The organism is Lysinibacillus sp. FSL K6-4013 (assembly GCF_038630435.1).
GTDB lineage: Bacteria > Bacillota > Bacilli > Bacillales_A > Planococcaceae > Lysinibacillus > Lysinibacillus boronitolerans.
In genome coordinates, this window is record NZ_CP152031.1 from 2,131,414 (window position 1) to 2,245,691 (window position 114,278).

General features: G+C 37.2%; 133 protein-coding genes, 3 pseudogenes, 2 riboswitches and 1 other annotated feature (2 of these 139 only partly in view). Of the genes and pseudogenes, 94 read left to right on the forward strand and 42 right to left on the reverse strand.

Annotated elements, in window-relative coordinates; genetic code table 11:
* Positions 1-373 carry the 5' portion of a DUF3888 domain-containing protein gene (locus MHB39_RS10445; RefSeq protein ID WP_016994529.1) on the reverse strand. It extends 38 nt beyond the left edge of the window, so 373 of the gene's 411 nt are visible here — the first part of the coding sequence; it begins with the start codon at positions 371-373; its stop codon lies off the left edge, out of view.
* Positions 374-799: 426 nt separating this feature from the next.
* Positions 800-1,438 (reverse strand): hypothetical protein, encoded by a 639-nt coding sequence (locus MHB39_RS10450; protein WP_342546622.1) that lies wholly within the window; start codon positions 1,436-1,438, stop codon positions 800-802.
* Positions 1,439-1,571: 133 nt separating this feature from the next.
* Here MHB39_RS10450 and MHB39_RS10455 point away from each other — a divergent pair, with 133 nt between their 5' ends.
* The gene (locus MHB39_RS10455; RefSeq protein WP_342546625.1) at positions 1,572-2,453 is read left to right on the forward strand and encodes a hypothetical protein; all 882 of its coding nucleotides are present in this window, start codon (positions 1,572-1,574) and stop codon (positions 2,451-2,453) included.
* Here MHB39_RS10455 and MHB39_RS10460 read toward each other — a convergent pair.
* Together MHB39_RS10460 and MHB39_RS10465 are read right to left on the reverse strand one after the other, a co-directional pair.
* A complete protein-coding gene (locus MHB39_RS10460) occupies positions 2,443-2,619 on the reverse strand; it encodes a hypothetical protein (RefSeq protein WP_342546627.1) in 177 nt (58 codons plus the stop codon). The two genes, MHB39_RS10455 and MHB39_RS10460, sit on opposite strands and share 11 nt — an antisense overlap.
* A gap of 159 nt (positions 2,620-2,778) precedes the next feature.
* On the reverse strand, positions 2,779-2,901 hold the full coding sequence (locus tag MHB39_RS10465) for a YjcZ family sporulation protein (RefSeq protein ID WP_081977540.1): 123 nt from the start codon (positions 2,899-2,901) through the stop codon (positions 2,779-2,781).
* Between the two features lie 206 nt (positions 2,902-3,107).
* Here MHB39_RS10465 and MHB39_RS10470 point away from each other — a divergent pair, with 206 nt between their 5' ends.
* The 10 genes from MHB39_RS10470 to MHB39_RS10515 all read left to right on the forward strand — a co-directional run bounded on the left by MHB39_RS10470 (position 3,108) and on the right by MHB39_RS10515 (position 10,985).
* Positions 3,108-3,443, forward strand: coding sequence for a hypothetical protein (locus MHB39_RS10470; RefSeq protein WP_036080863.1), 336 nt, complete (start codon positions 3,108-3,110; stop codon positions 3,441-3,443).
* Positions 3,444-3,459: 16 nt separating this feature from the next.
* Complete coding sequence (locus MHB39_RS10475) at positions 3,460-3,894, forward strand: hypothetical protein (protein ID WP_016994522.1); 435 nt, start codon at positions 3,460-3,462, stop codon at positions 3,892-3,894.
* Positions 3,887-4,420: a hypothetical protein gene (locus MHB39_RS10480; RefSeq protein ID WP_333006949.1), complete on the forward strand. Its 534-nt coding sequence runs from the start codon at positions 3,887-3,889 to the stop codon at positions 4,418-4,420. The genes MHB39_RS10475 and MHB39_RS10480 overlap by 8 nt, the downstream gene beginning before the upstream one ends.
* Positions 4,421-4,731: 311 nt before the next feature.
* Positions 4,732-5,349, forward strand: coding sequence for a cysteine peptidase family C39 domain-containing protein (locus MHB39_RS10485; protein WP_016994520.1), 618 nt, complete (start codon positions 4,732-4,734; stop codon positions 5,347-5,349).
* A 439-nt stretch (positions 5,350-5,788) separates the two neighbouring features.
* A complete protein-coding gene (locus MHB39_RS10490; protein ID WP_342546631.1) occupies positions 5,789-6,694 on the forward strand; it encodes an NAD(P)/FAD-dependent oxidoreductase in 906 nt (301 codons plus the stop codon).
* 247 nt (positions 6,695-6,941) lie between these two features.
* A complete protein-coding gene (locus MHB39_RS10495) occupies positions 6,942-7,439 on the forward strand; it encodes an ATP-binding protein (protein ID WP_342546634.1) in 498 nt (165 codons plus the stop codon).
* 158 nt (positions 7,440-7,597) lie between these two features.
* Positions 7,598-7,849, forward strand: a binding site (T-box leader).
* Between the two features lie 78 nt (positions 7,850-7,927).
* Positions 7,928-9,289, forward strand: coding sequence for an amino acid permease (locus MHB39_RS10500; protein WP_036080840.1), 1,362 nt, complete (start codon positions 7,928-7,930; stop codon positions 9,287-9,289).
* Between the two features lie 150 nt (positions 9,290-9,439).
* A complete protein-coding gene (locus tag MHB39_RS10505) occupies positions 9,440-9,910 on the forward strand; it encodes a peptide-methionine (S)-S-oxide reductase (RefSeq protein WP_342546637.1) in 471 nt (156 codons plus the stop codon).
* Between the two features lie 438 nt (positions 9,911-10,348).
* Complete coding sequence (locus tag MHB39_RS10510; protein ID WP_342546639.1) at positions 10,349-10,729, forward strand: DUF4830 domain-containing protein; 381 nt, start codon at positions 10,349-10,351, stop codon at positions 10,727-10,729.
* Between the two features lie 94 nt (positions 10,730-10,823).
* Positions 10,824-10,985 (forward strand): hypothetical protein, encoded by a 162-nt coding sequence (locus MHB39_RS10515; RefSeq protein ID WP_342546640.1) that lies wholly within the window; start codon positions 10,824-10,826, stop codon positions 10,983-10,985.
* Between the two features lie 186 nt (positions 10,986-11,171).
* Here MHB39_RS10515 and MHB39_RS10520 read toward each other — a convergent pair whose 3' ends face one another.
* Positions 11,172-11,669 (reverse strand): polysaccharide biosynthesis C-terminal domain-containing protein, encoded by a 498-nt coding sequence (locus MHB39_RS10520; protein ID WP_342546642.1) that lies wholly within the window; start codon positions 11,667-11,669, stop codon positions 11,172-11,174.
* Positions 11,670-11,842: 173 nt separating this feature from the next.
* On the opposite strand from MHB39_RS10520, the gene MHB39_RS10525 reads away from it, so the two are divergent.
* From MHB39_RS10525 to MHB39_RS10550, 6 genes are all read left to right on the forward strand, one after another.
* Complete coding sequence (locus tag MHB39_RS10525) at positions 11,843-12,874, forward strand: S66 peptidase family protein (RefSeq protein WP_342546644.1); 1,032 nt, start codon at positions 11,843-11,845, stop codon at positions 12,872-12,874.
* Between the two features lie 266 nt (positions 12,875-13,140).
* A complete protein-coding gene (locus tag MHB39_RS10530; RefSeq protein ID WP_342546645.1) occupies positions 13,141-13,341 on the forward strand; it encodes a hypothetical protein in 201 nt (66 codons plus the stop codon).
* A 175-nt stretch (positions 13,342-13,516) separates the two neighbouring features.
* A complete protein-coding gene (locus MHB39_RS10535; RefSeq protein WP_258861021.1) occupies positions 13,517-13,804 on the forward strand; it encodes an RNA polymerase alpha subunit C-terminal domain-containing protein in 288 nt (95 codons plus the stop codon).
* Positions 13,805-13,822: 18 nt separating this feature from the next.
* Positions 13,823-14,383, forward strand: a complete 561-nt coding sequence (locus MHB39_RS10540; protein WP_258861003.1) for a DUF4256 domain-containing protein — start codon at positions 13,823-13,825, stop codon at positions 14,381-14,383.
* Positions 14,384-14,610: 227 nt separating this feature from the next.
* Complete coding sequence (locus MHB39_RS10545; RefSeq protein ID WP_274517284.1) at positions 14,611-14,751, forward strand: DUF3953 domain-containing protein; 141 nt, start codon at positions 14,611-14,613, stop codon at positions 14,749-14,751.
* A gap of 472 nt (positions 14,752-15,223) precedes the next feature.
* Positions 15,224-15,424 carry a hypothetical protein gene (locus MHB39_RS10550; protein WP_004228479.1) on the forward strand — a complete coding sequence of 67 codons (201 nt, stop codon included), beginning with the start codon at positions 15,224-15,226 and terminating at the stop codon, positions 15,422-15,424.
* Positions 15,425-15,596: 172 nt separating this feature from the next.
* Here the strand turns inward: MHB39_RS10550 and MHB39_RS10555 are convergent, their stop codons facing one another.
* On the reverse strand, positions 15,597-15,854 hold the full coding sequence (locus tag MHB39_RS10555) for a hypothetical protein (RefSeq protein ID WP_244205647.1): 258 nt from the start codon (positions 15,852-15,854) through the stop codon (positions 15,597-15,599).
* Positions 15,855-16,704: 850 nt separating this feature from the next.
* Between MHB39_RS10555 and MHB39_RS10560 the strand changes: the two genes are divergently transcribed.
* On the forward strand, positions 16,705-17,643 hold the full coding sequence (locus tag MHB39_RS10560) for an AAA family ATPase (protein ID WP_342546651.1): 939 nt from the start codon (positions 16,705-16,707) through the stop codon (positions 17,641-17,643).
* 11 nt (positions 17,644-17,654) lie between these two features.
* Positions 17,655-18,038, forward strand: a complete 384-nt coding sequence (locus MHB39_RS10565; protein ID WP_342546653.1) for a hypothetical protein — start codon at positions 17,655-17,657, stop codon at positions 18,036-18,038.
* An 80-nt stretch (positions 18,039-18,118) separates the two neighbouring features.
* Here the strand turns inward: MHB39_RS10565 and MHB39_RS10570 are convergent.
* The 8 genes and pseudogenes from MHB39_RS10570 to MHB39_RS10605 form a co-directional block, all read right to left on the reverse strand.
* Positions 18,119-18,598: pseudogene (locus MHB39_RS10570) on the reverse strand (site-specific integrase); the annotation flags it as partial.
* Between the two features lie 229 nt (positions 18,599-18,827).
* Positions 18,828-19,043 (reverse strand): hypothetical protein, encoded by a 216-nt coding sequence (locus tag MHB39_RS10575; protein WP_342546656.1) that lies wholly within the window; start codon positions 19,041-19,043, stop codon positions 18,828-18,830.
* A 219-nt stretch (positions 19,044-19,262) separates the two neighbouring features.
* Positions 19,263-19,634: an XRE family transcriptional regulator gene (locus tag MHB39_RS10580; RefSeq protein ID WP_342546659.1), complete on the reverse strand. Its 372-nt coding sequence runs from the start codon at positions 19,632-19,634 to the stop codon at positions 19,263-19,265.
* An 89-nt stretch (positions 19,635-19,723) separates the two neighbouring features.
* Positions 19,724-20,185, reverse strand: coding sequence for an ImmA/IrrE family metallo-endopeptidase (locus tag MHB39_RS10585; protein ID WP_342546661.1), 462 nt, complete (start codon positions 20,183-20,185; stop codon positions 19,724-19,726).
* Positions 20,186-20,270: 85 nt separating this feature from the next.
* Entirely contained in the window at positions 20,271-21,728 is a 1,458-nt protein-coding gene (locus tag MHB39_RS10590) for a hypothetical protein (protein WP_342546662.1), read from the reverse strand.
* A 23-nt stretch (positions 21,729-21,751) separates the two neighbouring features.
* Positions 21,752-22,825 carry a nucleoid-associated protein gene (locus MHB39_RS10595; protein ID WP_342546664.1) on the reverse strand — a complete coding sequence of 358 codons (1,074 nt, stop codon included), beginning with the start codon at positions 22,823-22,825 and terminating at the stop codon, positions 21,752-21,754.
* Between the two features lie 203 nt (positions 22,826-23,028).
* On the reverse strand, positions 23,029-23,379 hold the full coding sequence (locus MHB39_RS10600; RefSeq protein ID WP_342546666.1) for a DUF3883 domain-containing protein: 351 nt from the start codon (positions 23,377-23,379) through the stop codon (positions 23,029-23,031).
* 497 nt (positions 23,380-23,876) lie between these two features.
* Entirely contained in the window at positions 23,877-24,233 is a 357-nt protein-coding gene (locus MHB39_RS10605; RefSeq protein WP_342546668.1) for a helix-turn-helix transcriptional regulator, read from the reverse strand.
* 453 nt (positions 24,234-24,686) lie between these two features.
* On the opposite strand from MHB39_RS10605, the gene MHB39_RS10610 reads away from it, so the two are divergent.
* The 14 genes and pseudogenes from MHB39_RS10610 to MHB39_RS10675 all read left to right on the forward strand — a co-directional run bounded on the left by MHB39_RS10610 (position 24,687) and on the right by MHB39_RS10675 (position 35,549).
* Complete coding sequence (locus MHB39_RS10610) at positions 24,687-24,866, forward strand: hypothetical protein (protein WP_342546670.1); 180 nt, start codon at positions 24,687-24,689, stop codon at positions 24,864-24,866.
* A 198-nt stretch (positions 24,867-25,064) separates the two neighbouring features.
* Positions 25,065-25,178, forward strand: coding sequence for an XtrA/YqaO family protein (locus tag MHB39_RS10615; RefSeq protein WP_342546673.1), 114 nt, complete (start codon positions 25,065-25,067; stop codon positions 25,176-25,178).
* 101 nt (positions 25,179-25,279) lie between these two features.
* On the forward strand, positions 25,280-25,843 hold the full coding sequence (locus MHB39_RS10620) for a hypothetical protein (protein WP_342546675.1): 564 nt from the start codon (positions 25,280-25,282) through the stop codon (positions 25,841-25,843).
* Positions 25,818-26,543, forward strand: coding sequence for a hypothetical protein (locus tag MHB39_RS10625; protein WP_342546677.1), 726 nt, complete (start codon positions 25,818-25,820; stop codon positions 26,541-26,543). The genes MHB39_RS10620 and MHB39_RS10625 overlap by 26 nt, the downstream gene beginning before the upstream one ends.
* 724 nt (positions 26,544-27,267) lie before the next feature.
* Positions 27,268-27,807, forward strand: a pseudogene (locus MHB39_RS10630) (site-specific integrase).
* A 1,064-nt stretch (positions 27,808-28,871) separates the two neighbouring features.
* Positions 28,872-29,303 carry a BrxA/BrxB family bacilliredoxin gene (locus MHB39_RS10635; protein ID WP_004228455.1) on the forward strand — a complete coding sequence of 144 codons (432 nt, stop codon included), beginning with the start codon at positions 28,872-28,874 and terminating at the stop codon, positions 29,301-29,303.
* Positions 29,291-30,079: a class I SAM-dependent methyltransferase gene (locus MHB39_RS10640; RefSeq protein WP_258861012.1), complete on the forward strand. Its 789-nt coding sequence runs from the start codon at positions 29,291-29,293 to the stop codon at positions 30,077-30,079. Before MHB39_RS10635 ends, MHB39_RS10640 begins: the two co-directional genes overlap by 13 nt.
* Before the next feature lie 63 nt (positions 30,080-30,142).
* Entirely contained in the window at positions 30,143-30,697 is a 555-nt protein-coding gene (locus MHB39_RS10645; protein ID WP_279494798.1) for a hypothetical protein, read from the forward strand.
* Positions 30,698-30,701: 4 nt separating this feature from the next.
* On the forward strand, positions 30,702-31,193 hold the full coding sequence (locus MHB39_RS10650) for an immunity 22 family protein (protein ID WP_342546683.1): 492 nt from the start codon (positions 30,702-30,704) through the stop codon (positions 31,191-31,193).
* Between the two features lie 103 nt (positions 31,194-31,296).
* Positions 31,297-32,058, forward strand: a complete 762-nt coding sequence (locus MHB39_RS10655) for an ANT(4')-I family aminoglycoside nucleotidyltransferase (RefSeq protein ID WP_103118020.1) — start codon at positions 31,297-31,299, stop codon at positions 32,056-32,058.
* Between the two features lie 495 nt (positions 32,059-32,553).
* Positions 32,554-33,348, forward strand: a complete 795-nt coding sequence (locus MHB39_RS10660; protein WP_342546688.1) for a nucleotidyl transferase AbiEii/AbiGii toxin family protein — start codon at positions 32,554-32,556, stop codon at positions 33,346-33,348.
* A 187-nt stretch (positions 33,349-33,535) separates the two neighbouring features.
* Positions 33,536-34,015, forward strand: a complete 480-nt coding sequence (locus MHB39_RS10665; protein ID WP_016995320.1) for an RNA polymerase sigma factor — start codon at positions 33,536-33,538, stop codon at positions 34,013-34,015.
* Entirely contained in the window at positions 34,012-34,521 is a 510-nt protein-coding gene (locus tag MHB39_RS10670) for a hypothetical protein (RefSeq protein ID WP_342546690.1), read from the forward strand. Before MHB39_RS10665 ends, MHB39_RS10670 begins: the two co-directional genes overlap by 4 nt.
* 251 nt (positions 34,522-34,772) lie before the next feature.
* Positions 34,773-35,549: a basic amino acid ABC transporter substrate-binding protein gene (locus tag MHB39_RS10675; RefSeq protein WP_036080789.1), complete on the forward strand. Its 777-nt coding sequence runs from the start codon at positions 34,773-34,775 to the stop codon at positions 35,547-35,549.
* 60 nt (positions 35,550-35,609) lie between these two features.
* Here the strand turns inward: MHB39_RS10675 and MHB39_RS10680 are convergent, their stop codons facing one another.
* Both MHB39_RS10680 and MHB39_RS10685 read right to left on the reverse strand, forming a co-directional pair.
* Positions 35,610-36,059 (reverse strand): SRPBCC family protein, encoded by a 450-nt coding sequence (locus MHB39_RS10680; RefSeq protein ID WP_342546692.1) that lies wholly within the window; start codon positions 36,057-36,059, stop codon positions 35,610-35,612.
* A gap of 196 nt (positions 36,060-36,255) precedes the next feature.
* The gene (locus MHB39_RS10685) at positions 36,256-36,693 is read right to left on the reverse strand and encodes a MarR family transcriptional regulator (protein WP_342546693.1); all 438 of its coding nucleotides are present in this window, start codon (positions 36,691-36,693) and stop codon (positions 36,256-36,258) included.
* Positions 36,694-36,843: 150 nt separating this feature from the next.
* Here MHB39_RS10685 and MHB39_RS10690 point away from each other — a divergent pair, with 150 nt between their 5' ends.
* From MHB39_RS10690 to MHB39_RS10705, 4 genes are all read left to right on the forward strand, one after another.
* Positions 36,844-37,248, forward strand: coding sequence for an Ohr family peroxiredoxin (locus MHB39_RS10690; RefSeq protein ID WP_004228436.1), 405 nt, complete (start codon positions 36,844-36,846; stop codon positions 37,246-37,248).
* Between the two features lie 22 nt (positions 37,249-37,270).
* Positions 37,271-37,897, forward strand: a complete 627-nt coding sequence (locus tag MHB39_RS10695; protein WP_342546694.1) for a nitroreductase family protein — start codon at positions 37,271-37,273, stop codon at positions 37,895-37,897.
* A gap of 67 nt (positions 37,898-37,964) precedes the next feature.
* Positions 37,965-38,324: a DUF1304 domain-containing protein gene (locus MHB39_RS10700; RefSeq protein WP_342546695.1), complete on the forward strand. Its 360-nt coding sequence runs from the start codon at positions 37,965-37,967 to the stop codon at positions 38,322-38,324.
* Between the two features lie 402 nt (positions 38,325-38,726).
* Positions 38,727-39,461, forward strand: coding sequence for an SDR family oxidoreductase (locus tag MHB39_RS10705; RefSeq protein ID WP_342546900.1), 735 nt, complete (start codon positions 38,727-38,729; stop codon positions 39,459-39,461).
* A 348-nt stretch (positions 39,462-39,809) separates the two neighbouring features.
* Here MHB39_RS10705 and MHB39_RS10710 read toward each other — a convergent pair whose 3' ends face one another.
* The 4 genes from MHB39_RS10710 to MHB39_RS10725 form a co-directional block, all read right to left on the reverse strand.
* Positions 39,810-40,946 (reverse strand): zinc-dependent alcohol dehydrogenase, encoded by a 1,137-nt coding sequence (locus MHB39_RS10710; RefSeq protein ID WP_036080775.1) that lies wholly within the window; start codon positions 40,944-40,946, stop codon positions 39,810-39,812.
* 22 nt (positions 40,947-40,968) lie between these two features.
* Positions 40,969-41,331 (reverse strand): spore coat protein, encoded by a 363-nt coding sequence (locus MHB39_RS10715; protein WP_016993945.1) that lies wholly within the window; start codon positions 41,329-41,331, stop codon positions 40,969-40,971.
* 12 nt (positions 41,332-41,343) lie between these two features.
* Positions 41,344-41,553: a hypothetical protein gene (locus MHB39_RS10720; RefSeq protein ID WP_016993944.1), complete on the reverse strand. Its 210-nt coding sequence runs from the start codon at positions 41,551-41,553 to the stop codon at positions 41,344-41,346.
* Between the two features lie 393 nt (positions 41,554-41,946).
* Entirely contained in the window at positions 41,947-42,030 is an 84-nt protein-coding gene (locus tag MHB39_RS10725) for a hypothetical protein (protein WP_238542909.1), read from the reverse strand.
* 248 nt (positions 42,031-42,278) lie between these two features.
* On the opposite strand from MHB39_RS10725, the gene MHB39_RS10730 reads away from it, so the two are divergent.
* Together MHB39_RS10730 and MHB39_RS10735 are read left to right on the forward strand one after the other, a co-directional pair.
* The gene (locus MHB39_RS10730; protein ID WP_036080769.1) at positions 42,279-42,965 is read left to right on the forward strand and encodes a hypothetical protein; all 687 of its coding nucleotides are present in this window, start codon (positions 42,279-42,281) and stop codon (positions 42,963-42,965) included.
* A gap of 745 nt (positions 42,966-43,710) precedes the next feature.
* Positions 43,711-44,319: a YpjP family protein gene (locus tag MHB39_RS10735; RefSeq protein ID WP_016993942.1), complete on the forward strand. Its 609-nt coding sequence runs from the start codon at positions 43,711-43,713 to the stop codon at positions 44,317-44,319.
* 489 nt (positions 44,320-44,808) lie between these two features.
* Here the strand turns inward: MHB39_RS10735 and MHB39_RS10740 are convergent, their stop codons facing one another.
* Entirely contained in the window at positions 44,809-45,222 is a 414-nt protein-coding gene (locus tag MHB39_RS10740) for a gamma-type small acid-soluble spore protein (protein WP_066036862.1), read from the reverse strand.
* A 194-nt stretch (positions 45,223-45,416) separates the two neighbouring features.
* On the opposite strand from MHB39_RS10740, the gene MHB39_RS10745 reads away from it, so the two are divergent.
* The 4 genes from MHB39_RS10745 to MHB39_RS10760 all read left to right on the forward strand — a co-directional run bounded on the left by MHB39_RS10745 (position 45,417) and on the right by MHB39_RS10760 (position 48,029).
* Entirely contained in the window at positions 45,417-46,313 is an 897-nt protein-coding gene (locus MHB39_RS10745) for a TetR/AcrR family transcriptional regulator (protein WP_048394548.1), read from the forward strand.
* Between the two features lie 347 nt (positions 46,314-46,660).
* Complete coding sequence (locus tag MHB39_RS10750; RefSeq protein WP_231595711.1) at positions 46,661-46,999, forward strand: hypothetical protein; 339 nt, start codon at positions 46,661-46,663, stop codon at positions 46,997-46,999.
* A 48-nt stretch (positions 47,000-47,047) separates the two neighbouring features.
* A complete protein-coding gene (locus MHB39_RS10755; RefSeq protein WP_342546698.1) occupies positions 47,048-47,494 on the forward strand; it encodes an HTH domain-containing protein in 447 nt (148 codons plus the stop codon).
* 157 nt (positions 47,495-47,651) lie between these two features.
* A complete protein-coding gene (locus MHB39_RS10760) occupies positions 47,652-48,029 on the forward strand; it encodes a hypothetical protein (RefSeq protein ID WP_054549278.1) in 378 nt (125 codons plus the stop codon).
* Between the two features lie 82 nt (positions 48,030-48,111).
* On the opposite strand, the gene MHB39_RS10765 is transcribed toward MHB39_RS10760, so the two are convergent.
* Entirely contained in the window at positions 48,112-48,765 is a 654-nt protein-coding gene (locus MHB39_RS10765) for an elongation factor G-binding protein (protein ID WP_048394543.1), read from the reverse strand.
* Between the two features lie 1,067 nt (positions 48,766-49,832).
* On the opposite strand from MHB39_RS10765, the gene MHB39_RS10770 reads away from it, so the two are divergent.
* Together MHB39_RS10770 and MHB39_RS10775 are read left to right on the forward strand one after the other, a co-directional pair.
* Entirely contained in the window at positions 49,833-50,480 is a 648-nt protein-coding gene (locus MHB39_RS10770; protein WP_342546702.1) for a class I SAM-dependent methyltransferase, read from the forward strand.
* Complete coding sequence (locus tag MHB39_RS10775) at positions 50,470-51,453, forward strand: HD domain-containing protein (RefSeq protein ID WP_342546704.1); 984 nt, start codon at positions 50,470-50,472, stop codon at positions 51,451-51,453. The genes MHB39_RS10770 and MHB39_RS10775 overlap by 11 nt, the downstream gene beginning before the upstream one ends.
* 14 nt (positions 51,454-51,467) lie before the next feature.
* On the opposite strand, the gene MHB39_RS10780 is transcribed toward MHB39_RS10775, so the two are convergent.
* A complete protein-coding gene (locus tag MHB39_RS10780; protein WP_036080739.1) occupies positions 51,468-51,803 on the reverse strand; it encodes a hypothetical protein in 336 nt (111 codons plus the stop codon).
* 148 nt (positions 51,804-51,951) lie between these two features.
* On the opposite strand from MHB39_RS10780, the gene MHB39_RS10785 reads away from it, so the two are divergent.
* The 10 genes from MHB39_RS10785 to thrS all read left to right on the forward strand — a co-directional run bounded on the left by MHB39_RS10785 (position 51,952) and on the right by thrS (position 58,537).
* Positions 51,952-52,302 carry a hypothetical protein gene (locus tag MHB39_RS10785; protein WP_342546705.1) on the forward strand — a complete coding sequence of 117 codons (351 nt, stop codon included), beginning with the start codon at positions 51,952-51,954 and terminating at the stop codon, positions 52,300-52,302.
* 219 nt (positions 52,303-52,521) lie between these two features.
* Positions 52,522-52,920, forward strand: coding sequence for a MarR family winged helix-turn-helix transcriptional regulator (locus tag MHB39_RS10790; RefSeq protein ID WP_036219134.1), 399 nt, complete (start codon positions 52,522-52,524; stop codon positions 52,918-52,920).
* Positions 52,920-53,267, forward strand: coding sequence for a DUF3147 family protein (locus MHB39_RS10795; RefSeq protein ID WP_016993931.1), 348 nt, complete (start codon positions 52,920-52,922; stop codon positions 53,265-53,267). The genes MHB39_RS10790 and MHB39_RS10795 overlap by 1 nt, the downstream gene beginning before the upstream one ends.
* A 15-nt stretch (positions 53,268-53,282) precedes the next feature.
* Positions 53,283-53,768, forward strand: a complete 486-nt coding sequence (locus tag MHB39_RS10800; protein ID WP_342546706.1) for a GNAT family N-acetyltransferase — start codon at positions 53,283-53,285, stop codon at positions 53,766-53,768.
* A 47-nt stretch (positions 53,769-53,815) separates the two neighbouring features.
* The gene (locus MHB39_RS10805) at positions 53,816-54,280 is read left to right on the forward strand and encodes a hypothetical protein (RefSeq protein ID WP_342546708.1); all 465 of its coding nucleotides are present in this window, start codon (positions 53,816-53,818) and stop codon (positions 54,278-54,280) included.
* Between the two features lie 123 nt (positions 54,281-54,403).
* A complete protein-coding gene (locus MHB39_RS10810) occupies positions 54,404-54,910 on the forward strand; it encodes a hypothetical protein (protein WP_054549270.1) in 507 nt (168 codons plus the stop codon).
* 121 nt (positions 54,911-55,031) lie between these two features.
* Entirely contained in the window at positions 55,032-55,628 is a 597-nt protein-coding gene (locus MHB39_RS10815; protein WP_342546711.1) for a hypothetical protein, read from the forward strand.
* 11 nt (positions 55,629-55,639) lie between these two features.
* Positions 55,640-55,996, forward strand: coding sequence for a hypothetical protein (locus MHB39_RS10820; protein ID WP_054549268.1), 357 nt, complete (start codon positions 55,640-55,642; stop codon positions 55,994-55,996).
* 14 nt (positions 55,997-56,010) lie between these two features.
* Positions 56,011-56,241, forward strand: coding sequence for a hypothetical protein (locus MHB39_RS10825; protein WP_004230268.1), 231 nt, complete (start codon positions 56,011-56,013; stop codon positions 56,239-56,241).
* Between the two features lie 379 nt (positions 56,242-56,620).
* Complete coding sequence (thrS, locus tag MHB39_RS10830; RefSeq protein ID WP_342546714.1) at positions 56,621-58,537, forward strand: threonine--tRNA ligase; 1,917 nt, start codon at positions 56,621-56,623, stop codon at positions 58,535-58,537.
* 124 nt (positions 58,538-58,661) lie between these two features.
* On the opposite strand, the gene MHB39_RS10835 is transcribed toward thrS, so the two are convergent.
* Positions 58,662-59,132 (reverse strand): hypothetical protein, encoded by a 471-nt coding sequence (locus MHB39_RS10835; RefSeq protein ID WP_016993924.1) that lies wholly within the window; start codon positions 59,130-59,132, stop codon positions 58,662-58,664.
* 172 nt (positions 59,133-59,304) lie between these two features.
* Positions 59,305-59,475: an aspartyl-phosphate phosphatase Spo0E family protein gene (locus MHB39_RS10840; RefSeq protein WP_004230265.1), complete on the reverse strand. Its 171-nt coding sequence runs from the start codon at positions 59,473-59,475 to the stop codon at positions 59,305-59,307.
* A gap of 939 nt (positions 59,476-60,414) precedes the next feature.
* On the opposite strand from MHB39_RS10840, the pseudogene MHB39_RS10845 reads away from it, so the two are divergent.
* Positions 60,415-60,970: pseudogene (locus MHB39_RS10845) on the forward strand (histidine phosphatase family protein).
* 52 nt (positions 60,971-61,022) lie between these two features.
* Here the strand turns inward: MHB39_RS10845 and MHB39_RS10850 are convergent.
* Positions 61,023-61,574, reverse strand: coding sequence for a GNAT family protein (locus tag MHB39_RS10850; RefSeq protein WP_036080708.1), 552 nt, complete (start codon positions 61,572-61,574; stop codon positions 61,023-61,025).
* Positions 61,575-61,774: 200 nt separating this feature from the next.
* Here MHB39_RS10850 and MHB39_RS10855 point away from each other — a divergent pair, with 200 nt between their 5' ends.
* The 3 genes from MHB39_RS10855 to MHB39_RS10865 are packed head-to-tail and all read left to right on the forward strand — an operon-like array spanning position 61,775 to position 63,278.
* Entirely contained in the window at positions 61,775-62,362 is a 588-nt protein-coding gene (locus MHB39_RS10855; RefSeq protein ID WP_036080705.1) for an SMI1/KNR4 family protein, read from the forward strand.
* The gene (locus MHB39_RS10860) at positions 62,359-62,847 is read left to right on the forward strand and encodes a GNAT family protein (RefSeq protein WP_342546717.1); all 489 of its coding nucleotides are present in this window, start codon (positions 62,359-62,361) and stop codon (positions 62,845-62,847) included. Before MHB39_RS10855 ends, MHB39_RS10860 begins: the two co-directional genes overlap by 4 nt.
* Positions 62,844-63,278 (forward strand): GNAT family N-acetyltransferase, encoded by a 435-nt coding sequence (locus MHB39_RS10865; RefSeq protein ID WP_342546718.1) that lies wholly within the window; start codon positions 62,844-62,846, stop codon positions 63,276-63,278. Before MHB39_RS10860 ends, MHB39_RS10865 begins: the two co-directional genes overlap by 4 nt.
* A gap of 14 nt (positions 63,279-63,292) precedes the next feature.
* Here the strand turns inward: MHB39_RS10865 and MHB39_RS10870 are convergent, their stop codons facing one another.
* Positions 63,293-64,030, reverse strand: coding sequence for a class I SAM-dependent methyltransferase (locus MHB39_RS10870; RefSeq protein ID WP_342546719.1), 738 nt, complete (start codon positions 64,028-64,030; stop codon positions 63,293-63,295).
* A gap of 343 nt (positions 64,031-64,373) precedes the next feature.
* On the opposite strand from MHB39_RS10870, the gene ccsB reads away from it, so the two are divergent.
* A complete protein-coding gene (gene ccsB / locus MHB39_RS10875; protein WP_333006291.1) occupies positions 64,374-65,543 on the forward strand; it encodes a c-type cytochrome biogenesis protein CcsB in 1,170 nt (389 codons plus the stop codon).
* A gap of 208 nt (positions 65,544-65,751) precedes the next feature.
* Here ccsB and MHB39_RS10880 read toward each other — a convergent pair whose 3' ends face one another.
* Positions 65,752-66,939, reverse strand: a complete 1,188-nt coding sequence (locus tag MHB39_RS10880) for an amidohydrolase (protein ID WP_342546722.1) — start codon at positions 66,937-66,939, stop codon at positions 65,752-65,754.
* Between the two features lie 13 nt (positions 66,940-66,952).
* Positions 66,953-68,482, reverse strand: coding sequence for an AbgT family transporter (locus tag MHB39_RS10885; protein ID WP_048394502.1), 1,530 nt, complete (start codon positions 68,480-68,482; stop codon positions 66,953-66,955).
* A 150-nt stretch (positions 68,483-68,632) separates the two neighbouring features.
* Between MHB39_RS10885 and MHB39_RS10890 the strand changes: the two genes are divergently transcribed.
* Complete coding sequence (locus tag MHB39_RS10890; RefSeq protein WP_112118747.1) at positions 68,633-69,931, forward strand: hypothetical protein; 1,299 nt, start codon at positions 68,633-68,635, stop codon at positions 69,929-69,931.
* A 113-nt stretch (positions 69,932-70,044) separates the two neighbouring features.
* Here MHB39_RS10890 and MHB39_RS10895 read toward each other — a convergent pair whose 3' ends face one another.
* The 3 genes from MHB39_RS10895 to MHB39_RS10905 form a co-directional block, all read right to left on the reverse strand.
* The gene (locus MHB39_RS10895; RefSeq protein WP_004230248.1) at positions 70,045-70,245 is read right to left on the reverse strand and encodes a cold-shock protein; all 201 of its coding nucleotides are present in this window, start codon (positions 70,243-70,245) and stop codon (positions 70,045-70,047) included.
* Between the two features lie 229 nt (positions 70,246-70,474).
* Positions 70,475-71,101, reverse strand: a complete 627-nt coding sequence (locus tag MHB39_RS10900) for a response regulator transcription factor (RefSeq protein ID WP_048394499.1) — start codon at positions 71,099-71,101, stop codon at positions 70,475-70,477.
* Positions 71,076-73,268 (reverse strand): ATP-binding protein, encoded by a 2,193-nt coding sequence (locus tag MHB39_RS10905; protein ID WP_342546725.1) that lies wholly within the window; start codon positions 73,266-73,268, stop codon positions 71,076-71,078. The genes MHB39_RS10900 and MHB39_RS10905 overlap by 26 nt, the downstream gene beginning before the upstream one ends.
* Before the next feature lie 190 nt (positions 73,269-73,458).
* On the opposite strand from MHB39_RS10905, the gene MHB39_RS10910 reads away from it, so the two are divergent.
* From MHB39_RS10910 to MHB39_RS10965, 12 genes are all read left to right on the forward strand, one after another.
* Positions 73,459-74,367, forward strand: coding sequence for a hypothetical protein (locus MHB39_RS10910; RefSeq protein WP_342546726.1), 909 nt, complete (start codon positions 73,459-73,461; stop codon positions 74,365-74,367).
* A gap of 47 nt (positions 74,368-74,414) precedes the next feature.
* Complete coding sequence (locus MHB39_RS10915; protein WP_342546727.1) at positions 74,415-75,392, forward strand: thymidylate synthase; 978 nt, start codon at positions 74,415-74,417, stop codon at positions 75,390-75,392.
* Between the two features lie 184 nt (positions 75,393-75,576).
* The gene (locus MHB39_RS10920) at positions 75,577-75,762 is read left to right on the forward strand and encodes a hypothetical protein (RefSeq protein WP_048394492.1); all 186 of its coding nucleotides are present in this window, start codon (positions 75,577-75,579) and stop codon (positions 75,760-75,762) included.
* A 45-nt stretch (positions 75,763-75,807) separates the two neighbouring features.
* Positions 75,808-76,014 (forward strand): hypothetical protein, encoded by a 207-nt coding sequence (locus MHB39_RS10925; protein ID WP_036080672.1) that lies wholly within the window; start codon positions 75,808-75,810, stop codon positions 76,012-76,014.
* A gap of 104 nt (positions 76,015-76,118) precedes the next feature.
* Positions 76,119-76,532: an Rrf2 family transcriptional regulator gene (locus MHB39_RS10930; protein WP_016992591.1), complete on the forward strand. Its 414-nt coding sequence runs from the start codon at positions 76,119-76,121 to the stop codon at positions 76,530-76,532.
* A 70-nt stretch (positions 76,533-76,602) separates the two neighbouring features.
* Complete coding sequence (locus tag MHB39_RS10935; RefSeq protein ID WP_342546730.1) at positions 76,603-77,232, forward strand: NAD(P)-dependent oxidoreductase; 630 nt, start codon at positions 76,603-76,605, stop codon at positions 77,230-77,232.
* Positions 77,233-77,579: 347 nt separating this feature from the next.
* Positions 77,580-78,998, forward strand: coding sequence for an aspartate ammonia-lyase (gene aspA / locus MHB39_RS10940; protein ID WP_016992590.1), 1,419 nt, complete (start codon positions 77,580-77,582; stop codon positions 78,996-78,998).
* 160 nt (positions 78,999-79,158) lie between these two features.
* Positions 79,159-80,403, forward strand: coding sequence for a methyl-accepting chemotaxis protein (locus MHB39_RS10945; RefSeq protein ID WP_342546731.1), 1,245 nt, complete (start codon positions 79,159-79,161; stop codon positions 80,401-80,403).
* 560 nt (positions 80,404-80,963) lie between these two features.
* The gene (locus MHB39_RS10950) at positions 80,964-81,344 is read left to right on the forward strand and encodes a PH domain-containing protein (protein WP_036080641.1); all 381 of its coding nucleotides are present in this window, start codon (positions 80,964-80,966) and stop codon (positions 81,342-81,344) included.
* Positions 81,345-81,440: 96 nt separating this feature from the next.
* Complete coding sequence (locus MHB39_RS10955; RefSeq protein ID WP_036080638.1) at positions 81,441-81,791, forward strand: YkgJ family cysteine cluster protein; 351 nt, start codon at positions 81,441-81,443, stop codon at positions 81,789-81,791.
* A gap of 574 nt (positions 81,792-82,365) precedes the next feature.
* Positions 82,366-82,977, forward strand: a complete 612-nt coding sequence (locus tag MHB39_RS10960; protein WP_342546733.1) for a C39 family peptidase — start codon at positions 82,366-82,368, stop codon at positions 82,975-82,977.
* A gap of 176 nt (positions 82,978-83,153) precedes the next feature.
* Positions 83,154-83,338: riboswitch (cobalamin riboswitch) on the forward strand.
* Between the two features lie 225 nt (positions 83,339-83,563).
* Complete coding sequence (locus MHB39_RS10965) at positions 83,564-84,319, forward strand: hypothetical protein (RefSeq protein WP_342546734.1); 756 nt, start codon at positions 83,564-83,566, stop codon at positions 84,317-84,319.
* 314 nt (positions 84,320-84,633) lie between these two features.
* Here MHB39_RS10965 and MHB39_RS10970 read toward each other — a convergent pair whose 3' ends face one another.
* Positions 84,634-86,571 (reverse strand): translation factor GTPase family protein, encoded by a 1,938-nt coding sequence (locus tag MHB39_RS10970; protein ID WP_342546736.1) that lies wholly within the window; start codon positions 86,569-86,571, stop codon positions 84,634-84,636.
* Between the two features lie 182 nt (positions 86,572-86,753).
* A riboswitch (cobalamin riboswitch) is annotated at positions 86,754-86,941 on the forward strand.
* Positions 86,942-87,103: 162 nt separating this feature from the next.
* On the opposite strand from MHB39_RS10970, the gene MHB39_RS10975 reads away from it, so the two are divergent.
* The 3 genes from MHB39_RS10975 (at position 87,104) to MHB39_RS10985 (ending at position 90,885) form a co-directional block, all read left to right on the forward strand.
* Positions 87,104-88,096, forward strand: a complete 993-nt coding sequence (locus MHB39_RS10975) for an ABC transporter substrate-binding protein (RefSeq protein ID WP_036080627.1) — start codon at positions 87,104-87,106, stop codon at positions 88,094-88,096.
* 51 nt (positions 88,097-88,147) lie between these two features.
* Entirely contained in the window at positions 88,148-88,825 is a 678-nt protein-coding gene (locus MHB39_RS10980; protein WP_342546738.1) for a precorrin-3B methylase, read from the forward strand.
* A gap of 71 nt (positions 88,826-88,896) precedes the next feature.
* On the forward strand, positions 88,897-90,885 hold the full coding sequence (locus tag MHB39_RS10985) for a S9 family peptidase (protein WP_342546739.1): 1,989 nt from the start codon (positions 88,897-88,899) through the stop codon (positions 90,883-90,885).
* 309 nt (positions 90,886-91,194) lie between these two features.
* Here MHB39_RS10985 and MHB39_RS10990 read toward each other — a convergent pair whose 3' ends face one another.
* Both MHB39_RS10990 and MHB39_RS10995 read right to left on the reverse strand, forming a co-directional pair.
* Positions 91,195-92,391 (reverse strand): class I SAM-dependent rRNA methyltransferase, encoded by a 1,197-nt coding sequence (locus tag MHB39_RS10990; protein ID WP_312125459.1) that lies wholly within the window; start codon positions 92,389-92,391, stop codon positions 91,195-91,197.
* 61 nt (positions 92,392-92,452) lie between these two features.
* Positions 92,453-93,370, reverse strand: coding sequence for an alpha/beta hydrolase (locus MHB39_RS10995; protein ID WP_339280912.1), 918 nt, complete (start codon positions 93,368-93,370; stop codon positions 92,453-92,455).
* A gap of 165 nt (positions 93,371-93,535) precedes the next feature.
* Here MHB39_RS10995 and MHB39_RS11000 point away from each other — a divergent pair, with 165 nt between their 5' ends.
* Together MHB39_RS11000 and MHB39_RS11005 are read left to right on the forward strand one after the other, a co-directional pair.
* Positions 93,536-94,012 carry a dihydrofolate reductase gene (locus MHB39_RS11000; protein ID WP_342546740.1) on the forward strand — a complete coding sequence of 159 codons (477 nt, stop codon included), beginning with the start codon at positions 93,536-93,538 and terminating at the stop codon, positions 94,010-94,012.
* A 72-nt stretch (positions 94,013-94,084) separates the two neighbouring features.
* Positions 94,085-94,507 carry an NUDIX domain-containing protein gene (locus tag MHB39_RS11005; protein ID WP_342546741.1) on the forward strand — a complete coding sequence of 141 codons (423 nt, stop codon included), beginning with the start codon at positions 94,085-94,087 and terminating at the stop codon, positions 94,505-94,507.
* A gap of 49 nt (positions 94,508-94,556) precedes the next feature.
* Here MHB39_RS11005 and MHB39_RS11010 read toward each other — a convergent pair whose 3' ends face one another.
* On the reverse strand, positions 94,557-95,192 hold the full coding sequence (locus tag MHB39_RS11010) for a hemolysin III family protein (protein ID WP_016993322.1): 636 nt from the start codon (positions 95,190-95,192) through the stop codon (positions 94,557-94,559).
* A 275-nt stretch (positions 95,193-95,467) separates the two neighbouring features.
* On the opposite strand from MHB39_RS11010, the gene MHB39_RS11015 reads away from it, so the two are divergent.
* The 5 genes from MHB39_RS11015 (at position 95,468) to msrB (ending at position 99,327) form a co-directional block, all read left to right on the forward strand.
* Complete coding sequence (locus tag MHB39_RS11015; protein ID WP_036080608.1) at positions 95,468-96,310, forward strand: DegV family protein; 843 nt, start codon at positions 95,468-95,470, stop codon at positions 96,308-96,310.
* A 534-nt stretch (positions 96,311-96,844) separates the two neighbouring features.
* Complete coding sequence (locus MHB39_RS11020; RefSeq protein WP_339280914.1) at positions 96,845-97,774, forward strand: GDSL-type esterase/lipase family protein; 930 nt, start codon at positions 96,845-96,847, stop codon at positions 97,772-97,774.
* A 4-nt stretch (positions 97,775-97,778) separates the two neighbouring features.
* Entirely contained in the window at positions 97,779-98,360 is a 582-nt protein-coding gene (locus MHB39_RS11025) for a YpmS family protein (RefSeq protein WP_036080601.1), read from the forward strand.
* A 12-nt stretch (positions 98,361-98,372) separates the two neighbouring features.
* A complete protein-coding gene (msrA, locus tag MHB39_RS11030) occupies positions 98,373-98,906 on the forward strand; it encodes a peptide-methionine (S)-S-oxide reductase MsrA (protein WP_016993318.1) in 534 nt (177 codons plus the stop codon).
* Positions 98,899-99,327: a peptide-methionine (R)-S-oxide reductase MsrB gene (gene msrB / locus MHB39_RS11035; RefSeq protein ID WP_036080598.1), complete on the forward strand. Its 429-nt coding sequence runs from the start codon at positions 98,899-98,901 to the stop codon at positions 99,325-99,327. Before msrA ends, msrB begins: the two co-directional genes overlap by 8 nt.
* Positions 99,328-100,630: 1,303 nt before the next feature.
* Here msrB and MHB39_RS11040 read toward each other — a convergent pair.
* Entirely contained in the window at positions 100,631-102,472 is a 1,842-nt protein-coding gene (locus MHB39_RS11040) for a methyl-accepting chemotaxis protein (protein ID WP_312125464.1), read from the reverse strand.
* A 248-nt stretch (positions 102,473-102,720) separates the two neighbouring features.
* Here MHB39_RS11040 and MHB39_RS11045 point away from each other — a divergent pair, with 248 nt between their 5' ends.
* A complete protein-coding gene (locus MHB39_RS11045; protein ID WP_016995579.1) occupies positions 102,721-102,939 on the forward strand; it encodes a YozE family protein in 219 nt (72 codons plus the stop codon).
* 111 nt (positions 102,940-103,050) lie between these two features.
* A complete protein-coding gene (deoD, locus tag MHB39_RS11050; protein ID WP_004230212.1) occupies positions 103,051-103,758 on the forward strand; it encodes a purine-nucleoside phosphorylase in 708 nt (235 codons plus the stop codon).
* Positions 103,759-103,865: 107 nt separating this feature from the next.
* Here deoD and MHB39_RS11055 read toward each other — a convergent pair whose 3' ends face one another.
* A complete protein-coding gene (locus tag MHB39_RS11055; protein WP_342546745.1) occupies positions 103,866-104,900 on the reverse strand; it encodes a beta-propeller fold lactonase family protein in 1,035 nt (344 codons plus the stop codon).
* Positions 104,901-105,371: 471 nt separating this feature from the next.
* Here MHB39_RS11055 and MHB39_RS11060 point away from each other — a divergent pair, with 471 nt between their 5' ends.
* The 4 genes from MHB39_RS11060 (at position 105,372) to MHB39_RS11075 (ending at position 107,696) form a co-directional block, all read left to right on the forward strand.
* Positions 105,372-105,746, forward strand: a complete 375-nt coding sequence (locus MHB39_RS11060) for a hypothetical protein (RefSeq protein WP_342546747.1) — start codon at positions 105,372-105,374, stop codon at positions 105,744-105,746.
* 8 nt (positions 105,747-105,754) lie between these two features.
* Positions 105,755-106,258 (forward strand): NUDIX domain-containing protein, encoded by a 504-nt coding sequence (locus MHB39_RS11065; protein WP_342546748.1) that lies wholly within the window; start codon positions 105,755-105,757, stop codon positions 106,256-106,258.
* A 69-nt stretch (positions 106,259-106,327) separates the two neighbouring features.
* Complete coding sequence (locus MHB39_RS11070) at positions 106,328-106,882, forward strand: hypothetical protein (RefSeq protein WP_342546749.1); 555 nt, start codon at positions 106,328-106,330, stop codon at positions 106,880-106,882.
* A 232-nt stretch (positions 106,883-107,114) separates the two neighbouring features.
* Positions 107,115-107,696, forward strand: coding sequence for a hypothetical protein (locus MHB39_RS11075; RefSeq protein ID WP_016995566.1), 582 nt, complete (start codon positions 107,115-107,117; stop codon positions 107,694-107,696).
* Between the two features lie 239 nt (positions 107,697-107,935).
* Here the strand turns inward: MHB39_RS11075 and MHB39_RS11080 are convergent, their stop codons facing one another.
* On the reverse strand, positions 107,936-108,193 hold the full coding sequence (locus MHB39_RS11080) for a hypothetical protein (RefSeq protein ID WP_342546750.1): 258 nt from the start codon (positions 108,191-108,193) through the stop codon (positions 107,936-107,938).
* 159 nt (positions 108,194-108,352) lie between these two features.
* On the opposite strand from MHB39_RS11080, the gene MHB39_RS11085 reads away from it, so the two are divergent.
* From MHB39_RS11085 to MHB39_RS11095, 3 genes are all read left to right on the forward strand, one after another.
* Positions 108,353-108,766 (forward strand): GNAT family N-acetyltransferase, encoded by a 414-nt coding sequence (locus tag MHB39_RS11085; RefSeq protein WP_036078918.1) that lies wholly within the window; start codon positions 108,353-108,355, stop codon positions 108,764-108,766.
* Between the two features lie 111 nt (positions 108,767-108,877).
* Complete coding sequence (locus MHB39_RS11090) at positions 108,878-109,537, forward strand: DUF2306 domain-containing protein (protein ID WP_342546751.1); 660 nt, start codon at positions 108,878-108,880, stop codon at positions 109,535-109,537.
* Positions 109,538-110,339: 802 nt separating this feature from the next.
* The gene (locus MHB39_RS11095) at positions 110,340-111,122 is read left to right on the forward strand and encodes a collagen-like protein (RefSeq protein WP_342546753.1); all 783 of its coding nucleotides are present in this window, start codon (positions 110,340-110,342) and stop codon (positions 111,120-111,122) included.
* 411 nt (positions 111,123-111,533) lie between these two features.
* On the opposite strand, the gene MHB39_RS11100 is transcribed toward MHB39_RS11095, so the two are convergent.
* A complete protein-coding gene (locus MHB39_RS11100; RefSeq protein ID WP_128568322.1) occupies positions 111,534-112,211 on the reverse strand; it encodes a hypothetical protein in 678 nt (225 codons plus the stop codon).
* 135 nt (positions 112,212-112,346) lie between these two features.
* Here MHB39_RS11100 and MHB39_RS11105 point away from each other — a divergent pair, with 135 nt between their 5' ends.
* The gene (locus MHB39_RS11105; protein ID WP_342546754.1) at positions 112,347-112,832 is read left to right on the forward strand and encodes a hypothetical protein; all 486 of its coding nucleotides are present in this window, start codon (positions 112,347-112,349) and stop codon (positions 112,830-112,832) included.
* 8 nt (positions 112,833-112,840) lie between these two features.
* Here MHB39_RS11105 and MHB39_RS11110 read toward each other — a convergent pair whose 3' ends face one another.
* Positions 112,841-113,038, reverse strand: a complete 198-nt coding sequence (locus MHB39_RS11110) for a hypothetical protein (RefSeq protein ID WP_009371305.1) — start codon at positions 113,036-113,038, stop codon at positions 112,841-112,843.
* 413 nt (positions 113,039-113,451) lie between these two features.
* Positions 113,452-113,757, reverse strand: coding sequence for a hypothetical protein (locus tag MHB39_RS11115; protein WP_036078924.1), 306 nt, complete (start codon positions 113,755-113,757; stop codon positions 113,452-113,454).
* A gap of 226 nt (positions 113,758-113,983) precedes the next feature.
* On the opposite strand from MHB39_RS11115, the gene MHB39_RS11120 reads away from it, so the two are divergent.
* Positions 113,984-114,278, forward strand: the 5' portion of a protein-coding gene (locus MHB39_RS11120; protein WP_342546755.1) for a GNAT family N-acetyltransferase. It continues 230 nt past the right edge of the window; only the first 295 of its 525 coding nucleotides appear in the window; it begins with the start codon at positions 113,984-113,986; its stop codon lies beyond the right edge, outside the window.

The following is a 114,278-nucleotide window of genomic DNA, read 5'->3' on the forward strand; positions in this document are numbered from 1 at the left end:
GATGAATCAATTTAACCTCAGGTCCGACAGAAATTTCATAGGTCATTCGATCCTTTCCAATAGGAATCCACTGTCCACCATCCGTAGGTTCAATTTCAAATGTAATTTGCATTTTAAAGCCTCGGAAATGATTTCTCTTTGTGTCAATTACTTCAATTTTCCAAGGCGTAACATGTGGGGAAACATCCTTTCTAATCTTTGAATAATAATTGGTCAACTCTTCTTCAATATAAGGAGTAAGCAATAGCATGAGCATATCCTGTAATCTCAGCTCGTTAGAATCCTCTGTTGGTTCGGCTGTTGAAGCGGATATTGTTTGAAATGAAGGAACTAGTACAAGGGAGCATATAAAAACGAGTAACATCTTTTTCATTTTCTTCCAAACACCTCTTTGTGATCTTTCCTAATGCATTGTATTGTTACCTTTATGGAATGAAGTATGTATGATTGACGATTGGCAAAAAATAAGCTGCCGTACTGTTCATCATAATAAAGGGTGTGGAACCAATCATATTGACGGAGCCTTGCTATATGTTGATTAATTTTTCTTGTATGTAAAGTCGGTTGACCAACATAGCTATTGGATAAAAAATATAAAATAACTTCTAACATAAATCTATGTCCCATCATAATAAAATTTGATCGTAATGGAGGGCGATAAAAATATAGAAGGGCACCGATGGAAGTGCCCCTTAGTAACAAATCGGGAGGTGCCTTGTTAAACGAATTCGCTTAACATTACTATTTATATGATAAGATTACTTGGTTTTATAGACCATCATCTTGAATATGCTAAAATTTATACTTCGTAACGAAGAATGGCTGTTATCCAATCTTTTACTAATAGTTCCCATTGTAGTGGTGAGCTATCTAAGGGAAGTGAAAGACTTTGCAGCTCTTTGGGGAGCAAGTGTATTTTATGGCGTATCATTTCATTGTCAGGTGATTCTGTATCGATAAATAAAAGATAGCGTCCGATTAAATCTTCCTTATACATAGATGGATAATCGAGGGCTTTTAATACACGTGTAGAAAATTCCACACCATTTAGGTTTACTTCAAAATGTCCCCGAACATTAAATTCACAGCGAATATGTGTCCCAGGTAATCGATGTAGCGCTTCGATAAAAGCAGCTAATGTGTTTGCACTGATGAAATAGGTTTCAAAATAGTATTGATTCTCTGTATGAAGCGTTGAATTAGCATCATATGTATCATATCTTATTTCTAATGTTTCTTCTGCTTCGTCCGATTTTTTCCTAGTGAGGTAGTGCCGAGCAATTTTTTTAATGGTGTGATGATCTAAGTCACACCCATAGCTCAGAATAGTTATTTGTCTACGCTGTGCTTTGGCGAATAACCGCATTTCTAAATTTGCATCATTATTTAAATCCCAGCCATAGCGTGGGTTGTAATGAATAGATGTACTTTTGTTCATTGCGACCTCCTTTTTGCCTAGTCTAATAACATTATAAATAATTTTGTCTAATTTTCCTTATTTTTCTTTTAAAAATGAAACTTTTGGATTTTAAGTTTCGTATAAACTGGAAAATACTTTTTAGGAGGTAATTATGGCTAAATGGAGAGGCACAATCCTTCTATGTACATTGCTGTTAACAGCCTGTACAGCAGAAACCGCTCAACCTAAAGAACAAATACAGGAAGAGAAAAACGATGAAAATATTGTGGTAACAAAGGATGGCAAAGTAACCTTTGAGATTGAGAATGAGATTGGTGTTCCACAAGAAAAAGTAGAGGCTATAAAGGATGAAATTGTGACAGCATACGACCACATAAAGGATTCTATACATACTTCCTACACGCCATCCGAGCACATAAATATATGGTTTAAGGAAGACGGTCTATCCTGGGGGTTTGCATCGAAAATCGAACTAGTTGGCGTTCAAGATGATACCTATCCACTTGTCCATGAAATGACCCATTCTTTACTTGGCTATGGCAACAATTTTGGATCAGACCATGGCTATTTTACGCAAGAGGGTTTTGCGAGTTATATGGAGGGTCAATATGGAAAAAATAAATTATACTTTGAAAAATACATGAAGCATTATTTGGATTCAGATAAGATAATTCCCATTAGTAAGTTAATTGATCCAAATCAAGATGATGTCTATTTTCGCCCAGCACTTTCAAGTGAAGAAGAGAATCAAGTCCTGATGGAGATGAGCTACACGCATGCGGCATCATTTGTTACATATCTAATTAATACCTATGGACTCGAAAAGTTTGAACAGATTTACAACGAGAAAGAACTAGCAAAAAAAGTAGAGGAAGTATACGGAAAGAGTAGTAGTGAGTTAGAAAAGGAATGGTTAGCATTTATTCAAAAGCAACAAGGACTTACTTATGAGGAGAAATTTAAATCGGGAAATTTTTATGATATGAATACGATTCTTCTACAAATAGATCCAAAATATTTTGCTAAGGAATAATATTTTTCTTCGGATGAAACTGTCTATGTAATAAATGCACGCCCAGTAAAAGGCAAAGACCACCAATGATTCTTAAAAATATATTTTTGGAAAATACTGTATCGTCAACCGTAATGACAATCAACATAGGACCAACCATAATCAATGCGATGCCTAGCAATGCCATGTAGAAATCACCTCAATTTCCCATTTCAGATTTGATTATCGCACGATTGTCTGAAAAGGAAAAGGGTCACTAGGCTGGTAAAAGCGACCCTTATAAAATAGCTAGAATGACCTTACATGGCTTTAACAGTCTGTAAAAGGTTAGGTGCTATTGGGATGATTAGTACATGAAAGAAGCGCCAACAATAATTAAAAGAATGAATAGAACAACGATTAATACGAATGTTGAACCGTAATAGCCGCCACCGCCAGAGTTGCCGCCATAATAGCAGCTGTTGTTCATGTTACCTACGTTTCCACTGTATCCCACTGAAAATCCCTCCTTTCTACAACCTATAATATGTCTGCTTGCAGAAAGGAGAAATGGTATTTACCCTATGGTTCTAAAAAATGCTGAAAACATTCTTGTATTTTATTTTTAGGGAGAAGGTTTTTTGAGATTGGTATTTTATTTTTACAAATAAAGTGAGAAAAGAAAGCGGGGGTTACATGCTAAGGGAAGAGCTAAAGCAAAAAATCATCAGTGAATCGACTGAATGTATTGCTTATTTAACAGAATTAGTGAATTCAAATCGAATTTATGATGGGGAAGTATTGGCAATCATTATAGATGTTATAAAAAATGGACCTGATCAATTAACAAACTCGCAGTGGAATGTCTTGTTAGATAAGGGGTTACTACCTGATTTTTATGTAGAATGTGATCGCTGTGAAGATACCATTCCCTGGTCAGAAATGTACCGTGCGATTTTCATAGCGAGAGATCATTATTGTCCCTTTTGTAGATATATAGAAAATAAAGAGAATACAAGATTATTAGACTAGGATGGTAGAGGCAATAATGAAATGGTTCATGATAATTGCCGAATGGCTATTCTTTTTATATGTGTTTATTTGTCTATTGAGCTTTAACATAATTCACCTTGGGAACCTTCTCTATGTGGATATGCCGCACGAAGAACCGATGATTGTGACAACACCCTTTGTTCAGACCTCACTGTTCATTATAGGAATAGGTGTTGTTTGTTTCTACTATATGAAGTATTTAAGGGGGAGTAATGCTTATAAAAGGTCAAAGGCAGTGATCTGGGGAAGTCTATTTGCCTGCCATGCATTGGCAAGCGGTTTTTATTTGTTCATGCGATTTGGGCTTCTATGGAATCAGCATGAAGCAATGGAGCTTTTATTATCTACGGTTATTAGTTTCGTCCTTACGATCCAGGCTGTGATGAAATATGTTACAAGTAAATATAGAAAGAGTGAGATGGATGACTGAAAAAACGATTGTAGAAAAAGTGCGTGAAACAATTGAAGGCATTGAAATCGGTTATTTTGACACTGCCAAACCTTATATTTTTGATGAGTATTTCAAGTACTTTGATGATGTCGATTTTGAAACAAGAAAACATGCACTATTCCTTTTTGTATGCATGCTAGGAAACTGGTATAGTAAAGCAACGTTTGTCTTTAAGCCAGAGAGCGAGCGCTTAAAATATGGAGCTAGCACATACTACGATTTCGAACGCTATCTAACAGCTCTATTGCAGCATTATTCAAAAATTGAGCGAGACTTTCCCTTTATGTTTGAATTCATTGTCGTGTATTTAATTTTGATTGAACAACAGAAGGGAGTAAGCTACGAAGATTGGTTTCCTGAAATTGACGCAACGCTATTTCAAGAACTTAAAGAGAAAATATTCATTCCAAACAACCGTATTGTTCAAGAGGTTCATCCTATCAAATATTTATTTAGAGAGGTAGGGATTAAACCATTCTTTATAACAGATTTTTTTGATGAGTAATATGTTAGAGATTAAAAATAGTCATTGTTGTTGAGTTAGCAGCAAAATATCTTTGAAGACCAATAAGCTGCTTATACAGTTCTTTTTTCTTGTTATCTTAACTGGGTAGTTTAGTTTAAAGAGCTTTGTTTGACTTGTGTTCAACAAAAGGACCATTTAATTGAGTAAAACAAAAACCTGAATTGGATAATTATGTTAAAATTGAGTAAGAGTTGTTAAGAAATAAAATATACTAAAAAACTGTGCAGGATAGTGAAAAAAAAGGACTTAGAATATAGATTTGATTACACACAAAGATATGGGGGTCGTGTATGTTTATAGTTAGTCAAGTTATTTTATGGATTATTATATCAACTATTATTAATGCATATTTAATGACATTACCCATACTTGTTTTACGGAAAAGAGATTATCCAGCTAACTATCTTATTCAACAAAACAATCGAATAGATTTTCAAAAGAATAATGAATGTGCAGCATTTTCAACAGCATATCTATTACGTCATTTTGGCATGGAGGATGATGGTGAAGCGTTATATACGCATTTTCCTAGTAAAACTAGGGCGGGTGCTGTATATCCAAAGGGAATCCGAACGGTGTTAAGAAAGAAGGGTTTTAAAACAAAATATCATAAAGGAAATGTAAATACATTAAAGTACGAAGTTAGTAAAGGAACTCCCGTGATTGTTTTTATTAAAACACAAAAGGATCGTAACTATCTGCATTTTGTCCCTGTAGTAGGCTATGACAAGGAATATATTTACCTTGCAGAATCAGTAAAGCATCTGGTGAATTGTGATGATGAACACAATCGCTATAATCGAAAAGTTCCAATTAATGAATTTAAGAAACTATGGAATGTAAAGAGAATTCATATGCTTCTTTATAGCAATACTTACATAGCCGTAGACGCCACAAAGTCTATTTAATTATTTTATCATTTGAAATGTTTACAATAACTAGAAATAGGAGTTGAACTTTATTCAATAATCGGTCGCGATTTTGCATAAGAAACAGCGCTCAAATTATCAAATAATATAACAACACAATATTTTTTATGTCCAAATAACTGGTGGGGATACTCAATATCAAGACCCAGATGAAGAAATTACCTTGGAAGAATTGCAATGAAATTTCAATATTTATTCATACATACCCGAAAGACTCAGAAGTTATTGAACAACTATTATCAAATTTATCTAATTGTGCGCATTTCTTTAAAAAGGAATGCGTCTTTTTTAATGTAAAATAAACAAAAACTCTGCGTCATGAGTGTGTAAAGAATGGAAATTCATGATATAGGAAATAATGTAGTTCTCTAATGCAAATTACAATTCAAAAGAAAACCAAATCAATACGGAGGTAAAAATGACTGTTCTTGATTGTATCATTATAGGCGGAGGTCCTTCAGGGTTAAGTGCTGGCTTAACTTTAGGAAGAGCTAGGAGAAATATTGCATTAATTGATGATGGGACAAATAGGAATAGAGTGACACAGGCGTCACATGGATTTATTACGCGTGATGGGATAGAACCACAAGCGTTTAAAGACATAGCGTTAAAAGAGTTGGGGAATTACCCGTCCGTCTCCTATCTTAATGCGACAGTTACTGAAATTATAAAGGATATAGATGATGAGCGATTTACTGTCAAAACATCTACTGGTCAGGAATTTGTTTCAGAAAAAATCATACTCGCCACTGGTGTTCAAGAAATATTTACTATACCAAGTATAAGAAAGTTTTATGGGAAAAGTCTATTTAGTTGTCCTTATTGTGATGGCTGGGAGCAAAAGGATAAGCCATTAGTGGTTATAGCAGAAAAAGAAGAGCATGTACTGCATTTGACCAAGTTAATTTATAATTGGTCACAGGATTTGGTTGTCTTAACGAATGGAGCTCCCTTATCTAACGAAAGTAAAATGGAGTTGCAAAAACACAATATCAAAATAATATCAGAAAAGATAAAAGACCTCATAGGTAATGATGGGTACTTACAAAAAATAGAGTTTGAATCAGGAGCAACCATTTTAAGGTCGGGTGGATTTGTTGCCCCATCTTATTATCGTCCCAATCAGTTTGCTGAGAAGCTTGGCTGTGCTATTGATGAAGATGGAAAAGTGATAACAGATGGTGTTGGTAGAACAACTCAAAAAAATGTCTATATTGCAGGAGAAACCGAAAGATCCAAACCATCCTCTTTAATGATTTCAGCGGCTAAAGGTAATAAAGCTGCTGTTTCAGTAAATACTGATTTAACGATGGAACGCTTTTGATGACGCCATAACACTTGGAATAGAATCTTAGCTAAAACACATCAGCTAATGTGTTCTCACATCTACTGCAAACATTGTGTTAGTGTTACTTAAGAAATGACGAAGAACGGATTTTGATTGTAGAATCCGTTTTTTCTTGTTATAAAGGCACAGCTTTCCTAGCAACCAAATACGAATAACCTGATTGTATAGTATAGTTTTACAAGGTGGGGTAACAACCAATAAAAAAGCTCGGAGGATTAAAAATATGAAGCAAGTGGGGACGCTCTACTTTTTCTGTGGAAAAATGGGAGCAGGCAAATCAACAAAATCACAACAAATGGCGAAAGAAAAAAATGCGGTACTTTTATCTGAGGATGAATGGCTCGCCTCTCTTTATCCCAATCAGATCACATCATTTGAGGACTATCTAAAATTTTCAGCACAGCTTAAGCCGATGGTGAAAAAGCATGTCCAAAACATATTGAGTGTTGGTACGAATGTAGTAATGGATTTTCCAGGTAACACTCAAAAACAGCGAAAGTGGTTTTTGGATTTAGCGTCAGAGATCAATGCAAACCATCAACTAATTTTCCTTAATTTAAGTAACCAGCAATGCTTACGTCAAATTGCGCAAAGGCGTAACGAACAACCCGAAAGAGCAGCTTTTGACACGGAAGCGACGTTTATTCAAGTCACTAAATTTTTTGAAGCACCAGAAGCTTCCGAGGGTTTAAATATATGGGAGTTTAGTGGAAAAGAATAACACAGATTTATAGTTCTTAAAGTAACAGGGATTTTACTTGAGGAACAGGGAGCTGTTTAGAAATAATTTATGCGGTTTATGAAGAATTTTTTTAAACTATATTGACAAACTATTTTTTTTCTGTAAAATGAAAAACAATTCAAAAATATTTGTATAGAACAAAGGCTATGAAAAGAAGTAGTATCAATTATTTTTACGAACAGAAAGTTACCGGTCGATGAGAGGTGCATGTAAAACAATTGAGAATTCATCTTGGAGCTGTGTACCGAAAGGATTATTCCAAGTAGGCTACGCCGGTAAGCACCCGTAATCATGTGCGAGAGTATCGTCAAATGACCGTACTTCTTAAGGTAAGTAATGTGAATTGCTTATAAATTAAAGGTGGTAACACGAGTTGAATCGTCCTTTTGGTTAATCCAAAAGGGCGTTTTTTTTATTCCTTTTTTGAACAAGTATTTGAAAATCTAAACGTATGAGGAGTAAGCATTATGAAAGATAATCATCAAGATTCACAACTAAAGCGGGAATTAAGTACGCGTCACATGCAATTAATTGCACTTGGCGGGTCCATTGGGGTCGGTTTATTTTATGGCTCTAGTTCAACCATTCAAATGGCGGGACCATCTATTTTACTAGCTTATTTAATTGGCGGGTTAGTAATTTTCACCATTATGCGTGCATTAGGCGAAATGGCAATAGCGGAACCTGTATCAGGCTCATTCAGTATGTACGCGAATAAATATTTAGGACGCTTTGCTGGATTCTTATCTGGTTGGACATATTGGTTCATGTGGATTGTCGTGGGCATGGCAGAATTAACAGTGGTCGGTGTCTATATTAACTACTGGTTTCCAGATATTCCACAATGGGTAACGGCCCTTGTCGTACTTGTTATGATGACGCTTGTAAACTTAGCAAATGTAAAAGCATACGGAGAATTCGAATTCTGGTTTGCGATGATTAAAGTTGTAGCAATTATCGGTATGATCGTTCTAGGACTAGCGATTATTTTCTTCGGTGTCGGTAACCACGGTGAAGCAATTGGCTTTGATAATTTATGGGCACACGGTGGCTTCATGCCAAACGGTTTCCATGGTATTTTAATGTCACTCGTATTAGTTATGTTCTCATTCGGTGGGGTTGAATTAGTGGGTATTTCTGCAGGGGAAGCAAAAAATCCTAGCAAGTCCATTCCTTCAGCGATTAACAACATCGTTTGGCGTATTTTAATTTTCTACATTGGGGCATTAGGCGTTATGATGGTTATTTATCCTTGGAACGAAGTTGGCTCAGAAGGTAGCCCGTTCGTTCAAATTTTTGATTACGTTGGTATCCCAGCTGCGGCTCACATTATTAACTTTGTCGTCATTACTGCAGCAATGTCAGCATTTAATAGTGGCTTATACGGTTCAGGACGTATGCTACACAACTTATCGGTACAAAAAAATGGTCCAGCGTATTTTAAAGCAGTAAGCAAAAACGGTAGTCCAAGTCGAGGGATTTTATTTTCTTCAGCTATGCTATTAATCGCGGTTGTCTTAAACTATATAGTACCTGAAAAAGTGTTCATCTATATTTCTGCTGTTGCGACGGTTGCAGTTATTACAAGCTGGATGATTATTTTATTAGCACAATTGAAATTTAGAAAGTCAAAAACGAAAGAGGAAGTAGCCAAGCTGAAATTCAAAATTCCGCTTTATCCACTTTCTACGTATATTGCGATTGCATTCTTACTAATGGTTATTGTGTTAATGGCCTTTATTCCAGATATGCGTGTTGCGCTATATGTCGCACCTGTTTGGTTTTTCATCTTATTTATTGGCTACAAAGTAATACATGTTAAAAAGTAGTTACAATTCATTTAACTAATACTTCTACAGCGCAGATAGTTTGTTAAGAAATCCTTTTGGTATACTCGATTCGTTACACTTATCGCCTTCCTTTATGAATAGGTTCATAATAAAATTGATCTGTATTTAGACAAAAAAAGGAGGGGCATGATGGAAGTAGTATATTTGGCAGGTGGATGTTTATGGGGCGTACAAGCTTTTATAAAAACGCTACCAGGAGTTACGTTTACAGAAGCAGGTAGAGCTAATGGGACTAGTCGTACGCTTGAGAGTGATTATGACGGGTACGCTGAATGTGTAAAAACAGGGTTTGATCCAACAGTTGTAACCATTCGAGATTTAATGGGCTATTTATTCGAAATCATTGATCCTTACAGTTTGAATAAACAAGGACAGGATGTTGGCGAGAAATATAGAACGGGCGTATATAGTGAAAATCCTGAGCATTTAAAAGAGGCGAAGGCATTTCTTAGAGAGAGAAGTGATTACGAGCTTATAATGGTTGAAGTGCTGCCCCTTACAAACTATGTCAGAAGTGCAGAGGAACATCAAGAAAGATTAACCAGATGCCCAAATGATTATTGTCATATTCCCGTAGAAATTTTAAATAAATATAAATAACGGAATTTACGAGACCTTTCTATGTTATTAGTGCGTCATTTGGATGATCAGGTTATGTATTTGCTAAAACGCAGAAAATTAGAAGGAAATGATAAGTAGCGTAAAAGGGCTAGTGCGTATGTAGCTAAACCCGTTCTGTAGGCTTTTTCCAAACTGAATCATTCAAGTAAATAAGAGAGACAGCTATTTGTAAACATTATTTCTATTAATGATAGTTAGAATTAGGAAAATAGTGAATTGGTATATAATGTTTGAACAATATATTATCAAATCAGTACATCACTAAAATAATAGTGGTGTACTTTTTTTCTGTTATATGCAGAATTTTTTCCATATTGTAGAAAAGTTTTGCCAAACTTCGCTTTGGTAGCTTTTTAGAGGAATAAAAGTCTGTTTTATCGAAATACTTTAGTAGTTAAAAGTGAATAGGAGGGAATTATGAAAAAAATAACGATGATTCTGTGCATTCTGTTTATTTTAACAGCTTGTAACAATGAAAGTATTAACGAAAAACATAGATTATATTTAGAAGAGTTAGGTTGGTCAATTAAATCCTTTGACACAAAGGAAACACGCGAAATATCTAAGGATTCTTTAGCGTTTAATGACTCTTATCAGTTTTCTTTTCTTGAGAAATATGTAGGTAAAGAGTTAGATGTAACTACTTATGAATTAAATGAGAAAGATATTGAAGGCGATAATATTCAAGCTATCTTATATGAGTATAATGGAGAAATCATAGGCTCTGTTGGAAAAACAAAGAATGCGACACCAGGTATAGTAAATCTTGAAGATAAGGACATAATAACCAATGAATAACGTTCCCAATGAAAGTTTGGATGGGATACACACTTAAGAGGGTTTAGTTATTCCATTAAAGGGCGCTTTTCTGAAATAAGGAAAGCGTCTTGATATGTCAACAGATTTATATGCAAAAGAAACTTTACAAAATTTGGCTCAATTAAAGGAACTTGCTCTGGAACAATTAAAAGCTTTTACGTTGGCACTGACGAATAGACTGTACAACAGCACACAGACAAGCATTCCTCCAATTACAAGCTTGAGCAGTGAATGAAGCAAGCGCTGCTTTGACTTTGAAACCGTATGGGTAAGAGTGAGATTCTCCTCCTTTGATTAAATCATTCTTTCCAAAGATGCCCATTATATCTCGGATTTTGCGATGTGCTACGTACCTATCATCTTAATAAAAAGAGTGTAAGGAGGTCTGAGCCGAACGTTGGTTCATATAATTTCCATTTAGTTAGCGATACCTTCTAAAGCTCCCCCTTCCCAAAAATCGTAGCAGCAAGAATAAGGCAATGCATCCTAAAAAAAATAGTATGCTGCCGAGCGATTGCATGGTTCTTGATTCTATACCGATGTACAACAGAAAGTTTTCGAACGGAACGTTAAGAAAGCCTATTGACGCAAGAAAAATTAAATATGCCAATAACGTCATTACAGGGAACGCGCCTTTGCATCTTTTTTGTATAATGAGCGCATTCCAGAGGAGGGATGTTATTTCCAAGATAAAAGCGCTAATCGCAACACCTGCATAACCGAATCCCGGTATTGCCGTTAAATGATAAGCGGCGATGGCAGAACAAATAAGGCCTACTAGTAAACCAACTAGGGGAGCCTTTTTTTGATCAGCCGCCCAAAGGATCGTTGTCGTTAGCTCCCGCATGCCGGCAATAAGAGGAGCAAAAGACATGTAGCGTATTGCTTCGGTTGCCTCTTGACTACCCACAATTAGCATAGATAAATATCCTCTATTCCACAATCGGGCGCGATTGTGGAATAAAATCATTTTGTGCAATGTTACCAAACAAGGATTTAATAGCTTATTTCACATAAATGATAGACTATTTAAAAATTTCCATTAATATGTTATTTTTAAATGAAATTAAATCTAATTTGAGGTGTATTTATATGTTATTAAAGCCAAATAAACTCCAGCAAGGAGATTATATCGCCACAATTAGTCCTTCTTGGGGAGGTGCTGGAGAACCAGAATTAAAATGGCGTTATGAACAAGGCGTAAAAAGACTTGAAGAGGTTTTTGGACTGAAAGTTATAGCAATGCCAAATAGCTTGAAAGGTGCAGATTATTTAGACAAAAATCCAAAAGCACGTGCAGAGGACTTAATGATGGCTTTTAAGGACCCCAAGATTAAAGCTATTATTGCAAATATTGGTGGAGATGATAGTGTTCGTTTACTCCCTTACATTGATTTTGAGGTGATAACTAAAAATCCTAAAATTTTAATGGGTTACTCAGATGTAACGATTGCTCATTTATTTTGTTTGAAGGCGGGTATATCTTCATTTTATGGACCAGCAATTTTAACCGATTTTGCAGAAAACGTTGAAATGCACTCATATACCGTTCAATCTATTCAGAAAACGCTATTTTCTAATGAAGTAATAGGTGAAATTGTTCCTTCTGTAGAATGGACAAGTGAGCATTTAGATTGGATAGAATCAAATAAAAATCAAAAACGCACAATGCAACCTAATAAAGGATACGAATTGCTGCAAGGTAAAGGTATAGTACAGGGACGTTTAATAGGAGGGTGCATTGAAGTATTAGAGTTTGCTAAAGGAACCGTGCTATGGCCTGAAGAAAAATACTGGGAAAATTGCATTCTTTTCTTTGAAACATCTGAAGATCAACCGGAGCCTAACCTACTTAGATATTGGTTGAGAAACTACGGTGTACAAGGTATTTTACAAAAAGCAAACGGAATTATATTTGGTAAACCACAAGATGAAAAGTATTGCGAAGAATATAAAGAAGAGATTTTAAAAGTGTTGAAAGAATTTAACTTGGAGGATACACCAGTTCTATACAATATGAACTTTGGACATACCGAACCAAAATTCATTCTACCTCTTGGTGCATTAGCAGAAATTAATTGTAATACAAGCTCTTTTACTATTTTAGAAAACGCTGTACTGTAAGATGTTAGCGGCTTTTTGGGACGAATAAGGATATTCAATAATCGGACGCGATTGTGGAGCAACACAGGTAGAAAATAATCAAACGTTTTCATAATAACCTAACTTAAAACTGCTAAAGAAGAATCCCTTTTGATCAAACTTTTTTCAAAAGGGATTCTTCTTGCTCTTACACATAACTCTTGGTATAGACACTGAACAAAGCTATGAAGCAAGAGGATTTAAGCCTTAATTCTCCAAAAGCAAGACATTGGTATGTGACAAATCGAATGAGATTGATTAAGGAAACAACACAATCTGAGGGTCAACTTGCTCAGAAAATGGCTGAGCTTGTTGTATATATGGCGCGGAGAAGAAATATTGAACGTTTACGAACATTTTTTTACTGTGGAAGAGGAAAAAAGAATCAAGTCGATACTGTCAAAATTCCTTCTTTTGTTATGAAGAAATACAAGAGGGCAAAGATATAGCTGACTTGTTTGAGGCGCTGGAGAACATTAAATGATAGAAACAAGAAGTTGCTAAGTCAGTAAATGTGGCACCAACTTCAAAAGAGCGTGAATTGATGAAAAATTCAAGTGTCCCTTTTCAATACCTTTGAGGAAATATGATAAAATGAACAAAAGCATAAGGTTTGGAGGGATGATATTGGCAGAAAAAAGGTTAAAAGTTTGTGAAAAAGGACATAAATTTTACAAAAGCACAGATTGTCCAAGCTGCCCTACCTGTGATCAGGAAAATAAACCAAGTAGTGGCTTCCTTTCCAAACTGAGTTCACCTGCAAGAAATGCATTAGTGCACGCCGGTATTGATACGTTGGAAAAACTAGCTATGTACACGGAAAAGGACATCTTAAAAATGCATGGTATTGGACCAGCCTCCTTACCGATTCTGAGATCATCATTGAAAGAAGAAGGCTTGTCATTTAAATAAGTGAGGGGGAAGACAACAATGTCAACGAAAGAATTATCACAAGAGCAAACCGAGGAACTAATTAATACTTTGCAAGTTCGCTTCGAGAAAAATACATCTCGTCATGAAGGGCTTGACTGGGCAAATGTCCAAGTTAGGCTAGAGGCTAATAAGGAGAAACTATGGTCGCTCCACGAAATGGAAGCAACAGGCGGTGAACCAGATGTAGTTGGCTATGATGCAAACACGGACGAGTTCATTTTCTACGATTGTTCTGCGGAAAGTCCTAAAGGTCGCAGAAGTTTATGTTATGACCGTGAAGCGTGGGAAGCTAGAAAAAACCACAAGCCTGAAAATACGGCTATGGACGTTGCCAAGGAAATGGGCATAGAGCTGTTAACAGAGGAGCGATATCGCCAACTACAGGAGCTTGGCAAGTTCGATTTAAAAACATCAAGCTGGGTACAAACACCTGATAACATTCGCAAACTCGGCGGTGCTATCTTCTGCGATCGTCGCTATGACATGGTCTTTATGTACCACAATGGCGCAGAATCCTACTACGCGGCAAGAGGCTTCCGTGGATCGTTAAGAGTTTAAAAAATAAAGGCATATGTCCGATCTGCGGATGAGCATATGCCTTTTTCTATGGAAATGTAGTTATGCCAATGTCTTTCTAGGTAGCTATAACCTTTAGTTAGTGTATGATAAACTAAAAGTGGAGGTGGAAAGTTATGTTAAATTGTTTAAAAATTATTTTTTCCATCACAGGCATATCTCTCGCAGTTTACGGACTAATCACCCGAGATTTCCAATTGAATTACCTCATGATATTGTTCTTAGGCTTTTTCATGTTCACGCTAGGTATTCAAGAATTTCAAAAACAGCAAACAGTTTATGGTTGGTTTCTAATGGGGGTATCTATATTTTCAATCTATGTGTCCGTTCAAAGCTTTGTCTTGATTTAAAGGAAGTGGAGTCTGTTAATTGTTGTCAATCAGTTTAATGAAAGCTGGAAGCGCTTCTTCGTTCAAAGAGTACATATCATTTAGATAAAATCGCCCTCTATTTGAGCTTGTGTAATAAATCACTTCCAACTAATAGAATGGACCTTCATCTGTAAGGGATTCAGTTAAAATTTGCATGGCATTTTTTATTCTGTCAATGTCCTCAGCATGTTCAATTGTTCGTCACTTTACCTCACGATATGCCCCTTGTCCCATCACAATTATTTTTTGGATTTCATCAGGAAATGCAAATGTTTTTTCCTCCGTTTCATTACACGCTACAAGCAATAACAAAATGAATAATAAGAATATCTTCTTCTTCTTCATTATTTTCCTAGATATTTTATAGATTTGATGGGGGGACCCGCTCATCGCTCATACCAGATATTCATATGTTATAATTTACATAAATTACATAAAATGAGGTGATATGATGGAGAATGAAAAATTAGTTTGCAAGGCTTGTGGTCGAGATAAATTTACGACTGGACAGGTGGGTGGTACTACAAGCCAAGGCAATATACGACCTATTGGAGCAATTATGGCGGTAGGGTCACCACTCCAAATGACTTTTTGTAAAAACTGCGGGGAAGTTGCTTCATTTAAAGTGGTAAAACCACAGAATTTTAAATAATCGTTGAAAGGGTCACTGATAGGAAAGTGATCCTTTTTATATAGTGGACGTTTAAAAGGGGATAAGGATTTAAAAGCATACATATGTTCGAATTTGGTTAATTGAATACCATGATATGAAACCTGTCTTACAAGACAAAACACCCTCTAATAGGTTAAAGGGTGTTTAAAAACTAGATAGAATTTCGATAAGCTCTCAAAGTTGAATGTAAGTTTGAATTCGAACTTGAGATTGATTTTTTATAGTTATACATACCTAATGGGCTTAAATGATTAGAACTAGATCCTAATAACCCTTGCTTTACTGCGCTTTTTAACGTTTCAATTTGTTTGCTAGATAGTTTAGAAGTTTTACTTTCTTCAAGAATTTTATTTACATTATTTATTTTTTCTTGATTCTCTTTCGATGTAGCTTTAACTTCCTTGCTCATTTGTCGCGTCAACCCATAATACTTAGACGAGGACTTTCGTGACATTAAATATTGCATAGTAGAGAAATTGGTCGTCATCATGATAAATTATCACCTTCCTAATTACATTTTTAGTTCCATAGTTGTTATCGTACTGAACTTGAAAATATTTAGTATATTTACTTTTTTTAGTAATTGATTTTCAGGCTTTATTATCTAGATTGAGGGAAAGAACAGTGATAGTTAGTCTATGTGAATACATGGAACATTCCATCAAGTATGATGCAGGACTCTTTTTCCTTCCAGTTATTTTACAAGTACTTTCATTCGTTTTCTTTATTGCAGATTATAAAGTAAAAGTTATACATGGAAGTCACATTCCTCCCGAAAACCCACGAAATCAGGAAAAGCATGTCTTTGTACATTCACAGAAAACCTTGCTATAATAAGGTTTGCGAATACATATGAAAGAGGGTAAAAGCATGAACGCTTATGATGAATATAAGCGTTCATGCTTTTTTGGTTCCTTGGTATATCAAGGTTTGTAGAGGATAAATGAGGTTGATTTTTGAAAAAAGTCACGGAAAGTAAACATTTATTTTACGTTTATTAATTAGGTTTAAATAAATGTAGAATAGAGTATTAAAAAGCAGTTTAATGATATAGTTATAATTAACTGTTAGTATTATAGAATTTGATATATTTTAATTATATAATGAAAATTATATTTTTATTATATAAAATAAGTAAATGCTAATTAAAATCTCTAATTATATCATTTAAAATTATTAAGTAAGATTGATATTTGATATACAACCAATTTCCTATATTATAAAATTTTGTTATATTGTAAAAAATAGGAGGTAATATAATGGGGAAAGTGGTTAGTATTATCAATTGGAAAGGTGGAGTAGGAAAATCTACTTTAACTTTACATCTTAGCGCAGGTCTAAGAGCTTATCAAGGTAAGAAAGTTTTAATGATTGATCTGGATCCACAATGTAATCTTTCATTCCTTGCAGTTGGTGTAAGTGGATATGTAGAAAAAGTTTATGATGAGCGAATAAAAACTCTTAAAGACTTATTTGATAGTTATTTTAATGATACTATTTACAATAGAGAGGAAATTATTCATGCAGAGCTGGTAAATGCAGAACCAGGTTATGTATATAATAATTTAGATATGGTTTTATCACATCAAGAATTGGTTTTGGTAGATTTACAACTTGCACGAAATCGAAAAGCAGGAAAAGATCATAAAGAAGACACGAAAAATGAAATTGAGAAACTATCGATTATCCATAATTTGTTGAAGGATATTAAGGATGAGTATGACTATATTTTATTAGATTGTCCACCAAATGTTAATATAGTTACTCAAAATGCTTTTTACGCAAGTGATTATTTTGTAATACCTGCTATTCCAGACTTTTTATCTACAACAGGTATTTCTTTAATTGTGGATTATATGGAGAAATTTAACAAAAGTTTTAAGGGCATGCATGACTATGCTGAAATTGCAGAAGCGTACATTGAAACTGAATTTGCTGGTATTATCTTCAATATGGTCGATGAATATGGTGGTAGTCCTAAACAAACACATTTGGATACTATAATTACTGTTAAGTCTCAACATCCAGGAATGGTTTTTGAAAATTATCTAACAGATGGGGACGGCATATCTGCTGCTGCTTCAGTTAATCTACCTGTTTATGCAGTTAATAGTCTGCCTAGATCGCAACCAAATGCAACTAAACAAACGGACTATTTACAATCAATCGTTGCAGAATTTAGTACTAAACTGAGATGAGGTGGAAACTTTTGAAAGCTTCAGAGTTATCTAGTATTACATTGAAGATTAGTAAGATTTTAAAGGTTTATGGAGAAACAGAGATTGAAGATGTTTTGGACGATATTCTTCAATTAGTAGAGAATAATCGTAAGGAGAATAATAAAAATATTATAACTAAAGAAGAGTTACCTTTTGAAACACAAATGATAATAGAGAATTTGAAGAATATGAGGATATCAGAAATTGAAATGTATTTATCAAATCAACCAAAGAAAATTCTCTTGGAAATAGCTGATCAACTGTATATTTCTACTAACAGCAGACAAACTATAAAAAATCTAATTTACAGTATATCTAAATATTTCGAAAGAAATAAGATTGATCATATGATAAGAGTAGACAGACACGAATAATCCTCTTGAATATAAACCATAGATAGATTTACAAATAAAATGGAGATACTAAAGTATCTCCATAGGCCTATTTTTGATATTCAATCCATCAATAATTCCGTAAACTTGGCGTGCATTTTCTCCGATTCATTGGCGCGCATTCCAGATGTAACATGTAAATAAATCTTAGTCGTTGTCTCAGAGTTTTTGTGGTCGACACGATTCATGATGAAGTTCAAATCGACACCGGCCTCTGCCGATAGACTAATATGTGTATGGCGGAGGATGTAGGTGCGGAATTGTTTGTTGATGTCAGTAAGGGCACCGAGGCGTCGGACGGTTTGGTTGAGCATCTTGACGGTAGGGGGGATGCCTTCTTTGTCACCGAATACAAATTCATACCTTACCCATTCACGATCTTCACGCCATTTATAAAGCTGTTTCAGTTTTTCTACAACAATATCATCAAAATTCACAGATCGGATACTACCAAATGTTTTTGGTGGTGTAAGTTCAAAGTCACCACGCACACCATTTTTCGCATATACCGTTTTGTTGATGTGAATAACCTTCTTCTCTAAATCGACATCCTCTTACTTAAGGGCAACAGCTTCTCCTGGACGCATACCTGTGAAGGCGATTGTATAAATCAAAGTTCGATACATGATATTACGGTGCTTGTCCACATAGCTTAAAAATTCCTTCAATTCATCTGATTCTAGATAAAGCTTTGATGTTTCCTCAGTAGTACTTCTTCTAATGTCATTTTCTTTTTCGGTACAAAAGTAGCTGCTACAGGGTTTATCTCAATTAATCCAATTTCTTTTGCATAGGCAAAATCATTTTGGCGGCATTGTGAGTGCCACGCAGTGTATTAAATGCGGTACCATTTTCAAATAGGTGATTGAGCGCACCTTGTAATTCGATCGTTGAGATTGCAGTTATTTTCTGTTTCGCTAAGTAACGATTGAGTAGGGAAATACAGTAAGCACGATGTTCATTTGTTGTTTCCTTATTGCCTTTCATCCGATAGAGCTTCAACCAATCTGGCTAAATTTATCAAACGTTATCTTTGCATCGAAGGTATGTGCTTTCTTTAGCTCAGCAATAGCCTTTTCTACTCTTTTACGAGCTTCGCCTTTACTTTTACCACGACGTGTAATTTGACGTCGTTTACCAGTGGAAGGGTTACGAGGGCCCTCACCAGTACAACGCCATGTTGTCTTATTATTTCAACGAAATGCACTAGATGTCACCACCTTCATGAAATACATCCCAGATTATTTTTAGCTTCTCAACATCTTGCTCATTGCGGTGGGCAAGAGATTTATACCATTGCTGTAATGAGGGATTTTGAGCAAAAGGTTCTTTTAATGCTGGATTATAAGAAGGATCATCTGAAAAGCCTGCCACTTCAATCAACTTAAAATAATCATATTTATAGGCGTAAGTGATTCGTTGTAGGGTCTCTGGTGTTGGTTTAATAGGATTACCAGTCCGACGATCCGTTCCTCTTTCAAGTATAGCTAAGTAAGAATAAGTAATGTCTATCCGCTTTGCTGCATCACGTAAACTCTCATCACCACGTAATTCTTTTAATAATTCACCTAAGCTCAAACCATTCACCTTCATTTCAATAATTTTTGAATTCCTATATCATTCTATTTCCAACTATAAAATAGAGTCATTTGAGCACCTATTCCAATTCAGCATAAGTTCTTTTTACTGTAGTACTGTTCCATTCGTTTAATGGCAAAATCATATTCCACATTAAATTGCTGCTGCACATATTCAACATTAAGATTACACGGCTCTATCTCATCCAGCATGAAAGAGGGAACACAAGCATGATACATAAAGTTGTTTGCCTTGTTCTCTTGGTACTCAAGGAATAGGGGGGACATACGCCCTTGATGCCCACTATTTAATAGTACGTGTGCTAGCTCATGGCAAAAATCTTGCCATTGTTGCTGGTCTGACAGTTTTTCATTTAAAAATATGTATACTTGTTCTTTTAAAAAGAGTGCTTGACTCTTATCAGCCCAATAAAATAATTGAATACCCAAATGTAAAGTGATTTTATGAAAATTGAGTTGATGAGGAGTTAATATGTCCATTCGTACAAATAGTTCTTCGATAAAATCTTCTGTATGTGTTGTGTATTTCAATGAAAAACCTCTCCAAGTTATTTGTTTAAGAACGTATGTTCTGTATACGTATACTATAAAACCCCACCAAATGTGAAGTGAGGTTTTAAGAAGTTAAAGAAATAACTACCATTTTTATATATGATGATAAAAGATTTTTTATTTGAGGTCCAAAGGTCAAGATAATGGATAGAACAAATAATAAAAATAATTCAGCTATCCAAGCTTGCATGTATAATCGGAACGTTTGTTGCACTTTATTAATATTATAGGAAAAATGTCTCTTGTTGAATATTTTATTTAGTTCAGAAGGGTCGAAAAAGTCCTTGTAAATAGATTTAATTGCAAAGAAATAGCGTATATTTATTTTAATATCTTTCTTTAATTGGTAGGCCGTTAGCCAAAGGTAGGATGAAGATATAAGTAATACAACAAATGATATAGCGAAAGTATGCTTAGTAAACACAGTGGTTTGTTTAAAAGAAACACTATTAAAAATAAAAAGTGAAATGAAGTAGCTTAAAAGAGTGAGATTATTATTTTTAAAATTTGTAATTATTAATTGATTCATCTCTTTTACTTTAGTGGTAAGCTCGGTGTTTAATTCAGCAACCTTGTTTTTTGTTTCAATATATTTTTCAACATTCTCTTTTAAGTAGATCTTGTAAGAAGTAATAATGGACGAATATGCGTCTTCATCTAAAGTAAGATGCTGATCTGTATATTTTAAGTATCTAGAAATAATATTTCGTGCAATACCTACTTTATCCTCTATACTTCCATTACCATTTTCAAATATCCAGCGATAAATATTAAAAAAAACTTCCCCATTGTATAATTTGTGTGAAATTGGCATTGATATATCGATCTTTTTGTATCCCAGAATTTTAAAATGTAAACCCATTTTATCTAACTCAGCCCAATCAGCAATAAAGGCAATACTTAAAAAGAAAGAAATTCTATCAAAAATTTGTTTTAATGGAAGTAAATCTTCTGAACAAGAATTTACTTGAAAATCTTCAGGAATAAAGTTAAAGTTTGAAATTCCAGAGTTATTTGATGAGAGATTCAGATTTTCTAGTCTTTCTTTTTTGTTTAAATCACTAATTTCTTTATTTGTTTGAAATGTACTAAATAAATTGGTAGAAAAAGTATATTTTGTGTCTTTACTAAATGATACTACAATTTTTTTTTCAGAATTATTAAATCTGCTGAAAATAGCTAAAACTTGTCTGAGTGATAATTCATTTAAATAAGTAATAAACAAATGGATATCGTAGATGTTAAGTGTATCTTTATTTTCTTTAATTATCTCAATTTTGATAATTGTTTCCGAATCATCTTCTATGTACTCGTTTAATGATAAAATTTTATCAATTATTTCTAAACTATCTATAGTGTAGGAGTCAGGGTCAATACCATCAATAGTTACGATGACCCTTAATCTATCATTTATATATAATGATTGATAAAAAGGGAGAATATGATTTTCTTCAATTTTAGCGCCTGACGTAAGTAAAACTTCTTTGGAAAACAAATCTAACGTTTCTTTTGAATTATTCATAATTGCCCCCTTATTACATTTAATTATTCTTGTTGTTCTTTTTGAACATCATTAAATTCAAATGACTTATATATTGTATCACTTTCAATTTTTATTTCTAGAATTTTCTCACCTTGAGTATTTTTAGTAGCCTTTATTATGTGTCTTAGATTTTCGATATGCCCGTTTGTTCTTAATTCAATTTCATCAGTTACTTTATAAGTCTTTTTAAATCTCGCTTTTATTTCATTTGGCACAATTGTAAAATGCGTGTCGAACTTTTCCTTTTCTAATAATTTCTTGACTTTATCCTTAACATTTTCCAAATTTACTTGGGTGTTTTCCATTTCGTAATTACCAAAGACATAATCAATCATATTTTCAAAGTGAAATGAGGGTTGTTTTTTAAAATAACCTACTAATCCATTTCTTAGTTCTGTATAATCACTAGGAGCTTGTGTTTTCAGATTTTGACTCAGGATTCTTTCAATTGCGGTAAATGCATTTTTAGTATTTTTTTCATCTGAGGTTAACTCAGAGGCCTCTAAAAAGTCATCAGACCAATATTTAGCTATAGTTGATCCACTATCTGTAACAGTGATTTGTACCTCTAGCTCTTCGGTATCTTCAAGTTGGGTAATACAAATAACTGCTGTTTTAAGTGCTTTTTTATTAATAGGTAGCCCACTCTGAATTTTAAGATGAACATCTTCCAGAAAATCAACCGTTTCAATTTTGGCTAAAGTAATTAATAACTCATCTCCCAAATTATCAGCAGTTATTATAAGGCTTCCTTTTCTTGGGTGCTGCATATTAGGGTATTTAGAGACTGTCTCTTTTTCAGCCAATAATAGTCTCTCTGCTATTTTTATACAATTGCTAGAAAAGATGTTCTCTATAGATTCAGAGTTTAACTGATTAAAAATATCCATAACATATTCGAAAAGAGGGGTAGTAGAATTCTTGAAAGCAAAGGATCTCTTATTTGGGTTAACTTGAGTTTCTTGAATAAGTTGTTTAACATAACTTATAGCATCATTAGTATTAACTTCTCTTTGTGTAGTGGATGAAGCATTACTATCAATATAATGAAGTGAAGCAAATTGTGTTACTGTCAATTTTATTACCTGCTCTCATTTTTTATGTAAGTTTATAAACCAAGAATAAATTTATCAATATGATTCTTTATTAAATATCTATTTATTTGTTTGAAACCCCGGTTATTAAATAAGAAGTTGGTCGTATATTAAATTTCTTTTCTAATAACTCATCTTTCGTAGAGTAGTTTTCAAATCCTTTTATTTCAAAAATTTCGGGGTTTTTACTTCCTACTCCTAAGACGCTGGCTATGCGAATTCCCTTTATGCTCTAGAAGTTTATTTAACTCATTATCTGAGATTTCAAAGGGGGAGCTTTGACTAGTACTTTGTGTACCTTTTACTTCTATAAAGATTTCTGATGGCGTTTGTTTTTCATAATCGTATGCTATAAGATCATAACCATATCCATGACCGTTTTTTTCGGTGGTATTAACATTAGTTTTGGTAATGAGTCTAACTTTCTTCTCAAATTCTTCTCCAAACTTCTCTTTAACTTCCTTTTTGTAGAATTTCAAAGCGATTTCTTCAGCTATGTCACCAACTAATTGCCTATGCTCTAAAGATTTATTCAAATCTTCATTAGAAGTTATGTTGTCTCTTTTACTTCTTCTACCTGTTTTATTAGTAGACTCTTCGTGATTTTCTTTGAAAGTATTTGAGGTTTCAATATCCTCTTTGTACTGTGGCTTTATTTGTTTTCGGATTTAAAGTAATTTCTTTATTCATTATGGCAATCCAAGGAACAAAGGATCTGCCTCCCTGTGAGGTTTAGCATCTACTATCAATTTTTTATCAGCTTTAATATTGTTTAAGTCTCTAAGTTTTGGGGATTTCTTTCGTTATTAGATTGTCTATATGTGTAGTATTTTGGTTCACTATTGCGTTAAGTGTTCATGAATTAATATTTTCATTTACTCACCATCAATTAGTTTTTAATTTTTTACAAATAAATAGTTATGTTGACTTGTGTAAATATAACTAGAAAAGCGATAAAAAAATATACATAATACATTTATGTTTGATTTTCCTATTATAGGTTTGTTTTAAGGACATGCCATTGCAGCATGTCCTATTTATTCTCATTTTTAATGATTTCCCAAATGTTGCGAAGCTTGCGTACTGCTTCTTCATCTGATTCAGGAAGCTCCCTGTAAAATACATTTAATTCTGGATCATTAGCAAAGGCTTGAAAAGCAGCTTCGTTTTTTTCTTGTTGTGTATTTGCGGGATTGTCTGTACGTCCGAGAAGGTAATCCGTACTTACTTCAAAGTAATCAGCTAATTTAGCTAGTGTTGAGTTATCAGGTTCACCTAAATTATTTTCATATTTTGCATAGCCTTGTCGTGTGATCCCAAGTAAATCAGCTATTTCCTGTTGGGTCTTACGTTGCTGCATTCTTAAGGCTTTTAATCGAATTGATAGCATTGTAATCCCCTCTTAATTTAGTAAATATTAAATAATTTTTATTATAACGTAACTATGAGTTGCTGTGTGCAACCAAAAGTTGCTAAAAGTATTGACTGCAACAAATAGTTGCTTTGTGTTGAGGTTGTTAGATAACTAAATGTTACTTTTAAGGAGAGGTGAAGCGTGAGAGAGAAATTAATTAAACTTCGTGGAGATAAAACATTAACAGAAGTTGCACGAGGTCTTGAAATAACAAGATAAATGTTAAGTGCCTTTGAAGTAGGTGTAAGAACAACTTCATTAGAATTACCTCGAAAAATTGCTATTTACTATTCAACCACAATTGAAGATATTTTTTTGAATCTGAACGTAACTAAGTGTTACTTGGTTCTGTGAAATAGAAGCAGCCTCTGGAAAGGGGCTAAGAGGAATTATTTATACAACATACATCTAACTTTGAGGGGATGAGGGATGTTGAAGGTAGTTAATGTAAATATTTATGATATCATTTGTTTTTCTTTTGATCCTGTATATATGGCATTACAACAACTTGTGGGTGATGAAGAAATGTTTATCGATAAATTTTACGAAATCGAAAATGGAAACATGTATGAATGCTTTATCAAAAAAGAGAGTGCTATCAAATTCTAAACCATTTAATCATGACCAATTAAAAAAGCTATGGCGGCAACCATAGCTCTTCAATAATAAGGCTTCGCCCTTGCTATCAGTAAAACTAATATAGCATAAGGGGAAAGCATTTATGCGTTTAAAACAACTAGAAATTTCGAATGAAGGTATGCTACAAGTCGACATTATGATACTACCCCTGAAAACTGCATCATTGTTTTGTCAGAAGGGATTGCAAAATTTTCTGAGCTTCCAGCACATGCTAAGACTAAGATTGTTACTTATCAAGGGAAGGTAAAGCGGGTTGAATTTGATGAGGGGGAGGAGCTTTAGACTTAATTTTCTTCCCTTTAAAAATCATTTAACTAATAAATATTGATATAATAGTATTAAATAGAATATATTACTATTTTTAATATTGGGGGAAAACTAATTTGAACGATAGAAGTATCAATATATTAAAGAGAACAAAAAATAGTTCAGTTAGCTATATTAGGGCAATTGAAAAGCAATTTCTAAAAAGGAATACAGTAGAAGAACATGTGGAATTTTTAAAAACATTTAAGAAATTTCATAGTAATGATGAAATTATATTTCTAAAAAATGCTCTTAAAAGTGAGAATTCTATTTTTAATATTTTGATACAAAATATAACTAATGTTTTAATTGCGATGGCAACAGCATTTGTGGCTACTTTTGGAACTTTGTTAGTTATTATCTTTAATTTCTATAATGTCCATTTAGGGGTAGTAATGGAGGAGATTAGCAGTGGGAGTTCCACTACTAATCTTACAGGTGTATATGATAATTTTGCAGAAATAATTATTTTATCAACTAATTTAATAATGCCATTATTTGGATCGTTTTTTATTTTTGTATGTATTGTAATTGTAATTTTAGTGAATGTGAGATATAGGAAGATAACTAAGTATATAGGTTGGTTAGAAACTATTATCAAAATGGAGTGTGATATTGAAGAGTATGATAAAAAACAATAAAATTTTAAATGTAATGTACATAGGTTATTTTTATATTATTTTTTATTTATGCACTATGATATTTATGAAAATTGAAGGTAATAAAAGGTTGTTGTTTTTATTAATAGTCCTTTTTTTATTAATTATATATAGAATGATAATATCTGAGAAATTTGAAAAGTTAGTTGATAAAACAATGTCTTTTTATGGAACCTTCTCTTTTATAGCGCTGTTATCAATTATTTCTGTTTTATTAGGAACGTGGATACTCGAAAGAATATCGAAACTCTTTGATTATTTTGATATTGATATTTTTATAGAAGAAAACATTAAAAATTTAGCATTTTTTATTGTAATTATTATATCTATATTGTTCTTTATTATATATAACGTATTTAAATTATCAATCGAATATTTATATAAAATAGAGATTAGAGGGAAAAAAATAATAGAAATAAATGATAGACACGAAAAATATTTTGCAGGATGGACTGTATTTGCTGGTTTTATACCAATAATGACAAATATGATGTTATTGTCTATGCAAGAAAAAACAGAAGTGGTAAAAGAATCTTTTGAGAAAAGTCAAAAGTCAGAAACTCTAACCACAACATTACTTATGAATGAAACAAATAATATTATTTTATTATTATTCTTTGTATGTTTGACACCTTATCTTTATTTCTTATTCAATGGAATACCTAAAACAACTAAAGAGTGAAGTTTTAACAACTCATCGTAAATATGATAAGATTTAGTATTTAACTAAAGGCTGGAACATTCTATTCTTAGGTAAGAAAAATGTATTATAAGACAAAAAAGAGATGAGGAAGTTTGATGCACAGAATTTCTACAGAAGAAGAAAAAAATTTTTATAATAAAATAAAAAAGGTCTATGGTGGAGAAAACTACATTGTTAACAAAAAATATAAATTTCGGTTGATATGATTTATAAATATTATTTACAAAATCCACTTTATTATCATTACTTACATTGTTTAGATAGAAGTGATAATTATATTTCAAGTATTTCATTAGAAAATATATACTCTAAGGAACAAATTGAAAATTTGATAAATCAATTAGAGCAATACTTAATGCGAGAATCTCAAAAGCAGTCAGTTTCTACAGCAAGTGAAGCAGTAGGATTTTCTACTTTAGCGATATTGATAAGTTTTAGTGGTTCTGCAATTATTGAATATTCTTCAAAACTTACTTTATGTGTTCTTTTTTACTATTAGTTCAATTTTAGTTTATTCTAGGGATTTTTGGAAAAATAATGGAGTCTTTAAAAAAACTGATAATGTCATTGCGTTATTACAACATTTTAAATAAAATTATTTGGAGGATGACAAATGATAATGGCAAACGCTGTTGTCACTTGTTGTCCCTTTTTTATTTCTTTTAAAGTGAATTTTTAAAACTCAAAGAAGGAGGAACCGTAAATGAATTTTGTACAGCCAATACGTGATTCAGAATATATCCGTGAAATCAAAAAGTATTTGTTTGTTTGGAACTACCGTAATTACATGTTGTTTGTTGTAGGGATTAACAGAGGTCTTCGTATTTCTGACATCTTGCTTCTAAAAGTGACAGATACACAGAAGCCTTACTTATGGTGGAGAAGAAGGCAAAAAGGTGGGACGTATTGAAATGACCCCGCAATTGAAAAGAGAACTAAAGCAATATGTAAAATGCAAGGAAGAACATGAATATTTGTTTAGAGTCGTGAAGGTGTTAATAAACCCATCAGTCGTAGTATAGCATACAAGATATTAAATAAAGCAGCATCCTCTGTTGGACTTGAAGAAAATATAGGCACTCATACTTTAAGGAAAACATTTGGCTGTCATTTTTACAAACAGACAAAGGATGTAGCCTTGTTACAAGAGATACTAAATCATTCATCACCTAAAATTACATTGCGTTACATCGGAATTAACCGAGATCAAATGGACAAAGCGATGAAGGATTTTAGGATTTAAATTTTCTGTTTTAGTTCACTTTAAAAAGTAGTGAGGAACTGAATTCTATGAAATTGCTCAAAGCATTGTGATAAATGGTATTAAAACTATGTAATGAGTTTAACATAATATACATTGAAGTGAACTAAAAGGGGCAAAAAGAGGAATGGAGATCATTTAAGAACTATGCGGATTTTTTACGCATGATAGATATCGTAAAAGCAGAGATTGAAATGTTATAAGTAGATAAAGAATATTGGATAGGCAAGAATGGACATTTGCCATTTGCTCAATAGGTGCAGGAAAGTATGGATTAGTTATTGCTTCACAACGCACAGATCGTTTGAACGGTCGTATTGCATCCCTTATCAAATGATTGAAAAGGAGATTCGTGAAAACATGGAAAAGCTAGAAGGCTTAGAATATAGAATAGCTAAATGTAGATGTTTTCAATGGGTTAGGGCTATTTCTTTTTTTCCATATGTACACCTTTAAACTTCCCGCCAGAAGTTTTTTGTTTCATGAAACGCCCTGTATTTGTATCGCGTTTGATGTAGTTATCATTAGGTCCTTTGAATTGACTGCGATCTGTAACTGCACAAAGCGGTGATTACCTGCATTACCAGCCATGATATCACCTTCTTTTGAATATATTACCAGTTAATATATAGAGTTTAGCAACTAAAGCATCTGTTACTTAAATAAGAAAAAAGTTATATACTCACTCTTATTGAATAAATAATATTGCCAAAACGATTCATAATAAATATTTAGAAAAATTCTTAAGTCTATTATTTTCAAAGGTCTTATTTAAAAAGAATTTGATTCATAAATGTTAAAGCTTGATTCTGGGCTTTTTAAGTTCCATGAAATAAGTTACTATGATTGTATATATTCCATTTTTTAGGTGTGCAACGACCCCGAATAAAACAACTACCCGTTACACAAAAAAGTCACCAAAATCACAAAAAAGTCACATTCCCCCCCGAAAACCCCCGAAATCAGGCGAAAAGCATGTCTTTGTACATTCACACAAAACCTTGCTATAATAAGCTTTGCGAATACATATGAAAGAGGGTAAAAGCATGAACGCTTATGATGAATATATGAAGCAGGTTGTGAAGCCGATGCGTGAGGAGCTTGTGGAGGCTGGTTTTACGGAGCTGACGACTGCGGATGCGGTGAATGAATTTATGGCGGAGACGAAGGGAACTTCGTTAGTGGTGATTAACTCGGTTTGTGGTTGTGCGGCAGGGCTTGCTCGTCCAGCGGCGCGTGAGGCGATTGCAGCGGTGAAGCCAGATCATCTTGTGACGGTGTTTGCGGGACAGGACCCAGAGGCGACTGCGGCGATGCGTGGTTATTTTGAGGATGTGCCACCTAGCTCACCATCTATGGCGATTTTAAAGGATGGGGAGTTGGCTTACTTTATCCCACGTGAACAAATTGAGGGATTCCCTGTGGAGCAGATTGTCTCTCATTTAACTGGCGTGTTAGAGCAAACATGCGAGAATTAAAAACGATTGTGACGACAGCGGGCAGACCAGACGATGTATCGATGGCGCTCGCTGCTTTTGCGTGTCAAGAATTAGGTGCTACGTTTGAGCCACGAAACAAGCGCTCTGTTCGCAAGATTTCACAGGAGTTACAAGCACATGTGATCGTGGCGGGCAAGAATCGCTTCGAGTATTATGCCTATGGGGCGCAGGAGCCGTTTTTCTTTCACCCCAATTCTGCGGCGTTTCGATTAAAGCGTGTGGCCCGAGGTGAGGCAGAGCCTTTTTTGGAAGCGGCACAGCTTCAACTGGGGGATTCGGTGTTGGATTGTACATTAGGTTTAGCTGCAGATGCCATGTTAGCGGCTTATACAGTGGGTGAAGCAGGTCGTGTTGTGGGACTGGAAGCGAATCCAAATGTAGCGTTTATTGTTAGACAGGGGATGCAAGCCTATGATACATCCGAGCTACCGTTAACTGCCTGTATGCGACACATCGAAGTAATACAGTCTGAGGCTGTTCGCTATTTGAAAACCCTACCAGACAATGCATTTGATGTAGTCTATATGGACCCGATGTTTGAGAAGGTTATTGAAGAGGCCAATAATTTTCAGGCACTACGGCTAGCAGGGGAGCATGTCACATTAACCGATGAATGGGTTAATGAAGCCAAGCGTGTAGCGAAAAAGCGTGTGGTGTTAAAGGCACATTTTCGCTCAGAGTGGTTTGCGACCTATGGCTTTCAGCAGTATGAACGGATCACTGCAAAATTTCATTATGGTGTGTTAGAGGTATAGAGGCTTGTTCTTGAGACAAGCCTTTTTTTAGTATATGGTAATAAAAGAGGAGGGTGGAATAATATGGTGAACAATGATAAACGAACTCCCTTTGAGCTAGACTTGCTGGCGAATGCACAGTCGTTGATCTGCACGAAACCTCCTATTCCATGGGCGTATGAAACGAGCATTGCTGCCAATGGTGTTTTGGCTTGCGGTTGGGATCATGAGGAAAACATCGTACTAATTAGTGGCTCTGGCTATAGTGTCACTGAGCCTATAACAGGTCGTCGTCTTCATCGAGAACGAGACGTGGATGAAACTTACGACAGAATGAGTGATGACCGTTTAACGTTTCAATTGCCTCAGGGGAAAATTTCTATTTTCGGCTTTGAAGCTGGGGATGGGATTCATATGACAGCAGATGGCTGGCAGGTTGAAGTTATTTATCCTTGGTGGCCACGTGCCACAGTAGTACTCGATTATCTTTATACAACTAATTATACTTATTTAAAAAATGCGACAGCTATTGATTTACAGCGATTGGATGGCATGATTAAATGTGGATTTTCGCCATCTGGCAAGCATTTAATAATAATGGGCTCAGGCGGTGCATTGATTTATTCGAGAAAGGGATGAGGTCATGGATGATGAACAGAATGGCTATGTTTCCATATGGGCTGGTAATTTTACAAGCGAAGAACAGTTACATACATATCTTGCCACTGTCTATCAGGGAGAAGATGAAACGGACGAAGCCTTTTCACAAAAGTTAGCAAAGCTTTTTTTACCAGAAAATCAGCACCGTACTTGTGAGGGAGAGTTTAAAGCACTTTATGATGAGTTCTACAATCAATTTGAATACGATTTCGGCTTAACCTTCGATGAAGATTTTTGTGAAGCGCTATTTTATGAAGCAGCTTCAAACCAACTTAAGCAACTACTTTGTAATGAATTTTCCTATTCGCAGCAATTTAAACATCAAGTGCTAGCCAAAATGGGCAATGAACTACAGAAAGCTTATAATGCAATAATTTTACTATATGACATGAAATATGAGGGTCACATTCAATCTGTAAGCCATGAAGCGTTTCATATCGATTTTGTATGCTCTATTAAATTACAGGAAATGTGATGAAAGGAGGTTTTGATGATGTTACCAGCAAAAATTCCTCGTTAAGCCCGTGGTCCACCTTGGTTCAATAACAACGATCTTACTTATAAAAGGAGCGATGTAAATGATTGGACCAAGAAAAAAGACAAGTGATGAACGCATGCAGATTGCCCATTCGATTGCGCAACAAGTTCTCGCAAAATATGGAGGAAATGTTCGAGCAATTGGTATTTATGGCTCGTTGGCTAGAAAATCAGATGGTCCGTTTTCTGACATTGAGCTTAAGTGTGTCTGTCATCAATTAGATCACAGCTATAGCTATGAATGGACAGCAGGAGATTGGAAGGCAGAGGTTAATTTCGATCAAGCAGAAGTGATTATCGAAGAGGCAATAACGGTTGAGGAAGATTGGCCATTAACAAATGGGAAGTTTTTCGATTTACAGCCACTTTACGATCCTTCTGGCTTTTTTCTAGAACTCAAAGACAAAGCGGCCACTGTGGAGAATGCCCGATTTAAGGAAGCAATTTGCAAAACCATTGTAGAAGAAATGTATGAATACATGGGGAAATTAAGGAACATAGCTGTTCAGGGTCCCACCACATTTTTGCCGATACTGGCGATGAAAATAGCGATGACTGGTGCCATGATAGTAGGATTACACCATAGGCAGTGCTATACAACATCTGCACAAGTATTACCTGAGGCTTTAGCGATGGATGATCAGCCACACGGGTTAAAAGCATTAGCTGAAATGGTCATGACAGGCAATCTAACGAATCCTCAGCAAATCATAGCTGCCTGTGAAAACTTTTGGCAAACACTTCTCCAATGGACAACTGAAAAGGGTTATCAGATTAAATGCTCTAAGGAGATTCCTTGGTAATTTTTTATAGACCTTTACTTTTGTAGTATAAGGTGCTATAATAGAACACGTGCTATTTTAGGTAGCATATTTCCGTAATCTGGCATTCTGCTTTTTGTTTTTGTAGATACTTATTCACACTGGCGCATGCTTTGGGGCTGCAAGGACGCAAAAGATGGTAGGGTTTGCGTTGCTTAAGTTAGAAGGCACACAGTGGAATTTTACCGCGGTGATGAAACGAATCTGGTTTCAAGATAATATTCCCCAGACGATTGGGTTGAGACTTTTACAATTTACGAGAATGTTACCTATAAATACTAAAGGGGTAGTTTCGCAACAGCGAGGCTGCCCCTTGTCTAATTTTAAGGCCTGTCATGTCCAACCATGACAGGCCTTTTTGGTATACATTACCGTTTACTCTCTTCCATAAATAAGTGATAATAAAAGCATGAATTTTAGTAAAAATCTAAATTCTGCATTAAAAATCAGAAAAATCAAAAAAAGTGAGGGATGTCAATGGGAAATATCGACACACTATCGACGAATGTCGTGACACAATTAGAAGAAATGGCTATACGGCAAGACAATATGGATCAGCTAGTATCACGCTATTGCCAAGAAAGACTGCTTTATCGTCTATCCATATCCTCCTATGAAGATCAATTTTATCTAGATGGGGATCTATTATTATTTGCTTTAACAAATGGATTGGTGAAGCCTTCCAAAGAAGTCACGCTGACAGCGCAAGCAAGCGTTCATCAACATGATATAGTGAAACAGGCCTTTAAAGAAATTTGCTCACTAGCAATACCAGCGGATGGCATTGAATGGGATGCACAGCGGATCGACTCGTCCGTATCGAATGATAATATTCAACTAAGCATACCAGCTACATTGGGGAAAATGACAGTATACATAGAAGTAAGGATTACCTTTAAAGAAAACATGCGAATAACACCAAAGACCATTAATTTTCCTAGCTTGCTAGACAATAAGGCGGCGGTGGTTTATACATATCCAACAGAATTCGTGCTTGCACAAAAATTTATCGAAATTTACCAATATCCAGCATTAGAAAAGACAGAAAAAACAATAAATGAAGTACAACAATTGCTACAAACGCAAACTATTGAAGGACGAAGATTGCAGGCGTATATTGTGGAATTATTTGATCGACATCATTTTACAATCGAGCTAACTTCTACACTCGAGATGACAGGGATTCTGAAGCAATTCTTTATCCCTATTTATGAAGCTATTTTGGCTGAGGACGAATTTTTCAAGCAATGGAACAATCGAGCTTGGCAATGAAGAGAGGGACCCGCAAATCATCTACGGTTTGCGGGTTTTTGCATGTGTATTCAGCTAAGAAGGGTGATTCATTTGTGATTCTAATGAAGGGTCTCTTTTTTTATTAAAATGTAAGCTAAAGTGTATCTGTTGCACGAATAGCTGAAGTTGAATCGTATTATGTCATGAAGGAGGTTAGGTGAAAAATATGATAAAGTTTGCTGGCTTAAGTGTGCAAGAAATTGTTCAAACATATAGTGACACCCTCATACGAATTGCTGTGCAACAGACCAAAAATATGGCTGAGGCGGAGGACATTGTGCAGGAGGTTTATATGACACTGATGAGGCAGAACAAGCCCTTCGCTCATGAAGCTCATTTAAAGGCTTGGCTCATAAAGGTGACATTTAATAAGTGCAAGGATTATTTTAAGTCTTCACGTGTGAAGAAGACGGTGCCCATTACAGAAGAAATGGCCTTTATTGCAAAAGAGGAGCAGATGGTTCTTACTGAAATTTTTGAGCTTCCTTCAGAAGAGAGAGTCATTGTTTATTTACATTATTACGAGGGCTATACAACGGCAGAAATGGCTGATTTATTAGAGATCAACGTCAATACAGTAGGCTCAAAGCTCAGAAGGGCACGAATGAAGCTGAAAACGATTCTAGAAGAAGGGAGCAAAGGATGATGAATGCTTATAAGAATGTGATGAAGCAGATTCACGCTTCTGAGGAATTTAAGCGTAAGATGCGGGAAGAGATGATGGAATATGAAAAGAGGTCCTTTATGAAAAAAGTAAGAATTAGTGTGGGAAGCTTAATAGCCTGTGCAGTGATTGCTGTCCTTGCTATGGTAAATATAAATCATGATACACCAATTGATTTGACGGAGAGAATTGTTGCGGACCATTCAGCTCCTGCGGCAAGTGCGCTAGTAAATATCGAAGGGACCATTACAGAAGTCGGAGAAGATGGGCTGAGCTTTACATTGGATAACGGTATGGAAGTAGTCGTGACAGACAAAACCAAAATAGGAATAGATGGACCGACAGCACCACCTAAGGAGGAACAGCTATTTGAGCCTACTTTTAGAGTAGGTAATTTAATTGGTGGCTATACAGAAGATACCTCCTCACACCCAGTTCAGGCTGCTGCCATTTATACAAATTGGAATTTTGAACATCCAATACGATAAAGATTAGATGCTCAAAAAAGAATTTCCTAAGGGAGATTCTTTTTTTGTATAGCTTCTGGTTAACTATTTATTCCTTTTTATCCTAAAAACGAGATTGAATAATACTATTTATAAAGAAATGATTATTTTTATACAAAAAAGTATTGTCTAAAGAGAATATTGTCACTATAATTTACGTAATAGTCTTACATTTCCGAATTGCGAAAAATAATACGCATTATGGAAAAAATATCATACTAGGGGGATGGGCTATGAAAAGAAATTTAATGGTGTTGCTTACAATTATGGCAGCTTTCACGCTAGTTTTAGCGGGTTGCGGCTCGAAAGACAATACATCATCAGGTGATGGAGATAGTAAAAAAGTTTATAAGGTAGGTACTGAGGCTACATTTGCCCCTATCGTATCACTCGATGATAAAGGGAAAATTGTAGGGATTGATGTGGATGTGCTACAAGCAATCGCAGATGAAATGGATTTTGAAGTGAAGTGGGAAAGTATTGGGTGGGAGCCTGTATTCCAAACAATTAAAAATGGTGAAACAGATATTGGTGGGGCAGGGATTACAATTACGGACGAGCGTAAGGAAACATTTGATTTTACTGAGCCGTATTACGAATCTCAATTATTAATCGTAGTGAAAGAAGATTCAAAGATCCAATCATTGGATGAATTAAAAGATAAAAAGATTTCTGTACAAATTAATGCTACTGGTCATATGGCTGCCAAAAAGCTACAGGGTGAATCTAGTCCCAACATTTTTGCTTTCGAAAATCAACCAATTGCTATTCAAGAGATGCTAAATGGCAACGTAGAAGCGGCGATTGGTGATAATTCAGTTGTGTATGAATATATCAAGGCACATCCAAATGACAAAATCAAAGTAATTAAAGATGATTCCTTCGAAAAAGAATACTATGGTTTCATGGTTCAAAAGGGGAACAAAGAGCTTTTAGATAAGTTAAATGAAGGCCTTAAAAAGATTAAAGAAAACGGTAAGTTAAAAGAAATTACAGGTTCAGACTTTTAGTAATAAATAAACCGTAGAAGCTCACCTCATGGGGAGTTCTACGGTTTATTTTTTTAGGTGCTAGTCTTGCGCTTCAGCAACTGTCTTGACCCGTTCTAAAAATTCAACGACTACTTTGTCCGAAGCAAACAATAAAAATAATTTGACGAACCATTTTAACGCATTATTTGTTACGGAATAAGTAAAGGAGGTCTCTGTTTCATTTATTTTATTTAATTCATAGTAAGCCGTAATTGCAAACATATGAGCGAGTACAAAGCCTACTTTCAATATTTTTTTACCAGGTGTATTCGAATATTCCAATGTTTCTACATCATACGCTTCGATACGTTTTCCTTCTTTATATTTTTGGCGATAAATACTGCCAACCACTTCTTCCGTTACTTTTACAGGCTTGTTTTCAATTACCTGTGGCATAATCTTCTGCATATCAGCTAAAGAGCCATCAAGTAATTTCCAAACGTTTTCAATGGGGGCATTTATGTTTATAGTCTTTGTCCATGTTTTCATCCAAACACCTCTACTTTCAATTACTTATCTATACTGTAAATGAAACTAATTAATAAATATACTTTAAGTGTAGTCACATGATGTTTTAACATTTGAAGAGTCATAAAGGAGGTAGGGAAAAACAAAAAGATCGAAGCCTATGTAGCTCCAATCCTTCTTATTTACATATTCATCCTATTAATAAAATAGCTATACGTTAATTTTCATCTTTTATTTTCCAGTCATTGAATACGATATCTTGCAGTACATTTTTCAGTTGTACAAATTGCTGCTCTGAGATATTAGATTGCTTCATCACTTGGCGAGACACTTCAGGTAGCTTCCTTCTTACATTTACGCCTTCCTTGGTTAAATATATTTTCATTAATCGTTCGTCCTCCTTAGAACGCTCACGACAAATGTAATTCTTTGCCTCTAATTTTTTTAACAACGGTGTTAATGTTCCTGAATCTAAAAATAAACGTTGGCCCAATTCTTTCACCGTTATCTGTTCGTTTTCCTCTAAAGCTAATAAAGTGATATAGCCTGTATAAGTAAGATCGTAAGGCTTCAATAATAATGTATACTTCCGAGTGATTTCCTTTGATGTTGCATACAAAAGAAAGCACAGCTGATTATCTAAATGATTAGGCATAAAAATCCCCTCTTAAAGTTCTTCTACTACCATTTATATTAAAAATAAAGTTCCTACTTGTCAAACACAATTAAATTGTGTACAATTCAATTTGTAAAAATTAGATTGTATACAATTTAATTAATAACAAAAGATAAGGGGTTTTTAGTTATGAAAGAATTATACGCAACTACAATGATTAATGAAGGTGGCCGTAGTGGCACATCCTATGCAGAAGATCAATCTTTATCGTTAAAAATTGCACCACCAGGCTCCAAATTAGCGGATGTTACAAACCCAGAGCAATTATTTGCGGCTGGCTATAGTGCTTGCTTTAATAGTGCATTAGATTTAATCAAACGCCAAAAGAAACTAAAAAATGCATCAACAATTAAAGTAACAGTGAAATTAATGGAGCAAGCTTCTTTTGACTATGTGCTTGCAGTGGAAATCGAAGGGCATATTGAAGGACTAGCAGTGGAGGAAGCACAGGAATTATTAGAGGTCACACATACGGTGTGTCCATATTCAAAAGCCACAATGGGCAATATTAATGTAACAATAAAAGCAGTTTAAATTACGAAAAGAGGGAAAGTACATGTTATCCACTACACCATTAAAACAAATTATGCAAATGCGTAAATCTGTTCGTAAATACAATCCAGAGACTAAAATTCCGCGTGAAACAATCATGCAGCTGTTGCAGGATGCTACTTCAGCACCTTCTTCAAGTAATATGCAGCCATGGCGCTTTCTTGTCATTGATGATAAGGAAATTCAGAAGAATATCAACTTCTTTTCATTTAATCAAGAGCAAATCGAAACAGCCTCTGCCATTATTGCTGTCATTGGAGATATAGAGATGTATGTAAATGCTGAGGAAATCTATGCAAAAAATGTGGAGCTGGGCTATATGCCAGAACCAATTGCCAATAAGCTTGCACAAGATGCGCTGACAATGTACGGTTCAGCACCAACAGAAACATTAGAAAATATCGTACACTTTGATGCTGGCTTAGTATCGATGCAAATCATGCTATTAGCGAAGGAAATGGGCTATGATACTGTTCCGATGGGTGGGTTTGATAAGGCAAAATTCGCTGAATACATGGAATTACCAGCAAATGAAATTCCTATTTTATTATTAGCCATTGGTGAAGCGGTAGCCCCAGCATACGGTTCTTCACGCCTACCAATAGACCGCATTGTTCGTTTTAATAAATAGTTTCAAGCAATGTCCTTGATTCACGTGAGGACATTGCTTTTTTAAAGATTTTTTAGGAGTGAATAGGATGTCTTCATTAACTTTTATTTTAAGCTTAGTCGTAGCAGCTGAGCATTTGTATATTATATATTTAGAAACGTTTGCAACTACTTCTAAAAGAACAGCAAAAACATTTAATCTGTCTGAGGAAGCATTAGAAAATGCAAATGTTCAAGTTCTTTTCAAAAATCAAGGCGTTTATAATGGTCTGATTGCGATCGCCTTATTATATGGATTATTTTTGTCACCTCAGCAAACTGAAATGGTCGCCATTTTTTTAATCCTTGTAAGCATTGTTGCTTTGTATGGTAGCTTAACAAGCTCCAAATCGATTCTATTAAAACAAGGCGGACCTGCTATTCTAGCACTTATTAGTTTATTTTTCTAAAGGAATCTCTACAATAATAAAAAGATTGAAGTTAATGTAAACTCAACAACAGACATTATACATTATCTCTGTTCTAATGGAAGTATAGTGCAAGACTTATATAATTGTGAGCAAAGATTTCTTTTTAAGGAAGATAATTAGCTTACGTCTAATATACAGATTGTCCAAAACTTTATTAACAGTCAAAAAGATTTATATTGTGATGATTGTCTCTCTGAAAAATTGGATATTAAACCAAGACAACAAATCAATCAAATTTAATAAGTTAAAAAAACAGGTCTTTTATAAAGAGAGGTTAAACAATGTTCTTCTTGCGCCAAAGATAAACTTGTCAGTAATATAGAATTTAGGTAGAGTTTTTTCATTACATCCTATCTTTTTAATAAAGGGGTAAAATAGATGATGCTTAAAAATAGAAAAGTAATAGTAACAGGTGCAGCTTCTGGTATAGGAAAAGAAATTGTTAAACAATGTTTACATGAAGGTGCTTCAGTACTTGCTTGTGATATTAATGAAAACGCCTTAAATGAATTAAAACAATCAATGAATGATCCCTCAGATTTGTATACATATCAATTAGATGTAAGTATTTATGAAGAAGTAGTCAATTTTTTTGAACATTTGGAAAGAGAACAGTGTGATGTAGATAGTTTAGTTAATAATGCAGGGATTTATTTGGGTAAGAATATACTGGATTATCAAGCCGAGGAGATTGATAAAGTCATAGATATAAACTTAAAGGGATGTATTTATTTTTCTCAAATGTTCGGGAAGTATCTACTTCAGAGCGAACGTAAGGGAGTCATCGTGAATATGTCTTCTGTATCAGGTATGGAAGGCAGTTCAGATGCAATATATGGACTCTCAAAAGCTGCTATATTGGGATTAACTAAAAGCTGTGCAGTGAATTTCTCACCATACATTAGAGTTAATGCCGTTGCCCCTACAATGGTAAATACTCCTATGATGGATGCAATACCCATTTGGAGAAAAGAGGAATATTTAAATCATCAGCTCATCGATACACCTGTCATGCCTGAAGATGTTGCTGATACTGTTATTTTCCTCTTGTCAGATAGATCAAAGCATTACACAGGTGCGACATTTGATATTAATAATGGTGGATATCTAAGGTAGTTCAAAAACTTATTCAACTGTTTTGCCAAACTAATTATTTACTCAGAAATTTTTGCTTTTCTCAAATAAGGAAAGCGTCTTTCCTCATGGAAATAAACCAAATGGGATGTTGAGTTGCTCATTAGAAGTTGTTCAATGAAAGGAATCGTTACATAATGATTTTTGAGTAAGGAGGGGTTAGTTCTGTTGATCAAAATGTAGTTCGCCAGTCGAAGAGGCTTGGTGCTCAAATATTAATGCCATTTTGAAGAATCACTTTCAGAAGTAATACATATAAATATGTACCCCTAGGTCAATGAAAAAGGTACTTTTGCAATGCAGAGACAAAAGTACCTGAAAACTTCTATATTAGGGTTTTAAAACCACTTTAATGCAATCTTCTTGCTTTGTATCGAATATTTCATATGCATGTTTTGCTTTTTCAAGAGGGAGGACATGTGTAATGATATCACCGACATTCACTTTTCCTTCAGCCATTAGGTTATAGACATGAGGCATGATATGAACAACTGGGGCTTGTCCAGTACGAATCGCTACATTGCGCTGGAATATATCTCCGAGTGGGAAGGCGTTGTATCGACCGCCGTATACACCGGTAATTTGGATTGTTCCTCCTTTACGTACAGCTTGACTAGCAATGACAAGGGCTCCCATAGCACCACCTTGAAGTTTTACGCCACTTGCAAGAAATTCTAGAGGCGTCATTTTTCCGCTCATCCCTACACAATCAATGACAACGTCTGCACCGCCCTTGGTAATCTCTTTCAAGTATTCACCACAATTTTCATGGTCTTCAAAATTAACGATTTCAACGTTATTTGTCTTCTTTGCATGTTTAAGACGATAGCCGATGTAGTCAACTGCGATTACTCTTTCTGCTCCTTTCAACCAAGCAAATTTTTGTGCTAGCAGTCCAACAGGTCCGCAGCCAAGAATAATAACAGTATCTCCTTTCTTTACACCTGCATTATCTACACTCCAAAAAGCAGTAGAGGCGGCATCGGCAAGGAGAACAAGACTTTCATCAGGAACTTCTGATTTTTCTGGAATTTTAAAAGGGATAAAATTGCCATAGGGCACGCGCATAAACTCTGCCTGTCCTCCAGGAAAACCGCCTGTTGTGTCTGAATAACCAAAGTAGGCACCCATTTCGCCATTATCGTTTGCATTATCACATTGACTTTCCAGATCATGATTGCAGTACCAGCATTCCCCGCATGCAATATTAAAAGGAATGACAATCCGATCGCCCTTTTTAACCTTCGTCACATCTTTTCCAACCTCTTCTACGATACCCATTGGTTCGTGACCAATGACATAATCTTGTCCAATATTCGGAATCATACCATGAATCAAATGCAAGTCGGATCCGCAAATGGCAGTAGTCGTTAAACGAACAATAATATCATCGGCTTTTTTTATTTTAGGATCTTGTACTTCTTTAACCTCAACATTTTTTACACCTTGAAAAGTGACAGCTTTCATTAAAAAAATCCCTCATTTTCGTTTATTTTTTCGGTGGGGTAGGGAACATTCCTTTTCGATTCATATCTTTAGGGAATAAATCCAACTGGGCAATACTAATCGCATTTTCTGCAGATTTAATATCCAGTTCCTTTTGACCTGCAAGATCATAAGGTTTCAGCCATTCTTTTTTTACCATCAGTTCAGAAATTTCGAAATATAAATCGAACATGACATCCAGCTGAGTTCTCAAGATTTTCTGAAGAGCAGGAGAAGCTGTTTCTGTTAGGGCAATTGAAAGATTCCGAATACCTGTTTTGGTTGTAAGTAAAAACTCAAGAGCAAGCCCCGAATCAGTTAGTTCAGGCATTCCAACTGAATTTATAGGATCTAAATAGTCTTTCATACAATTTTCCTCCTAATATTCTAATTCTGATTTCGAGTAGAGCTTGACCATAGCAGTGAGTGCAGGGGTAGATAATTTTACATTTTTGTCCAATAATGCTCTTAAATCATCATCAAAGACCACACCTTGACTCAGCTTCGATTTAAGTAAACTAGTTGTCATAAAGTTAATGACTTCATGAAATTCCATTGTTTCATGAAGTGCTAATTTTTTCTCAAACACGTAATTCGCACCTCCATAATTTTCTTTAAAAAGTCTTCCCTGTAGCAAGTCTATTTATGCAAATTCGCCTTTGATTAAATCTAAAACTATATTGATAGCTGGAATCTTATTTAAATTTGAATTTCCTCCATATTAACTATGTGAAAATCGTAATACCAAAATTCAAGACGAGTGTGGAACGTCATTTGCAAAGCGTAGGTTAATTTTTTTCTTTGTCTAAAGAAAATGCGGGATGTATCCTAAAGTGCGCTTTTCTGAAATAAGGGAAGCTCCTTTTTTCATAAATGGGTCATTTAATGGAAGAAGGGAGCAACACTTTTTCTAGATAAATTTATATAAAATTGGATATAAAAAAAGGACCTTCAGTCTCTATAGCTGTCAGGTCCTTATTTTTTATACTATTTCATTGGTCATTCTATCCTTTCCTACGGGATTATACTGAATGCCTGTAGGTTCAATTTCAAAAGTAATTTGCAATATATAGCCCCGAAAATCATTTACTCTTTTAGTTTCAATAACTTCAATTTTCCATGGAGTAACCTGAGGCGAAAATCCTTTAAAATCTTTGGATAATAATAGTTAGTCAAATCTTTTTCAATATAAGGAGTAAGAAGGCGGCTTTATTCTTAAAATTTAGTGTTTCATGATTTTACATTAAAAAGTTGATTAAGACGAAAAAGATCGAATACATTATAATATCTGCTCATATCGTAAAATAAGAGGAGATGGGATTTATTAGAAAGAAATTCCTTATTGTAGTCTTAAGCATCATAGGGGTACTATTATTAAGCTTCGGATTAGCTTCTTTAAATGGTTGTGCTGAAAAAAACATTAGTGCACCACCAAAAAGTGCTGAAATTCAAATGTTAGAAAAGATAGAAGTAAAATTAGTGGGGAAATATAAAATAGGTACCTATAGTATTAATACTCATGTTGATAACAATTCGCAGGATATAGATATTGATGTTCTTGGAAGCCAAGAGTATTATGATTCAGTAAAACATGAAATCAAAGATGTTGTGAGAAATTTGATTAAGTCAACTAAATTTGAAGAATATAATGTTAATGTAAAAAAAGGTGAAATTCGTCAAAGGATAACAGAAGAAGAGTTGGAAAGAAATAATTTATTGGTTGAGATCGCCAAAAAAATTAATAACGAATTATCTAATGCTTATCCAAACAAAATTGATGGAGGAGTAGATTTGAGAATTCCTCCACCGGAAGCTCCCCAAGAACTAATTGTGGAAGTAAGTACATTGTTAGATGGGGAAAAACAAGAAGCTCTTGGTAGGGAAATAGAAAGGACAATATATACCACATTAGAGAAAAAGTTAGCCTCTAATAAACTTTTAAAAGAAAGTACCGTGAAAATATACATTTATAATAAGAATAAAGAAAAAATAAAAACTTAATGTAAACTCCCTTATCAACTAAAATAGAGAATTGTACTCTATCACTTGCATTAAGATGACCAATTTGAACAGTTCCCTTACTAGATGAAATACCCAATTATCTCCTAAACAATAATCAATCTTTATTATAAAATTCAAACTAGATAAATCAAGTACCAACTGTTTTGATCAAACTTTGTTTTTTACTACCGTGCAACTGCTACTGTATGCAGCTATTAATCTTATGACAATTATTTGCAACCAGTAAACTAATAGTCATTCGCATGAATGTATTTTATTACAGGCACAATAATAAACAGCAAAATTTAAATTATCAAATTGATTTAATATTTATTACTCAATTTGAAATTTTGCTTACACGCCACCAAGAATTAATAATATTATAGTAGCCCCAACAAGCCCCAAAACTAGCCCCAACTTTGTGCATTATTTTGCGTTACTATGTATTGTAATGAAAAATAAAAAACCCCAAAAGCTGCATATAACAGGCTTTTAGGGCTTTGTAGGGTACATATTACAAAATATAAAAATTAGTCCGTGAAACATAAAGATGATAAGTAACCTAACATTAATAAAAGACCAATACCCATTGCGATGCTCATGCTTTGTACCTCCTTTAAAAAAACGACACATTATTCATAAATATTGTACAATGAATTATAGAAATATGAAACCTTTTAATGGCGAGAACGTATATAATAATAGGAGAATTACCAATTTGTACATAAAGAGTAGGTGACAATAAATGAAAACGTGGGTTAAGAAAAGTATAGTCATCATGGTTGCGTTTTTAACATTTGGTTTAATAACGCCTACACATGAGATTTGGGAAGCATTTGATCAAAATCCTTCGAACCGTGCATCCATCGGCCCTTCATCAGGGACAAGCACTGCTTTAGCTGCTGAGCATGATAACAGTAGTGACGAGCAGTTACAGATACAAGAGGAAGCGATTGATTATAATGCCTTACTTGTGGATGCGGCTAGAGAACAATCGTACATAAAATTTGGCACAAAAATTGGTCCGAAAATTAGCAATGAATTTGACAGCATCATCTTCCCGAAAATGGAGGAAGCCATTGCAATGACAGTGGCTAATCTTGATGATCAAACTGCTGCATCTTTAACCATCTCTGAAAGACCAAGTGGTAATTACGGTGAGAAAATTTTCAATGTCATCAACAATGAAACAGGCACAGATTTAATTCGTTTCCATGTGCGCACAGAAAAAAGACCGCAGGAAGGCTACTACTACAACTTCCATTACCACAGTGTCGAGGACAACTTCATGGCACACAACAACCTTGGCGATATCTATTGGGAAAAAAACACACCACCTAAGTGGTTGTCATAATAAGTACGAAACACTCGTTTACATGACGAGTGTTTTTTTATGCAAAAACGCAATTCTGAAAGCCGAAATTTCGAGATGATGGGGAAATATCAAGGCTTACTTGGTATTGAAGGTATTCAAAATGAACCTACTCAACAGGAAATAAGTATAGTCCCATCCCAAAATGCCTTCTGCCAGTATTTCAATAGGCAAGGAAAATGAAGAAATCAGTCGCTTGATGGAGGAATGTAGGATTAAATTTGTCTTTTCTTGCGCTTACCCGGGAAATTTTTTTATTTCCTCAACTTACATTTGAACTTGTTAAAGGGAAATAAGGGGATATGAAAGTACGACTCAAACTGATTTCAAACAGATATAAGAAAAATAGCTACCTGCCAGAATTAAAAGCTAAAGCGAAAATTTTATCCTGAAGGAATCCTAAAAAATTTGCTGTTATTGTGAGAAACAAAAAAACCGGCAAGGATGCCGGCTGCGGATGTTGAATGAAAGCTATTTTGAATTATTTTCGTTAGCAAATTTACCAGAAGCAAATTTTTTGTTTGCTTCAGCTTGTTGAATTTGTTGTCTGATTTGGTTAACATCAGTTTCATTCCCAAATTCAACGTTCGTTGACTTCATTGCGTTCATAGAACCAGAAGCCTGTTGCTTTTTAGCTTCAGCTTGTTGAATTTGTTGTCTGATTTGGTTAACATCAGTCTCATTCCCAAATTCAACGTTCGTTGACTTCATTGCGTTCATAGAACCAGAAGCCTGTTGCTTTTTAGCTTCAGCTTGTTGAATTTGTTGTCTGATTTGATTAACATCAGTCTCGTTCCCGAATTCAACATTCATTGAATTCATTGCGTTTGGAGCTGCATTAGGAATTTTTGAGTTGAAATTTTGGTTGTTGTTATTATTCGCCATTAAATATCACCTCCTGAAAAGTAGTGTGTGCAGAAGGTTTTTTACTATCCATACATTTTAGAAAAACCTAACCGATTTGGACTGGCACTACAGAGTGAGGACCTCTAGTATCAAATTTGCATAGTTTAAGAAATCTAGTTTTCCTAGTATAATTGTAGTAAGTTCGTTATTGTGTTTAGAGATTGGAGAAATGTATGAAAGATCGTAAACAAATCGTTATCGAATCAACATTACAATTATTTACTGAAAAAGGGTATCAGCATACATCGGTTCAGGATATTTTAGATAAGGCAAATATTTCGAAAGGTACATTTTATAATTATTTTTCATCTAAAAACGAATGCCTGAAAGCCGTATTAGAGCAAAATCGTCAAGAGCGAAATGTTTTAAAAGAGGAAATTTTAGTTGGTAAGAAAAAAGATGATGTAGACGTTTTAATTGAACAATTAATCGCCACATTAAAAATTAAAGAAAAATATAATTTAATGCCATTATTTCGAGAAATCTCTTTTTTGCATGATGAAGAGCTGCAAGAAATTCTTGCGGAACATCGCTTTCATGAAATCACCTGGTTAAAAAACAGATTCTATGATATTTATGGAGAAGAAGGAAAGCACTATTATTATGAGTGTGCGGTCGTCTTTTTTGGCACATTCCAATATTTATCTTTTTATTGGAATTTGGCTACTAATATGACGATAGATCTAAAAAAAGTGGTTACTCGGTCATTGAAATATGTAGAAAGTTTTCTGCCAGAAATGATTAAGAGTGGAGAAATTCTATTAGAGCCACAGGAAATGTTTTTATTAGAAAAGGATCTAGCCTATAAGTCCATTACTAGTAAAGAAATACAAGAGAAATTAGAGAAATTTTGTAAAAAAATCTCGACAATCGAACTTCCACAAAAATCACTCGAACTCTCTAGCTTACTTTTGGATGAAATGAAGAGAGAAACACCCCGCATGAGTGTTTTAGAGATCATGCTACAGCCATTTCGTGCTTCTTTCGCTGAAACGATTTATAAATATGAAGCTGAAGAAATAGCCAACCTTTTCTGGCTCTTTATGAAGATGAAAAACAGCAAGTCATAAATGAATGATTGAATAACTAGACCAGCTTTTTAGCATAAAGTTGGTTTTTTCTTTTGTATTCGCTGGCTATTAATACTAGTGAGGGCATTAAGTTTTTTCATTCTTTTGTCAGTGAATATTCGATACTTGGTGGAATCGTGTCATTTTTCATAAAGCGGAAATAATAAAAGTATACATTTCCCACCAATTATACTTTGTTCTATAATTCCTACCCAATTCATGTTGAAACCGTATTAAGACACAACAAGTAAGCTCACCATAGACGACAATACATTCTCGGTTTAAGTGAATTACTAATTCAGGAAGTGTTATAATAATTTTACAGATTGTGGAGGTGGAGAGAGCTGGTGAAGGAAATAAGAGAACTATGGATGATTACATTTAAAATATTTTTAGAATTAATAAGAATTATTATCCTTTTTTCCATTATTGGATGCGTGATGTGGGGAGGCGCCAGGCTTATTTATACCTCTTTTGGAATAAATGTTGATGGTTCATACGCTGGGTGGCTGGGGGGAATCGCCATATATAGTTTATTGTTTGTCCTCTATCGTAATAAACTGCAGTTTTCGGGATTTTATAATGGTCCATATCGCCAAAAATTATCCCCTACAACCACTACCATTTTTATTACGATTTCCGTTTTTTTATTAATACTGCCACTTTTTTGGCGTCCTCATTTTTAATATAGTTTCATTTGATACATAAAAAAGAATGAAAAGAGGGTTACTACTGTGAAAGAATGGAAGGATAGGGCAGAAGTATCTTTTGTCACGGATATTTCCCGATTCGATTACCTGAGACAGCAAATTCAAGAAGTGGCTGAAAAATTCAGTTTCAATCATCAGCAACTTGCGAAAATATTTGATTTACCAATGACTGAGCTGGATAGTTTATTGAATAACAAGGGCAGCATCACGACGGAGCAGCTAGATAAGATTGAACGAAAAATAGTTATGTTATGTGTTGGCTTTGAAGGCTTTGATGCAAGGGAAAGAGCCGCATTGCTTTTGAATGACCTCATTAAGGATTACATGTTTTCAACGGCTAGTGTCGCGAAAATGATTCATGTAGAGGAAAAGGACTTAATCGATTTTAGACAAGAGATATCGATCGATAAGAACGTAGAATTGAAAATTTGCGTGAATAGTATCATGCTTCATTTTGTATTACATGACTAATGACAAGCCCTGGTATTTTGGACTAAATCATTCACGAAGGATAAATAAAAAATCTTCTCTTCTTCGCTGACATTCTTCATCACTTCCACGATTTCCTTCATACATAGTAATGATGAGAACCACACACATTAACCTCAAAAAGTATGGGGGTTCCAAAATGAAAAGTGCCAATAAAGTGTATGTGCTTTTATTTATCGTAGTTTTCTCATTTTCTTCAACCGTATATGCAGAAGAACATAAGGAAGGTATTCTTGTATACCATGTGAAATATGATTATGAAGCTATAAGTAAATTTTTGGGCATGACAGTGCAGGAATACGACCAAGAGTGGAGGAAAGGTCTTTCGATTGCAGAGATGGCGGAGAAAAAAGGAATTGCTAGAAGAGATGTAGAAGGCTATTTTTATCAATTTCATTATGAAGAAATGCAAAAATGGCGAAAAAAGGGTGTCATGACGGAGAAACACTATTTCCATCTTGTGTATGGATTAGCCGATGAAATAGAGGAATTTATTGATCGTAATCCCAACCGTTAACATTTCTCTATACCCTAAGAGTAATTCTTTTAAAGTTTAAAGGCAGAAATGTTGCTTGCACAACATTTCTGCCTTCGTTCATTTATTTTTGTGTAATACGCTCGAAAAACTCCAGTGTTCTGTTCATATCCGTAACATGTTCATTGCATGTTTGACTATCTGCACAAATGTAATTACTGTGGTTGGTAAACGTGCCTACCACCTGTCCTTTAATGGACGTAGTAAATAGGCCTACATCTGAATGGCGATTACAGATAGCGCAAATGCCGCGAACGGTGTTATTGGCAAATATCCCTTTGATCCCTTTTAGCTGCCCATTTTGCTCAAGGACAACATACTTTCGATGTGTGCCAGCATCATCCCAAGCAAGATAACAAATTTGCTGAAAATCGAGTGCTTCTAGATTTGGTAGCTTGAGCTTCTTTTCTTTTTTAAATAAGGCTTTAAGCGTACTAGCGGTCACCGGTTTGAACGGGATGACATATGGTTTTAATTGCTCTAAAAATGCATCACCTTGTGCACGATCTGTGACAGCAAAAAGCTGGTCAATCAGCATTGTTTCTGCTGCTGATAATGCTAATTTTGTCGTTACCTCCGTATCAACAAGGCCACGTACTGCTAGGATAACGTTTTTATCCTTTGTTGTTGTCAGTGCATGTAAAATTTTATTTAATTGCTGTTCTAGTAAATGATAGTTGGCAACCGTTAAAAACGGCTGAATTGTTTGTTGTTCCATTTGAAATCTCTCCTGTTTATTAGGCTATTTGATTACTTTTTGGCCTAAAGAGATCATTCAATTTCTGTTAGTTTATAACTTAATCTTGACCTCTTTGACCTAAAGAAGTCGTTCTAGAGCATGCATTACAAGTGAATGCGATCATTTAGATCCCTCCTTTAAAGGAAACGTTGATTTATATGGGTTTTACATAAGGTTTTATAATAGGTTGAATTAAACAGGCGACCAATTTACATTAATTTGTTAAAAATTATAAGTGTCTATAGATATAGTAACATGTGATTGCCCTAATTGCTCTTGAATTGTTTTGAAATTACTCCCTTTACAATGGTATAAGATGCAAAGGTTCATGCAAATTTATTAGACGAAATTGTTTGTCTATAATCAACATTTCCATCTTCATTATATGCAGGACACTATTTATTTTTCTTTTGTTAGGCTAATTTTTGTAATCTTGATGTATAAGAATTAGGATTGATTACTTAAGTTTAATGAACTAATTATATTTCTACCATAAAAAAGAATAAAGTAAATTAGTGTAACATTTATAAAGAAATAAAGTATATTAAAGTGAATTTGAGTAATGCCATTTATAGTAAATATAGCAATTGCGGATGATAACTCATTCTCACCGATGTAACTTATAAAGGGGAATGGGGCTCCAAATTTGTTAGAACCAAAAGATGCAAAGAAAATGGACATTAAGCTCATTATAATGCTAATCCATAACAACGCCTTTTTGTTTGTACCTTGCATTAAGTCATCTCCTTTTATATTTTAACTACCCAGTATTATTATATCGTAAAAAGTTGAATGTGGTAATATTTTGGTAATTTATAATAAAATATTATCCAGAATGTTTATTGTAATTTTTATACATATTGATATTATAACAGCTTATGAAAATTTGAAAATTGATAAAGCACTGTTTATTTTCTGAATTGTTGGAAAGGTAATAAATTGGTATAATGGACTGAATTGGTTAATGAAGGGGGATTTATGATGAAACAGATGACTGAACGTAAATTAATGAATGCTTGGAGAATTTATACATTGTAGGAGGCACTATGCTATTAAATAAACAAGGTTTTGATTTATGGGCCGATGGATACGACCAAACGGTACAACACAGTGAGGAAAAGTATCAATACCCATTTGCAGGCTATAAAGCGATTTTAAATAAAATTTTCAATGAAGTGATGGCTGTTCCCGCTTCCACAGTTTTAGATATTGGCTTTGGAACAGGGGTATTAACGGCGAAGCTTTATGAACAGGGGCATTCGATTTATGGCTTTGATTTTTCTGCGAACATGATTGCCATTGCCAAGGAAAAAATGCCAGAGGCTCACTTAATGGAGTGGGATTTAATGAATGGCTTGCCACAGGAGCTATTACAGCAGCCCTATGATGCGATTATTAGTACGTATGCGCTCCATCATTTTACAGATGAGCAAAAGGCTTTGTATATCACACAATTATTACAGCACCTATCACCAACAGGGAAAATTTTAATTGGCGATGTAGCTTTCCAGACAAGAGAGCAGCTGGAGCAATGTCGTCAAGATAGCGAGGGATACTGGGATGAGGATGAATTTTACTTTGTCCATGAGGAGCTAAAGGTCGCCTTACAGGAAATTTGTGAGTTAACATTTTACCCACTATCGCATTGTGGTGGAGTCTTTGTGATTAGTCGGAAGAATATAAATGCTGATTAGTGACCCCTTATATGGGGAGTTCGAGATAGATGGTTTGTTAGAGGAATTGATTGTAAGTAAGCCAGTTCAACGCTTAAAGGAAATTCATCAGGCTGGGGCAGGCTTTCTAGTAAATAGCAAGTGGACTATTTCAAGATTTGAGCATTCTGTAGGTGTCATGCTGCTTATTAGACAGCTTGGCGGTTCATTGCAGGAGCAGGTGGCAGGCTTATTACATGATGTGTCCCATACCGCTTTTTCCCATGTGGTGGATGTTGTCCTTGAAAATGAGGCGGAAGATTACCATGAAGCGATATTCATGGATGTTATCAAACAGTCTTCGATACCTGCGATTCTTGAAAAATATGGCTACGAGGTAGAGAACATACTAGATACATCCAGATGGTCGTTACTTGAACAACCTGCTCCAGCATTGTGTGCGGATCGTATAGATTATACATTAAGAGATATGTATTTTTATGGAAATTTAGCCTTGGAAGATATCCAAAAATTTTTACAGGACTTATTCGTTTTTCAGGGGAAATTGTGTGTTAAAACGATTGAACGTGCAGAATGGTTTGTAAAAATTTATTATCAGGAAGTGTTAGATTTTTTCTTGCACCCTTTAAATATCTATGCGACAAGTTCGTTAGCGAATGTATTAAAACTGTCGCTAGCAAAACAAATTCTAACGCTTGAAGATTTCCTAAAGACTGATCATGAGGTATTGCAGCAGATGAAGGCTTCACATGATCGAGACGTTCAAGCTCTTGTACAACAATTACATGAAAATGTAGAGGTAAGAGAAGAACAAGAGAATCATGACATTCATTTTCGCAATAAAGTGCGACTCATCGATCCAGCTATCTATCATCAACAGCGACTATGGAAGGCGAGCGAGGTATCTAACTATGTCAAAGCAATGAATGTCTCTGCTTTGGAAAGGTTTGAGCAGGGAGTTTATGTGAAAATAATCAATGAGGAGCTGTCATAGGACAGCTCCTTTCTTTAGGCAAACATGGATAAAATATATTTGCCAGAAAGCATAAATACGGCATAGACAGCGAGCGCACTCATAACGGAAATGCCTGGTTTAAACCAGCTTGTTAGGAGGAACGCGAGCACGGTAAATAACAGCATGCCAACCGCTCCAAATACCGTGTTTTGAAGAACAGTATGAAAGGTATCTTCTTTCATATTTTTCATTTGCATGCCCATATTAATGAGCGTCAATATCGGTAAGGCCGTAATAATACCTGATAAAAATAAATACTTAGATTGGCTAAGTAGTAGCGCTAGCACCATGATTGTGCCACCTACTAAAAAATAGAGAAAGTATAACATGGGATGCCCTCAATTAAATTCAGAATAGAGTAATAATACTGTAGAACGTAAGTGTTCACAAGTACCCATTGATACTATTTAGCAAGAAGCGCAGAAAGATAGATGTTTATGAAAAATAGATAGAATTTTTGGGAGGGGGTGAGTAATAATGTCCATTCTATCCTTTATGCTTTTATATGTAGTAGGCATACCAATCTCTACTCTGTTGCATGAAATTGGGCATGCATTGGGTGTTATAGTATGTTCAAAGGAACGAGCCCATGTTTATTTAGGTGCAAAAAATCTTCCTGAAAACTTGCGTATAGGTCGTATACATTTCCATATTCGATGGGGATTGTTTGGCTTCTGTACCCCACAAAAAGGGAGTAGCTTAACGCGCAAGCAGTCGCTCGGATTTATAGCGGGTGGTCCTATCATGACTTTAGCAGTATTACTTTTTGCCAGCTATCTAGCCCGTTATTTTGCTGCTTATGCAGGGATACACTATTTTTTTCAATAGCCTTTTTTATTTGAATACTTTTCAATTTCTTGCAACAGCAGTCCCGCTAATTTATCCAAAATGGTATAAGCCCTATGCAGGTTTACCCTCAGATGGCTATCAGATGCTAAGCTTACTGAAGAAAAATATCTGAAAATAAAAACTTTAACGAGGTCACTTTTAATATATCGTTGTATACGATATAATCGTTTTGAACGATATATTAAAGGGGTTATTACAATGATTAAAGATATAAATGATTATTTTACAACGATATTCTATCATCTACATACAACCCATGAAGATGTTATTTCCCATCAGAGTGTGCGTATTTTGCAAATGATACAAAAGGAAGAGGAAGTGACGGTGCGTGATATAGCAGGGTTACTAAATATTTCTCCTAATACGGCATCAGAGCATGTGAAAAAGCTAGAGCGTCATGGCTGGGTGATGAAGGAGCGTGCAAGTGACGACCAGCGTAAGGTCATGCTACATTTGACAGCAGAAGGGCTACAAGTGTTGAAGAAAAACTCGGAGCTAGATGATGATAAGCTACAGCATGCACTTAATCAGCTAACTGAGCAGGAACAGCAAGCCATTCTACAGGCGTTTCGACGTCTAAGTGAGGTGGCAAAATAATGTATACATTCTTTAAAATTTTGAGTTCAGCAGCCATCATTGGCGTTGTGACGGAGGTTGCACGACGATTCCCTACCTATGGAGGCATTATTGCTGCGTTGCCATTGGTGAGTATTTTAAGCATTATTTGGCTGACAGTACAAAGCGAGTCGAGTGAGCATATTCAACGCTTCACGGTAGGCGTTATCGTTGGCTTGCCCGCAACGATGTGCATGCTATTTGTGATTTACATGGCGATGAAATCCTCCGTACATATTGTACTAGCTATTGGACTTGGTGTACTATCCTGGGCTGTATTTTTAGGCATACAAAAAGCGATTGCAGGGGTTTTTCATATTTCCATTTAAGAAGGAGTTTATAAAATGACGATTATTGCCATACATCAACTACCAAAACAAACTGTAAGCGAATTTTTTCAGGAACATTGGGGTACGACAGAGATGGTCATTTCCAGTGGCATTTATGATTGTAGTGAATTAGCGGGCTTTGCTTTTATGAATGAGCAACAAATGATGATCGGTTTAATCACCTATATCATGCGGGAAGAGGACTGTGAAATCATTTCGTTAGATAGTACGGTTGAGGGGAAAGGTATTGGTTCTGCTCTTGTGAAAGCAGTAGAACAAGCAGCAATGGAGCAGGGCTGTACAAGCATATCACTTATTACAACAAACGATAATTTGCATGCATTGAAATTCTATCAAAAACGAGGCTATTGTTTAATAGAAATACTGCGTAATGCAGTGGAAAAAGCAAGAGCCTATAAGCCTTCTATCCCACTCATCGGCGATGACGGTATTCCAATACGAGATGAAATACGTTTACAAAAACAACTTGACTGTCAATAAGTCAGGTTGTTTTTGTTATACTAGTTGGGAGGAAAGAGAGGGAAAGTATGAAAAAAATACTATTTATTTTAGTACTGAGTGTGCTTGTGGTCGGGGCAATCTTTATGATTTATCTCAAGAGCAATCCACCACTTGTTATTCAAAGCTATAGCAGCAAACAAGGCAATGAAGCAATCAAAATCATCGCACTTGAAAATACAGGGCTGCGTGAAATTAAGCTAAAGCAAATACTGGTGAATGATCAGCGTCCTGATAACGCGAAGCTTGTAATAAGTAAGTCAGAACCTTTTGAGGCGGAAACAAAGCTAGAGGGAAATGATCAACTATCTTTTCATAAATTAGCACAGCGAACGATCGTACCTCGAAGATACATAAATCAACAAGCTATTGGCGAGCAGCCACAGCATTATGCAGTACAAGTTCTAGCATCTAACAACCAGAAAGTAACGATACACTATGAATACTTAAAAATACCTTTTACGCTTACAGTTGAGCTTCAAGCCAACAAATAATCACTTTTTGTCTTATCCTTTATGCCTGTGTCAATTTCTAAGATTGTTTGGTGAAAAGCTCCTATCCCTCCTAGAACATGGTAATATTGTATTAACAGCAATTGTGATACTAGGAGGGACCTAATGGCATTTATCATCTTGGGTATAGTACTATTTATCTGTGTTATCACTGTGACATTAGTGTTTATGAAAAAGCTTTTAAAAAATGATATTATGCTTGAAGTGACAGCCACTTGTGAAGGAAAAAATGAAGACAATCAAGCGATTATGAAGATATATTTTAGGTATTCCATTGGACGTCTTGCCAGAAGGAAACGAGAAATGATAGGCAGTATTGAATGGTCTGAAGGGTGGATGCCTGTCAGCTATAATTTAAAAGAACATGGCGTGTATGATGAAGAACGACTTCTGTATGCAACGAATGAGCAAACGTATTCCACCTTTGAAATCAATGCGACGAATGCGCTTGATGAGCAAGGACGTGGAGAGGGCTACGTGGTCCTTGTATTGGAAAAGCCAAATACCTCTCATATGTCCCGAGCGGGTGTTATTCTCGCTGTGACAGCCAATATGGTTACATATCAATTATCAGACTCGACTAGCTGGCACAATGATATGCTAGCGAACTAGCTATCCAATGTATTGGATAGCTTTTTTTGTATTTACAAGTAAAAATAGGCTGTTTATGGAACCAATTGCGGAAAATAACGTATAGAAAGAAGAAGGACTTGCAGGAGGAAGGAGGATATAGATGTCCGAACAACATAGCAAATACAATGATTCAAGGCTTGTCACAATAGATGAGCAAATATGTGCACTTTTGCAGCAACGAAAAGAGCAAGCTGCTCTTACTCCAGGCTTGCCTTCGGATGATACCATTTCGAAATGGGCACAGCAATATGGTTTCGATGATACTTTTTTAGCGTTGTTCTTCCAGTTGATTAAATCAGAAAAATACTATACTTCAAAGGTAGAACCTTCAGGCTTCCGTCACTATATCCCTGTATTGAAAACGGTAACAAAGGGAGAGCGTTTGTATACGGTTTCTTATGTTCGTCAATATGACAATGCAAGTGTGGTGCAATTATTAATCGATTGGGATGAGCAGCAAGAACCTCAGCTAACGATTCAGCAAAAATTAGAACGAAAACATTTTGGCCTATACATCGATGAGTCCTATGAATGCCGAAGTAAAGGTACAGGCGGCTCAAATGGACATGAAAGCAGTACGTATGTGGTGACACCACCCTTGCCAGATGATTTAAGGGGACTTCATTTTGTTTTTACAGAATACGAGGATGCCTTTGAAGAAAAGCCGACAGGGTGGGCTATCACCATACAAGGTTAGGGGGATATTTAATGAAAAAATGGATGTTTCCACTTGCCCTCATCATCCTATTGACAGCTTGTCAAAGCCCCAAGCAGGAGATACATTATATCGCCAAAAGTGAACATTGGAAAGCCATCTATCATAGTAATGGCGAGGTGGGCTTACGCTTATTTTATCTGGGAGATGATGATGATTTGGGGCCTTTAGAAATTACAATTGAGGGGACAAAAGAATCCCAAAATTTAAGTGATGTTCAGTTAAATAAAGATGGCTATTATTCCTTCACAAAAAAAGAAAGTGAGAAAATCTTTAAACGAGAAACAAAGCCAATGATCCATGTAGAATGGCAATCTGAAGATGAGACCTTAGAAGTGAAAAATCATTAGGAGATAATAATAAAATGCGAATTGAACAGCGCGAAGATATAGTGATTATTGATGGGCTAGAAATCAGCGGTACGATTCAAAAAAATCAACAATGCCCGAGTTGTCAAAATTCCATCATCTATGATGACACGTTTGATAGTTATTTTTGTGCGATGTGTAATGAGTGGCAAGAGGAGGCATGTGATGACCCGCATTGTCACTATTGTGTTCAACGTCCAGAACGCCCATTGCAAGTCCGTCGCTAAATTTTTTTCTTTTTTAGTGTTTGACAAAGAATTCACTATTCGTTATAGTAATTAACAATTTCATACAAAATGAAATGGGCAATGATAAGGACAAGAGATGCGATTAACCATTTATAGAGAGGGAGGCCTTGGCTGCAAGCTTCCTAATGTCGTGCTCCCATCTTACTACCTTGGAGCCGTGCTTGGAAACTTGCACCGTTTTTTTGCGGCGTTACAGCAAAATCAATGAGCCACTAGCTTATAAACTAGTGGGAATTTGGGTGGAACCACGGGTAATCAACACATACTCGTCCCTTCTTAGGGGCGGATATGTGTTTTTTTTATCTACACAATTATGCCAAGGTGTAATTGATTTTATTACTAAAAGGAGTAGAGAAACATGTCAAATCAACGTATTCACATTCAATTTCCAGATGGTCAACAACAAGCATTTACTAAAGGTGTGACACTAACCGATATTGCACAAGCGATTCGTCCAGAGCTTCGTAAAAAGGCAGTCGCAGGGAGTGTTAACGGAACCATCATTGATTTGACGCGCCCGATTATGGAAGATGCACAAATTACATTGTACGATGCAAGCTCAAAGGAAGGGATCGAGGTCATTCGCCATTCTACGGCCCATTTATTAGCTCAGGCAATTAAACGACTTTATCCACATGCACAATTTGGAGTAGGACCAGTCATTGAAAATGGCTTTTATTATGATATAGATATTGCTGATACACTGACACCGAGTGATTTACAGCAAATTGAAAAGAAAATGAAACAAATTGTACAGGAAAATATCCCGATTCATAGACGCGAGGTTTCACGTGAAGAAGCAAAGCAATTATTCGCCCATGATGCGTTAAAGCTAGAGCTGTTGGAGGCAATTCCTGCAGATGAGCTAGTTACGATTTATGAGCAGGGAGATTTTTATGATTTATGTCGTGGTCCACATGTCCCGTCTACAGGCAAATTACAGCATTTTAAATTAATGCATGTGTCAGGCGCTTATTGGCGAGGCGATAGCAAGAATCAAATGCTTCAGCGTATTTATGGCGTTGCCTTTGCTACAAAAGAGGAACTGCGCGATCATTTTATCTTCTTGGAGGAAGCAGAAAAGCGAAATCATCGCAAGCTAGGTAAAGAGCTATCGTTATTTATGTTTTCAGAGGAAGCACCTGGCATGCCCTTCTATTTAGCCAATGGTCAAATTTTACGCAATGAACTGGAATCGTATTTGCGACATTTACAAGCAAAATATGACTATAGGGAAGTACGAACACCGCTGATGATGAACCAACGCTTATGGGAGCAGTCAGGTCACTGGGATCATTATAAGGACAATATGTATTTCACACAGGTGGATGACCAAAGCTTTGCCTTAAAGCCGATGAACTGTCCAGGGCATATGCTGATTTTCAAAAATGCCTTACATTCCTATCGGGATTTACCAATACGTATGGCGGAATTTGGGCAAGTGCACCGACATGAATTTAGTGGCGCCTTGAATGGTCTGTTACGTGTACGAACTTTTTGTCAGGATGATGCCCATATTTTTGCAACACCACAGCAAATTGAGGATGAAATTGCGCTGGCCTTAAAGATTATAGATGAAGTGTACAACGTCTTTGGATTTGCATATACGATTGAATTATCGACACGACCAGATGATTATATGGGTGATTTGGCACTGTGGGACCAAGCAGAAGCAGCACTTGAAAATGTCCTAAACAATTTAGGTATTGCCTATACAATTAATGCAGGGGACGGGGCTTTCTATGGACCGAAAATTGACATCCATATTAAAGATGCAATTCAGCGCAGTCATCAATGTGCAACGGTTCAGCTTGATTTCCAGCTACCAGAGAAATTTGATTTAACATATATTAATGAACACAACGAAAGGGTGAGACCTGTTGTCATTCATCGTGCAGTGTTTGGCTCAATTGATCGCTTCTTAGGTATTTTAATCGAGCATTTTGGCGGCGCATTCCCAACTTGGCTGGCACCACAGCAAGTGCAGGTTATTGGGGTAGCAGAGGCACATCAAGGCTATGCCAAGCAAGTTGTTGAAGCTTTACAACAAGCAGACATTCGTGTGCAATTAGATGATCGCCAAGAAAAGCTCGGCAAAAAGATACGAGAAGCCCAATTGCAAAAAATACCATATATTGTGGTTATCGGTGATCGTGAGGTTGCCAGCCAAACTATAGCTGTTCGTAGACATGGTCAGCAAAACTCTACTAATAAGTCACTACAGCAATTAATAGAAGAAATCACAGCAGCCATTCAACAAAAAAGTTTAACTTAATTCAAGTAAAGAAAGCTTGCGATGAATATTCGTCATTCATCGCAAGCTTTTCAATTGTTAAAAAATTTTTACTTCTATTTTTTTGAAATGACTACTAGAATCTACATGGTGTGCATACAATGAATTAAAGGTGCTTGGAACTTTCTTGAAAAAGCGAATGTCCCAGTATTACTTCTTCTGTTTCAGCGTCGATGACAAGAAATTTGCGATAGGATTCATCGGTATTGTGCTGAAAGGATGCTAAAAAATAAACTTGTCGATTGGGATGAATAAAAGTATGTTGAGAGAGGTCTATTGTTTCCTGTTTACCATCTGTTTGTAAATAAAAACGTTTTGTCGCATTTGCTACATCTTTAAAAGCCATCTTTTGACGAATATTCAATGAAGCATTGGCATATTCCTCATAAATCGCACGATTAAGCTGCTGATAAAATTTGTCCTCATCACGAAACGATTGAAATTGGTTGTTTGGGTATTGATATAGTGTATTTATTTCAGTTGGTGTGCAAAGTGTGGGTGTTGTATGGTCTACTGAATGTTGAGGTGGCAATAATATTTTGGAAACAACCATAAAAGTTAAGATGAATACGTGCATCATTCAACCTCCAAATGTTTTCTTATCAAAAACATAGCCTACTTTTTCATTCTCTATACATTTTGAGAAATGGCTAGGTGAATGCATGTATCATCCCCGATAAAACCAGCCAATAAAACATGGCCTGGCTTTATCATATCTATTCTTTCTTCTATTATATGCCTCGTTATGATTAGGAAGCTTGTGCTTGCTTTAAATATCTATTAAGTAAGACATCCAATTCTTGACTGTAATCTACTACAATAGGGTGGGTGAAACCAAGATCCTTTGCTTTTTTATACATAATTCTTCGTTTGATCTCAATTTCCGCCTTCAAGAATTGTTTAAGTAATAAGTTAACCAAGATATTTTCCTCCTAATTTTTTATCCATATTCTTGAAATAAATTTTTATGACCTCGATTCAACTTTTTCATTGTATATCACTTATATTAAAAAAAATGTCACATTGTGTATCGTTTCTTAAATTCGTAATTTAGTCATAGATAGGGTACTTCATCCTATTTAGCTCGATTGAAAATTTTTATGTATTATAGATAAATAATACTGTGAATTTCCCTTTTTATATAATTTAATACATGACTTAAAACCCTATTCATGTGCTGGATAGGGTTATTCACGTTCTTTGTTTTAGAAAATATTAAGGGGAAAATAGAGAAGTCTTAAGTCTTTTATACTAAGAAAAAAGTTGTGATTATAGATTGAATTTTCCGATAATTAAGCGTGGAATTCATATCTTGTCACATTTTAGCAAATTCCCTTTTTTGTTGTTTAGAAATGGGGACATTTCATTGTCTATGGTGAAATGTTGAGAATTTTTGAAATTAATGGAATAATGGATAAGAGGGGATGAAGCAAAAGGTGAAAATAATTGATTCGATCATTGCTTGAGACGACATCAACTGAACTTAGCCATGTAGCGAATTTATCTTTGGAAAAAAGAGAGGACGATCAAGCTTTTTTAAACGATGGAGAGATTCATCATTTGCAGATTTTTTCGCCAGAGGAAATGCTGCTCATTCTGATTGAGTTAGTGGGAACCTCGTATGGATGCATGATATGCAATGACTGATAGCCATGATGCATTCCCCAGAAAAGAATTGTTTGAGCGAATTCACTTACGTTCATTATAGATTTTTTGATCGAATAGCTATTAATGAATCGAGCATCTCTGATTTACAGGGCGTTCAACTGGAAATTTCCGTTGGGAGTCAGTGCTATATCAAAACATATGCCCTGCAATTTGGAAGGTTCATTTAGCTAAACATTAAAGAGGAGAAGCAGATGACTGAAATTTATTTTGTTAGACATGCACATGCCTATTATTCAGAGGATGAATATCATCGTCCACTATCTGCTCAGGGACAAAGGGATACAGAGCGTGTCACAAATCTTTTGAAGCATCAACGAATCGATGCGGTTTATGCTAGCCCCTATCGTAGAGCCATTCAAACAGTGGAGGGGATTGCACAGGCTCGTCACTTACCCGTCCAAACGGTAGATGGCTTAAAAGAGCGACAGCTTTCCACTGGGAAGCTGGAGGATTTTCATGCAGCAGTTCTACGGGTGTGGCATGAGCCAAGCTTTGCATGGGCGGGTGGAGAGTCCAATCAACAGGCGACGGCGCGCTATTCCAAGATTGCGCAACATCCTTCTTGCTCATCCAGAGGATTCTGTCGTTATCGGTACACATGGCAATATCATGGCATTGATGATGCACTATTTTGATGCCCAGTATGATTATGCATTTTGGCAAACGTTAAGTATGCCAGATATCTATCGATTAACCTTTCAAGGGCTATCCTTAAAGGAAGTAGCACGCGTGTGGCAAGAGGACTGAACAAAAGAAAAGAGATACTACAGCAATCATAGTATCTCTGTTGTCTATTCAGTTATTTCCTCTCCCATTCGGAGCGTAAGAGGCCAAATAATACCACGTCATGGAATGTACCGAAGCGGAAAATTTCTTGGCGTAAAATGCCTTCTTTGGTGAAACCACATTTTTCATAGGAGCGGATAGCTGCTGGGTTAAAGCTAAAAACCTGAAGCTTGATTTTCTGAACAGCGATATATTGGAAGATAAAATCAATGAGCGTTTTCATTGCATCCGTGCCATAGCCCTTGCCGTGCCACTCTTTCCCAATTGATATGCCCACAGAGCAAGTGCTATTTTGCCAATTCACTGCATAAACACCACAGGAGCCTATCAGCTGATGTGACGTTTTTTCATAGATGCCAAAAAAGTATTCCTCCTTCTTCCCACTGATACTGTTAAAGAATGCGGTGTGATCCTCTATAGTTTGTGGAAAGGGAATCTCATCATTAGCAAGTAGCAAAGAGGTGATTTCGCTTTCGATTGCTATAAAAGCCTCTAGGTCAGTAGCAGTCATTTGCTGTAAAGTGATCGATTGACCTGTTAAAAATGTTTTCAAATAGTGTTCCATTATTGTATTCTCCCTTGTTTAAGGGCTGCAAGTAGCGTTACAACCCTACGATTGTTCGTAATACTTTCACGTCTACTGCATCTTTCACACTCATAAACCCACCCCTTTTTTGTGAATACTACCATAGTAGCATGAAGGACGAAGAGAATGGAAGAAATTATGTTAAAATATGTCATAGTTAAAGAGAGAGAGGGATTAAGATGCGCACACCTTACTTCGCGAATTTATTACAATACTTACCACAAGAAGAGCAGCAACAATTACAACAGGCTTTTGGTGCTTCAGATGCACAAATTCAGGCCTTGTTAGAAGTATTTCCGAAGTGCCCGCAAGCTTTGATTGAGCTATTACAGGATGTCAATGGTACATATTATTGTCAGCATGGGCAAGAAACGATATGTGTTCTAGTGCTGGGCTCTGATTTAGGGGATTACCCGTATTATCTTAAATCGGTGGAGCAAATCGTGAAAGATTACCATGACCAACGTGAAACGATTTATGAACGCTATCAGGAATTTTTAGCGTATGTTGAAGTAGATGAAAAGATTAATATGCATGTCCCGTTAAATGACCGGCTATGCTTTGCGGATTGTATGAATAATGGTGGCACATCAAGCCTATATATTGATTTTACGCCAAATGAAGCGGGGCAAGTTGGTCAGGTGGTTCGTTATGTGCATGATCCTGATAGCTTTGAGGTGATTGCCGCTTCGTTTGAGGATTATTTACAGCAACTTATAGAGGGGGACTATGAATTTACCGCTATATACGAGGAGGAATTTGAGTGACGATGCTACTGGTGTTCTATGAGGACAAAGCACAAAATTTAGTAGAACATTACACGTTAACAGAAGAGCAGCTACGCTATACAAAGTCTCCAAAGGAAAGCATTGCACTTGCTAAGCAGGATAATAGTAGGCACGCCATTTTAGCAATGGACGGCAACAAGCTAGTCACTTTCTTTGTCTTACATGAAAAAGAAGGGGTGACGCCTTACTCCTCCAATGAACAGGCGCTATTAATCCGTTCCTTTTCCACTGATTTTTATGAGCAGGGCAAAGGCTATGCCAAGACAGCGCTCCAATTATTGCCTGACTTTGTGCGCAAGCATTTCCCACACATCAATGAGCTGGTGCTTGGGGTCAATGTGCCAAATAGAGCGGCTCAAGAACTTTATAAGCGATGTGGCTTTGTCGATGAAGGCAGACAGGCAATGGGACTTCGAGAGGAGCTAAAGGTGATGAGCTATTATATGAAGGAGGTTGAAAATTGAGCCATCATATAATCGAAGCAAGAATGGAGCATTTACAAGCACTTTGTACAATCGATCAAGAAGTGATTGGAGATTCATCCAGAGCGGAAGAAATTCAGCAAGCTATCAAAGAGAAACGCTGTTTGCTCTACCAATCCGCCGATACCATTTTAGGGTTTCTGCTATTTAGCAATGACTTTTTTGGCTATAGCTTTATTTCCTTAGTCATTGTCAGGCCGTCCGAGCGCAGAAAGGGTATTGCATCTGCCTTAATGACCGCTTATATCCAAAGGGCTCAAACAGCAAAGGTTTTCTCCTCTACAAATCAATCCAATAGGCGTATGCACCAGCTTTTTCATAACCTAGGCTTTGTCAAAAGCGGTTTTATCGACAACTTGGATGAGGGAGACCCAGAAATTATTTATATGAAACAAGCCTCACCACAGAAGTAGGGTGAGGCTTTCGTTTATCTTTTTGCTTTAATGAATAAAAAGGATGGCCTGCGTAGTTCCTTTTCAATAGAAGGAAGCTGTTGAATAGCTTCTTGGCTTGGAATTGGTTCTACGATTTTCTCAATCGTTAACCCATGGGCAATCAATGTATTGACCAGTGTCGCTATGGTGCGATGGTATTTGACAACACCCTCCACCAACCATGTTTGCTCACGCGAGCCTTCATCCTGATAATGATCCATAGCATAGTGCAAACGGTGATGATTGTCATCATATACCCAATTATCATCCATTGTATGACGAGCTGTAGCAATAGGATGCTCCACAGAGAAAATAAATACACCATTAGGACGTAGCATACGAGCAATTTGACCAATGATCGCATCGAAATCTTTGACATAATGGAGAGATAGGGAGCTGGTTATACAATCAAAGCTATCCGTAGGGGCTTCATAATCCTCTATTGCCTGTAGCTGATAGTCAATTTGTTGGTGGGCATGCTCCTGTTTGGCGATGGACAGCATATTCTTCGAAACATCTAATGCGGTTACATGCTTGGCTTGATGGTCGATACAATACTTGGCGAAATCCCCCATACCACAGCCAATATCGAGTATCTGTAAATTTGTCAAAGGTGGAAGTAAAGCCTTCATCGTGGGCTGCTCCAAAAGATGGTTATAATTAGATGCTTTTTGTCTCAATGTCTTGTAGTGATGAAAAAATATCGGATTATCATAAATATTTTGTTTCATTAAAAGCCTCCAGTTTATGAAACATAACGTTATGTCATTTGTGCGCATCATTATTGTCCCATGTAGAGATAAAAAGAAATAGACTTTTATTACAATTTTTTGTAAGATATAGATAGAGGCATACCATTTTTTGATACAGTCATCTTCCATTTAATGGGATATTTTCTCGTTCCCTCTACATAATGATTGAACCTACCAAGCACATCCCCATTTCCATGTCATAAAAATGTAACAATTCGAAAAAATAAAAATATTTAAAGGGAAAACATGGCACTTCTTACCCGCTATAACGTTCTTAGTATTTGGAAGCTTATTCCGAAAAAGAGACGTTGGAGGGATTCTATTGAATCAAGAAAGTTTATTATCCATTAGTAGCAATGCCTTATTTATTGCCTTTATTTTACTACTGATTGCGATTGTGCCATTAGGGCTAGCAGTCAAATCGAAGAGGAAAATATTCGGTAAGCTAGGATTACTCTTCACTTATATAGCCTTTGCTTTACAGCTCGTGTACTTTGTTGTCAGATGGGTGGCGGTTGACCATGCACCTGTCAGTAATATGTATGAGTTTATGACGTTCTTTGGCATCATGCTTACAGGAAGTTACTTAATTATACATTTCTTATATAAGCAAATCGTGGTTGGCTTATTTACTATTCCTGTGTCCCTAATTATCCTTGGTTATGGAAGCGTTTTCGCAAAGGAAGTATCGCCGCTTGTTCCATCACTGCAAAGTCACTGGTTAACGATTCATGTCATGACAGTGGCCTTTTCTAGTGCCATTTTATCCGTGTCCTTTGCCACAGGCTTAATATATTTATTAAGAACGCTGGATGTTTCAAAAAAATCTATCAGTACATACGGGCTTGAGTTTGTGTTGTATTGTTTGGTGGTTGTCATTGGCTTTATTGGCGTATCGACTTTTTTCAGCCTTGCCACAGAAGAGGTGCAGGTACAATTCGATAATGCACAGGGACAGCAAGAAAAAGCCACTTACGTCATGAAGCCCCTGATTGTAAGTAAAGGAGCTGTCACCGAGAAGGGTGACGCAATCGGTGTAGTCGAAATCACAAATAAAATAGATGCCAAGAAATTAAATTCGATTGTCTGGGCATTTATCGTAGGTACTATTTTATATGGTGTCATTCGATTCATTACAAGAAAATCAATCAGTGCCTTGTTAAAGCCATGGACAAGCCGTGTACAGCCACAATTAATGGATGAAATTTCCTATCGTGCTGTTGTTATTGGATTTCCATTATTTGCATTAGGTGGCCTACTATTCGCCATGATTTGGGCGCAAATTGCCTGGAGTCGCTATTGGGGCTGGGACCCGAAAGAGGTTTGGGCATTAATTACCTTTTTATTCTACGCAGCCTTCCTCCATTTCCGCTTATCCAAAGGCTGGGAAGGAGAAAAAACAGCCTGGTTGGCCATCATCGGCTTCGGCATTATTGTGTTCAACCAAGTATTTGTCAATCTAGTCATCGCCGGCTTACATTCCTATGCCTAGTTAAAGGTAGGGGGTCTTGACTCCTAAGTGATCCTGACTGAGTGAGGAGGAGCCCGCTCTAAAGTGAGGAGAGAGCGCTCAAACTAGTCAGGTAACTGCTCCAACTAGTGAGAGAACCTCTTAGCTTTGGCCATCCTTTTCTTCTTATTAAAATATTCAACCTAAAAAAGCATTACGAAATGCATGTAGCACTTCGTAATGCTTTTTATTAATTATTTTTTGCGAAATAGTCTAGCGTTGCTTGACCTAAAACGTTGGCGGCAATTCGTAATGAGCGCTCGTCGATATCGAATTTCGGATGATGGTGTGGATAGACTTCCTCCCAATCAGGGTTTTTCGCCCCTGTGAAGAAAAACGCACCGGGGATTTCCTCTAAGAAATAGGCAAAGTCCTCACCGCCCATATTTGGATCAACTATTTCAACAGTCTCAACATCTGCAATTTTCTCTGCGGACGCCATTATATGCTCAGTCTCTGCATCATGGTTCACAACAGGCGGATAGCCTCGCACATATTCATACTCGTAATCGGCTTTTGTTAAATAACAAGTTGCCTTTAAAAGCTCTTCGATTTCATGCTCTAACAAACTACGCTCCTCCTCGTGGAAAGTGCGCACCGTACCCTTCATGTACACTTGATCAGCAATGACGTTGAATGGATTTAATGCCTCAATATGGCCAATTGATACTACTGCTGGACGTAATGGGTTGATGCGACGTGCCACAAGCTGCTGTAAATTTGTAATAAACTGAGCTGCAAGGACAATGGAGTCCTTGGTGTCACTTGGGTTTGAACCATGGCCGCCCTTGCCTTTTATCGTTATATAAATACCATCTGCTGCAGCCATTAATGGTCCTTTAGCTGTTTGCACTTTGCCAAGATCAGTGGGTGCCCATAAATGTGTCCCAAAAATAACATCTACACCTTCTAAGCAGCCATCCCTAATCATCGAAATAGCTCCACCTGGCGCAAGCTCCTCAGCATGCTGATGAATAAAGACGATTGTTCCTTCTAAATCATCCTTCATTTGATTAAACGCCTTCGCTAAGATTAAGAGGGAAGCTGTGTGTCCATCATGGCCACAAGCATGCATACGCCCTTTAATTTTCGATTGGAAAGGTAAGCCGGTTTCTTCCGTAATGGCTAAAGCATCAAAGTCTGCTCGTAACGCTACTGTTTTCCCTGGTTTTCCACCAACTAGCTTTGCCACAACTCCATTGCCACCTACACCTTCACGAACCTCATGACCTAATGCACGATGAAAGGCAGCAATGGTTTTTGGCGTTTCAACTTCCTCAAAGGAAAGCTCAGGATTTTCATGGAAATGACGACGAAGCTGTATTGTCTCTTCTTCATAATGTTTTAATAAATCTGCTAACTGTTGTTGTAATGTCATTCTCTAACACTCCTTATTTTAAGTAAATATAATCTCCAGGGCCAAGCGGTAAACCTAGTAGGAACCAAATGGCGAAGAGGATAATCCAACCGATTGCGAAAAACACCGAGAACGGTAATAAAGAAGAGATAAGCGTACCAATTCCGATATTTTTATCATAGCGCTTTGCAAAAGATAGTAAAATTGCGAAATACGGTAACATAGGGGTAATTGGATTTGTAATTGAATCCCCTACACGATAGGCCATCTGCGTAACCGCTGGGGAATAGCCTAAATATAAGAACATTGGTACGAAAATCGGTGCAAGTAAAGCCCATTTTGCAGAAGCACTGGCGATTAATAGGTTGACAAAGGCACATATTAAAACAAAACCTATCATCATTGGTAAACCTGTAAAATTCAATGCTTGTAAAAGCTCAGCACCTTTAATGGCTAAAATAGAACCAATATTGCTCCAGTTGAAAAAGGCAATCATTTGTGAAGCGGCAAACGCTAATACAATAAATGGTGCCATATCTGCAATGGATTTAAAAATTTTCTCCGCAACTTCCTTATCGTTTTTAACCTCCTTCGCTGCTATCCCATAGGCAAGCCCAGGTAATAGGAAGAAGAATAACATGATAGGTACAATGCCTGCCATGAAAGGTGAGTTTAAAAAGCCACCTGTGGCAGGATCACGTAAAAGACCGTTCGACGGTATGACTGTAAAAGCAATGACTAAAATATAAACTAGCGTTACGATTCCAGCCCATTTTAATCCTCTCTTCTCTAAAGCTGTCAATGGCTCTAGCTTTTCAATTTCACCGTGAAACGAACCAAAGCGAGGCTCTGTAAACTTCTTTGCAACCCATGTACCAATAATGACTAATAAAAACGTCGAAGCAATTAAGAAATAGTAGTTCATCGTTGCACGACCAGTGTACGCGGGGTCTGCTATTTGTGCTGCTGATTCTGTAATCCCTAATAATAATACATCTAGAGAGCTAATTAATATGTTCGCACTGAAGCCCCCAGCTACAGCTGCATATGTAATAATTAAGCCTGCTAATGGATTTCGACCAATACTCATAAAAATCATGGCTGCAATTGGTGGTAAAATGATAAATGCCGCGTCAGCCGCTAAGTTACCAACTAAACCTGTAAAAATGATAAAAGGTACAATTAATTTTGTAGGTGCTGACATTACAATTTTCTTCATGACAGCTGAAATTAAGCCTGTTTGCTCAGCTAAGCCAATACCAATCATTGTCACGATTACTAGCCCTAATGGAGCGAAGCCTGTAAATGTTGAAACCATCTGCGTTAAAATTAAGATAAGTCCTTCTTGACTTAGCAGATTTTTTACTTGAATGACATCTTCGGTCCCAGGTTGAACTGCTGAAATACCGAGCATGGATAAAACCCATGATAAAACTAGTACTATACCTGCTAGAATAATAAATAAAGTGATAGGGTCTGGTAGCTTATTACCTGCACGCTCGATTTTATCTAACATATTGTCAATCCAAGATTTTTTCTTAATTGTTTGTGAATTCCCTTGCATAAATTTCATCTCCTTTTATACTTTATTAGACTTAACCTTTAAAAATCCAATGTCTCTATTTTAAGACATCGAAAATCTATGTCCTTTATACAAAGAAACCATATTTTCTGACTATTTTCAATATTTATTTTTTATTAAGGAGCTATATGTATGTATAAAATTAATGTTTTTACCGCAAAACGCTCACTTTCATGGGTTCAACAGCTTGAAAAAATTAAACCCTCTTTTTGTGAATTTCATTACTATGCTTATACTGATTTTGAACATTTGAATGAGCTTTTAGAAAAGTATTTGGAAGGGGGAGATGGAGCGCTTTTTAGCGGACAAATTCCATATTTTTATGCTCAAACGCATTTTCAAGAAGCAACGGTACCCATGCATTATTTTGATATTTCAGAGCGTGATTTTTACCGTACCGTTACGGAGCTTTTTTATGAGAAAAAGATTGCTATGAATCGCATTGCCATCGACTTTTGCTATGAGGAAAACGGCTATTTGGGCATTCATGAATGGTCGATAGGAAAAAAACCTTATCTTTTTAGCCAAACGATGAGCGAGTACGCAAGTAGCGATATTGTCGATAAAGCTGCTGAATGGCATCTACAATTGCATAAGGAAAACAAGGTTGATTTGAGCTTTACCCGCATTGCAGAAATACGGGAGCGCTTAGCTGATCAAAATATACCATTTATCGCTTTTTACCCGTCTCAATATGCAATGCAATTAACATTAGATCATTTTCTCAATCAACTGCAAATTCGACAGCTTAACCAAAATAAAGTAGTGGTAGTGCATATTTTAATTCCGATAGATAAATCGAATATAGAAGACCTAGAATATCGGCAAATTGCCTTATATAAAACTATATTAGATTTCAAACAACTGTATGCTAGCTCATTTATCGTACATCGTGAGGCATCGTTTATTGCAATTATCACGACGTATAAGCAATTTTTAAGTACAACGAATCGTTATTCACATTGTCATTTAGTTGATTTTTTAAATGAGAAGCTATCGTTTCCTGTCAGAATAGGGTGGGGAATTGGTGACTCTCTAATTGAAAGTCAGGAGTTTGCTAAAAAAGCCGCAACCCTCTGCTCTTCAAAGGAAACACAGGGATACATTATTGAAAATTCACGAGAAATTGGGCCTTTACTATATGGAACGATGCTGCAGTTTGACGATGAAAAACAACAGCATCTAAAAAATTTAAGTACGACATATGATATTCCCTTATTACAATTACAAAAAATAGAAGCGATGCTGGAAAAACTAACGACAACGATTGTTAGTGGGGAACTGCTCAGCACACATCTCGGCATTACTGTACGCTCTGCAAACCGCATTTTAAAGCAGCTCCATGAGAAAAATTTAGCACACGAATTACCAAGCAACACGTCCACCACACGTGGACGCCCAAAAAAGTATTATCAAATTCATTTATATTAGTCAGGATGGAATGGCTCATACGGTGGGGCTACCTGTGCAAATCCTGACACAGGAAAAAGAGACATCCATTTACGAATGTCTCTTTTTATATGCACGTCTATGTTAAGTGAAGATTATAGTTTCACTACATTCGTTGCTTGAGGTCCACGGCTGCCTTCTTCTACGCCGAATTCAACTTTTTGGCCCTCTTCTAAAGTTTTGAAGCCATCAGATTGGATAGCTGAGAAATGTACGAATACATCATTGCCACCTTCAACTGCGATGAAGCCAAAACCTTTTTCTGCGTTAAACCATTTTACTGTACCTTGTGTCATGTAAACACCCTCCCAAAAAAATTCAACAATCAATTGCTTCTATCACATATAAAAAACGTATTCAAAAGCTCGTATTACTTTTGAATACGTGTTTTTAATCATAGCAATGAAGTAATGTAATTATTACCCTTATTATAGTACAGAATTGTTTGTATATCCAGTAAATTCCGTTTTTAGTAAGGAAAAATTTACATTTGTAATCTAATAGTAAAGAAACGCTATTTCCTCATTATTTAATCCATGCTTTTTCCTTCGCAACAATGACAGCCTCTGCCCGCGATTCTACATTCAGCTTGACGAATAGCTTCGATAAATAGTTCTCCACCGTGCGCTGGGTGACACCAATTGCAGAGGCGATGGCTTTATTTGTACAGCCTTGGGCAACGAGCTGTAGTATTTCCTGTTCCTTATCGCTCAGTAGAACCTCCTGCTGCACATTCGGCAGGTTGGTGCGTTGCTGAACAAAGTCTAAGAAATCGGCTGCCAGTAAAATCTCACCTCTTATGGCTGCTTGAATGGTTTGGATCACTTGCTCCTTTGTCGCTAGCTTTGATAATAGACCGTCAATTTTTTTCTCAATCAATAGCTCATAATAATCGGAAAGTTCGTAGCCTGTGTAAAGAATAATCAATGCATCTGCTTGTTTTTTCTTAATCATCTCTGATAGTTGAATGCCGTTGATTGGCTTCATATTGATATCAATGAGAAACAACTGAAAGGTAGCTGTATCCATTCTTGATAAAACGGCTGCGCAATCCTGTTCTGTTTCGATTTGAACATTGGCTAAATCCTGCAACAATGTTTTCGTACCATCTAAAACGACAGGATGGTCATCTATAATAAGTATGTTCATCATATGAATCCCCGTCCTCTTGTATTTGTATATAAATATGCATGCCCTCGTTAAGGCTCGATTGAATGGTAATGTCACCATTAAAAGCACGGACACGTTCGCGAATGCCATTAATGCCCATTGATGCAGAGGACTGTATTAAATCGTCAATGTCGCAGCCTATACCATTATCATCGTATCGAAGGATAAAGCCTTGAGGGATTGCTTGTAATTGAAGCGAAACCTCTGTTGCTTCGGCATGCTTGATTGCATTATTTAACAGCTCCTGAACAAGACGATAGACTACGAGATGCAGGGTGACATCCTGAAATTCTACACGATCAATTTGGGCGCTTAATAAAAAATCAGCCCTTATTTTTACCTTTTGAATGAGTTTTTTTAATGCCATTTGTAAACCAAAGGTATCCAATAGTGGGGGACTTAAGTTCTCGCAATATTCTCGTAAGTCCTTCGTTGCATTCAATAGCTGCTCGCGTATAGCTAGCACGGTCTCCTTCTGAATAGTAGGGGAGCCAGCTAGGACATCAAGCTCTCTGGCTAAATGAAGCTGCTCCTGCAAAATGGTATCATGTAATTCCTGTGCTAAAATACTCTTTTCCTTCTCAATAATATTCCATAGCAATTTATCGAGCCAAGGAAGCGGTGTATCACTGGTATTTTTTATATGCTGAATTTCACGCACTAAATCCTCAATTTGCTGTAAGTTATTGATAAACATGGACACATACAGTGCAAGCAATTCTAACCAAAGCAGCTCTTCCTTTTGCAGAGCATGGCGTATTTCTAACATAATCTTTTCCTCACCAGCATCATGTAACAGTAATTGCGGATAGTAGCTTACATGCTGTGGAGAATCGTCTGTTATTGTCCGGATATGAAACGCTGTGGTTCCAAGCTTCTCGGTGATTTCATATTTAAAACGATCCAATAATTCTTGTTGGTTTTTTGCTTTGCCCATACGCTGAACGGCTGCATATAAATTATGTACATAATTTCCAGTAGAAGAGAAGATAATTTTTCGATACTTAAAATCAATGCGTTCTTTTATATAAAAGCTTGCAATGATCACCATAAAGACAAGTAAAAAAATACTTGTGACATGGACGATGGATAGCTCCCCCATAAATAACAGGGCAATCCCTGCTGTCAACAGAAGCGCACTGAAAAAGGCTAGCGTTGAATAATAGCGTAATCGTGATAATTGGTATTCAATATCAAATAATCGTTCGTTCACCTGAATGAACAGAAAAGAGAACGGAATAAATAATAAAAACAATGCGGCGATTTCAGCGTGTAGTATCGGCTTATGTCCTAATATTTCAGGTGTAACGAAGAATAATAAAAAAGGTAAAAACGGCACGATAAAGGCAAGCGCAATTAAACGAATTTTGGCCAATTTAGTACGTAAATAACTCGTTACTAAAATAAAAATTGCATAGACTACCAGGACAGCAAATAAACTTAGGTTCAATATAGGTGTGAACTCACGTAATGATGGCTCAATTTCCTCCATTAGATAAAAGCCAGGGATGAACAGTATTAATAAGTACAGCCATTTGCTGTGAGGGTAGGTCCACTTAATTTGTAGGTATTTGAAAAAGTGTTGTAAAAAGTGAATAAAGAGAACCATGCATAAAATAATACAGCTACTAATGACAAACATCCCAATCATATTTCCTCTAGCTGATGCGCCAGTACTGATATAGGCGGTCGAACAAGTTAATAAAAATAGGATCAATAAAAACGTTGAAAGATTATTTTGATTGCGTCGCCAAACATAAAGTGCGACACCAAAAGCTAGGAAAAAATAAAAGACAGGGAACAAAATTTGCAAATATAATTCTTCTGGCATGTCTCGATGTTTGACAGCAATGGTTTGAATACTCTTATCAGCCTTTTGGATCGTTAATGCATTGGCGCTTCTAACGATCATTTGCTGTTGAACGTAGCGATTCTCCATGGCTGGCTGCCCATCGATAGCCACAATAATATCCCCTTTTTCAATATTTTTTTGCTCTGCCCATAGAGGGTAATAGCTATCCACAAAAACAGGCTGACCGTTTGTCGTATCGAGAGTGAGACTCACAAAGGGTGTTTTGATGGTAATACCTAACACATAAATACCGAGTATTAAGTATGTAAGAAAAATACAATAAGTACATTTTTTCATTGTTAAACCTCTAATTTGCTTATGATCATAATCTCCTATATATTATCGCTAATTATTGATAAATTTGGAATACCGAAATAACGAGTTTCGGAAAACCACTATTGTTTTTTCGGAATAACGAAATAGTGTTTTCGGACATGGCTATGATAGGGTAAATTTAATCATTAGTGACGAATAGGGGGACTTCTGCGTGAAAAAAGGCATTTTAACACTTTTACTTTTTTTTCTCATCGCTATGATCACCATTCCATTGACCACGAAGGCCAAAACGGTGAATCAGGATAAAGTCGAGGTAGAAATTGGTCTCATAGGTAGTGATCATCATTTTGTCTATAAGATTCCGAAGCATTTACATAAGGATATGCCCTATACAGAAATGAAAAAAGGCATTCAAGCTTCCTTAGCTAATCATTGGAAAATTGGTGAGACTCGATATGAGGCCAATAAATCCGATGTTTCCTATACCTTTTATATTCAGGATTTATTTCAAGAAAAGCAGGATGGTCAGCTAAAAGTAGCCATACCCTATCGTCATCTAGTAGGGATGTTTGGCGAGCAAGATCCTATTCAATTGCGTATTTTAGCAAGTAAATTATCCAAGTGGACTGTCAATACAAAGGATTGGACAGCGCTTGGCTTTATGGAGCCCTTTACTTTTTTAAGTGAACGTGAATATGTCTATGAGGGAGCAGTCCAAGAGTTATTAAACCAAAGAGTGGGCCATTTTGATGGCACCATTCAAAAAAGTCAGTTGCTTTTATACAGTGTCATTTATTTTTGCTTTATGGCTATCCAACTGCTTGCTTGTCTTATTTTATCCAGACGGTTAAAAAGGAAAATCATTAAAAACCCAGACAATATGCATCAGTTCCGTAAACTCAATTACCTGTATCAATTGGTGCCGATTTTGATCATTGTCGCACAAATCGTGTTCCTTGTATTATCGGGTCTGATTACAGCATTTGGATTATACTTTAGTCCTGGCATTGATTTATTAGTGATTGTTGGACCTGTTTTATTAAATATCATCTTGCTGCCCACTTTTTTCGTCACAACAGAGAGTGAAATTTCAAGGGAGCTCAACAATAATTCGTTGTGAAATGGTATAATGATCAACAGCAAACTTGAAGGAGCTGTTGAAGAAAAATGACGCATCCAGAATTCGCGTACTTAAATTTACTACAACATATATTAGAAAATGGCACAAAGAAAGAGGATCGAACTGGGACAGGTACATACAGTGTCTTTGGGTATCAAATGCGTTTTGATTTAAGCAAAGGTTTTCCTCTTCTAACGACAAAGCGTGTGCCCTTTAAGCTTGTAGCAAGTGAATTATTATGGTTCATTAAAGGGGATACCAATATCCGTTACCTATTGCAGCATAATAACCACATCTGGGATGAATGGGCATTTAAAAAATGGGTGGAATCTAATGAGTATAAAGGTCCTGATATGACAGATTTTGGTCGACGCTGTTTAGTAGACGAGTCATTTAACGCATTGTATCAAAAAGAACTTGCCTCATTTTGTGAACGTGTCTTAACAGACGATGACTTTGCACAGCAATATGGAGATCTCGGAAATGTCTATGGCAAACAATGGCGCCATTGGACAACCTCTGATGGCGATAGCCTTGATCAGCTACAGGATGTCATTCATCAGATTAAGCATCAACCTGATTCACGCCGTATCATTGTCAATGCATGGAATCCTGAGGATGTCATTAATGCGGGCGCAAAGGGCAGTAAAGCTGCATTACCACCGTGCCATGTGATGTTCCAATTTTATGTAGCAAATGGTCAATTAAGCTGCCAGTTAATGCAAAGAAGCCTTGATACATTATTAGGCTGTCCATTCAATATTGCGTCTTACGCCTTATTAACACATTTGATCGCACATGAGTGTGGCCTAGAGGTTGGCGAATTTATTCATAGCATTGGGGATGCACATATTTATGCAAACCATGTGGAGCAAGTGAAAGAACAGCTATCACGTGAGCCAAGAAACCTACCAACATTGCACATCAATCCAAATAAAGCATCCATCTTTGATATAGAGCTTGAGGATTTATCGATTGAAGGATATGATCCACATCCTGCGATTAAAGCACCAATTGCCGTATAATGCTAACAGCAGCCATTTTGGTTGCTGTTTTTTTCAAACAAAGATCTAGGACTAACTATTTGTTTTACGAAATAGGCAAGTAGTTGGATGACTGGATGAAAAGAAATTGATTATAGTTATTATGGTATAATTAGCATTATTTGGTATAATGGGAATAGTCCATTATATTGTAGGGGTGATAGTTGTGAAAAATACAATGGTACTTCTAGTAGATGAATATGATCGACAGCAAAGCGAGCCAGAACAAAGCATGGGTTCTGTGCAACATGCATATTCTTGTAACAAGATCGAATTGTCGCAGCAGCAAATTCAAGAAATGATGCAAATCATCGAAGAGATTCGTTTGAAAGGTTATAAAGATACACTATAAATGTAAGCGCCTTCTAAGCTATAATGGCTGTGGAGGTGTTTTTTTATGAATGTTATTTTTATCGATTCTTATTCTGGGGAAGAGCTGCTACATATGGTGTCACAAGATGTAGCAGGCATTTTGGCAGCAGCACAAGGAGAAAGTGTGACATTTCCAGTAGGTCACTTTAAATATGAATTTCATAATTTAGATTTTTATGAGGACAACGGTCAAATACGTCAGGAATTAGTCATTTACGTAAAAAAAATATAAGTGATACATTAGCAACAGCATAACGGGAACAATACATACAGGTGACAGTGCTTGACTTTTTTCTGCACCTGTAACTATAATAGTTACAACAGGTGGTGATACATATGGTGAACAGTCGATTTTCGGTGGCGATCCATATTCTTTCGCTCATTGCTACAACATCTGATAAAAGTCTCCTTACGTCCGATTTTATAGCTGGAAGTGTGAATACCAATCCAGTAGTCGTAAGAAGAATGATTGGTGTGCTAAAAAAAGCAGGGTTACTTTCTTCTCATACTGGCATGGCTGGCTATGAGCTATTAGTAGAGCCAAAGGATTTAACACTGTTAGCTATTTATCAGGCAATTGATGGGCCAGAGCAGCTATTTGCCATTCATGATGAGCCAAATCCAGCGTGTGCAGTAGGTCAAAAAATCCAGCATACATTGGAGGGAGTCTATACATCTGTTTGGCTGGCAATGGAAGAGCAATTACAGGCACAGACGCTACAGGATGTGCTAGATCAGCTTCGTGCTTAGACGGAGATGGTCTTCTTGTATCTAACCTGTAACTAAAATGGTTACAACTAAACCTTAGGAGGAATAAATCATGAAAATTGCCGTAATTGGTGCAACAGGAAAAGCTGGACAAAAAATAGTAGAGGAAGCGGTACAACGTGGTCATGAGGTCACAGCCATCGTTCGTTCAGCTGCAAAAGTGACAGCAGCTATTCCAGTAATTGAAAAAGATGTGTTTGATGTGACGCAAGAGGATGTAAAAGGCTTCGATGTCGTTGTCAATGCATTCGGTGCTCCAGCTGGACAAGAAGATTTACATGTCAAAGCGGGTCGTCATTTGATCTCGATTTTCCAAGGTATTCCTACAAAATTAGTGGTTGTAGGGGGAGCGGGCAGTCTATTTGTGGACCCAGAGAAAAAAGTACGTGTGATGGATACACCAGATTTCCCAGCCATGTATTTAGCAACAGCGCAAAATCAAGGACAAAACCTACAGGATTTACAACAATCATCCATTACTTGGACATTTATTAGTCCATCTGCATTTTTCGATCCAGAAGGTCCACGTACAGGTCACTATACAGCAGGAGTCGACCACTTATTAGTAAATGATGCGGGGGAAAGCTATGTCAGCTATGCCGATTACGCAGTGGCTGTCGTCGATGAATTAGAAAACCCACAGCACGTTAATAGCCGTTTCACAGTAACGTCGAATAAATAATAAATGCAACCGAGCGTTTCCATCAATTTCGCTTCGGCGTAATTACGTCCAGATTTGGGGCAACACGAAGTTGGTCACACCGTCAATGCCACAGGACGTGGCGCTTTTGACGGTGTTCTTCTATTTCAGTGGAATTTTGAGCAAATAGTATGAGCAAGTCATAATTACCTTACATTGGCGTTCATTGCACAAAACATTTGCTGAATCAAGTTAAAATGCGCTCGGTTTTTTGTGTTTTTTTTGCTTTTTTGAAGGATTTTTTTCGTTTACAGAAAAATGACTGTTTACAATACGACTTTTATTAGCTACTATCAAGTGTGAGTATTACATAAAAGGAGACGACAATAATGTCAACACAACGAATAGAAAAAGATTTTTTAGGTGAGCGCGTATTACCAGCAGAAGCGTATTACGGAATTCAAACACTACGTGCTACGGAAAACTTCCCAATTACAGGCTACACAATTCACTCTTCCCTTATTAAAGCAATGGGGATTGTGAAGAAGGCAGCTGCATTAAGTAATATGGAAGTACACCTATTATCAAAAGAAATTGGTGAGGCAATTGTCGAAGCAGCACAAGAAGTGATTGATGGCAAATGGGATGCTGAATTTATCGTAGACCCAATTCAAGGTGGAGCAGGTACATCCATCAATATGAATGCCAATGAAGTCATCGCTAACCGTGCCCTAGAAATTTTAGGGAAAGAAAAGGGTGACTATCACACAGTAAGCCCAAACAGTCATGTCAATATGTCACAATCAACAAATGATGCTTTCCCAACAGCTATTCATATCGCTGTGTTAAATTTAATAGATGAATTATTAATTACGATGGATTATATGCAATCGGTTTTCCATCAAAAAGCAGAGCAATTTGCTCATGTCATTAAAATGGGACGTACGCATTTACAGGATGCCGTGCCAATCCGCTTAGGACAAGAGTTTGAAGCTTATTGCCGCGTGATCAACCGTGATATCGTACGCATTCGTCAAACACGTCCGAATTTATATGATGTGAACATGGGTGCAACGGCTGTCGGAACAGGATTAAATGCCTTCCCAGACTACATTAAATCTGTTGATGAGCATCTTGCTGAAATTTCTGGTTTACCATTAAAAGGGGCAACGCATTTAGTGGATGCTACACAAAATACAGATGCCTACACAGAAGTATCAGGCGCTTTAAAAATCTGTATGATTAATATGTCTAAAATTGCTAATGACTTGCGCTTAATGGCCTCTGGTCCACGCGCAGGCTTAGGAGAAATCCTGTTACCAGCTCGTCAACCAGGTTCTTCAATTATGCCAGGTAAAGTCAACCCAGTAATGCCAGAGGTACTGAACCAAGTAGCCTTCCAAGTAATTGGGAATGACCATACGATTTCTCTAGCATCAGAAGCTGGTCAATTAGAATTAAACGTAATGGAGCCTGTATTAGTGTTTAACCTAATCCAATCCATTAGTATTATGAATAATGTCTTCCGCGCGTTTACTGAAAACTGCTTAAAAGATATTGAAGCAAATGAAGAGCGCATGAAAGAATATGTAGAAAAAAGTGTAGGGGTGCTAACAGCAGTTAACCCTCACATTGGTTATGAAGTAGCTGCTCGTCTAGCACGTGAAGCCATTTTAACAGGTCGTTCTATTCGTGAGCTTTGCCTTGAAGAAGGTGTCCTAACAAAAGAACAACTTGACTTAATTTTAGATCCATATGAAATGACACACCCAGGTATTGCGGGTTCTAGTATTATGAAATTAAAATAAAACGAGCACTAATGGACTGTAGACATGCCCTAGGAGGCTGTCTCCAGTCTTTTTTTGTAGACCTTTCCTCATATAAAAATAGAGCGTATCCTTATGCGTTTTAGGATAATTCAACTATAATAATGGTATAGAAGACATATTTTAGTTGGGGGAATTTGTAATGAGTTTACGAAAAAAGAGTTTACTTGGCTTTTCCGTTTTAAATGTTTTAATGATCATTATTTTATTCATCGATTTAGCCAATGTAACGACATTAGATTGGTTTTCTACCGTGTTAACGATTGTAGGAATTGCTATTACATTATCTTACACAGTGTATGTCCACTACAAAGTGATACAGCCTATCAAACAACTAACAGAGGCTGCGCAAGGAATTACGGCAGGCCAATTAGATACAGTTGTCATTGAGGTTCGTGACAATGGTGAAATTTCTCAACTAGCACAATCCTTTTTAGAGATGCAGGAACAATTACGAACAATGACACAAAAAATTGCGCACAGTTCTACGAATTTATCAGCAAGCATAGAGGAACTATCTGCGAGTACGAATGAAATTACGCTTGCTGTGGAAGAAGTAGATCAACAAATGGAGAAGACGTCCGAGGGCTTGAAGCAAGCAGCACAATCGGCTAATGATAGTGCTAAATCTATGCAAGAAACCGTTGATGGCATTGAGCGAATTACAGTAGCAACACAAGATGTGTTTGTGCATGCGAAAGATGCTAGCGAGATAGCAGGAAATGGTGCAAATATTTTACATGTGGCAAAAGAACAAATGCAATTTATTTCCTCTTCAACAGAAAAAACAAGTGGATTGATGCAGCAATTATCCCTTAAAATGTCAGATATTAAATCAATGACAGATATGATTACAGCTATTACAGATCAAACAAATCTATTAGCATTAAATGCGGCCATAGAAGCAGCTCGCGCTGGAGAGCATGGTAAAGGCTTCGCCGTTGTAGCTGAGGAAGTGCGTCAATTAGCAGAGCAATCAAAGCACTCTGCAACGCAAATTGTGGATTTAGTTGTAGGAATAGAAAGTGATACAAAACAAGTAGCTTCATCAGTAGAAGATGATTTAAAAAATGTTCAACAAGGTGTTTATGTCATTGACGAGGCGACAAAATCCTTTGGCACGATTTCACAGCATGTTAGTCAGATGACAAGTCAGCTGGAGGATATTTCGACGACAGCTGAGCAGCTTTCAAGTAGCGCCAATGAAGTAGCATCCACAGTAACAACCATCGCTACTGGCATGGACAAGCTATCGAATTATACAGAAGCTGTTTTACATTCAATGGATGAGCAAACAGCCTCAATGCAAGCAGTTAATCATGTCACACAGGATTTAAGTGTCCAAGCGGATAACTTACAAAAGTTAACAAATCAATTTCATGTCTAGGTAAGAAATTGATATTTTCAAGATTTTTTAGCCCTGAAATAACTATCACATATTAATAATTTTACAAGTTTTTTAGTATAATTTTTATCTTCCTTTCACACAATCGAGTAGAGGCTTTTTTACAGACGACCAATTTTCTGTAAAATATGCCTCTTTTTTTATTATTTATTTCATAAACTTGTAAATTGACAGATAAAGAACGGTTGCGTCCAAATGGCTCGGAATATTGTTGGTCATGGTGTTCTCCGTAAAGCTTGGCTAATTTCCTTCATCGGGAATGAATGATGTACGGGGGAATGGAGGGATAGTGGATCGACTATACCAAATGGTCCTTCCTTTAACTGTTCCTATTATGTCCAAGTTGACTGAGCCAACGGGGTACCAGAGCGTGAAATTTGCAAGATGATATTTCGCAATGCCATCATACACTGACATACAAAAGGTGTTCGAGCAAGGTAAAGTAAAAGGAGTCCTTTAGTCTAAATGAAACCATCATTTTTTGTCGTAGCTCTCACTTCTTTGTAATACATTAAATAAACGAGAGCGAAAGGGGACAGATAGTGGGCTTATTTGATGGATTGATCGGCAATGCAAGTGAGGTGAATTTAGAAAAATTACAGCAGGAAGTAAAGGATTTATTAATTCCAAACGAGACAGTCAAGAATGCCTATAAAATTATTAGAGATACGTTTATTTTTACCAATAAGCGATTGATCCTCATTGATAAGCAAGGAGTGACTGGCAAGAAAACGGAGTATCATTCCATTCCCTATAAAAATATCGTTCATTTTTCAGTAGAGACAGCTGGGACATTTGATTTAGATGCAGAGCTCAAAATATGGGTGTCTGGCAGTCCATTACCGATTCAAAAAAACTTCAATAAGGCGACAAATATTTATAAGGTGCAAAGTGTCTTAGCGCAGTATGTATTGGGGACGTAATGTATGCTATAATAATAGTAACATTTACAAAACACATCTTCTAAAGCCCGCATGTATGCGAGGCTTTTTTTGTTGTGTAATAAAAGGAGAATAAAGATGGGGAATTTACCATGTGAAGGGTGTAAGGGGTTATGCTGTGGTCCAGTTCCAATCACAGAGAAGGAATTAAGGAACATTAAAAAGAAGCTCAAATCAATGCCAACTAAAATGCGTTTAGAGCTTAAAAATCAACAACGTTTTATGGGCACTTGTATTTTTTACGATTTACAAAAGGATCGATGTGGCATCCATGCCGTACGACCAGAAATTTGTAGGATGTTTGGCTATTATAAGGAGCTAGTTTGTTTTCGAAAACCAGCAGTCGCAACTAAAACGATGGATACTTCGACAATAGCAAAGCCTATAGGTATCCTATCGTTAGATTATACGTGGAAGGATTTTGAGTAGTTATTTTTAGGAGAGAAACTAGGCTGCCAAGAATATCCTGTAACAATTACTCAGGAGTTTTCCTGAACAATGGATGGTTTTTGGTTATCGTGGTAAAATAAACCATTGAAGTTGGCGAAGATAATTGCTTTGATTGGAGGTTAAACAGATGGATGATATTAGCGTAAGAAAGAGTAGTTTAGAGGAGAAAGCAATATGAAGAACCTTTAATTGGAGTCACACTATATTTTTCCAAATTCAGACATAGTGAAAACATTTTTATGAACGTTAAGGCTGTACATTATTTGGATGCAAATGATCTAACAGACCAAATGTAATGCTGAATAGGGAACGATATGGCTTTAGGTACGATGCTTACTTTATGACAAAAAATCAAGAGGAACTTCAAGAAGAGTTAATTAACTCTAATGCGAAGATCGTAGGTACTTTAGATAATACTGATTACAATAATAAAGAATGAAGATCTCTTTAACAGGTCCGTTTGTTTAATAAGAGCAGGAGCTTCTTGTGCGAACGATGCAAGTAAAAGGATTTTGAATATTGTTGTAATTGGACAAAAGCATGGGGGGATAATATGTTTATCGTTAAAACCGCTATTTTATGGATAGTTATATCAACAATCATTAATGGATATTTAATGACATTCCCTATACCAAAGTTTCGAAAAAGAGAGTATCCGGCTAAGTATCAAATTAAACGAAATAATAGGATCGATATACAAAACAACAGGGAATGTGCAGGATTTTCAACAGCGTATGTGTTGCGACATTTTGGAATAGAGGCCGATGGAGAATCGTTATATTCTAATTTCCCTAGTAAAATGAGTTCAGGTAATGTGTATCCAAAGGGAATCCGGACTGTGCTAAGGAAAAAGGGATTGAAAACAAGCTATTATAAAGGAACAATAAATACATTAAAGTATGAGGTTAGTAAAGGGACGCCCGTAATTGTTTTCATTAAAGTACATAAGGATTATCCTAATTTGCATTTTGTCCCTGTTGTTGGATATGACGAGCAGTATGTCTACCTTTCAGAGTCATTAAGGCAACTGGTGAATTGTAATGATGCTAACTATAGCTATAATCGAAAAGTGGCTATTAATGAATTTAAAAAATTGTGGAATGTAAAAAACATTACGATGCCTCTTTATAGCAATACTTATATAACAGTAGAACCTTTATGTTAATTGACAGGTGCGGTTATTCAATAAAGTTATCGATTTAAAAGGGTTGCGGGTAGAGGTTTCATAGGTAAATGATAGTTTGTAAAATATTGTGAAAATTGACTTTTAATTCACAAGGATTTACAATTGATTTTAATAGTTTAAAGGAATGTGAAGTACATTCCATTCCTATGACAACTGAATAGCGTGTAGTAATAGGTGTAAATTGCGTGCAATTTGCTTAAAAGGGAAGTCGGTGAGAATCCGACACTGTCCCGCAACTGTAAATGTGAGCGACTTTTCAGTATCCACTGTCTTTAGACGGGAAGGAGAAAAGAAGCGATGACCATGAGTCAGGATACCTGCCTGTTACGAGTACACACCATAAACCTACGAGGAATAGGAGGTGGCATGTTGACAAAACAGAATGCTCTGTTCGTCACAGTACGTCAAACGCCCATAGTAAATGAAAGGGTTCACAATCGAACTCGTTCACACATACTTAGGGTTTGTTTGGCATTGTGTGATGAAAGAAGATAAAATGAAGGATTTCCTCAAAAGTAGGGAGTCCTTTTTGTTTTGAAAATATGTACGCAAAGGGGATGCACGTATGACAAATATTCATGGAACGACAACGTTGGAAACGCCTTATGAAGATCTGAACATTTGTAAGCAACCACGCACAGAAGTTGCCAAGAAAGCAAAAACAAGAATGGTGGTCGAATCGCTAATCGATCAATTATTAGCAACGAAGCTGATACGCAACGATCGCTTCTTTGAGCAAATCTTATATAATAAAGAAATTATTTGGATACAAAATGGGGATGTGGACGGTCATCTTTTAGCGAAAGCAGCCATAGCAGATGAACTCAAAACAAAGACGAATAGTTTTATGATGTACATGCCGACCAATCCGATTGTCTATGAGGTCAACGGAGAAGCGTATCACTTAATTACGCGCATTGATTCTACACGCGCAAAGCCCAACCTCGACCGTCTATCATTGGAGCCAAAGCCTGTTTTAAGTGCCGCTCGTGTCAATGACTTATTATGCTCGATTGTCATGCGCTTTTATGAAACATATTTACAAGATTTAGCACCTCATCATGACAAACTCATCGCATTTGTGCAGCAGGAATATGCCCAATTTATTGAAGCAGTGCAAGCGTTAAATGATTATCATTTCAACTGGCATCCACGTGGCAATGGTCACGAGCTTTTGCTGCAATTAATTGACCATCTCCAACTATTAAAAAGTCGACCAGGAAAGGTACTGATTGATTTTACGAACAAGCATGACTATGTAATAGTTGAACCCGCATATTTGTTGGACAAACCAACAAAGAAAGCAGTCGGTGCACTATAAAAAACAAGCCCTCCATTTTTGGAGGGCTTGTAATCATTTTATTGCAGGGTACAGATAATTTACGCCCAAGCAAGAAATACCCGCGCTCGAGCGATGAATACCCGCGAAAGCAAGTGAAATACCCGCGCTCGAGCGATGAATACCCGCGGAAGCAAGTGAAATACCCGCGCTCGAGCGATGAATACCCGCGGAAGCAAGTGAAATACCCGCGCTAGAGCGACGAATACTCGCGGAAGCAAGTGAAATACCCGCGCTAGAGCGACGAATACCCGCGAAAGCAAGCAAAGCCTTCACGCGAACAAAATCACCCAATTTTACAGGCAGTGCATGGCTGCCTGTGCTTCTTGCCACGGAACCGTATATCCTTTGCCCTTTGCACAAAAGATACTGGAGGAACTATACTCAGGGTCGGCATTTTTATCATAGCCAATCTGTGCAATCACCTCCTCTGTATTATGGCACACATCATAGCCATCAAATTGGAGTGTGAGTGCACCCTTCCCATTTGTATAGGCGGCAAAGGTTGCACTGTAGCTCATTAAAGTGGCAACAGGCGCACGACCTGTTAGGATAACATCCGTTTCAGATAAAATCGGGTCATCGAATGTGCCTGCTGCTTGCTGAATATCAGTCATCATACGGCCGATATAGTCGTTTGAAGCCTTCATTTTAAAGCGATAATAGGGTTCTAGTAGTACATTTTGTGCCTGCTCCAGCCCCTGGCGCAGAGCACGGAAACTGGCTTCACGGAAATCTCCCCCTGATGTATGCTCGTTGTGCCCGCGACCTGTTAGAAGTGTAAAATGAATATCTGTTACAGGGAAGCCTGTCAGTAGCCCATGATGGTCACGCTCAAACAGGTGCTTTTCAACAAGGCGCTGATTGCCTATGGATAAATGATCTGCATGACAGGCATTGCTGAAGGTATTACCTGTTCCACGTGGATTTGGCTCCATTAATAAATGCACTTCTGCATAATGCTTGAGGGGCTCGAAATGACCATAGCCCGTTACGGTTGTCGCAATGGTTTCCATATATAAAATTTGCGGCTCACCAAAGGAGACAGCTATTGAAAAACGCGTCATTAATACCTCTGTCAGGACCTCCAATTGAATGACTCCCATAATATGCACATGGATTTCCTGAAATTTTTCCTGCCAGACCACACGCAAGGACGGCTCTTCTGCTTCGAGTAAACGGAAAATCTGTAGCACTTCCTTGATATGCTGATCGCCCTCATATTGAACCTTTGCCTGTAAGGTTGGGACAAGCTCATAGGGCTGGGATAGCATCGTTGTACCGATTCGATCTCCAATATTTGCCTGACTCAGCCCTTTGACAGCGAAAATCTCTCCTGCCTCAACCTGTTGAATGGTCTCAAAGCGACTGCCATTATAAAGGCGAATTTCGGTCACTTTTTCTGTTATTTCGCCAAATGAAAATTCATCCCGCACATGCAACGAGCCCTTGATCGCCTTCATAAAGGTTAAACGCTGGTGCCCATCATGACGAATTTTAAAAACCTCGCCCTCAAACGGGGCATCCTTGTCAAAATGGGTACATGTTAACAGTGGGAGCTGGTCAAGAAATTCCTGAATGCCCTCATCCTTTAAGGCTGAGCCAGCAAAGCAGGGGAAGGCACATTCATGTTTAATCATTGCCTGTAACTGAGCAAGACACTGTTCATGCTCCAATGACTCATTCAGAAAGGCATCAAGCAATTCTTCGTCGCGCTCCGCCAGCCATTCCATGATGCTATTTGATACATAATCTGCTCGCAGCGGCTCATCGACGAACAACACATGCTGAGAGCAATCTTTGTGAAGCTGACTCATGACAGCCTCCACATTGGCACCTTCACGATCAATCTTATTAATAAAGAAAAAGGTAGGAACATGGTATTGACGTAAAAGTTGCCACACTGTTTCTGTATGGCCTTGTATCCCTTCGACAGCGCTAATGATAATAATGGCATAATCCATTACTCGAATGGCACGCTCCATCTCAGGGGAGAAATCGACATGCCCTGGCGTATCAATCAATGTGTATGTATCGTCGCCAATGCTTATGCGCCCCTGCTCAGCAAATATTGTAATGCCTCGTCTGCGCTCTAGCTCATGATGATCAAGAAAGGTATCCTGATGATCGACTCGACCACGGGCTTGAATACTATTTGTATGAAAAAGTACTTGCTCAGAGAAGGTCGTTTTCCCTGCATCCACATGCGCAAGTACACCGATTGTTTTGTACATAGGAAATCCTCGTTTCTATAGATTGCTATCTTTTTATTGTAACAGAATACTAGCTCCTTTATTTCTTGTAAAATAGTTCGTCTTTATGTCGAAATAGTGCTAATATAATGATGATTATACTATTAGCATCATACTACTGATTGCGCGATAAATTTTCTTCTGCTAGTCTATCAATAGTATTGAACATTATAGAACGTATTGGTGCAAATGGCATTTGTCATTTGCTTAAAAGGGAAATCGGTGCAATTCCGATGCTGTCCCGCAACTGTAAATGGGGAGTCTATACAGCATGCCACTGTAGTGAAACTATGGGAAGGCGTATAGATGATGAACCTAAGCCAGGATACCTGCCAATATGTATTTTTTGACTAAGAACCACGAGGATGGGGATAGTGATATAGGTAATGATACCGTTATTTCACTATGCTACTCTCTTGGCGACAAGAGGGTTTTTTTATGCCCTTCCAACCACCTGGGTAGTAAAGAAGTCTCTGATTTCTTTCTATATTTTAACAACAAAGGAGAAAAGGACATGAAGAAATGGAAAAGTATCTGGCTGATGATAATCATTGCCTTGGTCGCTGTTTTAGGGGCTTGTAACGCAAAGGACAAAACAGAATCAGCAGCACAAGGTGAAAAGGTTGAGCCATCCGAGGCAGCAGCAGAAGTAACCATTGAAAATAATGACACAACACAAACATATAAGGAAGCACCGACAAAAGCGATTAGCTTAAATCAACATGTAACAGAAATCATGCTAGCGCTTGGCTTAGAGGATTCTATGGTAGGGACGGCTTACTTGGATGATAAAATTTACGAGCCACTGCAAGAGGCATACGATAAAGTCCCTGTCCTTTCCGATCAATACCCAACGAAGGAGCAAGTCATTGATGCCGAGGCAGATTTCCTATATGCGGGCTGGAAAAGTGGCTTCGGGGAAAAGGGTGTTGGCACACCAGAAGAGCTTGAAGAATTAGGCATTCATACGTATTTACATACGGCTTCCAACATGACAAAGCCAACATTAGAGGATATTTTTACCGATATTCGCAATATCGCGAAGATTTTCCGTATTGAGGATCGTGGTGAAGCTTTAATTGAGCAGATGACGAAAGATGTAGAGGCAGTACAAGCTAAATTACCAAAAGATAGCGAAAAATTACGGATTCTTGTGTTTGATAGCGGTGAAAAGGATGTATTTACAGCGGGTCAAAACTTTATGAATGAGCTAGTGACAATCGCGGGTGGACAAAATATCTTTGGTGATGTGGAATCAGGCTGGACAACTGTGTCGAAGGAAGATGCAGTGGACCGCAATCCAGAGGTAGTTGTCGTAATTGATTACGGTGAAACAACAGCAGAACAAAAGATCCAATTCTTAAAAAATGATCCAGCATTGAAGGAGATGGAAGCTGTTAAAAATGAGCGCTTTGTTATTCTACCACTTTCAGCAGCGTCTGAAGGGGTTCGTGCGGCAGAGGCGATTGAAATTTTAGCAAAGGGCTTCTATCCTGAAAACTTTTAATCCATTCGAGCTAGCGTTTTGCTAGCTCCTTTTTTATAAGGAGCGATAAAAATGAACGCATTTCAAAAAAATGTACCAGATCAAACTTTTGAAACATTAAACCGTCATGGTGAATTCACACGTCTTGCAGTCAGCCCCGGCATTATCAATAAGCATTATACGCCTGCGCAATTTCAAAAAATAGCCGAAATTGCAGGCGAAAAGGGAGCAATAAAGTATTCGGCCTCCTACAGTATTCTCGTATCCATTCCAACAAGTGATGCGTCAGAAGCGATACAAGCCTTACAGGAAGCGGGTCTTTATGTTGTGCCCTCAGGTCCTATCATTGCCATGAGGGCCTGTGATTTTTGTGATGGTGAGAAAATGGAGGCTGCCCCGATAACCGAACAGCTCTATCATGCCATGGTGGGGATGACGGTACCTGCAAGAGTCCGTGTCAATATTAATGGCTGTGCATCAGCTTGCTACAATGCAGTCTATGATGATATTGGGCTCGTTTACCAACAAGAAAGCTTTGATGTCTATTTAGGAGCAGTACCGATGGGAGCAAAGGCACAGGCTGGCAATTTATTCGCTAAGAGGGTAGACGTCACACAAATTGAAGATGTTTTACTGCACCTGATAAACCTTTATAAGGAGCATGCTCGCCCAAATGAACCCTTTTATAAATTTTATCGCAGAACAAAGTCCGCAGAATATTGGGAACTAGTAAAAAATTCGATTAAATAGCAGGAATATTACTTAGGGTGTCGAAGTATTGTAGTAAGGCACAGAATATTACAATACAAAGGAGCAAGAACATGACATCGAAACAAGGGATTCAACCAGAAGATCTTTATCACTTAAAATCAGTAGCAGATCCACAGCTTTCACCAGATGGGACAGAGGTAGTTTATGTAGAGACACGTATGGACGAGAAGAAAAACGACTATATATCGAATTTGTTTTATATAAACTTGAAGGACAAAACACCACAGCAATGGACATTTGGTGAAGATAGAACGAGTTCCCCTGTTTGGTCACCAGATGGCAGTCAAATTGCATTCTTGTCAACGAGAACAGGTAAGTCGCAAATTTATGTTCTTTCGAAAGCAGGTGGAGAGGCAAAACAGGTGACACATTGTAAAAATGGAGCGACATCCCCTGTCTGGTCACCATGCGGCAAGAAAATTGCTTTTTCAGTCGTGCTAGGGAAAGGTGAAACCATCCTAGATAAAGCGGAGGATGAGAAGAAAAAGGATAAAGAGCTAAAGCCACTAGAAATCGAGAAAATGAAACACAAATCGGATGCTGGTGGATTTATTGATATGGAGCAGTTTACCCATATTGCCATTGTCAATGTGGAATCAGGAGAGCTAGAGCAAGTGACAGAAGGCAAAGAGTACTTCCATCTGGGTACTTGGTCGCCAGATGGCAAATACCTTACGTACTTAGCAGATAAGGCGGAGGATTTAGATTTCTCATTTAATGTGGATATCTATTTATTGGATTTAGAATCTAAACAGAGTCACAAGCTAACAGAAGGTTCGGGTGCATATTACCAAACGGCTTGGTCTCCGAATAGTCGCTACCTTTCTTTTGTAGGCGGAGAACGTGAATTTGAAAATGCCACACAAGCGAAGCTATGGATTTATGACATGGAGCAAAAACTACTAAACGGTGTAACAAGTGAATTTGATGCGCCTGTCGGTGATTATGTCATCGGTGATTTCCTGCAAGGTGTAGCGTCACCACGTGTGCAATGGATGAATGATAACCATAGCTTCTACTTCCAAGTCACAGATCACGGCAATGCGGCGATTTATTTCGGCAATGTAGATGGCGAAATTTACCCAGCTATCCATGATGATCAATATGTCTATGGCTTCTCGCTTGATCCGCAAAATGATCAGGCTATTGCGGCTATTAGCACAACGACCAATCCAGGCGATCTGTTTTATGTGAACCTAAAAACGGGTGACAAAGAACAGTTGACGTCAATTAATGAAGAATTTCTAAAGACCAAAACATTAGCTGTCCCAGAAAGTATTGAATTTGAAGGTGCAGAAGGCTGGCAGGTCAATGGTTGGATCATGAAGCCAGTTGGCTATGAAGCAGGGAAGAAGTATCCTCTCATTCTTGAAATCCATGGTGGTCCGCATGCAATGTATGGCAATACCTACTTTAATGAATTCCAAATCCTTGCTGCACAAGGCTTTGCAGTGCTTTATACGAATCCGCGTGGTAGTCATGGCTATGGTCAAAAATTTGTGGATGCAGTACGTGGCGATTATGGTGGTAATGATTATGCGGACTTAATGGCAGCAGTAGACTACGCTCTGGAGCACTATGATTTTATTGATCAAGATCGTCTAGGTGTAACTGGTGGAAGCTACGGTGGTTTTATGACCAACTGGATTGTGGGCCATACAAATCGCTTTAAAGCAGCTGTGACGCAGCGCTCCATTTCGAACTGGATTAGCTTTGCTGGTGTCAGTGATATCGGCTATTACTTTACAGACTGGCAAATTCAAGCAGGACTCGATGATATTGAGAAGCTATGGCATCATTCACCGCTGAAGTATGTAGACAAAGTGGAGACACCATTATTGATTTTACATGGTGAAAAAGACTATCGATGTCCAATTGAGCAGGCAGAGCAATTGTTTATTGCCTTAAAGTATCGTAAAAAAGAAACAAAATTCGTGCGTTTCCCTGAGGCGAACCATGAACTGTCAAGAAGCGGCAAGCCCACATTGCGAATTAATCGACTTGAATATATTCGAGATTGGTTTGTGAAATATCTATAATCGGGTGGCCTAAGAAGAGGATTTCTTCTTAGGTCACTTTTACTATATAGGACGTCTTTTGAAAAAGCTCTTTGGTGTATCCTGACAGCATCAAAATTTGCGAAAATCTTTACTGAAATCATCGAATGAAATGGTTTCGAAATGCATTTTTTCGTTATTTAATGTAGGAATAGTACCAACTAAAGCAATTTTTAAGTGCGCCCTCAGGAATAAACCTTTTTTCAGGTTTATCTACCTTATGTTCATTATTTGGTGGAAGCCTCTCCGCCCCATAAAAAAAGAATCACAACAGGTGTGATTCTACATTGCTTAGTCGATTTTCTGGATGAACACGACCTTCAGATAATTAAATTCAGGGTATTCACGTGGTACACGGAAATCCTTTGGTAAACCATATTCCTCGACGATTTTATAGCGTGTACGAGTCTCTTTAAAGGCTTGGTCGATAAAGCCTTTGAACTTTTTCATGCCGAAGCTGGCATTATTTGTGGAAGCCACAATCATGCCATTTTTAGCGGTAATGGCAATCGTGTCCTTCAGTAATTTTGGGTAGTCCTTTGCCGTTGAAAAGGTCATTTGCTTTGTACGTGCAAAGCTAGGTGGGTCTAATACAACAAGGTCAAACTGTAAAGCATGGCGCTGCGCATATTTAAAATAATGAAAGACATCCATGACTTTTATATCCTGTGCCTCATAATCAATATGATTGACACTAAATTGCTCAATTGTTTTGGCTAGACTGCGCTTGGCTACATCTACACTCGTTGTTTTGATGGCACCTCCTAGAGCAGCTGCTACAGAAAATGCTCCTGTATAGGAGAACGTATTTAGCATGTCAGTATTGTTTGCATAACGCTCACGAATAGCCAATCGCACCTCACGTTGATCGAGGAAAATGCCTGTCATGGCACCATCGTTTAAATGCACCGCAAAAGTCATGCCATTTTCTTTTACCATGATAGGAAATTCACCTGGTGTGCCCATCACAAAATCATCCTGCTCGATATACTGTCCTTTGCTATCAAAACGTTTTTTCTCATAAATCGCTTGATAGTTCACTGTCTCAGCAAGCGCCTCATAAACGACTTCTTTAAATGAGTAAATGCCCTCACTATACCAGCTCACCATGTAGTAGCCGTTAAAAAAGTCAATTGTGAGACCGCCGATGCCATCTCCCTCACCGTTAAACACACGAAAGGCTGTTGTGTTTTCATTGCTGAAGAATGCAGCACGATTGTCGATGGCCTTTTTGAATTTCTTCGTAAAAAAAGTTTGATCGATGGTTTCATTCGCATCGGTCGTTAGCACCCAGCCAATCCCTTTATTTTGGATTCCGTAGTAACCTGTTCCGATAAAACGATTATGGTGATCCAAGAGCTTTAGGAGCGTGCCTTGCTCAGCAGGTAAATGTCGTGCATCAACTGCATCCTTTGAAATAAGTGGGTAGCCTTTTTTTAATTGATCAGAAAAGGGCTGTTGTATTTGTAGTGCCATTGTTTGTGTCATAGTGTCATCCTTTAAAAACGTTTTGCTCTATTATCGCACTGTTTGAGCGGGATAGCCAAACTTATTTCAGGAATTGCGCAATTTTTGTCACGGTTTCAATCGTTGCGTCTTCAAAATAATTCATTTTACTGAAATAGCTATGGATTAATCCTGGCATTGTGATATGTTCGACTGTCACACCTGCAGCCGATAACTTTTGTGCATAACTTAGACCCTCATCAAAGAGAACATCTGCCTCTGCGGCTAAAATGAGTGTTTTTGGCATTTTACGGACATCCTCTAGCTGAAGGGGGGATACAAGCGGATTGGTGAAGTTTGCTTCCTCTGTATAGTGATGAGAGAACCACTGCATGGCTTGTGTATCTAAGCCATAATTTTCACCATATGCTAGATAAGATACTGTTGAAAAATCAACATTTGTAACGGGATAGATCAGTGCTTGAGCTTGTAGTGTTGGACCTTCCCGTGTAGTAGCTAAGTGCGCAACGACTGTAGCCAAATTTCCACCTGCACTATCCCCAGCAACCGACAATCGACTTGCATCTCCACCTAAGGCTTCAATATGGTCATGTACCCACACTAGGCTATCGTAGGCATCATATAAGGGCGTTGGGAAGGGATATTCAGGTGCTAAGCGGTAATCCACTGATACCACAATTGCCTGTGCCTGATCTGCTAATAGCTGACAGCCTGCATCGACAGATTCTAGATTGCCATAAACCCAGCCTCCACCATGGTAATAAACAATAACAGGTAAAGTTTTGCCGAAGACGGGCGTATAAAGCCGTACTGTAATTTGCGCTCCATCTCGCACCGTAATGTTGTAATTCTCAATCGATGCTAGCTTCGGTTTGTGCACGGATTGCCATTGCGTAACCGTCCGCATGGCTCTCGCTTCCTGCGGTGTAACTTTGTAATAAGGTGTAGCAGTACGCTGAGCTTCTAGATAATGAACAGCTTCTTTTCTTAAAGTTGTCATCTTCATCATTCCTTTATTGTGAGTTTGTTATTCTTATTATAAACTATTCATATAATTTTACTAGGATTTAATTTAATTGTAGCATAAGCTTTTTTATTTATAAATGAGGTGAAATAAGCACATTATGTTTATAATAAAAGGGACGAAAGTATTTGGAGGGACAGTATGATTTCTTTAATTGTGGCACATGATGACAATCACGTTATCGGTTATAACAATGGGATGCCTTGGCATTTACCTGGGGATTTGCAGTATTTTAAACAAAAAACAATGGGCAAGCCTATGGTTATGGGACGTAAAACATTTGAATCCATCGGTCGACCACTTCCAGGGCGACGCAACATTGTCATTACGCGTGATGAAAACTATCAGGCAGAGGGCATTGAAACTGTGACAAGTTTGGAAGAGGCATTAGCGCTAGCTGGAGATGTTCCTGAGGTGATGATTATTGGTGGCGAGCAGATTTTCCGCTTAGTGATGGAGATGGCTGATCGCTTGTATATCACAAAAATTAATCACGCCTTTCAGGGAGATACTTATTTCCCGAGCTATGAGCAGGATTTTGTTCAAGTCTCTTCAGAAACGCCTGAAACAGCACCAGAAGGCTATACATTCCAATATCAAATTTTTGAACGACCATAACTCAATAAAAATCGCTCCCTTATAAAGGAGTGGTTTTTTATATTGGAAATATCATTATAATCGGGGTGTAACGTGAACATCGAATTCTATGATATCGGTACAGTAATGAATAACAAGTTAAAATTTGCAGTGATTAGTGCATATTATCAGGGACAATGGTTGTATGTTAGACAGCGCAATCGACACTCTTGGGAAATACCTGGTGGTCACAGAGAGTCATGCGAGGAGATTGATAAAACCGCAAAAAGAGAATTATTTGAAGAAACGGGATGTAAAGAAATGGACTTAACACCAATTTGTGATTATTCAATGGATGACACGTTCAAAAAGGTTTTTGGAAGACTATACTTTGCGAGGATAAAAGAGATGGGGCGATTACCAGTTTCTGAAATAGCGGAAGTAAAACTTTTTAAAGATTTACCTACATACTTAACATATCCTGAGATTCAACCAATATTGCATGAAAAAACACTTGCTTTTCTAAAAGAATTTTAAAAAAGCAGGGGAGCCATTTCTTCTGCTTCCCCTGAATATAAACTGAGCCTTATAAATAGAAGTAAACACAAGCATACATAGAGGCACAGCCAGCTAATACAAAGAGATGCCAGATTGCATGGTTAAAGGGCAGTGAGCGCCATGCATAAAAGATGGCCCCAATCGTATAGAACAGCCCACCTGCTAGCAGTAAAGCAAAGCCATGTAAACCTAAATAGAGATAAACGGGCTTAATGGCAAATATAATTAACCAGCCCATGCCGATATAAAAAATCAATGAAAGTACTTCAAAGCGATTAATAAAGAAACATTTAAACAACACACCAAGCACAGCCAGTGACCAAATAATACATAATAGCGTCAATCCTAGCGTACCACCAACGGCAATTAATAAAAACGGCGTATAGGTGCCGGCAATTAAAATATAAATGGACGAATGGTCCAAAATAGCGAAAAAGTGTTTATATTTTTCTGGCATACTGTGTAGTAATGTAGACATTAAAAACAGAATGATGACAGACGCACCGAAAATGCTGAAAGTTGTAATATGTAGTGCATTTCCTGTTTGGACGGCTGCTAACAGTAGAACAACCAGTGCTGGAATACTAGCGATGAAACCAATACCATGTGTAATGGCATTCCACAGCTCTTCCCTCCATGATTTATAGTCAAATGAATCAACCATTTGAAACACTCCTTTCGTTCATACATTTACTATACCCCAATAATTTAAAGATGAACATTTACATTTGTCATATAGTTCATATCAAAAATGTCATAAGCCTGTCATATTCTTTGAGGGGCATTGATAGACAAGAGGTAGGCGAAAACGCTATAGTATCCAAGGTAGCGTTTACATGCAAGCTAGGACAAGGTTCTGCCTAATGACAAATGTCATGTTTACATAATGATTCATTAGTCTATATAATAAATTTTAATGAAGTAAAAGGATGTGTCGAAGTGAGACGAATTCATATAGTAACGGACTCAACTTGTGATTTAACAAAAGAAGAAGTAGCACAACATGGCATACATATCGTGCCTTTAACGATTCAAATTGATGGTCAAACATATACGGATGGTGTGGACTTGGAGCCACAGTCATTTTTAGGCTTAATGAAAAATGCGAAAAATTTACCGAAAAGTTCGCAACCAGCTCCAGGGAAATTTAAAGAATTATATGATGAGCTCGGTAAAGATGGCGATCAAATTATCTCCATCCACATGACAGGCGGTATGAGTGGAACAGTAGAATCAGCACGCCAAGCGGCACAAATGACAGATGCCGATGTGACAGTCATTGACTCTCGTTTTATCGCGATTGGCTTGGCTATCCAACTACGTGAGGCAATCCGCATGCGTGATGAAGGGGCAACAGTAGAGGACATCGTAGCACGTTTGGAAAAAGTACGGGACAATACGCATTTATATGTGATTGTAGACACGCTCGAAAACTTGATTAAAGGCGGGCGAATCGGTAAAGGAACAGGCTTTATCGGTTCCCTTCTAAACATCAAAGTGATTGCCAACCTTGAAGGTGGCGTATACAACCCAGTGTCAAAGGTACGTAGTCATAAACAAGTAGTTAATTTTTTATTTAAACAATTCCAAGCAGATACAGCCGGAAAAACGGTTAAGGCAGTCGGCATTTCCCATGCAGATGGCCTAGTAACGATGGGCAACCCATTAAAAGCGCTGATCGAAGAAACTGGCTTTAACGATGTTGAAATTGCCTTTACATCTCCAATCATCTCGACACACACAGGTCCAGGAGCAATCGGTTTTATTTATTTTGCAGAATAACAGGAAGGAGCTACTACATAAGTAATTGTAGTGGCTTTTTTATACTGTAACACTTTGAAGACATGAATGAGCGTTTTAATCAAACAATGATCAATTTGCTCCTAAGAAAGAGCGACTTCGATTATATGGTGACTACTTTGCCGCCAAGCAAGAGCGGCTCCAATCAAATTGTGAGCGTTTTCCCACAAAGTATGAGCGGCTTCAATCAGAGTGTGATCGCTTTCTCACATGAATTGAGCGAGTTTAATCCAAAGAAGAGCGGTTAACCATTAAGTATGAGCTTCTTCAAATAAATAGTGAGCGTTTTGTCAGCAAGTAAGAGCAGCTTCAATCAAATAGTGATGCTTTACCACCAAAAATAATCAGAAATCCTCTAATTATCATCACTTCTGCATAAAACCATACATTCATCAAAAATTTGTGAAGAAATTTGGCAAGAGCACAAAATTATGGAGAACTAAGGGTAAGTCACTTTTCATTGAAGCATGAACTATTCTATAATAGAAGTAATAGAAAGGGATGGAAGGTGGTCAAATGGACATTTGGCGATTTATGTTGTCATGTTTGACCGTCTTAGTACTAAGTGGTTGTGCAATATCAATCGATGAACCGAATCCGCAAGCAGAGCCAGAAGGTGAGCAAGCAGGAACGGAGCAAGATATGCCGCAGGATGAGCAACAAACAGAAGATGAGGAAAAAGCATCTAAGAATATGTTGACGCAAATTTTTGAACATTTTTTTGAGCCATCAGCAGAGGATTTATCGCAAATTGATGAAGAACAAGCAAAGCAACTACATTACTTGGCACTGGGAGATTCGTTGACAGATGGTGTCGGTGATGAGTATAGTCAAGACGGTTATGTTGGAAGATTAGCAGATTCATTGCTCGCATGGCCTTCGATTTCAGATGTAGAGGTCGATAATCGGGGCAAACGTGGTAGACGCAGCGATCAGCTACTAAAATTAGTGAAAAAAGGGCATTATGATGAAGAGCTGCAGGAAGCACAGTTAATTTCCTTAACAATGGGTGGCAATGATGTCATGAAGGTCGTCAGGCAGGATTTATTTAACCTGAAGCGTGATGCTTTTGATAAGGAACTGCTGGCTTATAAAGAACGTTACAGCAAAATCGTAGAAGGCATTCGCGCAAAAAATCCGACAGTGCCCTTATTACTCATTGGTTTTTATAATCCATTTTCAATTGTGACCAATGAGGCGAATGAATTTGATACCATTATCACAGAATGGAATAATGTGATTGAGGATGTAGCCAGCAAGGATTCCAATGCTTGTTACGTATCAGTAGAAGATTTGTTTGATTCCAATGAAGAGCTCGTCTATCATACAGACTTTTTCCACCCAAATGCAAAGGGGTATGAAAAAATGACAGAGCGTATACTTGCAGCAATGGAGCAGTGTGGTATGGAAAAAAAGATTAAAAAGGCAATAGGCTTCGAGGAGTGACAAAATGAATAAATGGAAAGTCGCGTTTTTCGCCTTAGCGGGCACAGTGCTTTTTGCAATCCTCCTCGTCGTTTTTTTAGCAACTAGACCAGTGGATGGCGGCCATGTTGCGAAGAGTTCAGCAGGTGAAAGTGAAAGCAAAGGAAATGTACTCGTGGTACAAACCACAACAAAGGAATTAGAATCGATATCAAAAAAATACTTAAAGGATGCAGCGAAAGGCTCGCCTTTACCACTTGATTTCACAATTGGGGATGATATTCAATTACGTAGCACACTCACGGTATTTTATACGGAAATCCCCATTTCCATGAATTTTGACCCCATTGTGGATGACAAGGGGAATATTATTTTAAAACAGACGGGCATGAATGTAGGTTTATTAAACATTCCACCGGAGACGACGATGAAAATCATGCGCGATTCGGTGGAATTTCCCTCATGGATTACCGTGAATCCGAATAAAGCCGAAATTTATATTGATTTATCGCGCATTAACATTGCTTCTGGATCACGTGTACGTGCTAAAGAGTTGGACTTACCAAAGGATAAAATTTTATTGGAAATTATTGTTCCTGGTGAATAAGGAGTGAAATGAATGGCAAAGCAATATGCAACATTTGCGGGAGGCTGTTTTTGGTGTATGGTCAAGCCCTTTGACGAAACACCAGGCATTGATTCTGTGATTTCAGGCTATACAGGTGGACATGTTGTGAATCCTACCTATGAACAGGTTTGCTCGGAAACAACAGGGCATGTAGAAGCTGTACAAATTACTTTTGATGATGAATTATATAGCTACGAGCAGCTACTTGCGATTTACTGGACATTGATTGACCCAACAGATGCAGGGGGACAATTTTATGACCGTGGAGAATCCTACACAACGGCCATTTTTTATCATGACGAAGAACAGCGTGAGCTTGCTGAACGTTCAAAGGCGGATTTACAAGCATCTGGCAAGTTTGATAAACCAATTATGGTAAAAATCTTACCAGCCACTACGTTTTATCCGGCTGAGGATTATCATCAGCAGTATTATAAGAAAAATCCAATGCACTATGAGCGCTATTCGATTGGATCAGGTCGTCGAGCGTTTCAGGAGCAACACTGGGGGAACAAACATGAATAAAGAACAACGTTTAAAAGAATTAACAGAGATGCAATACTATGTGACACAGGAAAATGGCACAGAGCCACCATTCCGTAATGAGTACGATGACCATTTTGCAGAAGGCATCTACGTAGATATTGTTTCTGGCAAGCCTTTATTTAGCTCACTCGATAAATACAACTCTGGCTGTGGCTGGCCAGCCTTCACAAAGCCGATTGAAAAAGAACAGGTAACTGAGCATTTCGATACATCTCACGGTATGCGTCGTGTGGAGGTACGCAGCAAAGAAGCGGATTCGCATCTAGGACATGTCTTCCCAGACGGCCCAAGTGAGCAAGGCGGCTTACGCTACTGCATCAACTCAGCAGCGCTTCGATTTATCGCAAAAGAGGATTTAGAAAAAGAAGGCTATGGCGAATACCTAGCACTATTTAAATAGTGCTAGGTTTTTTTGTGGTTATGAGACACAGCAGATTAGAAGGATAGAAATCTGAAAGTGGAGGATAAACCAGAAAAAGTAGCGGATAGAATGCTCAAATTGGGGGATAGCCCCGCAAATTAGAGGGATAGCCCTCTAATAATTGGATAGAAATCTGAAAGTGGAGGATAAAATTGAAAAAGTAGCGGATAGAATGCTCAAAGTGGAGGATAGCCCTCAAATAATTGGATAGAAATCCGAAAGAGGAGGATAAACCAGAAAAAGTAGCGGATAGAATGCTCAAAGTGAAGGATAGCCCCTCAAATTAGAGGGATAGCCCCGCAAATTAGGGGGATAGCCCTCAATTAATTGAATAGAAATCTGAAAGTGAAGGATAAACCAGAAAAAGTAGCGGATAGAATGTTCAAAGTGAAGGATAGCCCCGCAAATTATGGGGATAGCCCTTAAATAATTGGATAGAAATCTGAAAGTGGAGGATAAAATTGAAAAAGTAGCGGATAGAATGCTCAAAGTGAAGGATAGCCCCGCAAATTAGAGGGATAGCCCTTAAATAATTGGATAGAAATCTGAAAGTGAAGGATAAACCAGAAAAAGTAGCGGATAGAATGCTTAAAGTGAAGGATAGCCCCTCAAATTAGAGGGATAGCCCTCAAATAATTGGATAGAAATCTGAAAGTGGAGGATAAACCAGAAAAAGTAGCGGATAGAATGCTCAAAGTGGAGGAAAGCCCCGCAAATTAGAGGGATAGCCCTCAAATAATTGGATAGAATGCTGAAAGTGGAGGATAAACCAGAAAAAGTAGCGGATAGAATGCTCAAAGTGAAGGATAGCCCCGCAAATTAGAGGGATAGCCCTCAAATAATTGGATAGAAATCTGAAAGTGAAGGATAAACCAGAAAAAGTAGCGGATAGAATGCTCAAAGTGAAGGATAGCCCCTCAAATTAGAGGGATAGCCCTCAAATAATTGGATAGAAATCTGAAAGTGGAGGATAAAATTGAAAAAGTAGCGGATAGAATGCTCAAAGTGAAGGATAGCCCCGTAAATTAGGGGGAAAGCCCTCAAATAATTGGATAGAAATCCGAAAGTGGAGGATAAACCAGAAAAAGTAGCGGATAGAATGCTCAAAGTGAAGGATAGCCCCTCAAATTAGGGGGATAGCCCTCAAATAATTGGATAGAAATCTGAAAGTGGAGGATAAACCAGAAAAAGTAGCGGATAGAATGCTCAAAGTGAAGGAAAGCCCCGCAAAGTCAAGGGAGAACCAATAAAAAATTGGTTCTCCCTCTGCCGTTCAATTTGCTTAAACTTTAAATTCGCTCACGAGGTTGCGTAGGCTATCTGCTTGTTGGGCAAGCTCAGTGGCTGCGGCGTTGATTTCCTGCATGGATGCGGAGCCTTGTGTGGCTGCTGCCGCAGATGTCACGGTGTTAGCCGCAGATTGTTCTGCGTAGGCATTGACATGAATGAAGTCACTTGCCACTGCATTGCTATTTTCAAGCGTTGTCGCAATTTTATCCACCATGGCTGCAATGATTGATGTTGTTTCCTCGGTATGCGATAAAATGTTGGCTAAGGATTGATTTGTTTCATTTGTCACTTCAACGCCTCGGATAACGGTTGTCACACCTTCGTGATTTTGGGCAATGATAGATGTGACCTCATCTTGGATGGATGTGACAATCGATGTAACCTCTTTCGCTGCACTTTGGGATTGCTCTGCCAGTTTGCGAACCTCATCAGCTACGACCGCAAAGCCTCGTCCATGCTCGCCAGCTCGTGCCGCTTCAATCGCCGCATTTAAAGCGAGGAGATTCGTTTGCTCAGAAATGGCCGTGATCGTGCCAATAATGGACGTAATATCCGCAGATTTACGACCCAACGCCTCTACAGTGGATGTTGTAGAAGCCATTGTTTCTTCAATAGATTGCATCACAAGTGATGATTGTTCCACAGAGCGGCTACCTTCATCGGCTGCTTGCTGCATGGCGATAGAGGCACGATGGACAGCACTCGCTTGCTCATTTAATTGATGCATTGAATGCTCTAAGTCGCTCATTTTTTGCTGCGCACTATTCATACTGGAAATCGTATTGTCACTATCACTCGCAATATCCGCTGTCGCATCCGCAATATCCTGAATTGTACGCGCATTTTCATCTGCTAATGACATTAGCTCCTGACTACTGCTTGATACATGATCCGCCAATTCACTCACCCGTCGAATTAAGTTAGAAATCGACTCAATTAACGTATTCGTCGAGGCTGCAATAATAGAAAATTCATCACGATTACGCACATTTACACGTCTTGTCAAATCGCCTCCAGCTTGCGCAATATCAAGGATAGAGTCATTAATCGCCTGTGTATTACGTTTTAATGATTTAAATAGCATAAAGCCAAAAATTACAATCGCTAAAAAACCGACGATGGAAACGAGAAAGAATGTAGTGATAGAAAGGTTTACCTGCTGGTTAAGCTTGTCTAATTTTGTTTTATTGGCATCGTCCATGACAGTATTGATGGTCTCAATGTTTTGATCGATATGGGTTTTCATAGTTTCCCCAGTAGCACCCATCATCAGCTTACGTGCCTGCTCAAGACCAAGTTCATCACGCATTGTCATGACTTTATCTGAATAATCAAGGTAATTTTTATAATATTGCTCGATTGCCTGCATATGACCGAGTTCTACTTGTCGATCTTGAAATTGATCTTTTAAAGCAGCCAGCTTTTTATTAATGGTATCAATTTTTAAATGATAGGAAGTAGAATAAATGCCGTTACCTGTAATTAAATACGATTGCTCTAAATTGGTCAGTCTAGCAATTTCATAGGCAAGTTGATTCACCGTTAGTTGCTCCTGCACATTTTTCTTTGTAAAGTCTTCCATTTGCTGCTGCAAGTTCTGTATATTGACATAGGACAATATACCCATTATACCGTTAATTACAATAAGAAGTGCAAACATAATAAGCACTTTACCCCGAATTAAATGGTAAAAACGTTGTCGTTTTTCTTTAATAGGAGGGGGATTTTTCCCAGTTTCCCCTTGTGTAGAAGCTTTCCTCTTCTTAAAAAAGCTAAAAGTAAAGAGAGACGGGCGTTTTTTCGCTGTATCATGAGTTTTTTTAGTCTTTTTCATCGCCATCACCTTCCTATTTTTTTAAATAATCGATTTCAATTTTATCTTATTTTACTAGATTTTTCTATCTTTATTTCTAATAATTAAAATTTTTCAGATAAAATAGCTATGACAAAAGTCAGGATAGACCGTGAAGATAGTTCTAAAATCATAAGTGGGTACAATATAGTAGTAGTGGAAATTATGACGAATGCTAATTTTTTTGATACACTAGCGAAAAGCCAATGCATAAAAGGGGAAATTGTTTGATGAAGAAAAGTTTTTATTTATACGTCCTAACCTATCGAGGTGGCGATTGGTCCGACCCTAAAGTACGCTTTGCAGAGGAAGTGTTTCATGAGCATAATTTTCCAAAGCAGAGCACAGACTTTCATGAGTTGTCCGACTATATAGAAACCTATGCAACGGAAAACTTAACAATCCAGACCTTTGATTCTTTGTGGACACTTTATGAGGAACAAGCATAATTGTACGAAAACTATAAATAATTTTGCAGTTGCTAGACGTCTAGCATTGCGTAAATGACAGAAACACAGTATTATTTATAGTGATAACTGACAGAAAAGAGGGATTGCAGTATGAGTATTCATATTAATGCAAAAAAAGGTGAAATCGCTGACACAATTTTACTTCCAGGAGATCCATTACGTGCAAAATACATTGCGGAAACATTTTTAGAAGATGTAACTTGCTATAACGAAGTACGTAATATGTTCGGATATACGGGTACGTATAAAGGAAAACGCATTTCTGTACAAGGAACTGGTATGGGTGTGCCATCTATTTCAATCTACGCAACAGAATTAATGCAAGAATATGATGTTCAAAAATTAATCCGTGTAGGTACTTGTGGTGCAATTCAAAAAGATGTAAAAGTGCGTGACGTGATTTTAGCGCAAGGAGCAACATCTGATACACGTATGAACCAAATCATTTGGGGTGGTGCTATCGATTTTGCACCAATCGCTGACTTTGATCTTTTATTAAAAGCATATAATGCAGGTAAAGATGCAGGTCTTAACTTACAAGTTGGGAATATCTTCACAGCAGATTTATTCTACTCAGATGAGCACCAAAACGAAAAATTAGCTCAATACGGTGTACTAGCTGTAGAAATGGAATCAGCAGCTCTTTACACATTAGCGGCAAAATTCGGCCGTAAAGCACTTGCTGTTCTAACAGTAAGTGACCACATCATTACAGGTGAAGTAACAACAGCTGAAGAACGTCAAACAACGTTCAATGACATGATTGTGGTAGCATTAGACGCAGCGATTCAAGACTAAGCTAACTTTAGACATATTTAATTTTATAATGAATGTAGGCAACCGACAAAAAAACCGACCATTTTTCTAAGATGGGTGGAAGTAGTCGGTTGCTTTTTTTGTGGGAATTATAGACAGATTGTTCCAGTTTCGATGCCAGTAGGCCCGTTAAATCCTAGGATTGTGGCAATTACCATGTTTGTTGCTATGTCGATGACAGACACCGTATTGTCTACTTGATTTGTTACATAGGCAAAAGTACCATCTGGCAAGATGGTTACTTGGTCTGGAGATGAACCTACAGGAATAGTTGCAATCACCGTATTGGTGGTTGTATTGATGACAGATACGGTATTATTGCCTTTATTCACAATGTAAACAAGCGTTCCATCAGGGGTAATCGCTGTTCCTACAGGTCCTGTACCAACAGGAATGGTAGCCACTACTGTATTGGTAGTGGTATTAATAACCGATACCGAATTGCTATTTTCATTTGTCACATAAGCAAATTGCCCGCTTGGAGTCAAAACAATGGATCTAGGACGAATTCCTACAGGGATTGTAGCAATCACCGTATTGGTTGCAGTATTGATAACCGATACTGAATTGGAATTCTCGTTGGCAACATAAGCAAACGCACCGTTTGGCGTAAAGGCAATACCTTGAGGTTGTAGCCCTACTGGAATAGTGGCTGTTACGGTATTGGTGGCTGTATTAATGACCGATATAGTGTTCGATCCGTGATTGGATACATAAGCAAGCGTTCCATTTGGCGAAATGGCAACACCAAGAGGGTTAACACCCACGGGAATGGTAGCGATTGGCAAGTTTGTGGCAGTGCTAAAAACCGTTACATTATCTGAGAAGAACGCTGGAACATAACCAAACGCACCATTAGGTGTAATCGCTACTTCTAGCGGAGCAGTCCCTACTGGAATGGTAGCGACGATTGTGTTTGTTGCGGTATCAATTACAGAAACTCTATTATCAGGCGTTGCTAGCTGCCCAGCATCTGTCACATAGACGAGATAATGGCAACTTGGTGGTATGGGTAAAAATGGGGGCTTACATTTACAACGACAACAAGGGCAACAACAGCGACAATGACAATTTGGATTTGACGTAAACTTGAATTTTTTTAAATATTTATGTTCTTTCCCCACACAGGACATCCTTTCAGTCATATATGGCTACTTTATGCGTAAAGAGCTAGGCATGTTGTACGTTTACCTAGCCATTCTCTTTTATCATGTTTTGGTAAAGTTCTAAACTTTTAAGTAAGGTTCTTCTAAAAAAAAAGCATAGGAGGCAGGAGGAATAATTGTTGACGTTGATGAAGTTTTCATAGACATTAAGACGGTAGGTAAAAGTTTGTATCGTATTGATTGATCTTATGATGTTAAATATATGGAAAGTTACCTTTAATCGGAATGATAACATGTTCTACAGTTTATTTACTTAATAAGGTAAAATGTGAAATGTATAGGTTTATGGTGGTATATTTTTGAAAAATAAGTATATGTGACATTTTAATACTTATTATCGTGTACGTATGACCGCTTCAAAATAGAAGCTCTCTTTTACAGATAGATTTCAGCAGCCGATTCTTAACCAGAGAAGGAGGAGTGTGAGCCTTGAAAAAAATAGGTTTACTACTAGTAGCTCTTTTCGTAGTAATTGGGGTCTTGATTGATAGCAATAAATTATTATATCCTCCTTTGCCAATCGATTCCCTTACACCAAAGGAAGCCATCCAAAAATTAAATGCATCCCCCGTTGATTTAGTGGCGCTCTCCAATGATAAGAATACAACTTGGTACCTTACAGCCATTTCAGCAAGGGGCATACAGAAGGTGGACGAGGACATTCAGCAAATGATGGCTAATGAAGGTTGGGCATTTCTTGAAAAAGAGGGGAGCGGGTTATTTTTCGAAAAAAATGGGGAACGTTCCATTGTGACAACGGAAATGTGGACGAAGCAGTATGTGCTTGTTCAAATTCAGAAATGAGGTACTCTATGGAAGTCTGGGATATTTACGATAAAAATCGCCAAAAAACAAATAAGCGTCATGTGCGAGGGACAGCATTAGCAGCTGAAGATTACCATATCGTTGTGCACGTATGGATTCGCAATAACAAGGGAGAATTCCTTTTAACAAAAAGACACCCCAATAAACATTATCCTCATTTATGGGAATGTCCGGGAGGCTCTATAATAACGGGTGAAAGCAGGTTGGACGGGGCTATTCGTGAGGTGGGAGAGGAAATAGGGATACCATTATTGAGGACCAATGGACAATTAGTAAAGAGTGAACGTCGTAATTGCTTCAATGATTTTTACGATTTGTGGTTATTTGACCAAAGCTTTGAAATTAGTGAGACCATCCTTCAAGAGGGGGAAGTGACAGCAGTTCGATGGGTCACAAAGCTAGAGCTTGAAAAAATGTTTCACGCGAATAAAGTAGTACCGACACTAGGCTACTTTACATCCATTATTAATGATAAGACTACGCAGTATTAGTGATCTGTGTCAGCATAATTATGATTCAGTAGGTTAATCTATACTTAAACAGGATAGAGGAGCGTTAATATGAACAAGCGTATTCTTATTGGACTAGCTTTATTTACGTCTTTTTTCCCTCTTAATTTCGTTTCTGCTAAGGACAGTGATTCGCCACAACCTCTTGAAGTGTTTCTTCCTGAAATCGGCTATAAAACAGTAGAGGTAGCCGTAAAAGAGTTCGAACACCACTATAATAAAGAGCTGAAGCTACCTCTAAGAGTACCGCCGATCAGCTTTACACATCATTTTGGTAGATTTAGTGATTTAGAAGGAGAAATGAATGATCAGCTGGAGGTGGTAATGATTAGTGATCAAATGCCACAAAATCATTTCAAAATCAAGGTTCGACCAGTTCAGCATAAAATGTCATTTGAAAAATATAAAACAGATGTATTTAAGTTGAAAAATGGCAGTGAGGCAGCCTATATTGAAAATCCACGAATTGGTTTTCATTTACTCGTGTTTGAAAGAGACAATTGGCAATATGTCTTTAGTATTGATCGAGATGTGGCAGATCAAGTAACGGCTGAAGTCTTGATTAATATTGCTAATTCAATTGATTATCCAAAGCAAAAGTATTAGCTCTTCTAATTTTTATTCTTGCCTTTCAGCTCTTCTCGTAATTTCTTTAGTTCCTCCGTTTGCTCCAAAATAGTATTGTTGACTCGTCTAATCGAATCATATATAGCAAAAATCCCCACAAAAATAAGAATGATAACTAATAATTCCATCTTGCACCTACTTTTTATTTTTACATTGATTGTAACAGGAATTTCCAAATGATTGAAGAATTAGTTAGGTGGAGGTGCTTGTTATGCAGAGATATGTTTATCATATGGTTCCAAGGGAAATGGTCGGTCAGGAGCTGATGCCACTGAATAGGTTAGGGGCAATGTATCCAGATTTATATGAACGCTATGCGAAAAAATATTTTGATCATCCAGAGAGACCGAAGCTATTAATGAAAGAAATCCCTCAACTGAATTGCTTGTGGAATGATGTTGTCCATTTTCTACCAATCCATCCTAGTCATCTCTATAAGGCATTAACAGAGCTAGATATTGAAACGAAAGAAAACCTAATGTTTTATCAAATTCCAATCCAAAAACTAGCAGCTAATCAAAATGCGATGTACTTGTATTCAAAGGAACGCTATAACGGGCCAGCAGGGGCAATTGCAGCAGAGGATATAATACTTCTGTCGTTACATGATTATAGAGAACTAGAACAGCTACCAGCAGCAACCATTGACTATTTCCAAACGGAAAAAGGAAAAGGGAAGAACTTTGGGCTTTTTTCATATATTCCGCATCTCTTCAGCTTAGGCAATGTCAATGTAGACGATGCGGAAATCATTACGTGGAATCAACTTATTCCTAGCATGAATACTAATTGAGGTGGGAAATGAAATAGGGTTTGCCTAAAAGGTTACCCTTTTTTTGATGCTATTTGAAGAGAATTAAACCAGTGTCGATGACCACAATAAGCAGTAATACAAAATAATGGGTAGGAAAACAATCGATAGCACATGATCCCTTACTTCTGATAAGAACGATAAACGCTTCATAGGAAATCATGCCAGCAGCAAAATTTCTGTTATCTTCAATGGATTATTCATCCTCCTGATCATTAGCTCTAATTCGTATTAGACTTTTGAAAAACGAGTTGAAGCAGATAGACAATCAATCGAATAATGAATAGATAGATAAAAGCTTCAATTAAGCTTGTTGAAAGTATCATTACATAACGACCGAAATCTTCTAATTCATGAAAAGTATATGTTTGTATGTGCCAATCAAAAAATAATGCTTTGTAACTCGTCCCCAAAAAGATAGGGATGAAAAGTAACCAATAAAAGCGTGGTAAACTAAATTTATAGCCTTTAGCCAGCAAGGTACACCCTCCCCATTTTTTAAGCCATCATAACATAAAAGAAAATATTTTGGTATATTATGGAGGTATTTAGTGATAATACGAATACGTTATTTACAATTATAGTAATTTAAAGGTATTATTAGTAAGTTGAGACGATGTCCAGAAAGGTAGAAGTCCATGAAAATGATCCATTCAAGCAAGATACATCCCGAAGTGAAAACATTATTATCCTATGCCACATCCGAAAAGAAAGTGGAGAAGGAATACTCATTGTACATTGCATGTCCAGAAAGAGTATTGTATGGCTATACCTTTGCACAAGACACTATCGGTTGTATAGGGATTGTTAAAAGAGAGGCAAACCAATGTGAAATTATACATATAGCCGTATCGCCTGCTTATCGTGGAAAAGGCATTGGACGTGAGATGATTCGGTATGTAGAAGAACATCATGCTTTTTCTTCCATTTATGCAGAAACAGATCAAGAAGCCGTACTCTTTTATAAAAATATTGGCTTTCATATTACGAGCTTAGGAGAAAAATACCCAGGGGTGGAGCGTTTTGCCTGTCTATTAAACTGCACTACCTAATCGTTGTACTGTCGATAATCGTCCACTTAGGTGCTTTTTACGCCCTGTTATTTGATTATATTAAAGGTAGTAAATTTGGATGATAGACTAGAATAGAAAGGAGCTATAAAAATGCAAAAGAGGTTGTGGTGGTGGATCGTATGTGGCTTGGCCTTGTTAATAGCGGGTTATTCGATTGTTCAATATTTACTATTCGATGCACGACAGGCGGGATTTGTTCAATTAAAGCTTATGCTTAGTGCAACATTGAATTCATTTTGGTATATCATGCTCTATCTACATATTGTATTCGGTGTATTAGCCCTCGTCATTGGTCCTTTTACGTTGTCATCAAAGTTACGAGAGAAAAATGTGAAACGCCATAGACTACTAGGCAATATCTATATGGTTAGTATTTTGTTTGGTGGCTTGGCAGGACTTTATTTAGCCCTAAACGCAACAGGGGGATGGGTGGCACAGCTAGGCTTTGCTTTATTATCTTTAGGGTGGCTCTTTACCATGTTTCAAGCGTTGGTCCAGATTAAAAAAAGAAATATCCAAGGCCATCAGAAATGGATGCTAAGAAATTATGCATTAACCTTTGCAGCTGTCACATTGCGAATCTGGCTACCATTGTTTACAGTATTATTTGGCTTTGATAATTTTGAGTATAGTTACGCCTCCATCGCTTGGCTATGCTGGGTGCCCAATTTTATCGTGATGGAATGGTATATCCAATATAAACTTACTAAAGTTGCAAATTACCGAGACATGACAAAAGCTAATGGATAGTTTTGAAACATATTCTGAGCATTAGGTTCTAAAGGAGCCTAATGCTCTTTTTATTTTAAGATTCATATTTATTTCATTCTAATATTCTAGGTGCATTCATTATCCTTACAATTATACCTTTGAATATGATGAAAAAGGACAGGAGGTGAAATCTCATTGAGGTTTAGTTACATCCGTAATTTTGATAATTTTAAATGTGATGCAAAATGTAATTATCCATTGAAATATAAATGTAATGAATTTGGTTGTAATGGATATCCCTATGTTTATGGAATTCAAGAACCAATAGGTGTAACAGGAGCAACAGGCGCTACTGGTCCTACAGGTGCCACAGGTCCCCCGGGAGCGCGGGGAGAACCTGGACCTCAAGGAGTAGCAGGAGTCACGGGTCCACAGGGAGAAATAGGTCCTCAAGGAATAGCAGGAATCACGGGAGCAACGGGTCCGCGGAGTAGCAGGAGCAACGGGTCCGCAGGGAGAAATAGGTCCCCAAGGAATAGCCGGAGTCACGGGTCCACAGGGAGAAGTAGGTCCTCAAGGAGTAGCAGGAGTCACGGGAGCAACGGGTCCGCAGGGAGAAATAGGTCCCCAAGGAATAGCCGGAGTCACGGGAGCAACGGGTCCGCAGGGAGAAATAGGTCCCCAAGGAATAGCCGGAGTCACAGGATCGACGGGTCCACAGGGAGCAACAGGTCCCCAAGGAATAGCAGGAGTCACGGGTCTGCAGGGGGCAACAGGAGCTCAGGGAATAACAGGAGGTACAGGGGCAACGGGAGCCCAAGGAATAACAGGAAGTACAGGATTGACAGGAGCCCAAGGAATAACAGGAAACACAGGAGCAACAGGAGCCCAAGGAATAACAGGAAACACAGGGGCAACAGGAGCCCAAGGTATGACAGGAAGCACAGGGGCGACAGGAGCCCAAGGTATGACAGGAAGTACAGGGGCGACAGGAGTCCGAGGAATAACAGGAAGCACAGGAACGACTGGGTTGCAGGGAGTAACAGGAGCCACTGGAATAACTGGGGCAACAGGAGAACGAGGTCTAGTAGGAATGACAGGGGCAACAGGAGCCCAAGGCGTAACGGGTAGCACAGGAGCGACTGGATTGCAGGGAGTAACAGGAGCCACTGGTGCCATAGGGACTACAGGTGTTACTGGATCAACGGGTCCAAGTGGTTCAGGTTTAATGGAAGTTTTTCTCTCTACAGATCAATCAGTTAGTAATAATGATTTTCTTGGTACTGGTAATTCTTCGGCTTCATTTGTTAGGAGTTCTATTGTTATTCCTGAAAATGCTATAATTAGAAGCTTAACTCTGAATATACGGGATCATGCTCTAAGCGCAGGTCAAACAGCTTCAGCACAAATATTTGTCAGTACAAATTGTGGTTTTACTAGCGTTGCTACAGGTATTATTGCGTCTGTGTCAGGACCAAATTCATCTACAACACTAAATTGTTGTGCAAAAGTGGTAGCAAATTACCCAATTACTAGTTGTACACTTCTCGCTGTACAAGTAAGTACAACTGGAGGAGCGTTTTCAAATGGTGTTTCAGCAACGATACTTTTTAATACAGTTTAATTATTCGATTTAAATTTTGGATTTTTGAGGGAAAGTTACAAGAGGATTAGGGGGAAAGCATCTTTACTTTAGCTTTATGCTCGTAAGGACATTTTAGCTAATAGGACATCTTCTATTAAAAAGTAGTTCTGATGGGGACATTTGTCACAGGGGAGGATATGGTAAAGTTCTAGTGTGCACTCATGAACTTTAAGCTGTTAAACGAAGATTTAACGAATCAACTGCTTTTGCTTCATGTAGAATTGAATGAAAGTGATGGTTATGGCTAGTGTGTCTGGATGAAGTACAACCGTGAATAAACGATACTGAAATACCATCATCAAAGTTGTCGTTCAAAGGGAGCATTTAAGATGATGAAAGGAATAGGGCTTGTCTGTAAAAAAGATTACAGACAAGCCTTGTTACTAGTTATTAAGTAATGCCACCATATATATTACAATAATATTCGACCTCAATTATATGAGGTGAGGATACACCATTATATGAATAGTAGCCACCGATCGTAATATTGTAAGCACTGCCCTGATCTTTAATGGAAGGGTCATATCCTGTTTGTGTCCAGTTACCCTCGCCCTGTTCAATTTTTGACGACAATGAATGCATAACCGAGAATAGCTGTCTTCCACCAGGCATATCCTTGCTTAGCTGGGTGTCAAATGAACCATCAACACGAATGATTGTTTGCTGTGACCCCATATGTAATTCAACGAATTTTGGTACTTTAACTGGAGAGAAAACTTCCTTATTATCGATCACGACATATGAAGTGTCTATTCTACCTTTTAACATGTCCTCAAAATCTTTTAATTCAAGCCAATAATCCGCTGAAAATGTTGTAATAGGATCTAGCTTTAAGCTTGTACCATACTTTTCATTTAGTTGATTGACAATAGCCAAATATTCTTTATAGTAATGTTCTTTCTGTGCCAGTGTTAAAACTAATGGAACAGGTGCTATGACAGATTCCTTTTCTATTATTTGTTCATCTACCGATGTAGATAGTGGTAAGGAGGCTTTTTCATCCTTATCACAGCCTGTCAGGAAGATGGCTCCTACTACAATGCTTGTCACCAAATACTTTTTCAACACCTTCACCTCCAAAAAATGAATAAAATCTATTATACCATACATAAATGTGTATATTTTTCATTTATCTGGTAAAAATATAGTTTCGTAGTATATTGTAAAGAGAACAACGATTAAGCAAGTGTAAGGGGCGGTATAGTGGCAATTTTAAAAGATGATTCGAGTCATCCTAGTTGTGAGGTAGAGCTAAATATTTTAATGGTGAACGAGGAAAGTGTAAAGTTTCGTATTGAATTTCGCTTTGGGCCAGCTTTCCCAGCGATAAATACGGAGATTTATTGTTTAAAAAGAGATTTCCTTCAATTATTAGAAGACATAACACACTTGGAGCCTGCTTATTTAAGTATGCTGGAGCCGCATGATCCTGGCCTATGCATCTATCATATCCCTCACTATGGTGAATATTTTTTTCCTGGATATGGTATCTTTCAAATTCCTAAAGAGGAGAGGGAGGAAGCAGAGCAACGTTATAAATTAGTATTTGTACTAGATGCTTATGAGAAGAATCATCATGGTGCAAGAGAATGTGGGCCTGCATTATGTATTATTGTGACGATGGAACAAATCCGAGTGTTCATTACCACTTTGCGAGAACAAGTAAAGAAATTCAAAAGTAAAAGGTGATACTACGGTCATTCATTCTCTTCTACAACGATGCTATAGGATAGGTTGAGACGATCACATACCCAATTTTTAAATAAATGATCAATTTGTTTTTTTATTTCATCGCTAGGTAATTGCTCATTAATCCCTAATTGTTCAAACGAAAATGTTTCCTGAATTTGATCGGTATATTTCGTATTAAAGGTAAACGTAATGAGTTTAGACACGTTGATTTTCCTCCGTTTTCTAGCGTGTACATTCATGGGCGAATTATTAGAAATTGAATGTCGTTGATATTTGTAAATAAACTTTTTTTCTTTGGTAAAAAGAATAGAAAATGCTGTCGGCTGAATTATCATTAATATAGACAGTGTAAGTAGCATAATTTTCTAGCAATTGCTTTAATTGTTGATTATTTGTTCGATGTTTCAGCTTTTGTTTCTTTTTCTAATTCAAAAGTGATTGCTGTTGTCATAAAATAGCATCGATTTCTTCAGGTGTAAGATCTCATTCTGAAATATTTTTTCCTCCTCTCCAATTCATTGTTTGTCAAAAGGCAACTTAACTAGTATAAAATTTATTAAGTATTTTTGTTAAAATTTAGTATAAACTTTTGTGCATGTAGGTGCAATTGTTACCATTAAGGAGCAGTGTTCTTCTGTTTTCTTCGTTTCTTTTGTTTATAGGTAAGATAAGAAGTTTTTAAGGAAGCATAACTCCCAATTGCTGCATAGCCATAAAACCAGCCCATGAATAGTCCAGCAAGAAGATTATGTCGGTGGCTGATGAAAATGGAAATGAGTAAGCCGATAATTAATGCAATGCTTGGAACCCAAAAAGGCTTTATATGACACATTTTCTTGATTAGCTGGGTAATAATCATAACAACAGGGACTGCAACGACGGCATCCCAAAAATTTGTATGTATTAGTGGAAAGTGTTCCATTCCGTTCACCTCTCATTACTATTTAGTACTTATTGTGGGCAAATAGGCCAATTTTATGCAGTCGTGTGTTGAGAACTCGTTGAAGGTTTGTTGAGAGAATCTCTAGATTGCTGTGGGAATCTTCATCCTTTTTATCAAAGTGGCATCAAATGGAAATAAAGATTGCAATAGTTAGTTGGCAAATGTAAAATTTGGATTAATAAATCCACGAGATAAGAGGTATACGATGTTTCCAATATTACATACTGAACGATTAGAATTAAGAGAATTGACGAGTTCTGATGGACAAGCTCTCCTTGATTGCTTTTCGAATCCTGAAGTTTTGCGCCATTATGGACAACAACCCTTAACGAGCTTAGTTCAAGTGCAGCAAATCATTCAAAATTTCGCAAACAATTTCGCCCTAAAACGGGGTATTAAATGGGGCATTGCATTAAAGGATCAAGAAGGAATTATTGGTACAATCGGCTTTCAAGAGTGGTCAATAGTGCATCGAAGAGCAGAAATCAGCTACGCACTTG

Bases quoted from the DNA above. Each gene is read 5' to 3' on its own strand.
- MHB39_RS10690 (WP_004228436.1), top strand. From the start codon at position 36,844: ATGAAAGAATTATACGCAACTACAATGATTAATGAAGGTGGCCGTAGT.
- MHB39_RS10760 (WP_054549278.1), top strand. From the start codon at position 47,652: ATGAAAAGTGCCAATAAAGTGTATGTGCTTTTATTTATCGTAGTTTTC.
- MHB39_RS10705 (WP_342546900.1), top strand. From the start codon at position 38,727: ATGCTTAAAAATAGAAAAGTAATAGTAACAGGTGCAGCTTCTGGTATA.
- MHB39_RS11085 (WP_036078918.1), top strand. From the start codon at position 108,353: ATGAAAATGATCCATTCAAGCAAGATACATCCCGAAGTGAAAACATTA.
- MHB39_RS10525 (WP_342546644.1), top strand. From the start codon at position 11,843: ATGTTATTAAAGCCAAATAAACTCCAGCAAGGAGATTATATCGCCACA.
- MHB39_RS10480 (WP_333006949.1), top strand. From the start codon at position 3,887: ATGACTGAAAAAACGATTGTAGAAAAAGTGCGTGAAACAATTGAAGGC.
- MHB39_RS10955 (WP_036080638.1), top strand. From the start codon at position 81,441: ATGGGGAATTTACCATGTGAAGGGTGTAAGGGGTTATGCTGTGGTCCA.
- MHB39_RS10605 (WP_342546668.1), bottom strand. From the start codon at position 24,233: ATGCTATCAATTCGATTAAAAGCCTTAAGAATGCAGCAACGTAAGACC.
- MHB39_RS11045 (WP_016995579.1), top strand. From the start codon at position 102,721: ATGAAGAAAAGTTTTTATTTATACGTCCTAACCTATCGAGGTGGCGAT.
- MHB39_RS10745 (WP_048394548.1), top strand. From the start codon at position 45,417: ATGAAAGATCGTAAACAAATCGTTATCGAATCAACATTACAATTATTT.
- MHB39_RS10895 (WP_004230248.1), bottom strand. From the start codon at position 70,245: ATGACACAAGGTACAGTAAAATGGTTTAACGCAGAAAAAGGTTTTGGC.
- MHB39_RS10665 (WP_016995320.1), top strand. From the start codon at position 33,536: ATGATAAAGTTTGCTGGCTTAAGTGTGCAAGAAATTGTTCAAACATAT.
- MHB39_RS10800 (WP_342546706.1), top strand. From the start codon at position 53,283: ATGACGATTATTGCCATACATCAACTACCAAAACAAACTGTAAGCGAA.
- MHB39_RS10790 (WP_036219134.1), top strand. From the start codon at position 52,522: ATGATTAAAGATATAAATGATTATTTTACAACGATATTCTATCATCTA.
- MHB39_RS10460 (WP_342546627.1), bottom strand. From the start codon at position 2,619: ATGGCATTGCTAGGCATCGCATTGATTATGGTTGGTCCTATGTTGATT.
- MHB39_RS10890 (WP_112118747.1), top strand. From the start codon at position 68,633: ATGTATAAAATTAATGTTTTTACCGCAAAACGCTCACTTTCATGGGTT.
- MHB39_RS10515 (WP_342546640.1), top strand. From the start codon at position 10,824: ATGTCAACAGATTTATATGCAAAAGAAACTTTACAAAATTTGGCTCAA.
- MHB39_RS10695 (WP_342546694.1), top strand. From the start codon at position 37,271: ATGTTATCCACTACACCATTAAAACAAATTATGCAAATGCGTAAATCT.
- MHB39_RS10905 (WP_342546725.1), bottom strand. From the start codon at position 73,268: ATGAAAAAATGTACTTATTGTATTTTTCTTACATACTTAATACTCGGT.
- MHB39_RS10645 (WP_279494798.1), top strand. From the start codon at position 30,143: ATGGTGAACAATGATAAACGAACTCCCTTTGAGCTAGACTTGCTGGCG.
- MHB39_RS11040 (WP_312125464.1), bottom strand. From the start codon at position 102,472: ATGAAAAAGACTAAAAAAACTCATGATACAGCGAAAAAACGCCCGTCT.
- MHB39_RS10825 (WP_004230268.1), top strand. From the start codon at position 56,011: ATGCGAATTGAACAGCGCGAAGATATAGTGATTATTGATGGGCTAGAA.
- MHB39_RS10530 (WP_342546645.1), top strand. From the start codon at position 13,141: ATGAGATTGATTAAGGAAACAACACAATCTGAGGGTCAACTTGCTCAG.
- MHB39_RS10485 (WP_016994520.1), top strand. From the start codon at position 4,732: ATGTTTATAGTTAGTCAAGTTATTTTATGGATTATTATATCAACTATT.
- MHB39_RS10985 (WP_342546739.1), top strand. From the start codon at position 88,897: ATGACATCGAAACAAGGGATTCAACCAGAAGATCTTTATCACTTAAAA.
- MHB39_RS10650 (WP_342546683.1), top strand. From the start codon at position 30,702: ATGGATGATGAACAGAATGGCTATGTTTCCATATGGGCTGGTAATTTT.
- MHB39_RS10980 (WP_342546738.1), top strand. From the start codon at position 88,148: ATGAACGCATTTCAAAAAAATGTACCAGATCAAACTTTTGAAACATTA.
- MHB39_RS10470 (WP_036080863.1), top strand. From the start codon at position 3,108: ATGCTAAGGGAAGAGCTAAAGCAAAAAATCATCAGTGAATCGACTGAA.
- MHB39_RS10855 (WP_036080705.1), top strand. From the start codon at position 61,775: ATGCGCACACCTTACTTCGCGAATTTATTACAATACTTACCACAAGAA.
- MHB39_RS11000 (WP_342546740.1), top strand. From the start codon at position 93,536: ATGATTTCTTTAATTGTGGCACATGATGACAATCACGTTATCGGTTAT.
- MHB39_RS10835 (WP_016993924.1), bottom strand. From the start codon at position 59,132: ATGCACGTATTCATCTTAACTTTTATGGTTGTTTCCAAAATATTATTG.
- msrA (WP_016993318.1), top strand. From the start codon at position 98,373: ATGGCAAAGCAATATGCAACATTTGCGGGAGGCTGTTTTTGGTGTATG.
- MHB39_RS11020 (WP_339280914.1), top strand. From the start codon at position 96,845: ATGGACATTTGGCGATTTATGTTGTCATGTTTGACCGTCTTAGTACTA.
- MHB39_RS10545 (WP_274517284.1), top strand. From the start codon at position 14,611: ATGATATTGTTCTTAGGCTTTTTCATGTTCACGCTAGGTATTCAAGAA.
- MHB39_RS10540 (WP_258861003.1), top strand. From the start codon at position 13,823: ATGTCAACGAAAGAATTATCACAAGAGCAAACCGAGGAACTAATTAAT.
- MHB39_RS10735 (WP_016993942.1), top strand. From the start codon at position 43,711: ATGAAAACGTGGGTTAAGAAAAGTATAGTCATCATGGTTGCGTTTTTA.
- MHB39_RS10505 (WP_342546637.1), top strand. From the start codon at position 9,440: ATGGAAGTAGTATATTTGGCAGGTGGATGTTTATGGGGCGTACAAGCT.
- MHB39_RS10450 (WP_342546622.1), bottom strand. From the start codon at position 1,438: ATGAACAAAAGTACATCTATTCATTACAACCCACGCTATGGCTGGGAT.
- MHB39_RS10635 (WP_004228455.1), top strand. From the start codon at position 28,872: ATGAACGCTTATGATGAATATATGAAGCAGGTTGTGAAGCCGATGCGT.
- MHB39_RS10900 (WP_048394499.1), bottom strand. From the start codon at position 71,101: ATGATGAACATACTTATTATAGATGACCATCCTGTCGTTTTAGATGGT.
- MHB39_RS10850 (WP_036080708.1), bottom strand. From the start codon at position 61,574: ATGGAACACTATTTGAAAACATTTTTAACAGGTCAATCGATCACTTTA.
- MHB39_RS10960 (WP_342546733.1), top strand. From the start codon at position 82,366: ATGTTTATCGTTAAAACCGCTATTTTATGGATAGTTATATCAACAATC.
- MHB39_RS10490 (WP_342546631.1), top strand. From the start codon at position 5,789: ATGACTGTTCTTGATTGTATCATTATAGGCGGAGGTCCTTCAGGGTTA.
- MHB39_RS10990 (WP_312125459.1), bottom strand. From the start codon at position 92,391: ATGACACAAACAATGGCACTACAAATACAACAGCCCTTTTCTGATCAA.
- MHB39_RS11070 (WP_342546749.1), top strand. From the start codon at position 106,328: ATGAACAAGCGTATTCTTATTGGACTAGCTTTATTTACGTCTTTTTTC.
- MHB39_RS10730 (WP_036080769.1), top strand. From the start codon at position 42,279: ATGGGATTTATTAGAAAGAAATTCCTTATTGTAGTCTTAAGCATCATA.
- MHB39_RS10870 (WP_342546719.1), bottom strand. From the start codon at position 64,030: ATGAAACAAAATATTTATGATAATCCGATATTTTTTCATCACTACAAG.
- MHB39_RS10640 (WP_258861012.1), top strand. From the start codon at position 29,291: ATGCGAGAATTAAAAACGATTGTGACGACAGCGGGCAGACCAGACGAT.
- MHB39_RS10925 (WP_036080672.1), top strand. From the start codon at position 75,808: ATGAATGTTATTTTTATCGATTCTTATTCTGGGGAAGAGCTGCTACAT.
- MHB39_RS10495 (WP_342546634.1), top strand. From the start codon at position 6,942: ATGAAGCAAGTGGGGACGCTCTACTTTTTCTGTGGAAAAATGGGAGCA.
- MHB39_RS10520 (WP_342546642.1), bottom strand. From the start codon at position 11,669: ATGCTAATTGTGGGTAGTCAAGAGGCAACCGAAGCAATACGCTACATG.
- MHB39_RS10765 (WP_048394543.1), bottom strand. From the start codon at position 48,765: ATGGAACAACAAACAATTCAGCCGTTTTTAACGGTTGCCAACTATCAT.
- MHB39_RS11010 (WP_016993322.1), bottom strand. From the start codon at position 95,192: ATGGTTGATTCATTTGACTATAAATCATGGAGGGAAGAGCTGTGGAAT.
- msrB (WP_036080598.1), top strand. From the start codon at position 98,899: ATGAATAAAGAACAACGTTTAAAAGAATTAACAGAGATGCAATACTAT.
- MHB39_RS10945 (WP_342546731.1), top strand. From the start codon at position 79,159: ATGAGTTTACGAAAAAAGAGTTTACTTGGCTTTTCCGTTTTAAATGTT.
- MHB39_RS10810 (WP_054549270.1), top strand. From the start codon at position 54,404: ATGGCATTTATCATCTTGGGTATAGTACTATTTATCTGTGTTATCACT.
- MHB39_RS10575 (WP_342546656.1), bottom strand. From the start codon at position 19,043: ATGAAAGGCAATAAGGAAACAACAAATGAACATCGTGCTTACTGTATT.
- MHB39_RS10550 (WP_004228479.1), top strand. From the start codon at position 15,224: ATGGAGAATGAAAAATTAGTTTGCAAGGCTTGTGGTCGAGATAAATTT.
- MHB39_RS10780 (WP_036080739.1), bottom strand. From the start codon at position 51,803: ATGTTATACTTTCTCTATTTTTTAGTAGGTGGCACAATCATGGTGCTA.
- MHB39_RS10610 (WP_342546670.1), top strand. From the start codon at position 24,687: ATGTTGAAGGTAGTTAATGTAAATATTTATGATATCATTTGTTTTTCT.
- MHB39_RS10475 (WP_016994522.1), top strand. From the start codon at position 3,460: ATGAAATGGTTCATGATAATTGCCGAATGGCTATTCTTTTTATATGTG.
- MHB39_RS10880 (WP_342546722.1), bottom strand. From the start codon at position 66,939: ATGACATTACAACAACAGTTAGCAGATTTATTAAAACATTATGAAGAA.
- MHB39_RS10670 (WP_342546690.1), top strand. From the start codon at position 34,012: ATGATGAATGCTTATAAGAATGTGATGAAGCAGATTCACGCTTCTGAG.
- MHB39_RS10590 (WP_342546662.1), bottom strand. From the start codon at position 21,728: ATGAATAATTCAAAAGAAACGTTAGATTTGTTTTCCAAAGAAGTTTTA.
- MHB39_RS10805 (WP_342546708.1), top strand. From the start codon at position 53,816: ATGAAAAAAATACTATTTATTTTAGTACTGAGTGTGCTTGTGGTCGGG.
- MHB39_RS10775 (WP_342546704.1), top strand. From the start codon at position 50,470: ATGCTGATTAGTGACCCCTTATATGGGGAGTTCGAGATAGATGGTTTG.
- MHB39_RS10555 (WP_244205647.1), bottom strand. From the start codon at position 15,854: ATGAGCAAGGAAGTTAAAGCTACATCGAAAGAGAATCAAGAAAAAATA.
- MHB39_RS11090 (WP_342546751.1), top strand. From the start codon at position 108,878: ATGCAAAAGAGGTTGTGGTGGTGGATCGTATGTGGCTTGGCCTTGTTA.
- MHB39_RS10815 (WP_342546711.1), top strand. From the start codon at position 55,032: ATGTCCGAACAACATAGCAAATACAATGATTCAAGGCTTGTCACAATA.
- aspA (WP_016992590.1), top strand. From the start codon at position 77,580: ATGTCAACACAACGAATAGAAAAAGATTTTTTAGGTGAGCGCGTATTA.
- MHB39_RS10970 (WP_342546736.1), bottom strand. From the start codon at position 86,571: ATGTACAAAACAATCGGTGTACTTGCGCATGTGGATGCAGGGAAAACG.
- MHB39_RS10915 (WP_342546727.1), top strand. From the start codon at position 74,415: ATGACGCATCCAGAATTCGCGTACTTAAATTTACTACAACATATATTA.
- MHB39_RS10560 (WP_342546651.1), top strand. From the start codon at position 16,705: ATGGGGAAAGTGGTTAGTATTATCAATTGGAAAGGTGGAGTAGGAAAA.
- MHB39_RS10795 (WP_016993931.1), top strand. From the start codon at position 52,920: ATGTATACATTCTTTAAAATTTTGAGTTCAGCAGCCATCATTGGCGTT.
- MHB39_RS10820 (WP_054549268.1), top strand. From the start codon at position 55,640: ATGAAAAAATGGATGTTTCCACTTGCCCTCATCATCCTATTGACAGCT.
- MHB39_RS11065 (WP_342546748.1), top strand. From the start codon at position 105,755: ATGGAAGTCTGGGATATTTACGATAAAAATCGCCAAAAAACAAATAAG.
- MHB39_RS10680 (WP_342546692.1), bottom strand. From the start codon at position 36,059: ATGAAAACATGGACAAAGACTATAAACATAAATGCCCCCATTGAAAAC.
- thrS (WP_342546714.1), top strand. From the start codon at position 56,621: ATGTCAAATCAACGTATTCACATTCAATTTCCAGATGGTCAACAACAA.
- MHB39_RS10995 (WP_339280912.1), bottom strand. From the start codon at position 93,370: ATGACAACTTTAAGAAAAGAAGCTGTTCATTATCTAGAAGCTCAGCGT.
- MHB39_RS10500 (WP_036080840.1), top strand. From the start codon at position 7,928: ATGAAAGATAATCATCAAGATTCACAACTAAAGCGGGAATTAAGTACG.
- MHB39_RS10975 (WP_036080627.1), top strand. From the start codon at position 87,104: ATGAAGAAATGGAAAAGTATCTGGCTGATGATAATCATTGCCTTGGTC.
- MHB39_RS10675 (WP_036080789.1), top strand. From the start codon at position 34,773: ATGAAAAGAAATTTAATGGTGTTGCTTACAATTATGGCAGCTTTCACG.
- MHB39_RS10885 (WP_048394502.1), bottom strand. From the start codon at position 68,482: ATGCAAGGGAATTCACAAACAATTAAGAAAAAATCTTGGATTGACAAT.
- MHB39_RS10770 (WP_342546702.1), top strand. From the start codon at position 49,833: ATGCTATTAAATAAACAAGGTTTTGATTTATGGGCCGATGGATACGAC.
- MHB39_RS10785 (WP_342546705.1), top strand. From the start codon at position 51,952: ATGTCCATTCTATCCTTTATGCTTTTATATGTAGTAGGCATACCAATC.
- MHB39_RS10455 (WP_342546625.1), top strand. From the start codon at position 1,572: ATGGCTAAATGGAGAGGCACAATCCTTCTATGTACATTGCTGTTAACA.
- MHB39_RS10700 (WP_342546695.1), top strand. From the start codon at position 37,965: ATGTCTTCATTAACTTTTATTTTAAGCTTAGTCGTAGCAGCTGAGCAT.
- MHB39_RS10715 (WP_016993945.1), bottom strand. From the start codon at position 41,331: ATGAAAGACTATTTAGATCCTATAAATTCAGTTGGAATGCCTGAACTA.
- MHB39_RS10510 (WP_342546639.1), top strand. From the start codon at position 10,349: ATGAAAAAAATAACGATGATTCTGTGCATTCTGTTTATTTTAACAGCT.
- MHB39_RS10660 (WP_342546688.1), top strand. From the start codon at position 32,554: ATGGGAAATATCGACACACTATCGACGAATGTCGTGACACAATTAGAA.
- MHB39_RS11075 (WP_016995566.1), top strand. From the start codon at position 107,115: ATGCAGAGATATGTTTATCATATGGTTCCAAGGGAAATGGTCGGTCAG.
- MHB39_RS11025 (WP_036080601.1), top strand. From the start codon at position 97,779: ATGAATAAATGGAAAGTCGCGTTTTTCGCCTTAGCGGGCACAGTGCTT.
- MHB39_RS10965 (WP_342546734.1), top strand. From the start codon at position 83,564: ATGACAAATATTCATGGAACGACAACGTTGGAAACGCCTTATGAAGAT.
- deoD (WP_004230212.1), top strand. From the start codon at position 103,051: ATGAGTATTCATATTAATGCAAAAAAAGGTGAAATCGCTGACACAATT.
- MHB39_RS10655 (WP_103118020.1), top strand. From the start codon at position 31,297: ATGATTGGACCAAGAAAAAAGACAAGTGATGAACGCATGCAGATTGCC.
- MHB39_RS11115 (WP_036078924.1), bottom strand. From the start codon at position 113,757: ATGGAACACTTTCCACTAATACATACAAATTTTTGGGATGCCGTCGTT.
- MHB39_RS10935 (WP_342546730.1), top strand. From the start codon at position 76,603: ATGAAAATTGCCGTAATTGGTGCAACAGGAAAAGCTGGACAAAAAATA.
- MHB39_RS10710 (WP_036080775.1), bottom strand. From the start codon at position 40,946: ATGAAAGCTGTCACTTTTCAAGGTGTAAAAAATGTTGAGGTTAAAGAA.
- MHB39_RS10465 (WP_081977540.1), bottom strand. From the start codon at position 2,901: ATGAACAACAGCTGCTATTATGGCGGCAACTCTGGCGGTGGCGGCTAT.
- MHB39_RS10685 (WP_342546693.1), bottom strand. From the start codon at position 36,693: ATGCCTAATCATTTAGATAATCAGCTGTGCTTTCTTTTGTATGCAACA.
- MHB39_RS10740 (WP_066036862.1), bottom strand. From the start codon at position 45,222: ATGGCGAATAATAACAACAACCAAAATTTCAACTCAAAAATTCCTAAT.
- MHB39_RS10930 (WP_016992591.1), top strand. From the start codon at position 76,119: ATGGTGAACAGTCGATTTTCGGTGGCGATCCATATTCTTTCGCTCATT.